Origin of the sequence: Nitrospira sp., from assembly GCA_029194675.1 — a bacterium.
In the GTDB taxonomy this organism is placed as follows: domain Bacteria; phylum Nitrospirota; class Nitrospiria; order Nitrospirales; family Nitrospiraceae; genus Nitrospira_D.
The window spans coordinates 922501-1037843 of the sequence record JARFXP010000001.1 but is presented as its reverse complement, the minus strand read 5'-3'; the positions used below and the strand labels follow the sequence as shown (position 1 = coordinate 1037843).

General features: G+C 59.0%; 96 protein-coding genes, 2 tRNA genes, 2 rRNA genes and 2 pseudogenes (2 of these 102 only partly in view). 74 read left to right on the top strand and 28 right to left on the bottom strand.

Going from position 1 to position 115343, the window contains the following annotated elements:
- The 6 genes from P0120_04860 to P0120_04835 form a co-directional block, all read left to right on the top strand.
- Positions 1–1151: the 3' portion of a DUF3141 domain-containing protein gene (locus P0120_04860; GenBank protein ID MDF0673659.1), read on the top strand. 1117 nt of this gene lie to the left of the window's left edge; 1151 of the gene's 2268 nt are visible here — the last part of the coding sequence; the start codon falls outside the window, past its left edge; it ends in the stop codon at positions 1149–1151.
- 9 nt (positions 1152–1160) lie between these two features.
- The gene (locus P0120_04855) at positions 1161–2129 is read left to right on the top strand and encodes a phosphate acetyltransferase (protein MDF0673658.1); all 969 of its coding nucleotides are present in this window, start codon (positions 1161–1163) and stop codon (positions 2127–2129) included.
- A 5-nt stretch (positions 2130–2134) separates the two neighbouring features.
- Positions 2135–3322: an acetate/propionate family kinase gene (locus tag P0120_04850; protein ID MDF0673657.1), complete on the top strand. Its 1188-nt coding sequence runs from the start codon at positions 2135–2137 to the stop codon at positions 3320–3322.
- A gap of 264 nt (positions 3323–3586) precedes the next feature.
- Complete coding sequence (locus tag P0120_04845; protein MDF0673656.1) at positions 3587–6328, top strand: glucosidase; 2742 nt, start codon at positions 3587–3589, stop codon at positions 6326–6328.
- Positions 6329–6509: 181 nt separating this feature from the next.
- Complete coding sequence (locus tag P0120_04840) at positions 6510–8486, top strand: hypothetical protein (GenBank protein MDF0673655.1); 1977 nt, start codon at positions 6510–6512, stop codon at positions 8484–8486.
- Between the two features lie 23 nt (positions 8487–8509).
- The gene (locus P0120_04835) at positions 8510–9229 is read left to right on the top strand and encodes a tetratricopeptide repeat protein (GenBank protein MDF0673654.1); all 720 of its coding nucleotides are present in this window, start codon (positions 8510–8512) and stop codon (positions 9227–9229) included.
- A 145-nt stretch (positions 9230–9374) separates the two neighbouring features.
- Here the strand turns inward: P0120_04835 and P0120_04830 are convergent, their stop codons facing one another.
- Together P0120_04830 and P0120_04825 are read right to left on the bottom strand one after the other, a co-directional pair.
- Positions 9375–10025, bottom strand: a complete 651-nt coding sequence (locus P0120_04830) for a hypothetical protein (protein ID MDF0673653.1) — start codon at positions 10023–10025, stop codon at positions 9375–9377.
- Between the two features lie 211 nt (positions 10026–10236).
- Entirely contained in the window at positions 10237–11178 is a 942-nt protein-coding gene (locus P0120_04825) for an SMP-30/gluconolactonase/LRE family protein (protein ID MDF0673652.1), read from the bottom strand.
- Positions 11179–11494: 316 nt separating this feature from the next.
- Here P0120_04825 and P0120_04820 point away from each other — a divergent pair, with 316 nt between their 5' ends.
- The 6 genes from P0120_04820 (at position 11495) to P0120_04795 (ending at position 16357) form a co-directional block, all read left to right on the top strand.
- Positions 11495–12283 carry a hypothetical protein gene (locus P0120_04820; protein ID MDF0673651.1) on the top strand — a complete coding sequence of 263 codons (789 nt, stop codon included), beginning with the start codon at positions 11495–11497 and terminating at the stop codon, positions 12281–12283.
- Positions 12284–12534: 251 nt separating this feature from the next.
- Complete coding sequence (locus tag P0120_04815) at positions 12535–13761, top strand: endonuclease/exonuclease/phosphatase family protein (protein MDF0673650.1); 1227 nt, start codon at positions 12535–12537, stop codon at positions 13759–13761.
- A 135-nt stretch (positions 13762–13896) separates the two neighbouring features.
- A complete protein-coding gene (locus tag P0120_04810) occupies positions 13897–14460 on the top strand; it encodes a DUF4136 domain-containing protein (protein ID MDF0673649.1) in 564 nt (187 codons plus the stop codon).
- A gap of 32 nt (positions 14461–14492) precedes the next feature.
- A complete protein-coding gene (locus P0120_04805) occupies positions 14493–14930 on the top strand; it encodes a hypothetical protein (GenBank protein ID MDF0673648.1) in 438 nt (145 codons plus the stop codon).
- 177 nt (positions 14931–15107) lie between these two features.
- Complete coding sequence (locus tag P0120_04800; GenBank protein MDF0673647.1) at positions 15108–16124, top strand: molybdopterin-dependent oxidoreductase; 1017 nt, start codon at positions 15108–15110, stop codon at positions 16122–16124.
- Positions 16125–16156: 32 nt separating this feature from the next.
- Positions 16157–16357 carry a hypothetical protein gene (locus P0120_04795; GenBank protein ID MDF0673646.1) on the top strand — a complete coding sequence of 67 codons (201 nt, stop codon included), beginning with the start codon at positions 16157–16159 and terminating at the stop codon, positions 16355–16357.
- Between the two features lie 232 nt (positions 16358–16589).
- Here P0120_04795 and P0120_04790 read toward each other — a convergent pair whose 3' ends face one another.
- From P0120_04790 to P0120_04765, 6 genes are all read right to left on the bottom strand, one after another.
- Positions 16590–18059: an alpha-amylase family glycosyl hydrolase gene (locus P0120_04790; GenBank protein MDF0673645.1), complete on the bottom strand. Its 1470-nt coding sequence runs from the start codon at positions 18057–18059 to the stop codon at positions 16590–16592.
- A 9-nt stretch (positions 18060–18068) separates the two neighbouring features.
- Positions 18069–20897, bottom strand: a complete 2829-nt coding sequence (locus P0120_04785) for a glucosidase (protein ID MDF0673644.1) — start codon at positions 20895–20897, stop codon at positions 18069–18071.
- A gap of 40 nt (positions 20898–20937) precedes the next feature.
- A complete protein-coding gene (locus P0120_04780) occupies positions 20938–21654 on the bottom strand; it encodes a lipid-binding SYLF domain-containing protein (protein ID MDF0673643.1) in 717 nt (238 codons plus the stop codon).
- A gap of 27 nt (positions 21655–21681) precedes the next feature.
- Positions 21682–23487 carry a mechanosensitive ion channel family protein gene (locus tag P0120_04775; protein ID MDF0673642.1) on the bottom strand — a complete coding sequence of 602 codons (1806 nt, stop codon included), beginning with the start codon at positions 23485–23487 and terminating at the stop codon, positions 21682–21684.
- Positions 23488–23757: 270 nt separating this feature from the next.
- Positions 23758–24231: a hypothetical protein gene (locus P0120_04770; protein ID MDF0673641.1), complete on the bottom strand. Its 474-nt coding sequence runs from the start codon at positions 24229–24231 to the stop codon at positions 23758–23760.
- A gap of 250 nt (positions 24232–24481) precedes the next feature.
- Positions 24482–25384 carry a universal stress protein gene (locus P0120_04765; GenBank protein MDF0673640.1) on the bottom strand — a complete coding sequence of 301 codons (903 nt, stop codon included), beginning with the start codon at positions 25382–25384 and terminating at the stop codon, positions 24482–24484.
- 194 nt (positions 25385–25578) lie between these two features.
- Between P0120_04765 and P0120_04760 the strand changes: the two genes are divergently transcribed.
- The 7 genes from P0120_04760 to P0120_04730 all read left to right on the top strand — a co-directional run bounded on the left by P0120_04760 (position 25579) and on the right by P0120_04730 (position 32112).
- The gene (locus tag P0120_04760) at positions 25579–27012 is read left to right on the top strand and encodes a DUF4403 family protein (protein MDF0673639.1); all 1434 of its coding nucleotides are present in this window, start codon (positions 25579–25581) and stop codon (positions 27010–27012) included.
- A gap of 91 nt (positions 27013–27103) precedes the next feature.
- A complete protein-coding gene (locus P0120_04755) occupies positions 27104–27355 on the top strand; it encodes a hypothetical protein (protein MDF0673638.1) in 252 nt (83 codons plus the stop codon).
- Positions 27356–27395: 40 nt separating this feature from the next.
- Complete coding sequence (locus tag P0120_04750; GenBank protein MDF0673637.1) at positions 27396–28811, top strand: patatin-like phospholipase family protein; 1416 nt, start codon at positions 27396–27398, stop codon at positions 28809–28811.
- Positions 28812–28858: 47 nt separating this feature from the next.
- The gene (locus P0120_04745) at positions 28859–29470 is read left to right on the top strand and encodes a hypothetical protein (GenBank protein MDF0673636.1); all 612 of its coding nucleotides are present in this window, start codon (positions 28859–28861) and stop codon (positions 29468–29470) included.
- Positions 29471–29773: 303 nt separating this feature from the next.
- Positions 29774–30355 carry a hypothetical protein gene (locus P0120_04740; protein ID MDF0673635.1) on the top strand — a complete coding sequence of 194 codons (582 nt, stop codon included), beginning with the start codon at positions 29774–29776 and terminating at the stop codon, positions 30353–30355.
- Between the two features lie 430 nt (positions 30356–30785).
- Positions 30786–31961, top strand: a complete 1176-nt coding sequence (locus P0120_04735; GenBank protein MDF0673634.1) for an ATP-binding protein — start codon at positions 30786–30788, stop codon at positions 31959–31961.
- Positions 31962–31983: 22 nt separating this feature from the next.
- Entirely contained in the window at positions 31984–32112 is a 129-nt protein-coding gene (locus P0120_04730) for a hypothetical protein (GenBank protein ID MDF0673633.1), read from the top strand.
- Positions 32113–32177: 65 nt separating this feature from the next.
- Here the strand turns inward: P0120_04730 and P0120_04725 are convergent, their stop codons facing one another.
- Positions 32178–33677, bottom strand: coding sequence for a M48 family metalloprotease (locus P0120_04725; protein ID MDF0673632.1), 1500 nt, complete (start codon positions 33675–33677; stop codon positions 32178–32180).
- A 193-nt stretch (positions 33678–33870) separates the two neighbouring features.
- On the opposite strand from P0120_04725, the gene P0120_04720 reads away from it, so the two are divergent.
- Both P0120_04720 and P0120_04715 read left to right on the top strand, forming a co-directional pair.
- A complete protein-coding gene (locus P0120_04720; GenBank protein ID MDF0673631.1) occupies positions 33871–34242 on the top strand; it encodes a DUF3015 family protein in 372 nt (123 codons plus the stop codon).
- 53 nt (positions 34243–34295) lie between these two features.
- Complete coding sequence (locus P0120_04715; GenBank protein ID MDF0673630.1) at positions 34296–34940, top strand: hypothetical protein; 645 nt, start codon at positions 34296–34298, stop codon at positions 34938–34940.
- A 142-nt stretch (positions 34941–35082) separates the two neighbouring features.
- On the opposite strand, the gene P0120_04710 is transcribed toward P0120_04715, so the two are convergent.
- Positions 35083–35622, bottom strand: a complete 540-nt coding sequence (locus P0120_04710) for a mechanosensitive ion channel (protein MDF0673629.1) — start codon at positions 35620–35622, stop codon at positions 35083–35085.
- Positions 35619–36395 (bottom strand): hypothetical protein, encoded by a 777-nt coding sequence (locus P0120_04705; protein MDF0673628.1) that lies wholly within the window; start codon positions 36393–36395, stop codon positions 35619–35621. The genes P0120_04710 and P0120_04705 overlap by 4 nt, the downstream gene beginning before the upstream one ends.
- 51 nt (positions 36396–36446) lie before the next feature.
- Here P0120_04705 and P0120_04700 point away from each other — a divergent pair, with 51 nt between their 5' ends.
- The 6 genes from P0120_04700 (at position 36447) to P0120_04675 (ending at position 40226) form a co-directional block, all read left to right on the top strand.
- Positions 36447–36740, top strand: coding sequence for a hypothetical protein (locus P0120_04700; protein MDF0673627.1), 294 nt, complete (start codon positions 36447–36449; stop codon positions 36738–36740).
- 802 nt (positions 36741–37542) lie between these two features.
- Positions 37543–37749, top strand: a complete 207-nt coding sequence (locus tag P0120_04695) for a DUF2281 domain-containing protein (protein MDF0673626.1) — start codon at positions 37543–37545, stop codon at positions 37747–37749.
- A 126-nt stretch (positions 37750–37875) separates the two neighbouring features.
- On the top strand, positions 37876–38082 hold the full coding sequence (locus tag P0120_04690; GenBank protein ID MDF0673625.1) for a hypothetical protein: 207 nt from the start codon (positions 37876–37878) through the stop codon (positions 38080–38082).
- Between the two features lie 278 nt (positions 38083–38360).
- A complete protein-coding gene (locus P0120_04685) occupies positions 38361–39071 on the top strand; it encodes a lipid-binding SYLF domain-containing protein (protein MDF0673624.1) in 711 nt (236 codons plus the stop codon).
- Between the two features lie 285 nt (positions 39072–39356).
- Positions 39357–39506 (top strand): hypothetical protein, encoded by a 150-nt coding sequence (locus P0120_04680; GenBank protein ID MDF0673623.1) that lies wholly within the window; start codon positions 39357–39359, stop codon positions 39504–39506.
- A gap of 87 nt (positions 39507–39593) precedes the next feature.
- Positions 39594–40226 (top strand): hypothetical protein, encoded by a 633-nt coding sequence (locus P0120_04675; GenBank protein ID MDF0673622.1) that lies wholly within the window; start codon positions 39594–39596, stop codon positions 40224–40226.
- A gap of 433 nt (positions 40227–40659) precedes the next feature.
- On the opposite strand, the gene P0120_04670 is transcribed toward P0120_04675, so the two are convergent.
- From P0120_04670 to P0120_04660, 3 genes and pseudogenes are all read right to left on the bottom strand, one after another.
- A complete protein-coding gene (locus P0120_04670; protein MDF0673621.1) occupies positions 40660–40944 on the bottom strand; it encodes a hypothetical protein in 285 nt (94 codons plus the stop codon).
- A 217-nt stretch (positions 40945–41161) separates the two neighbouring features.
- Positions 41162–41512 (bottom strand): hypothetical protein, encoded by a 351-nt coding sequence (locus P0120_04665; GenBank protein ID MDF0673620.1) that lies wholly within the window; start codon positions 41510–41512, stop codon positions 41162–41164.
- A gap of 177 nt (positions 41513–41689) precedes the next feature.
- Positions 41690–42063, bottom strand: a pseudogene (locus P0120_04660) (helix-turn-helix domain-containing protein).
- 723 nt (positions 42064–42786) lie between these two features.
- Here P0120_04660 and P0120_04655 point away from each other — a divergent pair.
- The gene (locus tag P0120_04655) at positions 42787–43146 is read left to right on the top strand and encodes a hypothetical protein (protein MDF0673619.1); all 360 of its coding nucleotides are present in this window, start codon (positions 42787–42789) and stop codon (positions 43144–43146) included.
- A 133-nt stretch (positions 43147–43279) separates the two neighbouring features.
- Here the strand turns inward: P0120_04655 and P0120_04650 are convergent, their stop codons facing one another.
- A complete protein-coding gene (locus tag P0120_04650; GenBank protein ID MDF0673618.1) occupies positions 43280–44278 on the bottom strand; it encodes a DUF4105 domain-containing protein in 999 nt (332 codons plus the stop codon).
- Between the two features lie 357 nt (positions 44279–44635).
- Here P0120_04650 and P0120_04645 point away from each other — a divergent pair, with 357 nt between their 5' ends.
- The 16 genes from P0120_04645 (at position 44636) to P0120_04570 (ending at position 64615) form a co-directional block, all read left to right on the top strand.
- Entirely contained in the window at positions 44636–46522 is a 1887-nt protein-coding gene (locus P0120_04645) for an alpha/beta fold hydrolase (protein ID MDF0673617.1), read from the top strand.
- 47 nt (positions 46523–46569) lie between these two features.
- Positions 46570–47586, top strand: coding sequence for a hypothetical protein (locus tag P0120_04640; GenBank protein ID MDF0673616.1), 1017 nt, complete (start codon positions 46570–46572; stop codon positions 47584–47586).
- 219 nt (positions 47587–47805) lie between these two features.
- Positions 47806–49209 (top strand): hypothetical protein, encoded by a 1404-nt coding sequence (locus P0120_04635; GenBank protein MDF0673615.1) that lies wholly within the window; start codon positions 47806–47808, stop codon positions 49207–49209.
- Between the two features lie 86 nt (positions 49210–49295).
- A complete protein-coding gene (locus P0120_04630; protein ID MDF0673614.1) occupies positions 49296–49943 on the top strand; it encodes a hypothetical protein in 648 nt (215 codons plus the stop codon).
- Positions 49944–50113: 170 nt separating this feature from the next.
- Entirely contained in the window at positions 50114–51301 is a 1188-nt protein-coding gene (locus tag P0120_04625; GenBank protein MDF0673613.1) for a hypothetical protein, read from the top strand.
- A 367-nt stretch (positions 51302–51668) separates the two neighbouring features.
- Entirely contained in the window at positions 51669–52379 is a 711-nt protein-coding gene (locus P0120_04620) for a lipid-binding SYLF domain-containing protein (protein MDF0673612.1), read from the top strand.
- Positions 52380–52514: 135 nt separating this feature from the next.
- A complete protein-coding gene (locus P0120_04615) occupies positions 52515–53864 on the top strand; it encodes an outer membrane protein transport protein (protein MDF0673611.1) in 1350 nt (449 codons plus the stop codon).
- 194 nt (positions 53865–54058) lie between these two features.
- The gene (locus tag P0120_04610; protein MDF0673610.1) at positions 54059–54769 is read left to right on the top strand and encodes a lipid-binding SYLF domain-containing protein; all 711 of its coding nucleotides are present in this window, start codon (positions 54059–54061) and stop codon (positions 54767–54769) included.
- Positions 54770–54870: 101 nt separating this feature from the next.
- On the top strand, positions 54871–55647 hold the full coding sequence (locus tag P0120_04605) for a hypothetical protein (GenBank protein ID MDF0673609.1): 777 nt from the start codon (positions 54871–54873) through the stop codon (positions 55645–55647).
- Between the two features lie 39 nt (positions 55648–55686).
- Complete coding sequence (locus P0120_04600) at positions 55687–56526, top strand: peptidylprolyl isomerase (GenBank protein ID MDF0673608.1); 840 nt, start codon at positions 55687–55689, stop codon at positions 56524–56526.
- On the top strand, positions 56523–57503 hold the full coding sequence (locus P0120_04595) for a HupE/UreJ family protein (GenBank protein MDF0673607.1): 981 nt from the start codon (positions 56523–56525) through the stop codon (positions 57501–57503). The genes P0120_04600 and P0120_04595 overlap by 4 nt, the downstream gene beginning before the upstream one ends.
- Before the next feature lie 94 nt (positions 57504–57597).
- Complete coding sequence (locus P0120_04590) at positions 57598–59538, top strand: DUF3604 domain-containing protein (GenBank protein ID MDF0673606.1); 1941 nt, start codon at positions 57598–57600, stop codon at positions 59536–59538.
- Positions 59539–59732: 194 nt separating this feature from the next.
- Complete coding sequence (locus tag P0120_04585; GenBank protein ID MDF0673605.1) at positions 59733–60905, top strand: formylglycine-generating enzyme family protein; 1173 nt, start codon at positions 59733–59735, stop codon at positions 60903–60905.
- Between the two features lie 92 nt (positions 60906–60997).
- Complete coding sequence (locus tag P0120_04580; protein MDF0673604.1) at positions 60998–61537, top strand: hypothetical protein; 540 nt, start codon at positions 60998–61000, stop codon at positions 61535–61537.
- A gap of 56 nt (positions 61538–61593) precedes the next feature.
- The gene (locus P0120_04575) at positions 61594–62067 is read left to right on the top strand and encodes a YMGG-like glycine zipper-containing protein (GenBank protein MDF0673603.1); all 474 of its coding nucleotides are present in this window, start codon (positions 61594–61596) and stop codon (positions 62065–62067) included.
- 157 nt (positions 62068–62224) lie between these two features.
- Entirely contained in the window at positions 62225–64615 is a 2391-nt protein-coding gene (locus tag P0120_04570; GenBank protein ID MDF0673602.1) for an arylsulfatase, read from the top strand.
- Positions 64616–64984: 369 nt separating this feature from the next.
- On the opposite strand, the gene P0120_04565 is transcribed toward P0120_04570, so the two are convergent.
- Entirely contained in the window at positions 64985–65266 is a 282-nt protein-coding gene (locus P0120_04565) for a hypothetical protein (GenBank protein MDF0673601.1), read from the bottom strand.
- Positions 65267–66066: 800 nt separating this feature from the next.
- Between P0120_04565 and P0120_04560 the strand changes: the two genes are divergently transcribed.
- Complete coding sequence (locus tag P0120_04560) at positions 66067–66957, top strand: hypothetical protein (protein ID MDF0673600.1); 891 nt, start codon at positions 66067–66069, stop codon at positions 66955–66957.
- On the opposite strand, the gene P0120_04555 is transcribed toward P0120_04560, so the two are convergent.
- Positions 66954–67847, bottom strand: coding sequence for a hypothetical protein (locus tag P0120_04555; GenBank protein ID MDF0673599.1), 894 nt, complete (start codon positions 67845–67847; stop codon positions 66954–66956). The two genes, P0120_04560 and P0120_04555, sit on opposite strands and share 4 nt — an antisense overlap.
- 324 nt (positions 67848–68171) lie before the next feature.
- Between P0120_04555 and P0120_04550 the strand changes: the two genes are divergently transcribed.
- Entirely contained in the window at positions 68172–69587 is a 1416-nt protein-coding gene (locus tag P0120_04550; protein MDF0673598.1) for a TolC family protein, read from the top strand.
- A gap of 19 nt (positions 69588–69606) precedes the next feature.
- On the top strand, positions 69607–70665 hold the full coding sequence (cax, locus tag P0120_04545) for a calcium/proton exchanger (protein MDF0673597.1): 1059 nt from the start codon (positions 69607–69609) through the stop codon (positions 70663–70665).
- Between the two features lie 43 nt (positions 70666–70708).
- On the opposite strand, the gene P0120_04540 is transcribed toward cax, so the two are convergent.
- Together P0120_04540 and P0120_04535 are read right to left on the bottom strand one after the other, a co-directional pair.
- A complete protein-coding gene (locus tag P0120_04540; protein ID MDF0673596.1) occupies positions 70709–71005 on the bottom strand; it encodes a hypothetical protein in 297 nt (98 codons plus the stop codon).
- A gap of 236 nt (positions 71006–71241) precedes the next feature.
- On the bottom strand, positions 71242–72012 hold the full coding sequence (locus P0120_04535) for a ParA family protein (protein MDF0673595.1): 771 nt from the start codon (positions 72010–72012) through the stop codon (positions 71242–71244).
- 282 nt (positions 72013–72294) lie between these two features.
- On the opposite strand from P0120_04535, the gene P0120_04530 reads away from it, so the two are divergent.
- The 6 genes from P0120_04530 to P0120_04505 all read left to right on the top strand — a co-directional run bounded on the left by P0120_04530 (position 72295) and on the right by P0120_04505 (position 77955).
- Positions 72295–72549: a hypothetical protein gene (locus tag P0120_04530; GenBank protein MDF0673594.1), complete on the top strand. Its 255-nt coding sequence runs from the start codon at positions 72295–72297 to the stop codon at positions 72547–72549.
- Between the two features lie 190 nt (positions 72550–72739).
- Positions 72740–72970, top strand: coding sequence for a DUF5132 domain-containing protein (locus P0120_04525; protein ID MDF0673593.1), 231 nt, complete (start codon positions 72740–72742; stop codon positions 72968–72970).
- Positions 72971–73061: 91 nt separating this feature from the next.
- Complete coding sequence (locus tag P0120_04520; protein MDF0673592.1) at positions 73062–75596, top strand: heavy metal translocating P-type ATPase; 2535 nt, start codon at positions 73062–73064, stop codon at positions 75594–75596.
- Between the two features lie 7 nt (positions 75597–75603).
- Positions 75604–76191, top strand: coding sequence for a hypothetical protein (locus P0120_04515; GenBank protein MDF0673591.1), 588 nt, complete (start codon positions 75604–75606; stop codon positions 76189–76191).
- Positions 76192–76589: 398 nt separating this feature from the next.
- A complete protein-coding gene (locus P0120_04510; GenBank protein MDF0673590.1) occupies positions 76590–77237 on the top strand; it encodes a TMEM175 family protein in 648 nt (215 codons plus the stop codon).
- 358 nt (positions 77238–77595) lie between these two features.
- Positions 77596–77955 carry a hypothetical protein gene (locus tag P0120_04505; GenBank protein MDF0673589.1) on the top strand — a complete coding sequence of 120 codons (360 nt, stop codon included), beginning with the start codon at positions 77596–77598 and terminating at the stop codon, positions 77953–77955.
- A gap of 136 nt (positions 77956–78091) precedes the next feature.
- Here the strand turns inward: P0120_04505 and P0120_04500 are convergent, their stop codons facing one another.
- On the bottom strand, positions 78092–79666 hold the full coding sequence (locus tag P0120_04500; protein MDF0673588.1) for an alginate export family protein: 1575 nt from the start codon (positions 79664–79666) through the stop codon (positions 78092–78094).
- A 124-nt stretch (positions 79667–79790) separates the two neighbouring features.
- Between P0120_04500 and P0120_04495 the strand changes: the two genes are divergently transcribed.
- On the top strand, positions 79791–80378 hold the full coding sequence (locus tag P0120_04495; GenBank protein MDF0673587.1) for a hypothetical protein: 588 nt from the start codon (positions 79791–79793) through the stop codon (positions 80376–80378).
- On the opposite strand, the gene P0120_04490 is transcribed toward P0120_04495, so the two are convergent.
- Complete coding sequence (locus P0120_04490; GenBank protein MDF0673586.1) at positions 80330–81052, bottom strand: hypothetical protein; 723 nt, start codon at positions 81050–81052, stop codon at positions 80330–80332. The two genes, P0120_04495 and P0120_04490, sit on opposite strands and share 49 nt — an antisense overlap.
- 130 nt (positions 81053–81182) lie before the next feature.
- Positions 81183–81449: a nucleotidyltransferase domain-containing protein gene (locus P0120_04485; GenBank protein ID MDF0673585.1), complete on the bottom strand. Its 267-nt coding sequence runs from the start codon at positions 81447–81449 to the stop codon at positions 81183–81185.
- Between the two features lie 838 nt (positions 81450–82287).
- Here P0120_04485 and P0120_04480 point away from each other — a divergent pair.
- The 4 genes from P0120_04480 (at position 82288) to P0120_04465 (ending at position 87119) form a co-directional block, all read left to right on the top strand.
- On the top strand, positions 82288–82704 hold the full coding sequence (locus P0120_04480) for a PIN domain-containing protein (protein ID MDF0673584.1): 417 nt from the start codon (positions 82288–82290) through the stop codon (positions 82702–82704).
- A 365-nt stretch (positions 82705–83069) separates the two neighbouring features.
- Entirely contained in the window at positions 83070–84257 is a 1188-nt protein-coding gene (locus tag P0120_04475; GenBank protein ID MDF0673583.1) for a hypothetical protein, read from the top strand.
- Positions 84258–84634: 377 nt separating this feature from the next.
- Complete coding sequence (locus P0120_04470) at positions 84635–85537, top strand: fructose bisphosphate aldolase (protein ID MDF0673582.1); 903 nt, start codon at positions 84635–84637, stop codon at positions 85535–85537.
- Positions 85521–87119, top strand: coding sequence for a patatin-like phospholipase family protein (locus P0120_04465; GenBank protein ID MDF0673581.1), 1599 nt, complete (start codon positions 85521–85523; stop codon positions 87117–87119). The genes P0120_04470 and P0120_04465 overlap by 17 nt, the downstream gene beginning before the upstream one ends.
- Before the next feature lie 103 nt (positions 87120–87222).
- Here the strand turns inward: P0120_04465 and P0120_04460 are convergent, their stop codons facing one another.
- The 5 genes from P0120_04460 to P0120_04440 form a co-directional block, all read right to left on the bottom strand.
- Complete coding sequence (locus P0120_04460) at positions 87223–87693, bottom strand: YMGG-like glycine zipper-containing protein (GenBank protein ID MDF0673580.1); 471 nt, start codon at positions 87691–87693, stop codon at positions 87223–87225.
- Positions 87694–88101: 408 nt separating this feature from the next.
- The gene (locus P0120_04455) at positions 88102–88461 is read right to left on the bottom strand and encodes a hypothetical protein (GenBank protein MDF0673579.1); all 360 of its coding nucleotides are present in this window, start codon (positions 88459–88461) and stop codon (positions 88102–88104) included.
- Between the two features lie 213 nt (positions 88462–88674).
- A complete protein-coding gene (locus tag P0120_04450) occupies positions 88675–90168 on the bottom strand; it encodes an efflux transporter outer membrane subunit (GenBank protein ID MDF0673578.1) in 1494 nt (497 codons plus the stop codon).
- Between the two features lies 1 nt (position 90169).
- Positions 90170–93418 (bottom strand): multidrug efflux RND transporter permease subunit, encoded by a 3249-nt coding sequence (locus P0120_04445; protein ID MDF0673577.1) that lies wholly within the window; start codon positions 93416–93418, stop codon positions 90170–90172.
- Between the two features lie 58 nt (positions 93419–93476).
- Positions 93477–94631, bottom strand: coding sequence for an efflux RND transporter periplasmic adaptor subunit (locus tag P0120_04440; GenBank protein ID MDF0673576.1), 1155 nt, complete (start codon positions 94629–94631; stop codon positions 93477–93479).
- A 190-nt stretch (positions 94632–94821) separates the two neighbouring features.
- Here P0120_04440 and P0120_04435 point away from each other — a divergent pair, with 190 nt between their 5' ends.
- Both P0120_04435 and P0120_04430 read left to right on the top strand, forming a co-directional pair.
- A complete protein-coding gene (locus P0120_04435) occupies positions 94822–95907 on the top strand; it encodes a hypothetical protein (GenBank protein ID MDF0673575.1) in 1086 nt (361 codons plus the stop codon).
- Between the two features lie 84 nt (positions 95908–95991).
- On the top strand, positions 95992–96870 hold the full coding sequence (locus tag P0120_04430; GenBank protein ID MDF0673574.1) for a hypothetical protein: 879 nt from the start codon (positions 95992–95994) through the stop codon (positions 96868–96870).
- Between the two features lie 111 nt (positions 96871–96981).
- Here P0120_04430 and atpG read toward each other — a convergent pair whose 3' ends face one another.
- The gene (gene atpG / locus P0120_04425) at positions 96982–97878 is read right to left on the bottom strand and encodes an ATP synthase F1 subunit gamma (GenBank protein ID MDF0673573.1); all 897 of its coding nucleotides are present in this window, start codon (positions 97876–97878) and stop codon (positions 96982–96984) included.
- A gap of 567 nt (positions 97879–98445) precedes the next feature.
- Here atpG and P0120_04420 point away from each other — a divergent pair.
- The 14 genes and pseudogenes from P0120_04420 to P0120_04355 all read left to right on the top strand — a co-directional run.
- Entirely contained in the window at positions 98446–99666 is a 1221-nt protein-coding gene (locus tag P0120_04420; protein MDF0673572.1) for an acetate kinase, read from the top strand.
- A 33-nt stretch (positions 99667–99699) separates the two neighbouring features.
- Positions 99700–102114, top strand: a pseudogene (locus tag P0120_04415) (phosphoketolase family protein).
- A gap of 67 nt (positions 102115–102181) precedes the next feature.
- A complete protein-coding gene (gene pgi / locus P0120_04410; protein ID MDF0673571.1) occupies positions 102182–103822 on the top strand; it encodes a glucose-6-phosphate isomerase in 1641 nt (546 codons plus the stop codon).
- Positions 103823–103909: 87 nt separating this feature from the next.
- Positions 103910–104509 (top strand): histidine phosphatase family protein, encoded by a 600-nt coding sequence (locus P0120_04405; GenBank protein ID MDF0673570.1) that lies wholly within the window; start codon positions 103910–103912, stop codon positions 104507–104509.
- 43 nt (positions 104510–104552) lie between these two features.
- The gene (gene glgP, locus P0120_04400) at positions 104553–107471 is read left to right on the top strand and encodes a glycogen/starch/alpha-glucan family phosphorylase (protein ID MDF0673569.1); all 2919 of its coding nucleotides are present in this window, start codon (positions 104553–104555) and stop codon (positions 107469–107471) included.
- A gap of 139 nt (positions 107472–107610) precedes the next feature.
- A complete protein-coding gene (gene ppk2 / locus P0120_04395; protein MDF0673568.1) occupies positions 107611–108426 on the top strand; it encodes a polyphosphate kinase 2 in 816 nt (271 codons plus the stop codon).
- A 149-nt stretch (positions 108427–108575) separates the two neighbouring features.
- Positions 108576–109859 carry a diphosphate--fructose-6-phosphate 1-phosphotransferase gene (gene pfp / locus P0120_04390; protein MDF0673567.1) on the top strand — a complete coding sequence of 428 codons (1284 nt, stop codon included), beginning with the start codon at positions 108576–108578 and terminating at the stop codon, positions 109857–109859.
- 239 nt (positions 109860–110098) lie between these two features.
- Entirely contained in the window at positions 110099–110596 is a 498-nt protein-coding gene (locus P0120_04385; protein ID MDF0673566.1) for a hypothetical protein, read from the top strand.
- Positions 110597–111076: 480 nt separating this feature from the next.
- Positions 111077–111745, top strand: a complete 669-nt coding sequence (locus P0120_04380; GenBank protein ID MDF0673565.1) for a hypothetical protein — start codon at positions 111077–111079, stop codon at positions 111743–111745.
- Positions 111746–112036: 291 nt separating this feature from the next.
- Entirely contained in the window at positions 112037–112465 is a 429-nt protein-coding gene (locus P0120_04375) for a hypothetical protein (GenBank protein ID MDF0673564.1), read from the top strand.
- A 593-nt stretch (positions 112466–113058) separates the two neighbouring features.
- Positions 113059–114597 (top strand): 16S ribosomal RNA (locus tag P0120_04370).
- Between the two features lie 183 nt (positions 114598–114780).
- Positions 114781–114857: transfer RNA gene (locus P0120_04365), tRNA-Ile, on the top strand.
- Positions 114858–114922: 65 nt separating this feature from the next.
- Positions 114923–114998: transfer RNA gene (locus P0120_04360), tRNA-Ala, on the top strand.
- 187 nt (positions 114999–115185) lie between these two features.
- Positions 115186–115343: ribosomal RNA gene (locus tag P0120_04355) — 23S ribosomal RNA — on the top strand (it continues 2849 nt past the right edge of the window).
- The 16S and 23S rRNA genes sit together here with 2 tRNA genes alongside, the layout of an rRNA operon.

The window sequence follows — 115343 nt, the reverse complement described above, 5'->3', positions numbered from 1 at the left end:
GTTGGATCTGCGACCTCTATCAGAATGACGAGGATATCCTCGCCCAGGGCCAGACCATCGTCTATGCCGTCCACGAGAGCGTCGGCCATCTCGGCATCTTCGTTTCCGGCGGCGTGGCCCGCAAGGAGCACGAAGAATTCGCTTCGAATATCGATTTGATCGACGTGCTGCCGCCCGGGCTGTACGAGGCGGTGATGACACGCAAGACCGCGGACTCGGCCCATCCGGAACTGGTCGGGAGCGACTGGATCGTCCGCTTCGAGCGGCGCAGCCTGAATGACATCCGGGCCATTGTCTCGCCCGACCCCGAGAACGAGCGCCGGTTCGCGACCGTGCGGCGCCTGTCGGAGATCAATCTCGGCCTGTACCGCACCATCCTGCAACCGTTTGTTCGGCCGTTCGCGAGCGAGCAGACAGCCCAATGGCTCCATACACTCAATCCCTCCGAACTGCCCTTCGAGCTGTTTTCAAATCGCAACCCTGTGATGCAGTACATCGCCGACCTTGCCGAACAGGTCCGGAAACAGCGTCGGCCTGCCTCGCCCGACAATCCCTTGCTCCAGGCGCAGGCCAGATTCTCGGAGGGGATTATCGCCGTGCTCGACGGCTGGCGCGATCTGCGGGATCGCAGTCTCGAACAGATGTTCCTGGCGATCTACAGCACTCCCTTGTTACAAGCCCTGGTGGGGCTGAGCGCCTCGGAAGAGAGTCCTCGTCGGCAGCCGGGGATCGAACCGGAACGACTGACCTTCATCCAGGGGCGGATCGCCGAGCTCAAGGCAAGGATTGCCGAAGGCGGGTGGCGCGAAGCGGCGTTCCGCGGCATGCTCTACATCGGCATGGCGGGACCAGGAGTGGAAGAGCGCGCGTTCAATCAGTTGCGTCAGATGCGTGCCAAACAGGGCGGCCTGACCTTGGAGGAGTTCAAGCGGGTGCTACGCGAGCAGTTCCTGGCCTTGATGCTCGACCAGGAGGGCGCGGTCGACGCGATCCCCAAAATGTTGCACGACGATCCCGACGCCAGGACAAAGACGCTGGCGGCGATCCGCGCTGTCGCGTCGGCAACCGGCGAGATGAGCGGTGAACGGGCAGCGCGACTGGCGCGGATCGAGGCCATGCTGCGAGAGCCGGCGCCTCGGCTGGATGCATAGGAGGAACCGATGGCGATAGGAACAACTGAGAACACCGAGCACCGCGGCACCGGCAAGTATGAAGCGCTCCTGGCCCGCTGCAAGGGCATGGCGGCGGTCCCGACGGCGGTCGCCCATCCGTGCGACGACGCCTCGCTCGGCGCCGTGGTTGAGGCGGCTGAGGCGGGGATCATCATTCCGATTCTCGTGGGCCCGGCCGAGAAGATCCGCCGGGTTGCGAAGGAGTCAGCGCTCGACATCACGCCCTACGAAATTGTCGATGCTCCCCATAGCCACGCCGCTGCGGCGGGGGCGGTCGAGTTGGTCCGGCTGGGTCGGGCGAAACTTCTAATGAAGGGGAGCCTTCACACCGACGAGCTGATGGGCGAGGTGGTCAAGCGTGAAACGGGTCTGCGGACCGCGCGGCGGATCAGCCATGTCTTTGTGATGGACGTGCCCACCTACCACAAGGTGTTCGCCGTCACTGATGCCGCCATCAACATCTTCCCCAGCCTCGAGGACAAGGCGGATATCCTGCAGAATGCCATCGATTTCTTTGTCGCGTTGGGCTGGAAGCAACCCAAGGTGGCCATCCTCTCGGCCGTGGAGACCATCAATCCGAAGATTCCCTCCACCATCGAGGCGGCGGCCCTCTGCAAGATGGCCGAACGAGGACAGATCCACGGTGGCATCCTGGATGGACCGCTGGCCTTCGACAACGCCATCAGCGTCGAGGCGGCCAGGATCAAGAAGATCGACTCGCCCGTAGCCGGCAACCCGGACATCGTGTTGGTGCCGGACCTAGAGGCCGGGAACATGCTGGTGAAGAACTTGACGTTCCTCTCGCGGGCCGATGGGGCCGCCGTCGTGTTGGGTGCGAAGGTCCCCATCATCCTCACCAGCCGAGCCGATAACCAGCGGACCAGGATGGCCTCATGCGCGGTTGCCGCGCTCTACGCGCACGCGCTGGCCGCCCGGGCCGGGGTGGGAGAAAGATAGGCGTCATGGCCGATACGATTCTCGTCGTCAACGCCGGCTCCTCCAGCATCAAGTTCTCCGTCTTCCACGTCGGAGCGCTGTCCGACCTTTCACTGACGTTCAAGGGTCAGGTGGACGGAATCGGCACCCATCCGCGCCTGCGAGCACGAGACCCCGGCGGCCACCCCTTGGTGGATCAGACGTTCCCAGCGGCAGACATCCCCGATGTGGCCGTCGCCATGGGACGCGTCGGCATGTGGCTCCGCGAGCACTTGGCCGGGGAGGTGCCGGTGGCCATCGGGCATCGGGTGGCCCACGGTGGCCCAACTTACCGGGCGCCGGTGGTGGTGGACAACGATACCCTGGCGGCGCTGGAACGGCTCGTCCCGCTCGCCCCGATGCACCAGCCTTACAACCTCCGCCCTATCCGCACGATCCAAGAGCGCTTCCCCCGCACCGTGCAAGTTGCCTGCTTCGACACCGGTTTCCACCAGGGGCACCCAGACGTGGCGGACCGGTTCGCCATCCCGGAGGCCCTCTATCAAGAAGGGGTCCGCCGCTACGGGTTCCACGGACTGTCCTACGAGTACATCGCGCGTGCCCTCCCCCGCGTGGCTCCCGAGATCGCCCAGGGATCGGTGGTCATCGCCCACCTGGGCAGTGGCGCCAGCATGTGTGCCATCAAGGGCGGGCGGAGTGTGGACAGCACCATGGCCTTCACGGGGCTGGACGGCTTGCCCATGGGCACACGTTGCGGCCAGATCGATCCCGGTGTCCTCCTATATCTCGTGTCTGAGAAGGGGTACGGCGCCAAGGAGCTGGAACGATTTCTCTACCATGAGACGGGACTGCGCGGGCTCTCTGGCATCAGCAACGACGTGCGCGACCTGCTGGCAAGCGATGACCCTCGGGCCAGGCTCGCCCTGGACTACTTCGTCTATCGCGTGGAGCGGGAACTGGGCTCCCTGGCGGCGGCAATGCAGGGCGTGGATGCACTCGTCCTCACGGCCGGCATCAGTGAGAATTCTCCTGAGATGCGAGCCCGTATCTGCAGAGGCGCCGCATGGCTTGGTCTCACGCTGGACGAGGCAGCCAACAGCGTGGGTGGGCCGCGCATCTCGACGTCGGACTCGCAGGTCTCGGCCTGGGTCATTCCGACGGACGAGGAGCGGATGATCGCCGAGCATACTCTGAAGGTCTGGCGGGAGCAGTGAACCTGCTGAGCTCCTTCTGATACTCCTTCCGTTTCAGCTTGGACCTTGACCCACCTCGCTACTTTTCACGAGTTTTCGTAGCCTCTCAAAATTGACAGTATCCGCGCAAGGGCGAACTGGGTTATCCTCTCCGCCGTAGAGAGAAGTGTCGACGACGGTATGTGGTATGCCGAGGAGCTGTGGGCGGGACCGCATAGGGTCGATGGCCTTTCTCGCCGTGGAAAAGAGATGGTGTGAACGACTCCGCTACATGGAGGTATGACCATGGCACAGACGTCAGAACATTGCCGGTTGGAGGAAGCCAAAGCAAAAACCGCTGCTTGGAAAGAATGGGGTCCATATCTAAGCGAACGGCAATGGGGCACGGTCCGGGAAGATTACAGTACGGACGGCAATGCCTGGGACTATTTCAGCCATGACCAGTCGCGATCGCGGGCCTATCGCTGGGGAGAAGATGGATTGGCGGGGATTTGTGACGACCACCAAGTCCTCTGTTTTGCGCCGGCGTTCTGGAACGGCAAGGACCCTATCCTCAAAGAACGGATCTTCGGCTTGACGAACAGCGAAGGTAATCATGGCGAGGACGTGAAGGACTACTATTTCTACCTCGACAGTACCCCGACGCACTCTTACATGAAGTACCTGTACAAGTATCCGCAGGCCGCTTTTCCGTACGAGGACTTGGTCTCGACGAATCGGCGCCGAACCCGCCATGATATGGAGTATGAACTCCTCGATACAGGGATTTTCAACGACGACCGGTATTTCGACGTGTTTGTCGAGTATGCAAAGGCGGCACCGAACAACATACTGATCAAAATAACGATTCATAATCGTGGTCCGGAGAAGGCCGGCCTCCATGTCTTGCCCACGCTCTGGTTTCGGAATACCTGGTCCTGGGCCTATGGAGGCAGCAAGCCGGAGCTGCGCAGGGTGAAAGGAGCGAAAGGTCCCGTTGTTCATGCCCATCACACGGATCCCCTGTTCCAGGAGTCCCTCACCGACTACCATCTGTATTGCGACGGCGAGATTCCATTGCTGTTCACGGACAACGAAACCAACCATGCCAAGCTCTTCGGCGGCTCCAACTCGGGCCCCTACGTCAAAGACGGAATCAACGACTATGTCGTGCAGGGGAAACGGGATGCGGTCAACCCGGACGGGACCGGAACAAAAGTCTCCGCTCACTACCAACTCACCGTCAACCCCCGCAGTGAACAGACGATTCGCCTTCGTCTTGCCGAGGCTGCTCCCGGCGAGTTGCGGGACCCGTTTGGAGAATTCGACGCTCAATTCAAGGCGCGGCAGAAGGAGGCGGATGAGTTCTATGATGCCGTGACCCCCGCCGCAGTCAAAGCCGATCCGGATCGCGCCAACGTCATGCGCCAAGGACTCGCAGGCATGCTCTGGAGCAAGCAATACTATTATTACGACGTCGACCGCTGGCTTGAGGAACGTCACGCTCATCCGCTCCACAAAGGAACCAATGTCGTCCGGAATCGGGAGTGGTTCCACATGGTGAACGACGACATTATCTCGATGCCGGACAAGTGGGAGTATCCCTGGTACGCCGCATGGGACTTGGCGTTCCATACGACGGCTTTATCCGTCGTCGATCCCGACTTCGCGCGGCATCAGTTGGATCTCATGCTGACCGGCCATTACCTGCATCCGAACGGACAGGTGCCGGCCTACGAATGGAACTTCAGCGATGTGAACCCTCCTGTCCATGCCTGGGCCACGCTCTTTCTTCATCGAATGGATGTCGGACGCCGCGGCGAGGCGGACATCGAGTTTCTCAAGGCGGCATTCTCCAAACTGACGCTCAATTTCACCTGGTGGGTGAACCGCAAGGACCGGAACGGCAAGAACGTATTTGAAGGCGGCTTTCTCGGCCTCGACAACATCGGCGTGTTCGATCGTAGTGCTCCATTGCCGACGGGCGGCCATTTGGAGCAAGCCGACGGGACGGCATGGATGGCTCTGTTCAGCCAGAATATGGCGGAGTTGGCCGTGGAGCTTGTGTCTCAGGACCCCATGTACGACGACTTGGCCGCGAAGTTTTTCGAACATTTCATATGGATCGCGGCAGGTATGAACGGCTCTGCGGCCGACGGGATCGGGATGTGGGATGAGAAAGATGGGTTCTACTATGACCTCCTCCGCCTCCCGGACGGAAGCGCGACTCATCTGAAAGTCCGGTCGATGGTCGGTCTGTTGCCTCTCTGTGCGACGACGGTCTTTGAGCAATGGCAACGCGAACGGGTGCCGCACGCGAGACGGATCATTGCGGAGCGATTCACAAGGATGCCCGAGCTGTTCAAGTGGATTCATCCTACCGGGCAGGGACATCTCGGGGTGGACGAGCGCGGAATCATGGCTCTCGTCACTCCGGAGCGCCTGCGCCGCATCCTGGCGATCATGCTCAGCGAAGACGAGTTTCTCGGTCCCCACGGGCTGCGGTCGATTTCGAAGTTCCACGACCAGAATCCCTATGTGTTTTACGTGAACGGCCAGGAGTATCGGGTCGGGTACCTGCCGGCTGAATCGGACACGGGCATGTTCGGCGGCAATTCCAACTGGCGGGGACCCGTCTGGGTGCCGGTCAATGTGCTCATCATTCGAGCCCTCGTCCAGTTCTATCTCTATTATGGGGATAACTTTAAGATCGAATGTCCGACCGGATCCGGACGGTTGATGAATCTGTTCGAGGTGGCCAGGGAAATTGTCGAACGGCTCACACGGATCTTTCTCCGCGACAACAGCGGACGCCGTCCGGTATTCGGCGGGGCGGAAAAGTTCCAAACCGATCGTCATTGGCGCGACAATCTGCTGTTCTATGAGTATTTTCATGGCGATAACGGGGCCGGTTTGGGGGCAAGCCATCAGACGGGATGGACCGGTTGCGTCGCGGCGCTCATCGAACTGTTCGGCAGGGTCGACCCAAAGAAGCTCTTAGAGGGAGGGAAGAAGGCGGCCCACAGTCGGGACGCCCAGACCCGCTGAAGGGATGCTGCCATCAAGAACCGGTCTCGACATCCATGCATCTACGAAATCAACACGTGGGGATGGCTCGACGAGCTGAGCTTGGGCCGGGCCGAGAAGCGACATGGGTGACGTCGCTTCTCTCGCGCTCGAACAGACGCTCCGCGATTGATCCTACTTGCAAGCAACCATCGACAGGCTGATGATCCGCATACCTCTTCCCATCGTATCGTTGACGATCGCGTCCCTGGGCTGGATTCTCGCCGAGCCAGCCTTGGCCTGGGTCTATCCGGAGCACCGCGATATCTCGATCCTGGCGGTGCAGAACCTTGACCCGGCGCGGAGAGCCATCTTCGACGATTTATGGCGGGAGGCTCGACTGACCCACGAACCGCGTCTCTGCGAGCAGGGTGCCGATGCAGAGCAAGGGCTCAAGCCAGCCTGCATCGACTGGGCCGCGCTGGCGGCGATTGCCGGAGATCACTCCTGTTCGAGTCAGGACATGACCGGCATTGTGCTCGAATCGAAATGGGTCCTCGCGGTTGCCGCCGTTGCGGCGAAGCTCAAGGTCGATCTCGGACGCATCGAAGTCCTCCCGCCCTCCGAACAGCTCCCTGGCGATCAGAGCCCGATCGTTGATTTTCATCGCCAGATAGAAAGCGAGACCGCCCGGGCCGCTCGCATCAATTCGCTTCGCGCTGCAGACCTTGGGCTGCAACGTGCCGATCGCGAGTATGCGACCAGGGCACAGTCCAACAATGCTCACTTTCTGCTTGCTCGCCCGCACAGTGATATTTCGCCGGAGGAATATGGGGGGCTGGCCTTGCGTGCCGGGTCGGATATCAACGCGATGGGAGTCTGGGAATGGTATCACTTGAGAGCGCTACAGAAGGCGACTCGCCTTGCGAAGGACAAACTGGCGCCGGAGGAGCGCCAGGCGCTCGCGCGCTCCATGCTGTTCGACGAGGGTTTTGCGCTGCATTTCTTGGAGGATATCTTTTCCGCCGGCCATATCGCCGGCACCTGGGGCAATGCCTCTCAGCGCAAGGGCACCCATGATCTCTATAACGAGAGTGGCCTCGAGGTCTTTCTCTGGCTGAAGAACAGGAAGTCGATCGTGGTGATGGGCGACGCGCACATGCGCCCGGAGGATGCCGAGCGGACTGCGGTGGCGATCCGCACCAGTCTCGAACAAGTGTTGGACACGGCCGCCGGTCGTCTGCGGGCCGTAGATATGCCCTACACACCGGCTGCGCCGATCGAGGCCGACGCCTTTGATGTGTGCAGAAACGACACGCTCAAGCAAGAACCGGAAGGATTGCGCGCGCCACCCCAGGCACGGCAATTGGCAGTTGAAGTGCTCAGGTGGACCCCCATGCCGGGCCTGGGGCCGGGGCTCGGCGCGATGCCGCGATTCCGTAGCGAACTTGGACGCTTCGTCGGGCTGGCTGGCATGATCGACGGCCGATCCGTCTCCAGCGGATTCGCCGGCTCGGAAGGTGGCGGCATCATAGGAGGACTCGATCTGTCCGCACGGGTCGGCATGGGCCTGGAAGGAGTGCTTGACGATTCAGGTGACGGGCTGATCTTCCTCGCGGTCGGACTGCGCGCCGATACCTCGTCATCGAATCGGTACTCGCAGCAAGGCGGCAGCATAACGGCTGCGATCCCATCGCACACGGGGATTTCGACCCGCCTGCGGATGCCGTTCTTCCTCATCCCGGGCGATCTCCTCTTGCTCTCGCCTCTCTACCTCTTCGCGCCGGATCGGTATATGCACATGGCCGTGGCCGCGAGCAACGGGGGGCTCATTCCTTGGCAGTCCGGATGGGCCACCCCGATCGGCCGTTTTCAGTTCGTATTCGGCCGGGAGCTCGGTGTGACTTTGTTCGGCATTGACGGATCGGATCGGCTGTTCGTGCCGAGCGCGACCCCGGACGGCAGCAGCCAACTAGTCGGGTACAAGTCCTTATATTTTGATATGCCGGTCCTGGAGTACAGGCCATTCCGGAGGTTTTCCACCAACCAGAGTGCCACGTTGTTGATGCAGCTGTTCACCGGTGTGACGGTTCCCTATTCCACGACGGTTGTCCTGCCTGTGGGCGCTCCCGAGGCGGATCTTAACCCAGTCTGGTCCGTGGGTCTGCGACTGATCCTTGATTGGAGATATTATCCGTGAGGATATTCACACACGAGATGAGGATGACGACATCGATCGTGGCAAGCCTCCTCGTGGTCGGCGCCCTCATCGCATCAGATCGTGCCTCAGCGCAGCGCAACGAGATGCCACTGGGGTATCCGCAGTCGCTTGAAAAAGATCTGCAGACGCTGCTCGACCGAGTGGACAAAGGCAACCCCTCGCCGGAGTTGCTCGTTCAACTGGCGGAAACGTATTTCGACCTTGCCGACGACTTGCTGACCGACAAGGCAAAACGGCTGGCTGCCTACGAAGCGGGAGCGAAAGCGGCCAAACAGGCCTTCGAGCTCGACGAGACCAATGCCGACGCGCATTATTTCCATGCCCTGAATATCGGCAGCGCGGCGCGTCTCCAGGGGGTCACGAACGCCGCGTTGACGGTGAGCACCATCAAGCATTGCGCACTGCGCGCGATCGAATTGGATCCCAATCATTCCCTCGCGTTACAGATGATGGGCGGTCTGATGATGGAGCTTCCCCGGATCCTCGGCGGAAGCAAGAAGAAAGCCCAAGTGTATCTGGAACGGGCGATCGCCGCCGATGGGAACTATGCGAACGCGCGCATGATGCTGGCTACACTCTACAAGAAACAAGGCAGGGTCGAAGAGGCGAGAAAACAGTTGACCGCCGTAGTCCAAGCCGAACACCCGCACTATCGCTACACCTGGGAACGGAGCTACAAGCCGGAGGCCGAAAGGCTATTACGAAAGCTGCCCAAACCGTGACGGCCGTGCAACCCTCGTGAGCGCCGTTACCTGTCCTTGCACGAATCGGTATTGGTGGTGAACCGTGCTGCGGTCAGTGAGCAGATGCCGGTGCATCATTTGCCGCAGGAGAACGGTCAATGTCGGGCCAGCTCGATGTCCCAGGCTAGCGTTCCTTCTCCGGCGGGGATATCTCGAGTAAATCGTCAATAAGTTTATAGATCGGAGTGTACTTCGTGCCCGTCCTGCCGTTGACAAAATCTGTAATGATGCTTCCCAGGATGACGCGAACCATATCTTTGAAATAGACCGGATCCTGGGATATGGCTTCGCCCTGCATGGTCCCTTCGGCGATCGAGGACCAGAGGAGCGCCCCGGTTTCGGAATCCCACAATTGCAGCGAGAGCCGCATGACGGTGGCACGAGTTTGAGAGAGCCTCACGCCGAAGACGGGTATCGACCAGCGATCGGTCATGTGTTGTGTGAACAACATCAAGCGGGGTTGGAAGATGTAGCGCGCCCCCACGGCAACTCCGAGTTTTCGCAGAGGCTCATGATCCAGAATATTCGCCTGCTCCGCAATACTTCTCATCCTCGCATAGTCTCCCGTCAGGCCCTGTCTATTGATGCGCGTAAACATTTCCCTCGGCTCGACGACCATGATGCTTGGAGCAACTCTGGCCAATACGTCGGCCAGAAAAGTCTCAATTCCTGCTTCGTTCCCCAAGAGTGGTATGAGCGCCGGAGCCCCGAATATCGCGACTGGTTCCTTCTCGAGCACGGCGTGATCAAATGACGGCAAACGTGGCGTCGACACCGTTTGTACCTGCCAGCCATGGAGTGAACTTGAACAGCCTGCTACCAGACTAGGCATGAGCGCCAGAGCAGCGCATAGCGCGGTTCTCTGTAATAACCTACGAATCGTCTCCCTGTCTTCCATTCTTCTCTCCCTCCGCTCGGGCATGCCCTACTTATCGTGAGGTCGTGACAACTCGCAATTGTCGGAATCGATGAGACGCCGGCTGACGTCAGAAGCCGAGGCCTCTCGCTTTCAGTCGGACGCGCATCAGATACATGTCGGCAGTGATGTACAGCGTGCAGCCATCGTCTCCGAAGGCGCAGTTCCCGGTGGCCTGCCCAGTGAGGATCGTTCCCAGATGCCTGCCGTCGGGTGTCAGGATCAAGACGCCGCCCGGACCTGTCGCGAACAGGTTGCCCTCCGTATCGAGCTTCAGGCCGTCGGGCAGCCCTCGGCGAGTCTTCGCCAACGAGCCGACATCGAACAGGATACGGCTTGCTCCCAGCGACCCGTCCGGACGCATGTCAAACGCGCGCCAGATGGGGGTCGCCGGATCGGACTGCGAGATGTACAGCGTCTTCCCGTCCGGTGAGAAGGCCAGCCCGTTTGGTCTCGTCATGTCCCTCGTGAGCAGGCTCACCGCGCCGTTGCGATCGACTCGAAAGACACCCTGATACGGAAGCTCGCGCGCTGGGTCCTCGAATTGCCTCACCATTCCGTAAGGAGGATCGGTGAAATAGAGGTTGCCGTTCCGGTGCAACACCACGTCGTTCGGACTGTTGAACCGCGCTCCTTCGTACCGATCCGCGATGGTTGAGAATATCGGCGCCGGCGCCGACAGCGGCGCCTCCATGCGCGCGATCCGTCGATCGCCATGCTGGCAGAGGACCAGCCGTCCCTCCTGGTCGATCACTATGCCGTTCGAGCCCAGCTCGGCGCCGCGCGGTTCGCGACCCGTATAGCCCGACGGCTTCAACCATTGTTTCGCGCCCTCGCCCTCCTTCCACCTCACGATCATGTTTTGCGGGACATCCGAGAACAGCAGAAAGCCGCCGTTTTTCACCCAGACCGGACCTTCGCTCCAGTCGTAACCCTGCGCGAGGATCTCGATCCTTGCATCAGGTGCAATCAACCGATCCAGTGCTGGATCGAGTCGTTCGATCTTCGGCATATCAGGGTCCTGCATGCGCTTGAGTCCGTAGCGACGTTGGCGCCGCCCGCCTCTTCATCCAGCCGTTCACATGATCGATCGGCGCAGTCCGCGGCCGATCCGGTGTATTCTGTCCAGGTGTCGAATAGCTTACAGCTGTCACAATTGACAGGTGTACAAGCCGTTGTCAATGTGTTGTCGAGCAGGAGTGTCGCGGCTGCGTCACTCCATTGAGTTCCAACGTCGATATGGGTATAAGGGAACGACATTACCCGCTTGGATCATGCCTATCTTGTATCGTCGCAGCAGCGAATGCGCGATGGTAGCGGAACTGTCCATGAATAATGAAGGTCGAGGGTGGGGGATTGAGATGAAGTCATGGGTTAGGAAATCCGCCGTCTGTGCAAGCCTGCTGTCGGCTTGTTTCATCCTGAGCGGCTGCGCGAGTTCGATCTATGGGTGGCAGGTGCGAACCACTTCGACTCCCTTCTCTGCATCGGGCGAGCCTGCCATCTTTCAGCAGGAACCGGTCGCGCTGCTCTCGGCGGTAACCGTCCCGGGCCTGCGGGGAAACGAGGTTGCGTTGGCCCATTACCTCCATGAGATTCTGCACAAGGTCACGCCCGAATGGAAGGTCGTGTCTCCGCAAGAGACGGTGGCACGCATCAACGGGGCAGGGTTGGCCGCGGAGTATATGCGCATGAGAGCGGGTCATGAGGAGAGCAACATCCTCGATCGTGATCAGCTGCGCAGGATCGGCGCCGCGATCGGCGCGCGATACGTGTTCCAGCTGCGCTTGGCCTCCTTTACGCAAACCATGACCGAACGTTGGAAGGCCCTTGACATACGGCTCACGCAGACTCGTTGGAGCGACATGCGGCTCGTGTTGCAGCTGTGGGATGCGAACACCGGGGGGTTGGTCTGGGCCTCTGCCGCTGAAACGAGCATGCAGGGCGAAGGAGTCTCCCAAGATCCGGTGTATCTGGAAGATATCGCCCGCGCCACGTTGATCGGCATGATGGCCGATTTCCTGAACAGAAGGACTGCGTCGAAGTATACGCCGGTCAATAAAGTCCTCGACGATTTGATTAAGGAGGCTATGCCGAAGGAACAGAATGGAAAATAGGCCGGCAGCCGAGGAAAAGGCGAACCGGACAGAGGGGCGAATCATCTGGGCTTCCAACTGATCCGCAGGGTTCGATAAAAATGAGGCGGAGGCCGGCTCAGGGAAGAACCGACCAGTGATCACAACAGAGTCTCTCAGAGGGAACGCATGGCTGGTGAATCAGCCCGCTGTGCCTGTGGGTTCACTCCGGTCCTGAGCTGTACTTGGAAGGTGATCGAAGACCATCTATATGAATCCTGATGGAGGATGACATGCATAGGCATCGTAAGACCTTCACGTTCCGGCAATCGCCCATCGTCATCTCCTTGCTCATTATTTGCTGTAGTCTGGCTTCCTGTGCCCACCCTGTAGGCCAGAAGACCGTTCCGAGCGGCAAGCCCCTGCAGCAGCTCAAGGTCTTGACCTACAACACACTGCATGGGCTTGAGCCAAGCGGACTAACAGTCAAACCCGCTGAGTCAAAAGACATGCGGCAAGCGCGACTCACTCTTCAATTTGAGGAACTCTCCAAGGTCCAACCGGACGTGATGCTTTTTCAGGAGGTCAATCCTCTCCCTGACATGGCCGAGGCCTACGTCGACGGATTGAAGCGTTTCGGCCTGCAATACGCCCAGGTTCATCAAGTGGATGCCTGTGGTGTCCGTTTGGCTCCTGGTCTGGCGGTAGTACCGGGGTTGAACAATGGTTTAGCCGTGCTTGTAAAGGCCCCTCTCAAGCTGAGAAAAATAAAAGGGCTCAAACTCAGCGGAGGACTTGGACGTTGCGGGGATTACGCGGGCTTGCAGACGGGGGAGCTTCGATATGCCTTGATCGCCGAGGTTGAGAACCTCGATACTGGCAGGAAACTCCTCGCGGTCAGTCTCCACTTGCACTCCGGAATTGAGCGGAGCGCCTATTTCATTCAAAAACTCAACGAAGCCGAGGAACAGGGAAGGGCACGGCGCGAGGACATCGAACGCATCGTGACCGCTCTGGAGCAGGACTTGGAAAGACGGATCGATGAGATTCGCATCCTTGTCAAGGAGCTCCGGAAACTGCTGGCCGAGGGGTACTATCTCGGAGTGCTCGTCGGAGGAGACTTCAATTTTGAACCCGGCGACCCTGAATACCGCGAACTTGAGCAAATGGGCCTGAGAGACACTCATACGATTGCAAGCCGTAACAGCGACGTCTACAGTCTCGATCCCCAGCGGAACGTGCTCGCCGGGCAAGGAGATCGCGACGTGCCTGCTGAGCTGCGTGACGCGATCAAGCGCCTTCCGGAGAGCGAGCAGCGTCGAATCCTTGAGGGCTATCGCACAGGCGTCAGTCAGGCGAGACGGGTGGATTTTCTGTTTCTCATGAAGAAACCATCGGACGGCCCGAAGGGGTGTCTACGACAGGAACTCTTTGGACAACCCACTACGATCTCCGGTCAGGCAGGATCTGATCATTTCGGTGTCCTCGACACCTATATCGCCGACGCGTCCGAATGTTGAAGGCTCGGCTCAACATCTGAAGCCTGATAAACCCCTTCGAATAGGCGTTCTCGATGCGCGCGATGAACCACCGAGCTTTGAGATAAGCGACGTCAACCAAGTGGCTCTTGAGGATTGTATTCCATGGAGGTACTGATGAAGCGACGAGGATTGGAGGCAGCCCTACTCCTGTTGATCCTGGGCCTAAGCGCATGCACGACGTTCGACGTAAAGACCGATCACGACCCGACTGCGGATTTTACGAAGTTCAAGAGGTTTACTTTCGTGGGACTGGCAGACGCCGAAAAAGGTGGGATCTACGACAATTCGTTGACGCACAAACGGATTGAATCAGCCGTCGCACGGGAGCTGATCGCGAAAGGGCTTCAGCAAGTCGATCTGAATCAACAACCAGACCTCCTGGTCTACTATTGGTTCAGTGCAAGAGAGAAGCAGCAAACCCAGAGCACCGGACCGACCGCCGGTGCCTATCGCGGCCGATACGGATATGGGTGGGGTGCGGGCTATGGAGGCACTGTCACCACTTATGAATATACGGAAGGAACCTTGACGCTTGATCTGGTCGAACCAACCAAGAAGGAACTAGTCTGGCGTGCGACGGTTGTCGGCACATTGCAGGATACACCGAAGGACAATATCGAGCTCGGGAATAAGGCCATCGCGAAGGCGTTTGAAAGCTATCCACCCAAAAGGAATTAGCCGCTACCACTCAGCGCTGATAGGGAGGTCACATGGGATCAACAGTCATCGCGGTCGGCATGGTTCAGGGCTGGGCCTGCGTGCTCGCACTGGGCTTGGTCACTGCTTGTTCCAGCGGTCCCGGTCATGGCGATCCGTCCTGGACCTCGGTTCCGATTACCCAGGTCAGCCAGTTGGTGGGTGAATGGGAAGGCCCCATCAAGAAGAATCGGGCCATGATGCCGTCCGGATCAGTCCGCTTAATGATCCGGGAAAATGGATCCTATCTCTTCGTCGGAGAGAGTTTTTCAAAAGTCGCGGTTGGAGCCGGCATGCTCCAGCCTGAGGACGGTCACCTGGTCAGCGCATCGGACCGGCGCGCCGTCAGGCTGTCGCTCTATGACCACAAGGGCGTGTCGGTTCTCCTGGTGGAGGCGACCAATCACGAGACAGGGGATCGGTATCACGGCGAATTTAAGAGGGTTCCGTGACGACCTCCATGCCGCCGCTCGGTGTGAGGTTAGGCCACATCTGATCGCACGATCCCGCTTCGAGTTGGTCCGTGGCTACCGGGCCTGAGTTGAGCAGTATAGCCTCTCGCAGGACGCCGTCGTTGAGTTAGGTCCCGTCCTTGTATAATAATAAATTAAACGATCGGAACGAGAGAAATGCGCTTCTCACGACGAACCATCTTAAAGGCAACCGGTCTCGGAGCCCTGACCGCCGCAACCGGCGGCTGCGATGCCGTCGGAGGCGTATTCGGACGCATGTTCGCCGTCCCTCCCCGTGACACCACCTACTTCACACCAAACTCGAAATTCTACGTGGTCAATTATGCCGATGGAGCCGTCTCCGTCTCCCGCGATCTCAATATCGAGCAGTGGAAGCTCCATGTCAAAGGTTCCGTGAAAACCCCGATGTCGCTTGGTTGGCGCGATATTCTGAACCGCGATTCCTACAACCAGATCTCCACCTTGATGTGCATCGACACGCTCCCAGGAGGCGACAGTATCGGCACGGCGACGTGGCGCGGTATCTCGCTCAAGCAACTGCTTATCGACTGCGGAGCGGACAGCGAGACGGCGCGCGACGTGGTCTTTCGCGGCATCGACGGCTACGACGACAGCATTCCATTCACCCGTGCGATGCAGGACGACGTGATGCTCGCCTTCCTGATGAATGGCGAAAAGCTGCCCAAAGAACATGGCTTCCCGCTCCGACTGCTGGTACCGGGCCTCTACGGCATCAAGAACGTCAAATGGATCGTCGAGATCGAAGTCTATCCCGGCGACTACAAGGGCTACTGGCAGCGCAAAGGCTGGACCGACGACGGCACGATCAAGATTTTTTCACGTATCGATTCGCCTGGGCATTACCAAACCTTACGTGGACCGGAACACACCTTTCGAGGCATCGCCTTCGGCGGACCAAACAGCATCAGCAAAGTGGAATTGAGCTTCGATGCAGGCCGTACTTGGAACGATTGCAGGATCGAACCGCCCATGTCGCCCTATTCTTGGGTGATTTGGAGCTATACGTGGCGACCGCCGAAGCCCGGAAAGTTTCAGACCGTCGTGCGTGCCATCGATACGAAGGGACAGCTGCAGATCGCCGAAATCGTCCGTCCGCAACCGGCAGGAGCGAGTGGGTATCACACGATCGTTTCGGAAGTGGAGCAGATATAGGACAATGCGGCAAAACCTTGGCGAGGGAACTTATGCCCAAAGGAACTAAGCAAGCGGTACTCAAAATGATCGAGCAGATGCCGGACAAGTCTTCGGTGGAAGACATTATGTACGAACTCTACTTCCGACAACGAGTTGATCGCGGCCTCAAGGAACTTGCTGCAGGAAAGACGATTTCTCATGAACAGGTCAAGCGGAGCATCGCGAAGTGGCAAAGATCCTCTGGACGGTAGGAGCACGCCGAGACCTCCACGAGATCATCACCTATATTGCCGAGGACTCTCCAACTTACGCTGCCAACTTTGCTGACCGCATCATCCTCGCCATCGATCGGTTGCAAACATTTCCCAAGCTCGGACGAAGGAACCTGGGTATCAGACCAGGATCAACGCTCTGCTCCGAGCCTACATGGAAGCGCACAAGGCCTGAGAGCGTTTCGGCTGCAACGAGTCGAAGCCTGTCCCTTTAGAATTTCAAGAGGTGATACCCCCAAGGACCGAGGTCCACATAGAGACCGGCATCCCGCATCTGCGTCCCGTCGCGCTCGTAGACCTGGCCGGTGAACGCGTCGGTGAGCGTCCAGGACCGCCCGCGGACATCGTCCCAGGGGAGCCGGACCTGTGCCTGCGACTGTTTATCGGAGAGGTTGACCACGACAAGATGGCGCGCGTCATTCTTCCGCCAGCACCAGGCCGCTACATTCAGGAAGCTCTGGTTATCCGACCATCCGGTCCGTTCGCACAGCCTCCACTCGCCTTCCTTAAAATCTCTCTCGCGCAGCGACTTGAGGAGAGTCTTGTAGAATTGTTGCAGCTCAAGGTCCGAACGTTCATCGGGTCGACGGCGCAAGAACACGGGCGGCCTCACACGACGCCCCTCGAACTGTCCCTCGTGAAACAGCCTGGCGCCCAGCAGGGTGAAGGTTGTCACCGCTGCGGTGCGGGCCTTCGCCGGATCAAATGTCGCAGCAGCCCTCGGCTCGTCATGATTTTCGATGAACCGCACCAGCTTCTCCTGATAGGCCGGCGCGGCGCAGAGATGGAGCCTCACGCTCTCAGCCGAATCGTGTTCCAGGCGATCGTACAGCCGCTTGTCGTAGCAGTAGTCGAACCCCTGCTGTTGTAGCTCCCACTCCAGATCCCAGTAAGCCTCGGCCATGAACAGCACGTTCGGATGTCGCTTCCTGACCCCGGGGATTATTTCAGGCCAGTAGTCCATTCGAGGTCTGGTTCCCGCCCTCGAGCCCCACGTCCGCTCGAAGATGTCATTGATGAGCAGCATCGCCATATCGCAGCGCATGCCGTCGCATTGGTCTGCGACGGAAGTCACGGTCTCAATCACCGCCCGTCGCAATCCGGCGTTGAACGCATTCAGTTGGAGAACGTCCTGCCAGGGAGGAAAGTAGGGATCGCGGCCGCAAGCCAACACCTTGTCGCCGGCACGGATAAAGTCCGCCGGCTTTTGCGCCAGATCCTCTGCGCTGCCCTGAATGAAGTATTCGGGATGCTCCGTCACCCAGGGATGATCAGGCGCGACGTGATTGGGAACGAAGTCCAACATCAGCTTCATGTCGCGGGCGGCCAACTGCTTTCGCGCACGTGCCAGTCCCTCGGGCCCTCCCAGCTGCTCGTCCACCACATAGCGACGCACGCAATAGGGGGAGCCGACGTTGTCCTCCGGACTAAAATCAGGGAGCGCTTGTCGGAAATCAGCCAGGAGGCCTTCATTCTTCATTGAAATCGCGAGGCCGGCAGGGCTGCGCTCCCACACACCCATGAGCCAGACGGCGTCGAACCCGTATGAGGCGATCGCGTCCCATTCCTTATCGGGCACCGTGCCGAGCGTCACCTGCTTCCGGTACCGCCCGCTCAGTTCATGTAACCAGACCGAGGTGTTGATCTCATAGATCGTCGGGTATTTCGGCCATGGTTTCATGTCGACACCTCATCTCTCTTTTGTTCCGGACTTGAATGCGGCCCCTTTTCCCTGCTCCAGGAACTTTTGCGGATCGAGCCTGCCGTACAGCTCAATCATTTTCGCAACCAGGCCGGTCCAGCCGGTCTGATGACTGGCCCCGAGGCCGGCCCCGTTGTCGCCGTGGAAGTATTCATAGAACAGGATATGGTCGTGCCAATGTTGGTCTTCCTGGAACTTCTTGGCGCCGCCATACAGCGGCCGTTTGCCCTGCGCGTCACGCAGAAAGATGCGCGTCAGCCGGTCGGCGATTTCCTTGCTGACTTCGAACAGGTTCATCATGCGACCGGACCCGGTGGGACACTCGATTTTGAAGTTGTCCCCGTAATAGAGGTAGTAGGCCAGCAGTGCCCGAATGATCAGGGCGTTGACCGGCATCCAGATCGGTCCACGCCAGTTCGAGTTCCCGCCGAACATGCCGTTGTTCGACTCAGCCGGCAGGTAATCCACCCGGTAGATCTGCCCACCGACGTGAAAGACATAGGGGTGATCCCTGTGATATTTCGACAGAGAGCGGATACCATAGGGGCTCAGGAATTCGTTCTCGTCCAGCATCTTGGAGAGAATCCGGCGCAGGCGCTCCTCATTGACTAACGCGAGAATGCCGCGATCGGCCACGCCAAAATGACCAGGCCCCGTTTTATGGATGTAGTCGAGCAACTCCGGCATCTGCCGCACGCGCTCTTGAAATGAGGTGGAAGTCTCAGGCACCCGCTCGCGCTGCCAAGCTTCGACGACCGTCGTCGCGCATAGCGGCAGGAGTCCTACCATGGAGCGGACCTTGAGCCTGCTGGCGCTTCCGTCCGGCAACCGAAGGACGTCGTAATAGAACCCGTCCTCCTCGTCCCACATCCCGCCCTCACCCTGTTTGTTCATGGCCGCGGCGATATACAGGAAATGTTCGACGAATTTCCCGACCATGTCTTCATAGGTGCGGTCATGGGAGGTGATTTCGACCGCGAGCTCGCACATGTTCTGCGTGAACAGCGCCATCCAGGCGGTGCCGTCCGCCTGTTCCAGATGCCCGCCGGTGGGCAGAGGGGCACTTCGATCGAACACGCCGATATTGTCGAGACCGAGGAAGCCGCCCTCGAACACGTTCTTCCCGAATCGGTCCTTCCGATTCACCCACCAGGTGAAATTGAGCAACAGTTTGTTGAACGCCGACTTGAGAAAATCGAGGTCGCCTTCGCCGCGCATGGCTTGTTCGGCACGATGGAGGAAGAGCGTCGCCCAGGCGTGGACCGGTGGGTTGACGTCGCTGAAGTTCCACTCATAGGCAGGGATCTGCCCGCTTGGGTGTAGATACACCCTCTGAAACATGAGTTGCATCTGCCGCTTGGCGAAGTCGGGATCGACGATCGAGAGCGGCAAGGTGTGGAATGCGAGATCCCACGCTGCGTACCAGGGATATTCCCACTTGTCCGGCATCGAGATGATGTCCCGATTGACCATGTGAAACCAGTCGCGATTGCGGAAATCCCGGCTCTCTCGATGAAGGGGATGGGCCCGGTGTTCATCGAGCCACTGATCCGCGTCGAGGAAGTAGAATTGCTTGCTCCAGAGCATGCCGGCAAGGGCCTGGCGCATGACATTCGCCTCATCCGAGGATACCGATGGCGGGGTCACGGCTCGGTAGAACTCATCGGCCTCGCGCGTGCGAGTGTTCAGGATCTCGTCGAAGGCTGTCCCAAACGGGACGGCCTCGCCCTTCTCTTTTGCACCAGTGGGGATCGACGTCTTGGCGCACAGGCGGAGCCGAACGGTTCCCGACTTGCCTGGACCGACCGTGAGCCGGTAATGAGGCGAGACTTTCGTTCCGGTCTGGTTCGGGTTCACGGCATTCTGGCGTCCATGCACGACGCACTCGTTAATGCCGTCTTTCACATAGGGGCTGGCGTTCGGATGGTCGGGGAATAGCCGATCGTTGTTCGTCTCGTTGTCGGTGAAGAGGAGCGGCACGTCGCCCTCGCAATACAGCAGGTACTCGCCCAGTTCCGCGTGCGAGGCCTCGACCGCTCCGATCCCCTTTCCCGCCTTAACCTGCTTGAGTACCGGCTTCTTCGCATGGGTGGCGAGCCAGGAAGCCCAGTTGTTCCTGAACCACAAGGTGGGCAGTACGTGCAACTCGGCCTCTTCCGGTCCCCGGTTGGCTACCGTGATCTGGATGAGAATGTCCTCGGGCGAGGCTTTGGCGTATTCGACGAACACATCGAAGTACCGGTCTTCGTTGAAGACCCCGGTATCGAGCAACTCGTACTCCATGACCTCCCGGCTTCGGCTCCTGTTCGTCTGGACCAGGTCGTCATAGGGAAACGCCGCTTGCGGGTACTTATAGAGGTACTTCATGTAGGAGTGCGTCGGCGTGCTGTCGAGGTAAAAATAGTATTCTTTGACGTCCTCGCCGTGGTTGCCCTCGCTGTTGGTCAGGCCGAACAAGCGCTCCTTCACAATGGGATCCTTCCCGTTCCAGAGGGCCAGCGCGAAGCAGAGCCGCTGCTGCTCGTCGGAGATCCCGCCCAGTCCGTCCTCGCCCCAGCGATAGGCCCGGGAGCGGGCATGGTCGTGGGTAAAATAATTCCACGCATCCCCTCCCTCGCTGTAATCCTCGCGGACCGTCCCCCACTGGCGTTCGCTTAAATAGGGTCCCCAGCGTTTCCACGCCGGCCCGTCCGTCAGCAGCCGGGCCTGTTCAACCGTCGGTCCTTTTCGCTCGCCACCGACAACCTGCTCATCCTGTTTGGTTTTACTCGTGCGTTTCACTCGTTCACCGCCTGTTCTCGATGGTCCTTTCGTCATACGTCTCCTCACGCCCTGTGATACCAATGATCCGCTATTTCTACTTCAGTAACTTCTCCGCCGCCTCTCGAAGCTCGATCGATTTGGGATTGCCGACTTCTTTCGTCACAATGACGTCCGTCGGCCGCACGTCTTTGCCGTAGTAGGCCTTATTGCTGTCGTTGGAGATGGTCACCATCGATCCATCCAGGGCAATCCCGGCAAAGGCCCCTTTCTTTTTCGCATAGGCCACGATATCAGCCGTAATACCTTTCGCCGATGTGCCGGCGCCGACCGGACCGACGGCCACGCCGACATTGGCCCCCAGCTTGAAGTCGTTGGTGTAGAACTGCTCCAGCCCTTTCTTCGTCCTTACCACCAAGACCATTTCGGAAACATCGGCTCCGACCTGCAGGCCAAAGCTCGCCGATCCGATGTTGTAGAAGAGCGGATCGGACCAGTGCCCGGTTTTCTCATCTCGCGCGATCAGGACGCCGCTGCCGCCCGCGCCGCCGAACATGAAGGCGCCGCGCATGAACTGCGGGATGATGAACAGCCCTTTGGCATCTTCGCCGAGTTGTTTGATCGATCCTTTCAGCCCTGCCTCGGCCGTGAACGCCTCCAACGTCATCTTTGCCCGGTCCACGAGCTGTTGTTGCTGGGTGAAATCCTCAGAGCGAGCGGTGACGGGGAGGAGCGAAACGAAGACGGTCAGGACTGCTGCTACCAACGTTCCTCCCGTTCGACTCCTCAGATGGTTGTGGATTGAAGCAGACATGGAAACCTCCTCTGTTAGGGTTGTGTGTTAGGGTTGCGATACACCGTTACGCTGTGTCACCGCTTCCGGCGATCCGGCCGGAGGATACTGTAATGTGCCCTTCAACTCCGTGATCTTGTCGGTTGGAAAATTCGGCAGATACAGCGACTGCTGAGCCCGCCATTCCTTGACCTTGGTCTCGGCATTTCGTATGCGACTCTCGTCCATCGGCCGGCCTGGAAGTTCGTACTGAATTTGCGACGGGAGCGCCAGTTCCGTCCCGGCCTCCGCGACGAGGTCCATGATCCGTAAATTGAGATCCTCGGCCACTTCCAGCGATTCACTGTAATCGGTGACTCCTATGTAGGCAAATACGTCGAGATTCAGAGAGGCATCACCGAATTCCGTGAATCTTACCCAAAGCGGCTCCGGAAGCACCTTGGGATGGGCATAGAGCATCTTCCTGGCCTCCACCAACAGGAACCGGATTTGGTCCGGCGTGGTTTCCGGCCGGAGCTTGAGACGGGGATGGTACCAGAAGCGGTCTCGCCGAGAAAGATTGGTCAGATGCATGTAGGCGAATTCGGCGTTGGGCACGCTGATGAGGCTGCGATCCAGCGTACGGATCAGCGTGGCCCGCAGACCGATCTCCTCGACCGTCCCGAGCTGGTCGCCGAACCGGCAGAAATCTCCCACGCGGACCGGCTGGGCTGTATAGAGCGTAACGGCGCCGAAGACGTTTTCCAGCGTTTTCTGGGAGGCCAGCGCGACGGCCACTCCGCTGATGCTGAGCCCTGCCAGCAGCGTGGTGACTTCATACCCGAGGTTCTCAAGCCAGAGCAGCAACGCTCCGACCAGCGTCGTGAGTTTCGCCAGTCTGCTGATCGGACGGAGAAACAGCTTCGCGCCGCCCAGCCCGGCAGTCTGAAGCCGGTCGGCGATTCGCTGCGCCGCGAGATCCAGCGCCCGCAGGACCATCCAGGCCAACGCCACGACGAGCACCGTCTTCGCTTCCGCGAGCGCCTTGAGGACGACCGACGTGTGGAGTGTCTGCATCAGGGAGCGGACCAACAGCACCCACAACAACAAACGAATCGGTCCCGTGAAAAACTGTTCCAGCTCGGGAGGCGCATCGGGACGAAACCGGCGCAGCAGCCGCAGCACCGCGGTCGCGAACAGCATCGCGACCGGAAAGGCGGCGGCGCTGATGATCACCCACGCCACCCACCACAGAATTTCGATTCCTAAGATCCGGTAATCGAAGAACCACGGAGGCAGGATCGTCTCCAGCCGCCCATATCCGAACTCTGCATGGAGCTTTGGAATTTGGGCCACGGTCGCAGAGGCCACTTTCCAGATGTAGACCCCGTCTTCACGAATGACCCGCTCCAGGAAGAGGTCATAAATTTTGGTTTCACCGGTAATCCGCCCGATACGGTCCCGCCCTTCCGCCAATCCGTCGCTCGGATCGCCCGTGGGATTCACACTGAGCGCTTCGAGATCCGGAAACAGCTCTCGTCCCAACACCATCCTAAGTTGCCGAGCCAATGCAGGTCCGTCCGATTGCATCTCGGATGGGAGATCGAGATACTGGGCTGCCCGTTCGAAATCGCGGTTTCTCGTCGCCTGGAGGAATCCTACAAAGCTCGTGCGCGGTGTGCCGCGGCTCAACTCATCTTCCGGCGCGCCGGCAATCTCCGCGGCCGGTCCAACAACCTGTGCCCGGCTTTGCAACGCTTTTTTGACCGTAGGCTCGGACTGGGCCGTTTCAGCGACAGTGTTGTCAGTCCATCCGACGAAGCAGACAAGCGCGAACAAGAGGATGGCACCGCTCGATTTTTCAGCTAGGAGCATGGGTGTGACCTCCTGGCGTGAGCCGTACCAGGAGCGGCCTGCCGAGCGTTTGCCGAGGTTCCAGCGCGCCGAACAGCAAACCGTGATACTGACCGCCGAGCATGGACCGAATGTGAGGCTGCATACATGTCCATCGCGGCGGTTCGAACGAAGGTCTGTTAAGGACTAGTAAGGACTAGAATTCAACCGGCACGGAGCCGGGCGCAATCTGCCTGCGCCCGGCTCTCTCCATCTCATGCGATTCGGACAGGCATGACGCCGTCCGTTAGGCTAGTAGGTCAACGGAATGGCTTTGGCCAACTCCATGTTCACGATCGACCGAACCTTGGTCTCAATCTGAATGTAGCGTGCCGCCTTGGACCAGGAGAGCACCTTGCTGACCTTGTTGGCATAGGTGCGCCTCAGTTTCACCTCGGATTCCTGGACCGTCAGGGCCTCGTTCAAGAGTTTCTTCGCCGTATTGTTCTCGACCGGACCCTTGTTGAAGGCATCCGCATACTCTTTGATCGTCTTCCCCAGGGTGTGATTGAGCTTGTCGAGGTCCTTCTGGTATTGGTCGTACAGAGGCCAGAAGGCTTTCTCTTCCGCTTCGGAGAGATCCATGTTCGAAGCGACGAGCAACTTTTTGTCCGCCTTCAGCTTCTCCATCAGGATTTCCATGTTGGTGTCGGCTGCGCTCTGCGCAAACGCCGGCGCGGCAATGAAAACGGCAAGGGTGAGCACGATCGAGGTGACTACTCGCATGCGAAACTCTCCTTTCAAGTATGGGTTATTGGGAATGACACGGAAGGACTCCTGACAGGAATCTCTAAACCGGTCGGCTACCTAACATCGGGATGATGGTACGCAACACCATCCCGCCGAAATCGGACATCACGGTCGGTCCCGGCCTGATGGAAGAGCCAACAGAACACTTATACTGAATGTGCGAGAGCCTGGTCAACGTAGAAAAACAGACTTACATGATTTCATGTTCGTACCAGCCGAGCGGATGTCAGACCGAACCTACAGGACCACGGCCATGAACTAGGACCTCGGCCATGAACCCGCCCGCCGGAATCGCGAGAACGGGACAGCGAGACTCCCGTAACACCCGCTCGCTGTGACTTCCGCGCAGCGCATCGAGAAACCCGTTGCGTCCGTCCGTGGTCATCACGATGAGGTCCGCATCCGTCTCCCCCGCAGCCTGATGGATGGCCTCAATCACCTCGCCGCTCTTGGTCATTCGGTTCCAGCGCCACCCGTCAACCTCCGGGCAAGTCAACTCCGGCATGGCCCCTTCCTCACCGACGTGCAGGAGGGTAAACAGGCCGGACTCGCAGTGGAGCCTGGAAACTATCCTAGCGACCGCCTGAACGGCCGGCTGCGCGGAGGGAACCGGCGCCACGGGAATCAGGATGTTCTTCAGGGAGATCGATCCGTCATTGAGGGACACAAAACCTTCCACACCCTTCGGAATAAAGAGCGTCATCACCCGCGACTTGCGGGCGACGCCGGTCGCGATGGATCTGTTGAACCACTGGACCCCGCTTTTGCTCTGGTCGGTCGCCAGCACGACGAGATCCGTGCCGTGCTGATCGAGATAGGCCGCGACGGATTCGACCGGGTCGCTGTGAATCATCTGCACCTTTTGGACCTTGATCCCCAGTTTCGACACATCCGCTCGCTCGCTGTTCTTCGGGAGCAGGCCCCAACGCTCCAGGGTCTCTCGGACTCCGGGAAAGTCTGTCCACGAATTGTCTCGACGGCCCGACACATGCAGGACGGTCAGCGTGGCCTTGGCGGTCAGCGCGGCGACCAGCGCGTGGGTAAACGCCGCCTGGCCGGCTTCAGAGAAGTCGGACGGATGAACAATGCGTTGGAGAACGGGACCCTCGAACAAATTGCTTGTAACCATAGGCCTCCTCGAACGATTCCTACACACGAATGAAGAGCGACTCTAACCGGGCATCCCGAGATTTTTCAAGGTAAAACTGGAGACCGTCACCCTCCGTCGCTTGCCATGCCGTAGCCGGCAACCACGCCGAAGCAGCCTTGAAAATCCAGCTGTTCTCAGATAGAGTCCTGCCGCCCCATCCGGTGTTCCAGCATATGGCCAATGGTTTACCCAATCGCCTCGGTCTGGCTCTGCGAGCGGCAGGACTGATCTTCTTGATCGGCACCTCGAACGCGTGGGGCGGCTCCAGCGTGAGCATTCCGAAACCGAACGAGAAACTGTTGCCGCCTCCTTCGCCTCCCTCCCTGGCGCGCTCAGTGGTCAATATGGAGGTCAGTCTTTCGGCAGAAGAACTGGCCCTCCTGGTGGATCAGACGTTTCCTCCCGTCGTCGCCCGTGAAGACGGGTGGAACGATGCTGCCCTGTTGCCGGGGAGAGATGATCTTCGCTTCCTCTATCGGCTGCATCGGGGTGGGTTTCGGTATCAAATGCGCCAGGACCGGCTCGAGTTGACGTTCAACGACATCCGATACAGAATTTGGGCCCGCCGCCCCGGAACTGAGCGGGTGGAAGAGGGGAGCTGCGGGCATGGGGATGACCCCCCGAAACGCATCCAGGTCGTTGCTCATACGGCAGTCAGCTGGTCGGATGCTTGGCGGCTCAACCCGCAGACGAGCTTTGATCCTCCGGCCTTTGTCGACGACTGCCGGCTCCAACCACTGAACGTCGACGCCACCCCGATGTTGCAGTCCCTGGTGCAGTCCAGGCTGTCGGTTCTGGCGGAAAAGATCGACCGGAAAATCGACGAGCACAACGCCGGAAAACAGCGAGCGGCGGTCATCTGGAAGAAGCTACAAGAGCCGGTCGAGCTGATGTCGAACCGATGGCTCACGCTCAACCCTGTCGACGCGCGGGTCGGCCCGATCGACTCCGACGGCGGCTTGCTGATCAAGACGTCGGTCAACCTGATCATGGAACCCAAGATCCTCGACCGCAAGCCGCCCTCCCAGGACCGACCGCTTCCCTCGCTGGAGATGGCGCCGGCCACGATGGGCGGCTCTCGGTTGCTGTACCCGGTGTTTGTGGATTACGCAAAAATCAACGGCCGGCTCGAGCGCATGCTTGTCGGCCAGAACATCGATACCCCGCTTGGGGAGCCGATCACGATCACCGGCGTGGAACTTTACGGTAGCGGCAGCAAATTGATCGTGGCGATCAAGGTGAAGGGCGGGGTCAACGGCACGCTCTATTCCACCGGCGTTCCGGTGTTCGACGAGCCAAGTCGATCCATCAAATTCAGGGATCTGGATTTCACGATGGATACCAAGAATATGCTGGTACGCGGAGCGGAGCGGTTCTGGCGCGACACGTTGCTTGAGAAAATGGAATCGGAAATTTTCGTGGATCTTGCCGAGCCCCTGATGCTCATGCAGACCCGCCTCAACGAGGCGCTGACGCGGGAGCTGGCTCCCGGCGCCAGGCTGGAGGGAAGATTCACGAAGCTGCTTCCCGCCGGCATCTATCCCGTCACCGGAGGCGTTGAGGTCCAGATGATCGCTCAGGGCACCGTGCGGCTGGTGTTGCAATGAGCGGAAGGGGCGTCTGGAAACGATCCATGGCGGGCCCGATGAAGATAGGCCCGACATGACCGTACCAACACTTCACAACAGGAGGATGACCATGCGGATGTTTCGTCTAGGGATTGTTACAATCTGTGGACTCATGATGATCGCGACCGGCTGCACGACCTACTATCGGGTCACTGATCCGGCAAGCGGGAAGGAGTACTACACAACCAAAGTCGGCGAAAAGGGAAGATCCGGAGCGGTCAAGATCAAGGATGACAAGAGCGGGAGCACGGTTACGCTCCAGTCTTCCGAAGTCAGAGAGATCACAGAGGACGAGTACAAAGCGGCGACCGGCAAGCAGTAGTCGGCAACAGCTCGCACACTCTCCTAGAATGTTGGACCCGATGCGTAGAGTCGTTCATTTCCTCCTTGTCGCAACTCTCTCCGTTGGTCTCGTCGGCTGTGAATACGTCCGTCCCACATTGAACGCGCCGCTGGCCAAGTGGGACCCCCACTATGGGTATCGTTTTCCCAACCTCGCGCCTGCGGAGGAGGGCAACTCCGACAGTCTGTTCGTGGTGGCGTCTTTTTCCGGGGGCGGCACGCGAGCCTCCACGCTCGCGTTCGGGGCCTTGCGTGTCCTGGCCCGGCAACCCATTACCTGGGAAGGGAAGACCAAGCGGTTGCTCGACGAACTGGACGTGATCTTTGCGCTGTCCGGCGGGACCTTCACCGGCGCTTACTACTCGCTCTTCGGAGAGCGCATCTTCCACGACTTCGAATACCGGTTCTTGCGGAAGGACTGGGAGAGCGAGCTGAGACACCGCATCATGCGCTCGCCGAGTAACTGGGTTCGCCTCTGGTCCCCCTACTTCGGTCGCATCCATATCATGTCCGAATTGCTGGACGAGGCACTGTATGACGGCAAGACCTACGGCGATCTCGTGAACCAGAAGACCAGGCCTGGCTTGCTGATCCATGCGTCGGATATGGCCACTCTGTCGCGGTTTGAATTCATCCAACCTCAGTTCGACATGCTGTGCTCCGATCTCAGCCGACTGCCGATCGCCTATGCCTCGGCCGCCTCGGCGGCGCTGCCCCTGGTGTTGAGCCCGATCACGCTCAAGAATTACGCGGGGGGCTGCGGTTACCAGCCACCGGACTGGTTGGAAACTGCCGCCCACTCAGCCAGACCAGGGCAGCGCCAGCGGGCGAAGGAGCTGCTTTCCTACCTGGATGTTGAGAAACGACCCCAGATCCATCTCCTCGACGGAGGGCTCTCGGACAATATGGCGCTCAGGGGCGTCCTGGAGGGCTCGGCGGTGGCGGGAGGGCTGGATCAAGCGCTCAAAAACGCCGGGGTCAAGAAGGTCAAGAAGCTGGTCTTCATCGCGGTGAACGCTGAAACGAGTCCCGACGTGAGGGAGTACCGCAGCGATCACATCCCCAGCATCTCACGGGTGTTCAACGCGCTGGTGGACATTCCGATCAATCGCTACTCAGCGGATACGCTGTTGATCATGCGACTAGGCGTGGAGAAGTGGCGGGAACAGCTGCGCGCCCGTAAGCTTGCCTCGGCGGGCAGGGTTCTCCTGGGAAGTCCCCAAGACAACGACAGCCTGTTTACGGAAGATGCGGATGTGTACTTCATCGATGTGAGTCTGGGAGCCGTGGCCGACGCGGAGGAACAGCAGTCTCTCATGAAAATTCCCACGACGCTGTACCTGACCGACGAACAGATCGAACGTCTGCTCTCCGCCGCGACGAAACTGATTTATCGCGACCCGGAATTTCAGCGGCTGATGCGCGATTTGCAGTAGATGGCACCATGGACCACCCGGTCACAGCGGTCGCCAAGGAGGATACCATGATGCGATGGAAGAATAGCGTGCTGTTGACGGTTGCGACGGCTTTTAGTCTGCTCACCTTGACAGGTTTTCTGGGGGCGAAGGGAGACAGCCAGAAAGAGAAGCGCGAGAACATTCGCAGCATGCAGCGCCAGACCCTCGCCGACCTGTACAAGGAAAAGCCAAGCGTGAAGGCCAGGCTGGAGCACGCCGCCGGCTATGCGGTGTTCAGCAACATGAACGTCAAGATCTTCATGCTCGGCAGCGGCAACGGGTACGGAGTGGCCGTGGACAATGCCACCAAGCAGGAAATCTTCATGAAGATGATCGAGGTAGGAGGAGGCCTGGGCTTCGGTGTCTCGGATTTGCGCGCCGTCATGATCTTTCATGAAAAAGAAGACTTTAAGAAGTTCGTCGAGAAGGGAATCGAGTTCTCGGGGAAGGCCGGAGCGGAGGCTCAATCAGGCGACCAGGGCATGGCGATGCGTCAGGAGCAGAAGCTCGCGGGGGCCGGAGAAAAAGATGTGCAACTCTTCCAGGGAGTGGAAGTGTATCAGTTCACCAAGAACGGCCTCATGGGACAAGCGATGCTGTATGGAACGAAGTACTGGAAGGACGACGAACTGAACTAGCAGGCTGTTTATATGGACTCCCCCTGAAAAAGTCCTCCAACGTCGTTCTCGCGTCGCTCAGAGGCTCAACGTACGGCCTGGGTAAACGCCTGTTCCGACAGGTGATGGGTGGGCCGGGTAAAAATAGGTTACGATTCCGCCTCTTCGCTCGTTGCGGCCTTGTTGGAAGGCCTTTTTGAACACCCTGCGGGGCATTCTGATTCGGTCCGTGACCTCGTGACGCCCAGGATTATCGATGGTAAGATGGATTTTCAACAACCTGCTAGGCGTATAGGTCATAATCATTAGGAGAAGGAGGCGCCCATGACGACATTTCGTGTGTTTCTACCAACCGTTTTGTTAATGGCAGCCATGGTCTGTGCGAGCTCTAGTGCTTTGGCGGCCGAGGATTATTCGTCCACGATCGACAAATTCAAATCTTCAGAGCAGGTGAAACCGTTTTTTGAGAATGCGTACGGATACGCGGTCTTTCCTCTCATCGGGAAAGGGGGTCTGGGGGTCGGCGGCGCATATGGGCAGGGACAAGTCTACCGCGAAGGGAAGGTGACCGGCAAAACAAGGCTGATCAAGCTCTCATTCGGTTTCCAGGCTGGAGGCCAGGGGTTCTGTGAAATCATCTTCTTCAAAGATAAGCGCGCCTATGATGAGTTTACGAGCGGGGATTTTGCCTTCGACGCCACAGCCTCAGCAGTAGCCATTACTGCCGGGGCGCAAGCCCAGGCCGGGTCAACGGGAGGATCAGCGGGAGTCAGTGCCGGACCGAAATCCGGTGCACAACTCGCGACAGACTACCACAAGGGAATGGCCGTCTTTACGCAAGCGATAGGCGGTCTGATGTATGAGGCGGCCATTGGAGGTCAAAAGTTCAGCTTTGAGCCCCTCTAAGCGACCGGGATTGTGTCGTGGAGGTGGGCGAGGTCGAGATGCAGTCGCGGATAACCTCGCCCGCCAGCCTCTCATACATCAGCACATGAAATTCATTCATAATCCGTTCGCCCTGAGCTTGTCGAAGGGCAGTCCTGAGCACAGATCGAAGGTTCACCACAAACGTATTTCTGGGACATCACACAAATCTTGATGTCACCCCCTGTGGTCCGAAGCTCTGGCTTCGGGGCATTCGTGCCTCTTACTTTTTCTTTCCCTCGTAGGGCTCCGAGACGGCAATCTTGATGATCTTAATGACATGGCCGTCGCGCAGCGCGCGCACCCTAAACCCGACGGATCACGTACTAAAAAAACCGGGCAGATGACGTGCTTGCCACACGCTGCAGCTCTGGATTGAGAAATCTAAAGTCACAGTTTATAATTCTCATCTATGCGCTACATTCGACGTCAGCTGGAAAGCCAGGTGTTGCAAGCGGTGAAACGCTTTCCGGCCGTGGTGCTGACCGGGCCGCGCCGTGCCGGCAAGACAGTGCTGCTGCGCCGGTTGTTTCCCAAGGCCAGCTATTTCCTGCTCGAAGATCCCGACGTGGTGGCGCGGCTTCGAGCTGATCCGCAAGGCTTCCTTGACGCCGTGCCGATACCCGCAATCCTTGACGAGGTGCAGAATGTACCGGAGGTATTCGCGTTTGTGCGCTCACGGATTGATCGACGGCCGCGGCGCGTGGGCCAGTGGCTGCTGACCGGTTCGCAAGAGTCGCCGCTGATGCAGGGCGTGACGGAATCCATGGCGGGGCGGGCGGCGGTGCTGCAACTACTCCCGCTGTCATGGCGTGAGACGCCGAAGGTCAGCCTGTGGCGTGGCGGGTATCCCGAAGTGGTGGCACGCCCGAGCGGGGCGCGCTTATGGTTTAGCTCGTATGTGCAGACCTACCTGGAGCGAGACGTCCGGGCTGTGACGGCGGTGAAGGATCTCGCGCTGTTCCGCCGGTTCCTCGCGCTGCTGGCCAGCCGGCATGGGCAGGTGTTGAATAAGACGGATCTGGCCGCCCCACTGGGTGTGAGTGTGCCGACCATTGCACAATGGCTCGGCATACTGAAAACGACGGCGCAAATCCTGATCGTACCGCCGTTTTACGAGAACCTCGGCAAACGCCTGATCAAGTCGCCCAAGATCTATGTTGCCGATGCTGGCCTCGCGTGCCATTTGCTGGGCATCGAGACGCCGGGAGAACTCGCCCGGTCGCCGTTTCGTGGTGCGTTGTTTGAAGGCTTCATCGCAGCAGAGATGGCCAAGGCCCAGGTGAACGCGGGCGACCGGCGCGAGCTATACTATTTCCGCGACGAGCAGGGTCTGGAAGTGGATTTCCTCGTGCCCGGACGCGGCGGCTCGGTGGTACTGGTGGAGTGCAAGGCCGGGCGCACGGTGACGCCTGCCATGGCCATGCCGATGCAGCGGCTGGCTGAGGCGCTGAAACGAACACGCACAAAGGCTCCCGGCACGAGGATGCTTCTCGTGCATCAATCACCGCAGCTGAGCATGCCGACGCATGCTCTCGCTCCCGGCGTGCGGGCGTTGCCGTGGCAGGAATTTCTCGAAGAACTGTGACGATGCCGGAAGCCTAGCCGGTGTGGCGGTCAGTATCGAGATCACCACATATAACGTGCTGGCTGCTGTGGTGCTGCTTTGGGCAGCGGTAGGGCTTGGCTTGGGCAGCCCGTTGTTGCGGGGCGGCGGGATCGAACCGAGCCTCGTGTGAAATAGACCGGCCACGCGGGTCGCGCGATACCCATATCTTACGAATGGCGGGAGGACAGACGCCCCTTATTTTTGCTTTCCCTCGTACGGCTCCGAGACGGCGACCTTAATGACGTGGCCCTTGGGCAGCGGTTCGTAGTCGGTCAGATTGTTGGCGACCGCGACCTGCTCAGGCTTCCAGACGGTATTGGACCGAGCCGCGATGGCCCGCACGTTCTCCCCTTGCCGTGCTTTCACCAGCCTGATGCGGTCTTCGGTGATGGCGGCCCGTTCTTCCACCGACAGAGGCCGGAAGCTCTGTGTCACTTGCCGAAAGACTTGCTCCACACCTTGAAACTCTCTCGTGGGCGCGAATGCGGCGATGAGGTAGACCGTTCCTCCATGCGCAATCCAGGTCATATCAACGGTGAGTTTCGATTCGGCAAACCTGGTCGTGGCGGCCGGCAACCCGTTCACGTTCGTTGGATGGGTCTTGAGCTGCGTCTTGCTCGCGTTCTCCAGGGCCCTCACGCCCTCCCGTGGATCGTCACCCTCAGCCACCGCCTGGAACACCACCGCTCTGTGCCCGTCCTTCGGCGCCGAGACGATCTTGGTGGGCGTATTCTCGACCCGCCAGCCCTCCGGGAACTGGATGAAGAAGTTCAGATCAGGATGACGGAAGGTAGACTCTTCGACGATGCCGTTGGCCGCCCGTTGTCCCACGACCATCCCGTCGAGTCGTTCCAGGAAGGCCTCCTGAGAGGACGAGATCGGCTCGCGGACCGCTCGTGTGATCTGTTTCGCATGTTCGCTGGTGTTCTTCACCCGGTCGGGCGTCGCAGGATGCGAATCGAAGAAACTGGTCCGGCGCGGCTTATTGCTCGAGAGATCCTCCTCCCGGCTCAAAGTATTCAGAAACACGGAGAGTCCCTCCGGGTCCCAGCCGGCCTTGGCCGCCATCTCCTGCCCGATCTTATCCGCCTCGAACTCCTGAGACCGGCTGTAGGGGGAGAACACGAGACTCTGCGCGACATTGCCGACGCCCCCGATGACATGTCCTACGAGCGGACTGACGATCCCGGTCAGCCCCGATGCAATCCCGAACAGGACCGCGAAGGGACCCTGTTTGGAAACCTGCTGGACTGAGTGCCTGGCCGCCACATGGCCGATCTCGTGGCCGACCACGCCGGCCAGTTCATTCTCCGAAGTGACCAGCGCCAGCAAACCGCGGGTGACATAGACGTAGCCGCCGGGAAGCGCAAACGCATTGGGCTCCGCCATGTCGGCTATGTAGAAGCGATGTGTCACGTCCTGCCGTGGGGACTCCTTTACCAGTCTCTGACCCAGCACGTTGAGATAGTCCGTCAACGCCGGATCATCCAATAACCCCATCTGCTGTTCGACCTTTTCAGCCTCCTCTGCGCCGATCCGCTTCTCCTGCTCCACCGTCATCAAGGTCAGTTCTGGTCTGTGACTCACGGGGTTCACCGAGCAAGCGGTCACGCCGAGGAACAGGGGTAACAGAAAGGAGAAACCGCGAAGAGTTCTTGGAACCGAAACCGGAATCATCGACAAGGTCTTCACCATGTTGCCTCACGAGATGGTGGTTCAGGAACGACACAGGCCTCTATCAGCTGCACACTCTAGCATGGGCGATGCTTTAAATGGAGGGATTATCACCGAATCCCACCCGCAGGCATTGCAGGAATGAGGGGGCTCTGATATCGTTCACATCGCTTTTCGAAGAGCCGTCTGCAACATGAGAAAGGAGGGTGGAACCATGTCGATCCGTGCTGCAACCGGTTTGCTCCTATTCCTTGCGCTGTGTGGCAGTCTGCTGCTCTCGACGGCCTGCACTGTAACAGACAGCATCAAGAACACCTTGTCCAGCACGACGCCGAGTGATTGGTATGATGACAATGGGTTGCTTAAGGAGGAATACAAGGCCCTCGCCTTCGCGGCAGTGAACACCGATAACCTGCTGCAGGACATGGCCAGGGGGCGCGGTGAGTATTTGGAATCGATGGGGAAGCTCCTTGGGGTGCCTCCGTCTCACGAGCAGGAGTTTTTCGAGCGAGCGCAGCGTCGCATGGCCGACGGAGAGCTATCTCTCCGACCAAAACCAGAAGAGCTCGTCGCAGCCCTTCGATAGGACTCATCGGCTGCCAAGCCGGTGGGCAAGCCGGTGGGATAGGGACGATCTGAGTGAACGGACAGAAGGTCGTCGCCGTAACCGATGCTGTCCGCAATCTTCGAAAGGCAAGGTCGATGACCATGAGCTTGATCGCCGGGAAGGGCTGCTATTCGCGCAGGTCGTTCCTGCGGACGACCTGCCTCCTGTTTCTCATCGTCACAACGACAGGCTGTCCCCGCATCGTCTCACTGAAGTACGAACCGACCAATCCTCTGAAAGGACAGGGATCTGTCGGCGCGGTGCCCTTTCGCTATCAACCGTCGGATGAGCATCGCGTGAGTCCGCGTCAGGTTGAAACCGATCCGGCATCGAAAACCAAGTTGTACCTCGCGCAGGAAATCGGTGTCTTCTTCTCAGACGCCCTCCGCAAAGAACTGGACCGGTCGGGGTACCGGACAACAGAGCCGAGCGACCACCTCGTGTCCGGCACCATCACACGATTCTATGTTGACTGGAAAAGCGGACAGGAACGATCGTTCGACCTGGTGGTCGACTATATCGTCCGCTCGGGCGAGCGCACACTTTTTACCTGGCACTGCACGTCGACGCAAAGAGGGCCGAACATGCTGGCGCAGGATGGAATCTTGATTCGCGAGGGGATCACCGATTGCACGCATAGGTTTCTAGCGGCCGCACAGGACGCGGGTGTTTTTTAACGGGCTGCGAAGAACCTCCGTTCGTCCTTCGAGAGCCTCAGGACGAACGGGATGTAAAGCGATTTCTGACGCACTACACTAGCAGTGTGTCGGCCTACAGGCGGGCGATTCTGGAAACCCCGCGATGCGGCCGAGTGCGTGGTCATGTCGTGGGCGGCGTGGCGGGCGGTGCGAACCACTGATCCTTCGGCACGATCTTGGGGTTTGCGGGGTCGTCCTGGTAGGCCGGAGTCATGATCTGCACGCCGTGCTCGTTGAAGAGATCCAGGATGTTGTGGTGCAGCGCGGCATAGAGTTGGGGACTTTCTTGGGGACGATCTGAATGGACGTTCAATTCGTATTGCACCGCGAAGTCGCCCAGCGACGGCAGCAGGACGACCGGCGGAGGGTTCTGCAACACCCCCTCCGTACGCCTTGCCGCCTGGAGCAACAGGGCTTCCACCTGTCGCCAGGAGGTTTCGTAGCCGACTCCCACGGTCGTATGAAGGATCAGCCCTCGCTCCAGCGCGAGCGAGCTGAAATTCGTGACGCTGCTGTTCAGGATCGTGGAATTCGGGATCGTGATTTCTTCGTTCTTGATGGAGCGCAGGTGCGTCACTTGCAGCCGCATGGCGGTCACATCTCCGACCAATTGGTCGATCATGACTCGGTCGCCGACTTTGAAGGCGCGGCGGTAAATCATTGTGTACCCCGCGATGGTGTTGGCGACGACTGAGGATGATCCGAGCGAAAAATGACGCCCAGCAGGATCGATACCCCTTTGAATGCTTCCGAGTCGGATCCCGGCACGTACGGGTACGCGACGACCAATGCGAAGGCGATGATCACCAATCGCAGAATGCGGAAGGTCGGAATCGCCCAGTCAGCATCGAATCCGCTGAGGAAGAACGTGCCCTGTTGAATGGCGGTGAAATACATCTTCAGCAGCTTGAGCGTGTACCGAATGACGACCGCGAGGATGACGAGGAAGATCAGCCTCGGCACCGCATCGATGACGGCCAGTCCCATAGTCCGGAGTGGATCGAGCACGAGCGACAGGAGTCTCGCTGAAAGCGCTTTCGTCCAGGGAAACAGGCCGAGGACGAACTGGCTATGGATGAACAACAGAAAGAGGATGAGAAACGTGCGCACGAGCTGCCCCGATGATCGGATGCCGCTCCAGATCAGTTCTGATTCTACAAACCGGAAGATCTTGCCGCGCAAGCCCTCCACTTTCGTCTGGTATCGTTTTTCCAACAACCGGTCCGCGCGTCTGAACGCCAGGACTAAGAGATACACGGACAGCAAGAACGTCGTGGTCGCACCCACCGCATAGATCGTATGAGTGAAGAGGATCTCCGGATTCCTGTCGTGCCGGTAGACGGCGAGCTCGGTCTTGATACGGCGTTGATACGCCTCGGCCAGAAGTTGGCGTGACACCCCTTCGATCTCCGCATCAGCGTCGTAGACCGTCATCACGAGCTCGTCCGAGAACTTGAGGAGAGAGCGGTCCCTTCGTTCCTCTACATGGAGGGAGTCCAGCGGGAGGCTTTCGTTCGAGGCGACGTCGCGCAGACGTTGTTCGATGAGGCCGGCCCGTTGCCCAGCCGGAAAGGCAGTGACCCCTCGCACTTTGAACAGAACTCGGCCATCCAGCGTTACGGGGGCCATCGGGAGCAACTCCGCCGCGGCGGTGGGCGTCGGGATCGCTCGCTGTTCGGCCGCGTACGACCTGTCCACTACCGCGCCGACGAGCAACAGCACGAGGACGCAGAGGCGGAAGAGGCGGCAACCGATGGTGGAACACGCACGGAGCCCTGAGCGTGGGAATGCTATGTGTGTAGGCGCACGAAAGGACATGCTGGACAGCGGACTCCGGCTGCTCTGTCGCGGAACGGCGTGGTGCAGAAGATATCAAAGGCCGGAAGGCCTTGCAATGTGCCACTCGCCGGCCCGCGTTTCCGGCTGGAGGGGATCGTGAATCGGCTCGAAGTGTACGGGATCTATCCGTCGCCCAGCCGTGTGGAGACTCAGATAATAATGGTGGTGGCTGACGGCTATCTGAATCCGTCCTTGCGATAATGTCTCGATCATTTCTCCCGCGCTGCAGTTGACTCTCAAGCGATCCCACCCTATACAAGTACAAAGGATCTCTACGCGGACTGAGCGGGGCCCAAGTCGGCCCGTCGGTGTTGGCTGCGCAGGGACCAGCAGACAGTTTCGATCCCAGCGAGCCAGGGGTGCAAAACAAAGTGCATAAGGACGACTCCTTCCTCTGCACCGACCAGTATTGCGCGCTATATTGCAGGCGGGCGAAGGCAGAAGTTAAAGGGGTCAGACCCCCATGGCACTACCTTAAGCCGCAAGGCCTCAGGCGTGCGAGAAAAAGGGGTTGGCTAAGCGCCTCGTGTTGTGACCATGGTGGGGTCTACCGTCATGGTCACTATAAGCAGAATTTAAAGGGGTCAGACCCCGTTTGGAATACGTGTCCCTTTTGTCGTCGACACCTTAGCTTATAATGCGGTCATTTCCTTTTATAGCCGGCATCGTAGGTCAACCGTAGAGAAACATTTGATCTTTGGTTCTGAGGTAGGTAGGCTTATCGCTGTAGAAGAGGCTCAATATGACGAAGGTGTACGAGGAGACGATTCTGGAGAAACTCCGGAAGTTGCCCCCGGAACGACTGGCCGAAGTCGAAGACTTTGTCGATTTTCTGGCGCACCGTCAGGCGAATGAGCGTGGTTTGACACAGGCCGCCGGACAACTTGCCACTGCCGCTTTCACTCGAATCTGGGACAACCCCGCCGACGCCGACTATGACCGGCTATGAGTTTGGGGATCTCGTTTTAGTTCCCTTCCCCTTCACGGATCAGTCAGCCATCAAACGTCGCCTTGCTGTGGTTGTCAGCAGCCCTGCCTACCATCGGGCACGCCCGGATCTCCTCATCACGGCCATATGGCCATCACGAGTCAACAGCTCTCGACACTCTCCGTAGGTGAGGTTCAGGTTCAGGACTGGCGAGGTGCGGGGTTGCTCAAGCCGTCCGTCATCAAACCGGTTCTCACCACCATTGATCCAGCTCTCGTGCTCAAAAAACTTGGACGACTCACGTCAACCGATCAGGCCACCCTTCGACATGCCCTCACTACTATTCTTGGATAGCCCATTCATGATCGTAAGAGGACATAATGTTGGTGCCGGCTCGGCAATTGCTGAAGGATCGCATGCCTTGAAACCCTTGAATCAATAATCTAACAACATCTCAACACTTTATATTTGACTCATCGTTCTTTACCCGAGTATAGGTTAGAAGCTCTTGTCTGTATTCGATCCATTTTCCGGGGAATGTCGAGTCGGCACTTCAAATCACCTCGTGCCGGCACGTCCCCAAAACGATCCGAAACAAGACAAAGGACAGTCAACCACAAGGAGGTACCAAGATGCGGTTTTGTGAGCAACAGCGATTCGGCACGTTCACCCGAGTTCTCCTCGCAGCGGTTCTTACCGGAACAGTGGCTGCGGGTGGCGCCGTGCCGGCCTTGGCCGGGGGTTCAGCGGAACAGCAGCAGCTCGTGGACAAATCCAAGATGACGCTGGAAGGTCTCCTTGCCGATCCCAGCACGGGCCCGGCGCTCCGCGCCTTGAGACAGGAAACCAAAGCCATCTACATCGTGCCGCAATTCGTCCGTGGCGCCTTTGTCTTCGGCGGGGCGGGGGGGAGCGGGGTGTTGCTCGTCCGCGATGAGGCAACGAAGAAATGGTCCGAGCCGGCGTTTTACAACATCGGCTCCGCCAGCTTCGGCTTGCAGGCCGGAGGCGACGTCTCGGAGATGATCTTTGTCGTGGTGACCCAGAAAGGGTTGGAACAGTTCTACCGCAACGAATTCAAACTCGGGCTTGACGCCGGCATGGCGATCGGCCCGGTGGGTGAAGGAGGGGGCGTCAAAGGGATCACGGCGGACCTCCTGGGCTATGCAAAGAAGAAAGGGGCCTTCGTCGGAATGTCGGTAGACGGCTCTGTCATTGCGGTCTCCGATGCTTCCAACGAAGCCTACTATGGGAAACCGGTGCGGCCGACGGACATCGTCGTCAAGCACGCGGTCAGTAATCCCAAATCCGCCGACCTCCGCAACGCCGCCGCCAAGTTCTGATCGAGCCGATCAATCCTCTCCGGCCCCTGCGACACCAGTCGACAGGGGCCGGAGCAGCGCAACAACGCAACAATAGGGTGAGTCAGGATCTCTCGAAAGCACCGCCTCGCGATAGTGGTCATGACCCTTGCGGTATTGCTGCGGAAGGCATGAGCGTCACCCAGGGCAGACGCTTGAGGCCCCGGCCCTTTGCTGAACAAAGGCATATTTTGAGTCGGCCGAGGCAAGCGGGTATTCCTCTATAACCTGCTCGACCTCAAACGCAACACGTGGGAAGGACCGGAGTTGGAAGCCGGCAAGCACACGATCGTGATCGTGCTCGACCTCGGGTTCGACGCAGACGGTTTCGGCAGGGGCGGCATCGGCAGGCTAAGCGTGGATGGCAAGGAAGGTGACAAGAAACCCATGAAAAACACAATTCCCAGCATCCTATAAACGGCAGTAGAAGGAGCGTACTGTCGCGTTATAGCCTTGGTGGCAGCGGATTGACAACGGATTTCTTGGTACGAAGGGAATCACCCAATGGGTCAAGCACCCCGCAAGGCGTTGGCAGGACAGAACGGGGCGATCGCACTCGATACCTTTGGAGGGCGAATCCACGTCGAGTGGGATCCGACCGCGGCCGTCGCGCCGCTTGGCCAGTTGCCCTTCTTCATCGAGGTTCTCAAGGTGAGCGGCGTCTTCGAAGCCTGGGTGACGGATTGCCCGCTGGCCTACCAGAGCAACCACGCGTCGGATAAGCGCGCAGTGCTCGCGACCTTGCTGCTGTCGATCCTGGCCGGCCACCACCGGTATGCGCCTATCACGGCGATTCGCTATGATGGGATTCACCCCGAGTTGTTGGGCGTTTCGAGACTCGTCTCGGAGGATGTCGCACGGCGGGCGCTCGCACGGATAGACGAATTGTCGGGCGTGGCCGGCATTGTCCGGGTGTTTGACGTCCAACAGGAGCACTGGCACCAGGCCGCCCGTGACACCGATGAGATCGTATTGCCAAGCCTGCACGATTACTGTCCGTGCTTCGATGGTCACGGCCACTGTGGGAGGAGAGGAGGTGAAGTCGGCCTCTCGGCTCCCAACACACCGGCTGCTCGTGCTGATTGCCCCACTCGTCCAGCTTCTGTTCAAAATATCCATTCCAGTAGAGGAGGCTGATTCCGACGGCCGGAATTTTGAGATCGGCAAAAGATCGGAGCGTATCTCCAGCTAGAACTCGCAATCCTCCCCTGTAGGTGGGTATGGTATTATGAAGCGCCACTTCCATCGTAAAGTACGTCACACGTCGACTGGAGGGGCCGATCGTCCCTGCCGGCTTGAGCGGTCGCAGGTATCTCTCCGGATCGGTGAGGAACGTGCGCCGACACAGGTCGGAACAGAAGTAGAACATCCGGTCTCCATAGGTTGCAGGCAAGGCCTGCTCTCGGAAGACGTGCATGCCACAGACTGGATCTTCCGCACGATTCATACGTCATTCCCCATCTTGTCTCACCACCACGCCGGCAGGGTAAAAATCGGCAGCACCAGCATCTGCACCACCGGAGCCAACCCGATTCCCAACCTCGGAACAATTCGAGAAACTGCTCGCCTATCAGGGAATGGCCGGCTCCTGTTCGCGATGCAGCTTGGCGAGAGCCTCCGCCTCGTCGGCGGCTTTCGTGTAATAGTCCATAAAAGAGCGGCAATGAAAGATCAAATCACTGTTGGACTCTTTCGGCGCAGGCCGATATGAAGCCTTTGCGTAGAGTTCAGCCATCTGGCGCATTTCCTCTGCCTTACTGCGCAGGCGCACGGCCTCCTGCTCGTACCACGTTGCCAGTCCACTGTGATCGTTGCGTTCAATGAGTTCGCGGGGTGGACTCGTCGAACAGGCCATGGCCCCCAATCCGAGCAACAGTACAAACCATGTGAACGGCCGCGAGATCTTCGTAGATGCCTCCCTCCTCCGAGGAAAAGGTCTTCTGCCAACTCAACAATCCGAGATTCAGAGCGCCGCCGAGATACCTCTTCGCATCAGTTGTGGATATAGGTGGCCTCGGCGTAGCTTATTTTGCTCTGCGCACAGGGACAGCCGCTCGTTCTCGACGTGCTGTCTATGGGCCTTGGCCACGACGCGTCAGGTTCTCGTGTGTGCTCGCCAGGGCTGCTGCCTCGTCGGCCATTTTCCGGTAGTTTTGAGCAACCTCCCGGCAATATGCCGCTTGTTCGGCTGCGTTGGTCGAATTATCGAGCTCCGGGTGATGCTCATAGGCGTCGGCCTTATTGTCCCAGAACTGCGCTTTCCCCTTGAACTCCAGAGCCTGATCGGCGTAGTACTTGGCAAGTTTCTCATGATCGCCCGCGGCACTCCCTTGAACAGGACCCATCGTTGTGCAGCCGTGCATCGCAAGGACCACTGAGAACATGATGAAAACAGCAGCCAACCTCAAAACCTGCGTCATCATAATAAATCCTCCTTTGAGTAGCAGTGACTCATTATCACTACCTATAGTTGAACATCGGCAACTGTTGTACCTAAGTACCAACGATGATGGCCTTCGGGCAATTTCGGTCGCATTCATTGAATCTTGACCGCACAGACAGCCAGTGTGTTCTCGCACGGAGCGTGGAGCATTGTGTCGCGCCTTGAGGCGCTTCCGCTTCGTCTCACGATCATGCGGGAGCCACACACACTTCGGACGTCTCCCAGAGAGATTGCTTACCCTTGCTTGCGAAGTTCATTGGCCATGCGGACCGGTCCCCACACAGGCTGATCAATGGCCATCTGCACAACGGCCTGTTCAGTAGGTGGCGGCACCCGATTCTTCAAGAGCGGCTTCTTGCGCGTGATCTCTTGAAGTGCCGCTTCACCGCCGGTCTCGTCGAGTCGCTTGAATCGATAGAAACTATCTCGGCTATAGCCCATCAGCAGACAGGCCTTTGACACATTGTCCGGTTGCTTCGCCGGTTCCAACAATCTCAACTTCATCCTGATGAGCTTCTGCTCCGCCGTCATGACTGTCACCCATCACCGCCACATGACATAGATAGGCGGAATCACAAACAGCGTCAGGATCATCGCCGAAAACACACCCCCTATTTTGAGGCGCGGCAATCTGTTTCATCACAACCGCCCCGGCTCCCGTCGCCCACATAACCGAGATCGACCCGATGACATCGACAAAGCCGATCATCCTATAAACGGCAGTTGAAGGAGCGTGCTGTCGCGTTATAGCCTTGTGGCAGCGGATTGGCAACAGATTTCTTGGTACGAAGGGAATCACCCAATGGGTCAAGCACCACGCAAGGCCTTGGCAGGACAGAACGGGGCGATTGCACTCGATACGTTCGGGGGGCGAATCCATGCCCTCGCCCCACTCTATCGCGATCGGGCCGATGCCGACCGCCTGCGGGCGATTCGCACCAGTGCGCTCGCCACATGCATGCTCTCGCCCGTAGGCCCTCCGACCTTGTGGTTCTCACAACCTGCGCCGACAGGAGACGGTGACTGCCGTTTTTGGGATCATGTTCCCCGAAAACGAGGATTTCGACATCGGAGCAGGATACCGGGACCCCACTCGCGCTCACTGACTATCGCTATGATGTACCGCTCAAGTTCACGAGCAAGCTCCACAATCCGACCCTCAACCTCGTGCCGGTACAGTACAGGGAAGCTGATAGCCTGTAGCGTCGGCTATTGCCGACCTGGTCGCTCGTTCGAAACACTAGGGGGGTCGCTATGAAAGGGGTGCTTGTTCTTGCTGCTGCAGGCGAAGCCGCCACCGGTGTGGCATTGCTGGTGGTCCCGTCGCTCGTTGGGCGGTTCTTGCTTGGTGAGGAGCTGAACGGCGTCGGCATACCGGTCGCCCGCGTGGCGGGCATCGCTCTGATCGCCTTAGGCGTCGCTTGTTGGCCGGGCAGCGATCCGGACCGTAGCGCCTTCCAGCCGGTCCTGGGCATGCTGTGTTACAGCCTGTTCGCCACGCTGTACCTTGCCTACCTGGGCATCGGTGGCGAATGGGTCGGGAGCCTGTTGTGGCCGGCGGTGGCGGTTCACGCCATATTCACGATTCTTCTGGTCCGCATGTTGGTGCAATAAGATTTCGCGGTCGGGAGCGATTGGCGCGGTTGGATAGTCGCAGGATGGCGCCGGCGGTAAGTTCATGCGCATTGAAGGTACGCGGGATGACCACATAGCGATTCCCGTTTGGCACTTTTCGCCTGGTTCAAGCTTAGGACGGGTCCGGCAGTCCCTCGCGAATCAGGCGGGAAAAGTCGGAGGACAAGCCGGCTGCCTTCGCCTTCTCAGTAATCTCGCTCTTTGCCCTTAGTTCTGGGAACGGCAAGCTGGTATCGAGCCGTCCCCGCTCATACCCCAGCTCATCGAGCCGACCGTTCAGCAACATCCGCCAGTCGAAGGCACCCGCTTCCCCGATATGCCGGCCGTGCATGCGGATCGTGGTCGTGCAGTTATGGGTCAGTGCGTTGTACCAGCGCGGCTCGTCCGCCAGGCGATTGATCTCCTTGAGATAATCGAGCAACCCAGCTCGCGCACTCTCAGTAGAGATCCGCATCCGGTAGAGATAGGTGCGCTCTCCACGGTGGTTCGTCCGCACACCGATCACGTCGCGCTCGTCCGCCACCACGTAGTACAGCTCGAACTGCCGGAAAAATCCACGGAGCGCGTCGTAGGACTCGCCCTGCTCCTTCCGGGTCTCGATGGAGATAGCGAGCGGCGGCCCGTCGTCGAACTCCCAACTCGCGATCGTGTGAGCGATGAGCGTGGGACCCCAGAACGAGAGAAACATGTCGAATCCCTTGAGTCGGTCGAGATCGTAGGTGCGTGTCTCCCATCGCTCCGTAAAGTCTGTCTCGCTGCGGTACTCGAAGTTACGCACATTCTCGATCGTCACGCGGCTTCCCACGATCGAGGCGCGGGGGAGCCGGGCCACATCGGGCGTCCAGTCTCGGTCGTTACGCGGCGCAATCTGGCTCCACCAGGCGACAACCAATACTAGTGCTGTCGCTGACAGGAGCGCCGCGCGGGCGAACGGGCGGAACAGGATCAGCAGGGCAATGTTGCCGGCGGCGAATGCGATGGAGAGGATCGCGGCCAGCGAGGGATTCGACGGGCCGTCGATCCACAGCGCGAGCGACGCCCAGGCGATGCCTATCAGAAGCAATGGCCACGCGACAACCTTGACGATTAGACTTTCGCGCCGGCTGTTCATCTTATGCTCGTGGCGTCCTCCATCGCCTGTCCTACCTCACTTCCTCCATGAATCGGTGACTGATCTCTGGCGGCTTGGATGTATGGGCACCGGACTGTTTCTCAGACTGAGACAGTTGCAGCCCTCTATCGCCTCCCCCGCAAGACCTCACACTCAACTTCATGGGCGACGGGATCTTACGCTTAGGGTCTTGACAGGTCAATTCATCTTGGGCAGTATCCCGCCCGGAGAAAGTAGCTGGCCCTCGTCGTTACCTTGTGTTCGTTGACTAGCAGGCTGCGAAAAAGCCCTCCGTTCCTCCTTCGAGAGCCTCAGGACGAACGGAACGCTCGTTGGATTTACTGAGGTTTTCCGTTCGTGCTGAGCCTGTCGAAGCACACAAATCGAGGTTTTCCGCAGCCTGCTAGGAAGCCCCATTGTTTTTCCCTCCTGATCGGCATCCTGTGCCTGGTTCTGGCGGCATGCGCCGGGCAGGTGTCAGCGGTTCGCGGAGACCCCAAGACGGTCCGGTTCGACTTGGCCCGGAGCGCTGTCACCACCGGCGACCCAAGCTGGCCGACGCGCAATGTGCTCTTCGAGCAAGGGCTATTCGACGAATTCGACGAGCATCCGGAAGATGCCATCACCGCCCTGCACCGGACCATGGTGCAGGAGCGGGGAGATCCCGACCTCCTGTTTGCCTTGGCCGAGCTTTCCTTCCTGCACGGGCAGAAGGCGAAAAGGTCCGAGTACCGTCTCGCGGCAGCAGTCTACGCCTACGCCTTCCTATTTCCGGAGGAGACGGGCCTGGCCCCAGGTCGTTTTGACCCGCGCCTCCGGATCGCCGCCGACCTGTACAAGTGGGCACTCACCAGCGCGTTCGCTTCGGAGGACAGATCAGAAGTCATCCTCAAGGGCGGCAAGTTCAACCTGCCCTTCGGAGAGATGGACGTGGCCTTCGATTCCGCCGCCCTACGCGCCGGAGATCGCGCCCTGTATCAGTTGATTCCGAGCTCTGAGCTGAAGGTTGAAGGTCTCGCGATGCGGTATCATATGCCGGGGTTGGGAGTCCCGCTTGCTGCTTCTACGCGACCCATCGATGAGTCACGGCCTGGCCGGGATATGGTGGCCCCGCGCCTGAAGGTGCCGCTGACCGTTCTGCTTCGGATTCCCCAGGCCAGGCAGAGTCTCGTGCAGGGACGTCCGCTGACGAGTACGCTTGAAGTTCATCTCCCCTGGGACGAGGAAGCGGTCTCGATCGCCGGCGAGGAGATCCCGCTCGAGAACGAACCGACGGCCGCTCTGGCGCTCACTTTTAATGACCTGCCGATCCTGAACCTCGAAGTGTCCAGGTTCTTAGGTCGGCTGGCCGGAAAGGATCAGCCGCCTCCGCTCGTGTCCAGCACGCCCTATCATCCCGGGCTCATCCCCGTGGTCTTTGTGCACGGCACGACCTCCAGCCCGTATCGTTGGATGGAGATGTACAACCGGCTCCTCGGCGACCACGAGGTACGAAGCCGCTACCAGTTCTGGTTCTTCTCGTACGATTCCGGCAATCCGATCGTCCTGTCCGCGCTCCATCTGCGCGAGGCGCTGACCGGGGCGATGGCGCGGCTCGACCCAGAACGCAAGGACCAGGCTCTGCGCCGGATGGTGCTGATCGGGCATAGCCAGGGAGGCCTGTTGGTGAAAATGCAGGCGATCAGCACTGGGGATCAGCTCTGGAACGCCGTGAGTCGCAAACCGCTCCAGGAGCTGGAGCTAAAGGACGAGACCCGCGACCTGCTTCAGAAGGGGTTCTTCCTCGAGCCGCAGCCCGCAGTCTCTCGCGTGGTGTTCATCGCCACCCCGCAGCGAGGCAGCTTCGTGGCGGGACGGCAATTCCTCGCCAATTTCGTCAGGCGGCTCTTGACCCCGTCCCCCCTCACCAGTGAGGTTTCTCAGGACGTCTTCAGGAACCGGGACGTCCTCGTGGGGCTTCCGGTCGTGCCGACGGCCGTCGACAACATGTCGCCGAACCATCCCTTTATTCAGGGCCTGCAGAAGATCCCCGTCGCCTCGTCGATCAAGGCCCATTCGATCATCGCGGTCGAGGGGGATGGGCCGGTCGAACAGGGCAACGATGGAGTGGTGGAGTACTCGAGCGCCCACATCGACGGGGTCGAGTCCGAGCTGGTGGTGCGGTCGAGCCATTCCACACAGGGGAAGCCCGAGACCATCGAGGAGGTGCGCCGTATCCTCCTGCTCCATGCGGGCGAGAAGTGACAAGCTAATTATTGAAGAGTGGGAGACGGGAAGGCGACTGTCCGGCGGTGAAGAGATGGCTCTCCATTGCGTTTGGCATCCTGTGGGCCATAGGCGTCATCGCAGGCTCTGTCGCCATCGCCGATAAGGAACTACCGGAGGGACCGGCGGGTGGGCCTGGTGCCAAACCATCCGGGGGAAAACAGCCGGAGGCTGTGGGGGGGCGAATCGGCGGGCTTGAGTCGCGCGTCATGGGTGCTACGCCAGAAGAGCGTACGCGGTTAGCCGAAGAACGAAAGCGCATCTCAGCCGCAGCGGCCGCAACCGGCAACGACCCCACCGCCATCGTCGGGTACTATCAAGCCGGTTATGGGCACACTGAGTTCACCAACGGTCTTCGTCTCGACACAGCCACCGCCGTGGTCCGAGTACCGCTCACACCCAACTGGCTCTTCCAGGTCACTCTCCCGTATGCGTGGGCTGATCTTGACAGGGCGCCCGGATTCCCAACGGACGGCATCAGCGACACGGTAGTGCGAACGGGCTGGCGACTCTATGCGAGCCAGAACGTGGCTCTGTTCATCGGCGGCGACGCCTCGTTCCCGACGGCCTCGGAACGGCCACTGGGCACGGGCAAGTACACCCTCGGACCGGGTGGCGGGGTGGCGGCCCCGCTCCCGAGGCTACGGTCGTTGTTTTTTACACAGGTGGAGGACTTCATCTCCGTCGGCGGCGATCCCAGCCGAGCCGACATCCACTTCCTGCGGGTCCAGCCGGGCCTCAACACGATCTGGTCAGAACGGTGGTGGAGCCTGGCGGTGATGACCTGGAACATCGATTGGACCCAGCGTCTGGAGAGTACCGTGAACCTGCAGGGCACGGTCGGCTACCGGTTCGATAACCACTGGAACATATTTGCTGGAGGAGGCTTGGGGATCGTGAACCGGGATTCGTCTCTCGGTCAAGACTGGACGGTGCAAGCCGGCGTGCGCTGGGTGTTTCGGACGCCGCTGATCCCGGAGACCATTTGGGGAGGTCCACTCGGCCCTTCCGCGCAGAGGAGGAGCGAGCGGGAGGTGAAGTGAGGACCGAGGCGCGAAATTTCGCCGACATACAGCCTGTGGTGATTCTCGCTATAAAGAATAATGTTCCCTTTTAGAGGTGTTCATCGTCTGCATGCCGGTAACCGCCTCAATTGAATCAAGACGAGGGGAAACAACGTGCACAACAGCACGATGTTGGCTGTGGTCCTTGTAGGCATGATGCTGCCGGTTTTTGCGCAGACGTCCGAGGGGGAGAGTCAAATGACTCGCACCAATGTTTCAGGTCGGGAGCGCCCTGGCACCAAGTCGCTGGAAAATATCATCCGCACGGACGAGCGGTACGGGCACGACGGTTTGTTCCAAGGGCCTCGGGGCTGGGTCTATTGGAATTACCTGGAAAACCCCAAGCCCATCCAGAACCCGAATCTCTGGCCCGACATGCACTCAACGTATTTCATCGGGCGATTCGCGATGCCTGCGGGAAGTTCCATGACCTTGCGGGGGACATTTCCGCATGCGCGGTTTTTCCAGTTCGCGCTTTACAAATGGGAGCGCAACACGTTTGTTGCCTTCGGCGAGTCGCTCAGGGGAGCGGACATCGAACCCGATTCCGGCTCGACCAATCCCTTTCACGTCGGTGCAGATCGCTTGGCTGAGCATCGCAACTTTACCATCCAGGTCCTTGCCAAGGAGCCGCCGAAAGACCTGGCGAATCGCGCCAAGAACACGCTGTACGTCGGCGGCGAAGGCACTGACATCCAAGGCCTCATCCGCATCTACTTGCCCGACCAGAATCGAGACGGCACCGGCTGGGGACCGCCTAACTCGTCCTTCGGCGGGAAAGGGTTCCCCACCTATGAAGGAAAGCTCGCCGACGGGACGAAGCTGCCGGCCGAGCAAATCGTAAAACAGTGGGCCAAGCCGATCGTCGGCGAGACGCAAAAGCCGATGACGCTCGAGCAATGGGAGCAGCTCGTCAACGCAAAGGACAACGACCCGAAGCTCACGCCCCAAACCGTGCCCGCTCGGAATCCATCCGAGTGGGTTATGTTCACGACGATTCGGTACTCGGTGATCGGCGTCTTCAAATCCCCGGTGGACCGCGCTGAGATCCCGTTTGGTGGCGCGATGGAGGGGGGCGGCGAAGGCCCGTACCTCGTCACTTACCTTTCCCGGTATTACGGCCCGGTGTACGTGATGCAGGGAAAGATGCCCACATTTCCCGACACGTATGCCGGCAAGGACGGCCGGGGAGCCGCCACGACTCAGGAGGCTCAGACGCAGTATTGGTCACTGGTCAGTTGCGAATCGGTCGTCACCGGGCAGGTCGTTGATGGCCTGACCGACTTTCAAGTTCCCTTGGACAAGGATCGCAACTACACGATTGTGGTGAGCCGACCCGAAGACCGGCCGAGAAACGTAACCAAGGAAAACGGCATGGCGTGGGTCAAATGGAGCCCGCGCGGAGAAGGAATCGACGGGCCGGAAAACCGAGCCGATTTCGGAATGCTGGTCCTGCGGATCATGGGCAACAGCCCGAACTGGAAGGAACGCCCCGACAATATCACTAAACCAGGCACGGAAGAAGCCGTAATGGGGCCGTACTTCCCCCGAGGCTACTACACGACCAAGGCGGAGTTCGAGTCGAAGGGGCCGAGTCGGTAGGACACACAACCGGCTGTGCATGCGCTCACGACCGACCCGACAATACTGATGAAGCAACGACAGACACCCACGAAAGGGAGGGAAGTATGGAAAATGTGCCGAGTGAGCCGAACAAGTCCGTCAAGCCATATACCTTCACCAACACGCGCAATATGCGCTTCGCTGAGATCCTGGTTGTCAAGCCGGGCGGCATCGATGCTTATAACACGACGGGACTGAATGACTGTCCGGCCAAGCTGTGGGATGGGCTGGATCTAGAGAAACTCAAGAAGGAGTTCGGCGCGGCGGCGATCCAGAAGAACGGACCGAAATATTGGATGATGGATTCACAGACTGTCTCGTTTGGAGCGACGGCGTCCTTTCAAGGTCTTGAAGCCAGATGGGCCGCCAGACTCGATCCGGCGATGTTGAGCAAAGCGGCAAAGGGCTCCGAGCCGTACAAGATCTTCAACCCCAAGAAGACGCAGCGAATGGTGTACGCGAAGGGCAAGCCGGTCTTTGAGCTCGTCGACCCCGACGGTCACTGCTATGTCCTGCAGGCTCGCGATGAAGCGTTCCCGATCGATTCGCTCGCGACGCTTGGCGCGCGGATGAAGCAACTGCCCAAGGGCTGGCAATACCGCACTCGCATCCTGACCGAGGACGTGGTGTTGGACCTCAAGCCAGACCAGACAATCTATGCAGTCGGGGATGAATTCCATCAATATTACATGCGGATTCCGAAGGCCGCATGATCGGGTTGGTTCAGCAACGGTCCGGCGAACAGTGTGGAGAAGGTCTGGCCGCAGGGTTCAGCGTGAAGGCGAATGCATTGCCGGATGGTGCCGGGCCGCTTTGCAATCAGAATGGAGGAGGGTTGGGCTGGTTCAGGAGTTGGAAGATGAACGAGACTGGCAGGTAGCGCGTGAACGATCAGGATAGCGAACGACCCTCTAATCCTTCGACGTTTCCAATCTTCAGCGGCGGTCCCTTCTACCGTCTGCAAGAAAGGCTTGGCCTTGTGCAGGCGGGGAAGCGGCGCCTTGGACGCTGCGTGCTCTTCATGGTACTGGTCGCCTGGGTGCCGATGGCTATCCTCTCCGCGCTGCAAGGCCTGGTACTCGGACCCACACGTATGGAGTCCTTCCTGATGGACTTCGAGGTGAATGTGCGGTTTCTGCTCACTGTCCCGGCCTTCCTGTTCGCTGAGGAGTTGTGCGAGAGGCTACTTCGCGAGGTCGTCCAGCAGTTTCCGCTCAGAGGATTGGTGAGGAACGCTGCGCGAGCGCGCTTCGACGCACTGGTTCGTGAGGTCATCCGACTCAGCCACTCCGGGAGAGTGGAAGCCGCGCTGCTTGGGTTGGCCTACCTGCAGTGTATGGTCCCGATCGTCTTTTTCTTCGAGCTTCCTGAGGCCACTTGGCGTCTGTCGGTTAGGGAAGGGCACCTCGCCGTCTCCCTGGCCGGGTGGTGGTATTTTCTGGTTGCTTTTCCGATGTACGCGTTCCTCCTCTGGCGGTGGCTGTGGCGATTGGGGCTCTGGTGGCGGCTATTGTGGCAGACCTCCGGGTTGGAATTGCGGCTGAGCCCGGCCCATCGGGACGGGGCAGGGGGGCTGGGTTTCCTGAGCGTGTCCCTCGGAGCGTTTTCCGGCTTCGCGTTTGCGGTGACAGCGATGGCCGTCGGTGGGTTTGCCGACCTCGTGGTCTATGAAGGCCGGTCGCCCCTGGAATACCAATGGGAATTCGGCGGGGTCGTGGCGTTCCTGCTGCTCCTGATTGTGGGGCCTGTCTTGCTGTTTGTCCGGCGGCTCTATGAGGCCAAGGAGAACGCGAAGTACCGTTACGGTCAGCTGGCCAGCCATCAGATCCAGCACGTGGAGGAGAAATGGCTTTCGCGTGAAGCTTGGCCGGACGACGCTGAGGCGGACTTCCGGGCCGTGTCGCACCTCGGCAGCTCCGTAGCTGCCGTGCATGCGATGTCGATCTTCCCGCTCTACAAGGATGACTTGTTGGTACTGCTCCTCGTGACCTTACTCCCCTTCCTGCCGCTGCTGGGCACGTTGGTTCCGATGGAGGAGGTCCTGGGTGTGTTGCTGAAGGTGCTGGCCTAGCATAGGTGATCGTGAGTCGTGAGGGGATCGCTGACTACCTGCACCGGTTTCTAGCGGCTGCACAGAACGCGAGCGCCTTCTTAGCGACTGTGGTTGGTGCAGCTCGCCCCCCCATTGACGGTTTGTCCTTGTTCTTGCAGAGGCCCTAGCGATATATACCTACTCCAATTTCTCAATAATTCAACACCGGATTAACACCTTATCATTGACTCATCCTTCTTTACTGGGGTATAGCTTACAAACTTTTGTCTGCGATCGATTCATTAACTGCGGTATGTCGAGTCGGCGCTTCAACTCATCTCGTGCCGGCGCGTCCGCTAAGCGATCGGATAAGACAAAACACAGTCAACTACAAGGAGGTACCAAGATGCGGTTTTGTCAGCAGCGGAGATTCGCCATGTTCACCCGAGCTCTCCTCGCAGCGGTTCTCACCGGAACAGTGGCTGCGGGTGGCGCAGTGACAGCCCTCGCCGAGGATTTCGCGGAACAACAGCAGCTCGTGGACAAGGCCAAGATGACGCTGGAAAGCTTTTTCGCAGATCCCAGCATGGGACCGGCGCTCCGTGATCTGAAACAGGACACCAAAGCCATCTACATCGTGCCGCAAATCCTCCGTGGCGCCTTCATCTTCGGCGGGGCGGGGGGGAGCGGGGTGTTGCTCGTCCGTGACGAGGAAACGAAGAAATGGTCCGAGCCGGCTTTTTACAACATCGGCTCTGCCAGCTTCGGCTTGCAGGCCGGAGGCGACGTCTCGGAGACCGTCTTTATCGTGCGGAACCAGAGGGGGCTGGAACAGTTCTATCGCCACGATTTCAAACTCGGGCTTGACGCCAGCATGGCGCTAGGCCCGGTCGGTGAAGGAGGGTCTGTGAAAGGGATCACCGCGGATCTCGTCGGCTATGCAAAGAAGAAAGGGGCCTTCGTCGGAATGTCGGTGAATGGCTCTATCATTGCGGTCTCCGATGATTCCAACGCGGCCTACTATGGGCAAGCCGTGCGACCGACGGACATCATCGTCAAGCGCAGCGTCAGTAATCCCAAATCCGCCGACCTCCGCAACGCTGCTGCCAAGTTCTGATCGAGTCAGAGTTGGTCCGGTCCGGCCCCTGCGACATCGATCGTCAGGGGCCGGAGCATCAGGCAGGCGGTGGCGGCTCCACGTTTTCGCTTTTCTTCCACCTGTCTCACGCGACCGCAACATAGGAGGTGAGTCGTGACGATTCGTAAACGCCGTCTCACGATCACAGTCATGGCCGTTGCAGTGTTGCTTCCGGCTTTTGCACAGGCCGGCGGTGGCCTTTCGCTCTACGAGATCGCCACCTCGGACGTCGGTCTGGCGAGCGCGGGATGGGCGGCTCGCGCGCAGGACCCGGCCACGCTCTTGAAGAACCCAGCCGGGATGAGTCGGCTGGAAGGGAACCAGTTCCAAGGCGGCGCCCAGCTCCTCTATGCCAGCATAGGATTCAGCCCCGGCCCTGGCACCACCGTGTCCGGCAACGATGGGGGCAATCCGGTCGGCCTCCTGCCAAACCTGAGCGCGTTCTATGTGCATGGACTGGGCAAGGATGTCAAAGTGGGCCTGGGCCTCTTTTCGAATTTCGGGTCCGCGCTGAACTATGACTCCGGGTGGGTCGGCCGCTACTACGCGCTTGAGAACACCCTGATCGGCGTCAGCGTCATGCCGGGGGCGAGCTATCGCCTCAACGAGCAATGGTCGATCGGGGCTGCGGCCAACATCATGATCGGGTACCTGAACTACAACGCCGCCATCAATAACAATGTGCTCGCCGTCACCAATCGTCCCGATGGGGAGATCCAAGCACGAGACACGACCGTCGGAGCAGGCGGGAATTTCGGCCTGCTCTATGAGCCGAGGAAGGGCACGAGGATCGGCGTGACCTACTATTCCCAGATCAGCCTCAACTTCGGCACCGTCCCTGCGTTCACCGGCTTGTCCAATCCGGTCTTCGTGGCCATTCAAAATCGGGGCCTGTTGGGCAACGAAATCGATCTCGGGATGACCGTCCCACAATCCGTGATGCTCAGCTCCTACCACGAGTTCACAGACCGGTGGGCCATGATGCTCGATTTCGGATGGCAGCAATGGAGCAAGTTCGGCAAGGTGGATATCGGGATCACCGGAGGCAATGTGAATCCGAGCCTCACGACCGACATCAACTACCAGGACACCTACCATGTTGCGTTGGGAAACCGGTATCAGCTGAATGACAAGTGGCTGGTCAACGCCGGTTTTGCGTGGGACAGTTCTATGGTGAAGGATCAGGACCGCACAGTCACGCTCCCAGTGGGACAGGTTTTTCGGTTCGGGCTGGGGGCGGAATGGCAGGCCCGTCCCACTCTCAACGTCGCGTTCAGTTACGAGCTGGCCTACACCGGTGATATGCCGGCGGCTCAGAACCGAGGGCCGTTGGCCGGAGCGGTTGTCGGATCGTTCCCCGGGACCTACCTCAATTTCTTTCAGGTGAGTTTCATCTGGGGCAAGGGGGCGGGCGGATGGGCCAAGGGGGCGGGTGGAACCGGATCGGCGAAGGAGGCGAGTTGATGTATCGAGGGCCAGGGCGGGAAATCGAGCGGGCCGCGTGAGATGAGTGACAACGCGAGCGCGGAACTACCAAGCGCTTCACCATGTCCTAACACTTTCTATATTGACTCGTCTTTTATTATTGGCTATGGTCCGTCCCGTTTTGCATGAACAAAAGCAAGACAAAGGACAGTCAACCACAAGGAGGTACCAAGATGCGGTTTTGTGAGCAACAGCGATTCGGCACGTTCACTCGGGCTCTCGTCGCAGCGGTTTTTACCGGAGGACTGGTTGCGGGTGGAGCCCTGTCCGCCCTGGCCGCTGATTCCACGGAACAGCAGCAGCTCGTGGACAAGGCACAGGTGACGCTGCAAAATTTATTCACCGATCCCAGCGTGGGACCGGCGCTCCGTGACTCGAAAGAGGACACCAAGGCCCTCTTCATCGTGCCGCAATTCATCCGTGGCGCCTTTATCTTCGGCGGGGCCGGAGGGAGCGGGGTGTTGCTCGTCCGTGATGAGGCGACGAAGAAATGGTCCGAGCCGGCCTTTTACAACATCGGCTCTGCCAGCTTCGGCCTGCAGGCCGGAGGCGACGTCTCGGAGATGATCTTTGTCGTGGTGACCCAGCGAGGGTTGGAACAGTTCTATCGCAACGAATTCAAAATCGGGCTTGACGCCGGCATGGCGCTAGGCCCGGTCGGTGAAGGAGGGGGCGTCAAAGGGATCACCGCGGACCTCCTCGGCTATGCCAAGAAGAAAGGGGCCTACGTCGGAATGTCGGTAGACGGCTCGATCATTACGGTCTCGAATGATTCCAACGCGGCCTACTATGGGAAACCCGTGCGGCCGACGGACATCATCGTCAAACACGCGGTCAGTAATCCCAAATCCGAGTTCCTCCGCAAGGCGGCCGACAAGTTCTGAACAGGGCATGATCGGTCTGCTCCGGCTCCTGCGACATCGATCGTCAGGGGTCGGAGCGCCATCATCGAGATTCTTGGAAGGCAAGAGGGCAGCTATCGAGCATGAGCTACAACGCGAGCGCGGAGCTACTGCTCATCGGGCTCTTCGTCGGCATGATCCTGTGCCTGCTCATCGGGCAACGGCTGGGTCGTCGAGACCGGGCCGACGCGATGGATTCAACCCACCCGCGGCTCGCTGCCGTCGAAGCCGCGATCTTCGGACTCATGGGCCTGATGATCGCCTTCACTTTTTCAGGGGCGTCGGATCGCTTTGAATTCCGACGGCAGCTAGTTGTGGAGGAAGCGAACAGCATCCGCACCTCCTACATGCGTCTGGATCTGCTGCCTGCTACCCGCCAGCCGGCCCTTCGTGATAAGTACCGCCTGTATCTGGAGACGCGACTCGGCGCCTACCGGGCCTTGCCTGACCTCGAGGCCTCGAATGACAAAATGACCATTGCGAGTGCTCTCCAACAGGAGATTTGGGCTGCAACGGTCACCGCCCTTGCTGAGGTGGATCCCGAGATGATGGACGTCGTGCTTTCCCCGCTGAATCATATGATCGACGTGACGACCAGTCGCGCTGCTGCGGCGATGACGCACACCCCGAAACTCATCATGGCCATGCTGGTGCTGCTGAGTCTGGTCTGTGCCCTGTTAGCGGGATATGTCATTGCCGGCAGCCACACTCGCCAAGTCGGACTGCACCTGCTGGCCTTTGCGCTGGTGATGACCGCGACCATCTACCTCGTCATCGATTTGGACTATCCCCGCTATGGGATCATTCGTGTGGATTTCGTAGACAAGGCGCTCGAGGATGTTTTGGTCGGAATGAAATGAGCGGTGGGACGTTGACAGGAGTGCATTAACGGGATCGTCATGAGACGCTGGTTCAGCGAACCATTGGTGCATTTTCTGATCCTGGGCGTACTGCTGTTCGGCGCCCATGGCTGGATAAATCGGGGGAACGGCGATCCGCCTCGCGTGTTGCGCGTGACCGCTGCGGAAGTGAACTGGCTCGCGGAAACCTGGACCAGGCAGTGGCAGCGACAGCCGAGCGAACAGGAACTTCGCGGTCTTGTCGCGGACTATGTGAAAGAAGAACTCCTCGCCCGCGAAGCCAAAGAAATCGGGCTGGACGAGAACGATACCATCGTCCGCCGCCGGCTCGCGCAGAAGATGGAATTTCTCGTGCAAGACACCGCTCGGTTGGCTGAGCCGGGAGAAGATGAGTTGCGCCGACTCTATGACGCAGAAACGGCCCGTTACCGAACTCCCGCGCGCATTTCTTTTACGCAAATCTTCTTCAAGACGGAGGCCGGAGCGAGAACCGGACTAGCCCAAGTCGCCCTGCATGGTCCCGCGCAATCGGGCGATGACACGTTGCTGGACCGCGATTACGCAACGTTGGATGAGCAAACGGTGTCAACCCTCTTCGGGGGGCAGTTTGCTCAACAAGTCTTTGCCTTGGAACCGGACCGATGGCTGGGGCCGGTCTCCTCGGCCTATGGATTTCACCTGGTGAGGGTTACTGGGCGGGAGAGCTCACTGGTGCGCCCCTTCGGAGAGGTGCGGACTCAGGTACTGGAGGACTGGCACCGCGCGCAACAAGCCAGGGCGAACGAACAGTTTTTTGCCAGCCTGTTGAAAAAGTATGAGGTAGTCGTCGATGAAACAGTCCGGCCGCTGATGGGACCCTTCGCGAAGGTGGCTCAATGAGGGGCGGCATCGTCGTGATGCTGCTGATATTCCTCACCGTTCCGGCCGCTGCCCATGAAGTGCGGCCGGCCTACCTTGAACTGCACGAAACTGCCTCCGGCGAGTTTGCCGTGCTCTGGAAGACGCCGATGCGCGGGGAAATGCGGCTGGCGTTGTCGGTAGACTTCTCAGGACGAACAGAAAAGTCCACAGCGGTCGTCAGGCGCGAGACCGGCGGCGCAGCGATACAGACCTGGCGGATGAAGGCGATCGACCCCTTGCGCGGCCAATCGGTGCGCCTTGTCGGGTTGGAAGGAACGATGACCGATGCGCTGGTGCGGGCCGAATTTGCCGACGGCACGAGCTGGACGCAACGGCTGACACCCCAACAACCGGTGGCGGTGATTCCCGCAGGCCAATCCGACATCATGGTCGTAGGCCTGTACCTCAAGCTCGGCGTCGAGCACATTCTGCGGGGCATTGATCATCTCTTGTTCGTGTTGGCGCTCCTGATCATCACCCAAGGAACATGGCGCATGGTGAAGACCATCACGGCCTTTACGATCGCGCACAGCATTACGCTCGCCCTGGCCACGCTCGGATTTGTGCAGGTGCCGCAGGCGCCCGTGGAGGCGGTCATCGCGCTCTCGATTGTATTTGTGGCGGCCGAGATCATCCGCGGATGCAACGGGCGGGAGGGGCTCACGGCCCGCGCGCCCTGGATCGTGGCGTTTGCCTTCGGGTTGCTGCACGGCTTCGGATTCGCGGGGGCGTTGAGCGAGGTGGGCCTGCCGCAAGGACAGATTCCGGTCGCCTTGCTGTTTTTTAATCTCGGCGTCGAGGCCGGACAACTGCTCTTCGTTGCCGCCGTGCTCAGCGCGATGGCAGCCGTCCGTCTTCTCCGCAGGCCGCTCCCGAGCTGGTCGGAGCTTGTGCCGGCCTACGCCATCGGGACTGTAGCGATGTTCTGGGTCATCCAACGTGTAGCGCAGTTCTAACTAGCAGGATGTTTCTGTTCTGGTCCGCGGCATCCCGAGTTCCATCTTTTCAGGGTGTCGAAATAGTTTTCAACAGCCTGTTACGGAGGTAGCCATGTCATCGTTCCGTATTTCAGCCATCGTGGTCTTAGTGGTCGGTCTCAGTACCGCTCCATGGGCCTTGGCGCATGAACAGAGCGATATCGGATCGGCCGACAAGGCCGCGCTTGAAAAGGTTCATCCATCCAAGCCGGCCTATTCGCCCTATGCGGGTCGCAATTTTCCAACCAGACCGTTATTCGGCGACCAGCATCTGCACACCTCTTTTTCAATGGACGCGGGCGCCTTCGGCGCGCGGCTCACGCCGCGTGATGCCTACCGGTTCGCCAGAGGGGAGGAGCTCGTGTCGAATACCGGCCAGCCGGTGAAGCTCTCCCGGCCGCTCGACTGGTTGGTGGTGTCGGACCACTCTGACGGGTTTGGATTCTTTCCGCAGTTGATGAGCGGCGATCCGGAGTTGTTAGCCACTCCACAAGGCAGGAAATGGTACGACCAGATCAGATCCGGCCATGGCGCCGAGGCTGCGATCGATATCATCGTCAGCTTCGGAAAAGGACAACTTCCCAAGGGGTTTCCTCTTCCGGGCACCCGCGCCTATCGCTCTGCCTGGCAGGAGGTCATCAAGGCGGCGGAAGCCTATAACGATCCCGGTCGGTTTACAGCCTTTATCGGCTACGAATGGACCTCGAACACGGGGGGTAACAACCTGCATCGGAACGTCATCTTCCGCGAGAACGGCGCGAAGGCGGGCCTGGTCGAGCCCTTCACCACGCTGAAGCCGCTCGGCAGCGACAACCCGGTGGATCTGTGGAAGTGGATGGCGGCCACGGAAGACAAGACCGGGAGCGAAGTGCTCGCCATCGCCCATAACGGCAATGTGAGCAATGGCCGGATGTTTCCCATGGTCGAGGCCTTCGAGAAAAAGATCGATCGCGAGTATGCCGAGACACGCATGAAATGGGAACGGCTGTATGAAGTCACGCAGACCAAGGGCACCGGCGAGGCGCATCCGGTCCTCTCGCCGACCGATGAATTCGCCAATTTCGAGATTTGGGACAAAGGCAACCTCGACGGCACCGAAGCCAAGAAGCCGGAGATGCTTGAATTTGAATATGCGCGCTCGGCTTATAAGAACGGTCTGAAGCTCGAAGCGCAGCTCGGCGTCAACCCCTACAAGTTCGGCCTTGTCAGCGGGAGCGACGCCCACAACGGCCTTACCGCCATGGAAGAGGATAACTTCTTCGGCAAGACGGCGCCGCAGGAGCCAAGCCCGGAGCGTATGACGAGGGCGTTCTTCAGCAATCCCAAGACCGGCGTGAAAGTCATGGATTGGGAGGTTTCCGCCTCCGGCTACGCCGCAGTCTGGGCGACGGAGAACACACGTGAAGCGATCTTCGACGCAATGAAACGCCGCGAGACCTATGCGACGACCGGTTCCCGCATGATCGTGCGGTTCTTCGGCGGCTGGGACTTTGAGTCCCCCGATATGCACAATCGGCTGCCCGCAGCCGTCGGGTATACCAAGGGTGTGCCGATGGGCGGCGATTTGACTGACGCGCCAAAAGGGAAGGTCCCGACCTTCCTCGTTGCGGCGTTGAAAGATCCCATCGGGGCCAACCTGGATCGGATCCAGATCATCAAGGGGTGGCTGGATGGAAAAGGCGACGTGCACGAGAGGATCTATGACGTTGTCTGGGGCGATGCCGACAAGCGCAAGCCGGGAAAAGAGGGCAAATTGCCGTCCGTTGGGAACACGGTGGATGTGGCCAATGCCACCTGGACCAACACGATCGGCGATCCGGAACTGATCACGGTCTGGAAGGACCCGGACTTCGACGCAGGCCAGCGCGCGTTTTATTATGCCCGTGTCATTGAAATTCCCACGCCTCGCTGGACCGCCTATGATGCGAAGCGTCTCGGCTCGAAGCCGCTGCCGGGCACCGCAATGGTACTTCAGGAAAGGGCCTACACGTCGCCGATTTGGTACACGCCATAAAGTCGCCTGCCGTTCCTGCTTCCTCCGCCTCCCAGGGAAGGAGCACGGAAGAGGTAAGGCAGGGTGAGTTGGCTAAGTATCGTGGATGCGGCTGGTGAGAAGGGCAACTCATTTCTTGACGCCACGAGTGGGTGGCTTGTCTCAAGAAACCTGCCGCAGAATGATCTTGCTTCAGCAGATCAACAGAAGAGACAATGCCGACCATGTCGCGGCTCTCATGGGTGGTTTCGACGGTTGTATTCGGCGGGCTCGTCGTCGCAGGTTTTTGGCACTGGTTTTACGACAGTTCGCGGTCGTCAGCGGCCCCGACCGCCATGACCTGCGACATGGGCATCTCGTCCGCCAAAGCGAATCGCGATTCTCAATCTGCCGGCAAAGAGGCCTCTGCCGTCGAAATCTCAAGGGCCCAACCGGTCCCAGCATCAACGCAAAAGAAACCAGCCCCGCCCGGCCCGGCGCCGGACGGAATGGTCTGGATAGCCGGCGGCGAGTTTTGGATGGGCGCCGATGAGTTCCCGGATGCGCAGCCCTGGCATCGGGTGTACATCGAGGGGTTTTGGATGGACAAGACCGAAGTCACGAACGAGCAGTTCGCGCGATTCGTGCAGGCGACCAAGTACGTGACGATCGCCGAGCGGGCGCCGCGGGCGGAGGATTTTCCCGGCGCGCCGCCGGAGAATCTCGTAGCGGGCTCGGTCGTCTTCTCGCCGCCTGACAGTCCTGTACGACTGAACGATCATTTCCAATGGTGGAGTTATGTGAAGGGAGCGAACTGGCGCCATCCGGAGGGACCGCAGAGCCACATCAAAGACCGTGGACAGTATCCCGTTGTCCATATCGCCTACGAAGACGCGCTGGCCTATGCAACCTGGGCCGGGAAGCGCCTGCCCACCGAGGCCGAGTTTGAATCAGCCGCACGCGGTGGTCTCGACCGCAAACCCTATCCCTGGGGCGATGAGCTGAAACCGAAGGGGAAGTTCATGGCCAATACATTTCAAGGGCATTTCCCCGACAAGAACACGAAAGAGGATGGGTACCAGCATGCCGCCCCTGTCGCATCCTTTTCACCCAACGGCTATGGGCTCTCCGATATGGCGGGCAATGTCTGGGAGTGGACCAGCGATTGGTATCGGTACGACTATTATCGGATGTTGGCTGCGCAGGGATCGGTTGCCCGCAATCCGCGAGGGCCGACAGACAGTTTCGATCCCAGCGAACCAGGGGTGAAGAAGAAAGTGCATAAGGGCGGCTCCTTCCTCTGTACCGACCAATACTGTGCGCGCTATATTGCAGGCGGTCGAGGAAAAGGCGAGCTGGACACCGGCACGAACCATCTGGGATTCCGGTTGGTAAAGGGCGCGGACTGAAAAATTTTGATGTCGCCGGGACCGTGATCGATCCTCGGTGAGATCATGGATTTCAACAAGAACGTTCGATGGAACAACAGAGGAGGAGCAGTATGAAAACAATGATGATGGGAGCGGTGCTTGCGATGCTTGCGGCAGCCGCGACGGTCGACGCGGTTGCCGGTGCGGAAGAAGGGACGGTGAAGGCAGCGGCAACATGGAATGGGCGGTCGTTCGCCTTTCCGGTGGGCCAGGACCAAGTCTACTTGGTGGGCGTGTATAGCGGGACCTTCTATATCGATGACGGCAAAGGCGCCTTGCACGCCGCGTCCATCGTCTGTCCCGCAACCGCCGAAGGCGATCTGAAATCGATGACCAAGGCAGGGCAGGGCCGCTGCATCCTGACCGATGAGGAGGGCAATCGCGTCTATGCGAGATTTACCTGCAAAGGCGATCTCGAAGGCTGCCGCGGACCCTTTACGATTGTCGGGGGCACCGGAAAGTTCGAGGGCATCACCGGAGAAGGCGAGATGATTTCACGCATCTTGGTCCGCCAGATCACGACGGTCACTGGGTTCCAAAGCGCAGAACAGGAGGGTGAAGGCATCGCGACATGGCCGTCATTAACATATCGAATCCCGGACAAGAAGTAAGGCGGCCATCACCACAGCATCATGATCAAATCACCATGTACGATTCGGAGGAGCTTATGAAACCTGTCGTGTGTCTTATCGGAACGGCGCTGCTGAGCGGTCTGATCGGAGTCTCAGTCGACGTCCATGCCCAAGTGTTCATCTTCCCTGAAAAGGGGCAGAGCAAGGATCAACAGGAGCTCGACCAGTTTACCTGTTACAAGTGGGCAAAAGAGCAAACGGGCATTGATCCGAACCAGACGTCAATGGCCGCGGCACCACCGCCCCCCGAACAAGGGCAAGCCGTGCGCGGCGCGGCGCGCGGCGCGGCCGTCGGCGCGATCGGGGGCGCGATCGGCGGCAATGCCGCTAAAGGCGCGGCGATCGGGGCGGGGGTCGGGGGAGGGGCCGGCGCGATACGGCGTCGCCGTGCGGAGATGGAATATCAACGCGAGGTGCAGGAGGCCTCTGTCCAGCAGCAGCAGCAACAGCAGGAGTTCAACCGCGCCTATGGCGTCTGCCTAGAGGGCAAAGGCTACAAGGTGGGGTAAGAGAGCCGCTGACTCTCCATCGCAATCGAAACGATTGCTTGTTGCGACTGATCGGGATGACCGGTCACAGCAGAGGCCGCTGCCTGGGCGACAACACGATCCGGATCATGTCCGGCCTGCTGACCTGTCGGACAACGGATGAAAGGAGATCCTCCAAATGACGCGTCCGATCGTGGGTCTTGCCCTGCTCGCTCTACTCATCTTGCCGACTTGGGCGATCGCTCAGGAGGTGCTGCCCCGGCCGGAACAGCCCTTCAAGGGCCACATCGGGCGCACGGCGAAGGACTCCAAACCGGACTTTCCGAAGCCGGTCCAGGCGCCCAAAGGCGCGCCCAACGTGCTGCTGATCATGACCGATGACGTCGGCTTTGGCGCGTCCACGACGTTTGGCGGACCGGTTCCAACCCCGACGATGGACCGGCTGGCGCAGGCTGGGCTGCGCTACACGCAGTTTCATACCACGGCGCTTTGCTCGCCCACGCGCGCGGCGTTGCTCTCAGGGCGCAATCACCACTCGGCCGCGACCGGGGTCGTCATGGAGATCGGCACCGGTTACCCCGGCTACAACTCGCTCATGCCGAGGAGCACCGGCACGTTTGCCGAAGTGCTCAAGCAGAACGGCTACAACACCGCCTGGTACGGCAAGAACCACAATGTCCCTGACTGGCACACCAGCCAGGCCGGACCCTACGACCTCTGGCCCACCGGCTTGGGATTTGAGTATTTCTACGGCTTCATCGGCGCCGACTCCAACGGGTGGAACCCGCCGCTCGTCGAGGGCACCAAGCCCATCGAGCCGCCGCATGACGCCAAGGACTACCACCTCGACAGGGACCTGGCCGATCACGCCATCGCGCGCATCCGCCTGTTGAACGCGGTCGCGCCGGACAAGCCGTGGCTGCAATACTACGCCCCAGGTAGCTCCCACGCCCCGCACCACGCGCCCAAGGACTGGATCGCCAAGTTCAAGGGCCGGTTCGACCAGGGCTGGGACAAGGTGCGGGAGGAAACCTTCGCGCGACAGAAAAAGCTGGGCATCATCCCGCCCAATACGCAGCTCACGCCGCGTCCCAAGGAAATCCCGGCGTGGGACTCGCTCAATGCCGATCAGAAGAAAGTCTACGCGCGCATGATGGAGGTCTATGCGGCGGCGCTGTCGCACGCCGACCACCACATCGGCCGCGTCGTTGATGCCATCGAGGAGATGGGGAAGCTGGACAACACACTGGTCATCTATATCCAGGGTGACAACGGTGCCAGCGCCGAGGGTACGCCGCAGGGCCTGCTCAACGAGTTTGCCATCCTCAACAACATTCCGGAGGATTTCAACCAAGTCCTGGCGCGAATGGACGAGCTCGGCTCCCCTATGACCTATAACCATTATCCGGTCGGCTGGGCGCACGCCATGGACACGCCCTTCCAGTGGACGAAGCAGATCGCGTCGCACTTCGGCGGCACGCGCAACGGGCTGGTCATCTCCTGGCCTGCTCGGATCAAGGACAAGGGCGGCATCCGTACCCATTTCCACCATGTCATCGACATCGCTCCGACCATTCTAGAGGCGGCGGGCCTGTCGATGCCCGCTGAGCTCAACGGCGTGCCGCAGAAGCTGATCGAGGGCGTGAGCATGGTGTATACGTTCGATGAGGCGAAGGCGCCGTCCACGCACCGCACCCAGTATTTCGAGATGTTCGTGAACCGCGCCATCTATAACGACGGCTGGGTCGCCGCCACCACCCCGGCTGTCGCGCCATGGGTCATGGGCCAGTCGCCCGGTATCGATGCCTACAAGTGGGAACTCTACAATGTTGCCGAGGACTTCAGCGAGGCTGTGAACCTCGCCGACAAGCAACCGGACAAGCTCCGCGAGCTGCAAGAGCTGTTCTGGATCGAGGCCGCCAAGTACAACGTCCTCCCGCTCGACAACAGCAAGGTCGAGCGCTTCGACGTCAGCATCCGCCCAAGCCTCACGCGCGGGCGCAGCGTCTTTACCTACTTCGACGGCATGACGCGCCTCCCAGAAGGCACCGCGCCGGATCTCAAGAACAAGTCGTTCAAGATCGGCGCCGACGTGGACATTCCCGTCAAGGGTGCCAACGGCGTAATCGCGACGCAGGGTGGACGTTTCAACGGCTGGGGCTTCTATCTGCTCGACGGCAAGCCGGTGTTCCACTACAACCTCGTGGGAGTCCAGCGGTTCAACATCGCAGGCAAGGAGAAGCTCGCCCACGGCAAGCACGTCATCCTGGTGGACTTCAAGTATGACGGCGGCGGCATTGCCAAAGGTGGCACCGTCACGCTTACCGTGGACAACAAGCCGGTCGCCTCTGGCCGCATCGAGCGTACCTACGCCTTCCGCGTGTCACTCGACGAGACGCTGGATATCGGCGAGGACACCGGCACCCCGGTGAGCGAAGACTACAAGGTGCCGTTTGCGTTCACCGGCAAACTGAATCGCGTCCTCATCCAGCTCGGCGACTCCCCACTCACTCCCGAAGATGAGGAGCAGATCCGGCGCGCCAAAGCCGCCATCACCATTTCACAATAGGCCGGTTCGTCGTGGGATTCCGGTTGGTGCGGGATGGTCGGCAATGACGAAGACACAAAGGCCGATCAATCTCGATACCTTCGGGGTTAGCGATACCTTCCGCTTCTGAGCAACGATTTGATGTCATCGTGGTCTCCTAGGAAGGCGATGAATAGATCGGTCTGCCGATCTTGGAAGATGAAACGTACGGCAAGACTGCCCCGACACTCGAACAGCTTATGTCCCAGCTTTCGAATGCCCAGACCGCAGTGGGCGTACGGTTGGCCGAAACTTTCTCTCAGCTCACAGAGCGCCGACAAGCACTGGACCGTTTCGGCACGTGGCAGTCTTCGCAACCGGCGTAGGTCGTCCGGATCGATCGTCAGGGCTCTAGCCAAGCATTTTCTTCAGTTGCTCGGCCGTAACGGAAACTAGTCTGCCCGACCACCGCTTGAGTCGCTGGTACCGTCTGTCCGTGGCTTGCCCCAGAGCGGCGACTTGTTCGGGTGTCGCCCCGTATTCGCGCTGCGCGTAGTCGGTCGATTCTACCTCGACCTTTCGCAGTGCGATGATGTCCGCCCCGCAGATAATCCCGACGTCCTCACCGCGAGAAGCAGCCGCCAACCAACGACTGAGATTCTTTCTGGCAGCCGTAATCGTCAGAGTCTTCATATGGTTAATGTAAAGTCTGTATAGAGTTCTGTCAAAGGATGGCGGTCTCTTGAGCTAACTCGAGCATACACAATACTGCGTCTATTCGGTGGAAGAAGGCGCCGATGTGGGTTAGGATTCGGCGAAGGTGTGGACAACAAGATCCGCGTTCTGCAGCGGCGGAGTTATGGCTTACGCGGCGAGGAGTACCTGCGCCTAACAGGTTTCACCTGCATGCTCGACCTGATGTGAAATCTGGTCGAAATCACCCCCGTGGAGAGGAGAAAATCCTGTCATTTTTGATAGTTCCAATTTTATTCGCTCCTATTGTATAAATACGATCAGCATGCCGGCAACGTGAGCCGCATGTATGCAGCGGTTCCAGATAACGCTCTTGCCGCCAGCGATTCTTTCCACAAAAAGGAATTCAGCCACGTGGCGATTGGGAATCGTCGGACCGAATGGGTCGACCGCTGAGCAGATGGAGGTCCGGTGATACGTCGCGCATGCCGCGCGCCGATGTTTCCCAATGGTGAGGCTATGTGAAAGGCGGGTCGTTGCTCTGTACCGATGAATATTGCAGACACTATTTGCGGGAGGTCGAGGCAAAGGAGAACCAAAAATACCGACACAAACCTAGCTGTCCTCGTGGCGGCGGTGTCGGCGGACATCCCATCGGTGTTGATTATTATTCGCCGATCAAATTGAATTTCTCTACCACGCCACCTTTTCGAATTTGGGGACGATCGGGGCCGCTCTCCAAAACCACGGGGTCTTCACGCGTGGACTCGATCTGGAGATCTCGGTGTTGTGAGGCAGCGTTGGCGGTCGGTGTTGCTGTCTGGATCCTGGTGGGCGTCGATGGGTCGGAGGCCTCAGACCAGCCGGAACTCGTAGGCCCGCAAGTCCAGGAGGTGGGGCAGGGGGCTGATTCGCTCCAGGAAAAGAGCGGTCTCGAAGCGATAGAGAGGAGCCGTAGGCAGATCAAGCGGATGCTGGCTGTTCTCGCGGCAGAGAACGGCACCGATCCGACCGCAATCATCGGACAACTATCCCCCAGAACCAGATACCAAAACCGGGAGACAAACGAAAGGCTACAAGAGATTTTCCGGGTGAACCTGCCCTTAGCTCCTAATGTGATCTTGAGGGTTGATGCGCCCTTCACCTATCAGATTCCGAAGGATCCAAATGAGAACTCGGTGGTGGGGTGGGGCGATCTTCGGGCGAGACTCGGCTGGCGCGTCCTGAATTCGATCGACGGATCCCTCTTCATCGGATCCGAATTCTACTTCCCCACGGCGTCGAATAGTCAACTGGGGTCGAACCAATACCAAATCGGACCGGCGGTCGTCGGGTCGGTCCATCTGCCCGATTTGAAATCCACCGTGTTTCTCTGGATTGAATACTTGACCGCTGTGACCGGCCGCGGGTTGAGCACCGACGAGACCAGCAGCAGCGAGTCGAGGGTGAGGCTGCGGGTGAATACAATCTGGTCCAAGGAATGGTGGACGTTCGTTGAGTCGCGGCTCTTCATAGATTACACGGAAAACGCCAAGACCGGGATGGTGCTTTTTTTTGAGGGTGGGCGACGGCTGGATTCGCACTGGCGGCTTTACGTCAGACCGGGGGTAGGGCTGTGGGGACGAGACGTCCCCGGTGCCTTCAACTATGGAGTGGAGCTGGGAGTTCGGTACATGTTTTACGTGTTTTAGTCATGGCGGAGGAGATTTCTGGGATATCCGAGGCATGCTTCGGCAGTAATGGTGTGATCGGTTTGCGAAGTTCCAGGTGCCGAGAAGTGCAGGACACTGAAGGACACGGTCGCCTCTTGTGTCAGGGTGGAGGCGGATCGTCGGTCAGCTGGACCAAAGTGGCCGGCAAAAGCATCAAGCGCGCTCAGTTTGAGTTTTGCCTCGATTTGGGCGGCAAGTTCCTGAAGGCCGCCTTTAATGGATGCCTCGATGTTGTCTCGCGATACCACAAGACCGACCAACCAGGATGGGCCGGGTAAATCCAGGCGAAAATTTTCTATGGAATGGGCAAGGACCTTGGATAGATCACCAGACATGTCAGGTTTAAGAACCAGCTTGCCCGACGCGCGCGCTCCTTTGCCGCCGCATTCGAGTGCGACGCTCGCCGCAGCGATCGTGCCGCGAATCCACTCAAGATCCGCTTCTTCTGCTTTTGTACGAGCGAGCAGCGCCGACAAGTCAGCGCCGTTGAAACCGGATGCGGTCGGGATGATGGTGCGAGTGACATCGATCTCCCGTGGCCGATCATCCATTGCGGCAGCCACAAAACTTGCGGAACGGTACCAACAGCCGACCTCTTGCTGTTCCACGCCGGATGCCGAGGTATCCCGGTCGGCGCCGATCATGAGAAAAAGCTGGTCGTCCGAAGAAGGGACGACATGAAGGTGAAAGTTGCCGGTCCTGTCCGTGGCTGTCTCGATGAGCACGCGCCCGTCCGTCCGGCAAATCCTCGCGCGCGCATTGCACAACGGCCGCCTCAATCCGTGCAGACGAGCACTATCACCGTCCGAACAATACTCGACAAACGCCGTGACATTGGTGACTTCATTGACGCGCCCGAGCAGTTTCATGACTTTTCCAATCCCGTGTGTCCCGCGCGATCGTTCCGGTTTCTTCGCGACCGCCGGACGTCATTCTTATCCGATGTGTGCGTCCCTTGTCGAGTTCGCAATGCTGTCCTTCCGTCTCTAGGAGCCAGTCCGGCATTGCCGTTCGTGACGAGGCGAAGGAGGTGCGGCAAGATGCGAGGCCGCAGGCCCGGAAAAACCGGAGGTGTATTCGATGGAATACATTGAGGATTTGTTCGGGCCGAGAACGACGCAGATGGCTGCAGATCGTTCGTCGCAGTAGAAAGGTCAATGTCGGACAGGCTCCTAGCATCAGGGAGGTGAACAATGGTGGAGCTGCATCGCGTAGCAGGCAGACTGTTAGTCCGACGCGCGGCCTCTTGGGCGGCGCTCGTCGTGGTGACTGCACTGGCATGCCTCATACCGGCAAACAGCGGGCAGGCGCAGATATCCGAAATCCCGTCAGCTGTCGAAGACTGGCTGTCACAAATCCAGAAAGGGTTGTTTGGGGACGGGTTGTTCAAGGCTGAACCGATACCCAAAGTCGAACCCCTTCGTCCGGGACCCACCGTCTTGCAGCTCACAGTGGACGAAACCATGAGCTTGTTCCTGAAACAGAACTTGGACCTCCTACTGGCACATTACGGAATTGATGCGGCCAAAGGCCGTCAAATCACCGCCCGGCTCTTTCCCAATCCCACGCTCAACGTCAACACCCTGAGTGCCTATACTCAGGGGTGCAACATAAGCAACTGTGGAATGGTCGGTCCGTCTGTGAGTCAACTGTTCGAAGTGGCTGGAAAACGAGGCTACAGAATCAAGGTTGCCGACTTGGAAGCCTCATCCATAGAGGCAGGATTCGAAGACATAGTCCGGCAACTGGTGTTTGTGCTCAAGGACAGCTATTTTAATCTGCAGCGACAGCGTGGCCACCTGGCTATCGACCAAAAGGCGCTGGACATTCTTTCGAAATCGCTTCAATCGAGGCCTGGCAGGAAGTCAGATTCCGACGTCGATCGGGTGAGGTTGGGTCTGCTGACCGTCAACACGGAAGCGGAAGTGCTCAAGGATCTGCAAGCCGTCGAAGACGCTTCAGGCGACCTCCGGGTCCTCTTAAGGCTGTCCCCGGATGTCGAAATCGAATTGGAAACACCCCTCATATTCTACCCAAAGGAGCTAAAGCTCGCTGAACTCGTGAGCTATGCGGTGGAAAACCGTCCGGACATCCGGGCCCGCCGGATCGTCCGCGACAAACGAAAAACCGAGCTGAAACTGGCACGAGTGATTCCCTATCCCAACGTGACGGCCCAGCTGGGATACATGGTCCAGGGTCCTCACGGTCCGGACAACCAGCAACAGTGGGGCATCGGTTTCAGCGTGCCGCTTCCGGTCTTCGATAGGAATCAAGGAGGGATTGTCGAGGCTGAGGTGGCCATCAGGATGGCCCAAACCGAAGTGGACAAGGCGACGGTGCTGATCCAGAACGAGGTCAGCGTCTCATACCGCAGGTTCCTGCACGCCAGGAAACTGGTCGATGCGACCAATGGAGCAATCGAGCACTCTTCCATGGTCTTTCAGGCCGCTCAAGAGGGTTATTCGAAAAAGGAAGTCGGAATCCTCGACTTGGAAAGCGCACGCCGCTCCTATGGGGAAACAGAAATCAATCATCTGGATGCTCTGTTCGGCTACTACGAATCACTGTTCCGCCTCGAACGGGACACCGGACGCACGATCAACTTTTGACGCGAGGAGGAGATTGGTAATGAGCCTGAACCTTCTGCTGATCTGTATCCCCATCGCCATCGCGCTGGATTGGTATGAGGCGAGTCCGATTGCCGTTTTTTTGGTTTCCGCCCTTGCCATTATCCCGCTCGCCGGCCTCATGGGACGTGCGACGGAGCAACTCTCGAACTATGTGGGAGCCACCATCGGCGGACTGTTGAGCGCCTCCCTTGGTAACGCGCCGGAGTTGATCATCGCCAGCTTCGCCCTCAAGGAAGGCTTGATCGATGTGGTCAAGGCCTCGATCACCGGGTCCATCCTGGGCAATACGCTGTTTTCGTTGGGTCTGTCGATGATTGTCGGTGGCTGGGGCCGGCAAGGTCAGCACTTCAACAGGACGGTGGCCGGCATGAGTGGAGGGCTCATGTTCGTGGCGTCGATAGGACTCCTGATTCCGGCGATGTTTCATTTCGCAAGCGGTCAGGAGCGTGCGGTGAGCCTGGAGATTTCGATCGTCCTCTTTGTCACCTACATTCTGAGTCTCGTGTTTACCCTCAAGACGCATCGGCAACTCATCCAGAAGGATCCTGAGACGTCCGGTGCGGAGGCGTCCCACGGAGCCTCACACGAAGCCCACTGGAGCAAAGGGAAAGCCATCGGCGTGCTGGCCGGTGTCACCGTCGTGATCGCCGTGGTGAGCGAAATCCTCGTCGGAGCCATCGAGCCGGCCTCCGAGTCGCTCGGATTCACCCCGATCTTCGCCGGGATCATTTTTCTCGCACTGGTCGGTAATGCCGCAGAGGCGATGAATGCCGTGGGGTTCGCACGAAAGAACCAGATGGATTTATCATTCGGTATCGCCGTCGGGGCCAGCACGCAGGTGGCGCTCTTTGTGGCTCCGATGCTCGTATTTGTGGGCTATTTCCTAGGCCAACCCATGGATCTTCACTTCACCTTCTTTGAGATCATCGCGATCGTGCTGGCTGTCGCCATCGTCAGTCGGCTGACCTCCGACGGAGAGTGTCACTGGATGGAGGGCGTGATGCTGATGGCCGTCTACGTGATGTTCGCGATCGGGTTTTTCTTTCTTCCGGCGTGAGGCAGACGCATCGAGAGTCCGGATCCTTTAACAGCCCGGTCCGCTACAGCAGCAGCGCAAGGAGAATGGCTCCGCCCGCCAGCCATCCGATATAAACACTCCGCTGCTCCAGGGACTCGATACGGTGCATCAGGTTGGTGCTCTGCGGGGGCGTCGGAGTTTCGATGGACCGTGGCATGTCGGCATGCTCCAGTTTAGGCTGGATCGGCTGCGCGAGCGGCTTTGTCTTCCGCTCCGCCGGTTGAGCACTACTCGTGCTGAACGATTCCTTCAAGGGACGTGCGGCTTCGGGGACCAGACTGTCCAGTGGATTGGTGCGGATCGTCTTTCGCTTTGCCATCAGATCTCTCCTTGTTCCAGTGATTGGTTCTTTTGCACGGACTTAACCCGCATTATTCATGACGGTTCGTCGCGAAATCGTGGAGTCGCCAAGCGAGACGGGCAAGCACAGCCGCGAGGGACCGAAGCGTACTTGAAACAGTACGGTGAGGAACTAAGCGGCGAGCACGCTCGCCGACTGGCTTGTCGTAGCGGCGAATGCGCGATTGCAGCAGAAGCGTTCATGAATAATGTGGGTTAGGGTTTGGCTGCATGCTCCTGTCGAATCACTTCCGTCGCAAGCCGCCGATAGTCTTCGGCTCCATTGCAAGCTGAATCGTATCCTGTGATCGGTTGGCCGAACGAAGGACATTCGGCCAGGCGTACATTCTCCCGGATCAGCGTGTTGTATACGAGCGGTCCAAAACGACCTCTGAGCTGCTCGACCACTTCCTGAGCATGGCGGGTTCTCAAATCGACGCGGCAGGCGACAATGCCCGCCAGAGTAATCTCGGAATTGAGACGCTCCTTGACGATCTCGAGGGTGTCCAGCATATGGGCCAATCCGCCCAGAGCCATGACATGGCTCTCCACCGGCACCAACACTTCCCGGGCCGCCGCCAGCGCATTGACCGTCAGCAGTCCCAGCGCCGGAGGGCAATCAATCAGAATATACTGCCAGGGGCCTTTGAGTGCGCCGAGCCGTTGCCGGAGAATCGCTTCGGCACCCACTTCGCCGGCAAGTGCTTTCTCTGCTCCGATCAGCCAGGAAGAAGACGGGATGATATCGACGCCGTCCGCCGATGTGGGCTGAACCAGTTCGGCCAGCGGTGAGCGGTTCGTCAGAACGTCTAAGAGCCCCCGTCCGCCCTCCTTCACTCCGAGCCAGCTCGACGCGGAGGCCTGAGGATCGAGATCCAGGACGAGCACGCGCCGCTCTTGCTCTGCCAGCGTGGCCGCCAGATTGACTGTCGTGGTCGTCTTTCCGCTCCCGCCCTTCTGGTTGATGATGGCAATGAGGCGGATCATGTTTCGAGAGAGTCACGAAAGTTTCGGGGCCTCGACGAGGTGGGCGAACAGATTGTATCTGACCTGCCCCACAGAGGCAACCAAGAATCGGTCATTATTTGAAGAAAACTGTTTTTGTACGCCGCGCCTTCTTGACTGCCTCAGGGTGGATGCGCTATAGATCGGTACTGTCATTCATACCTAAGATCGGTAATGCCATTCGTACCTACGAATACCTACGAAACTTGAGAGACATCGAGAGTTCAACAAAGACTGATCACGTCATAACATAGGGAGGGAACCGTGGAAACTATTATCAGCGGCATCGTCGGAGTGGTCGTCGGTGTGGCAGCCAGCAGTCTGGTGCCCGAAATTGCGACCGGCACAGGCAAGGTGTTGCGCGGGGCGGCCAAGGAAGTGATCAAGGGAGGGATCGTGATCCAGGAGGCCGCCTCCGACTTGTTCTCAGGGACTGGTGGGTATTTTAGTGATCTTGTGACCGAAGCCAAGAACGAATTGGCAGCGCCTGCATCCGGGGAACCAGTCTTGAGTAAATAAGGTGTCGTAGGGCCGATGTAGCCCAGGTTGTAAAGACACCGTCAGGTTTGACTGTGGGTCGTTGATTCTTTTGGAACCAGGCAGTCGGTGTTGTCGCAGCGGCGTATCGGCAGTTGCAGTAGAAGCGGTCATGAATAATGTGTGTTAGGGCGCGGTAGTTCCTGCCGAGAGTCCTAGATGGAGGTCAGCCGTGGAACGCATTATTTCAGGGATCGGAGCTATTTTCCGTCCCATCGCGAAGGAATTGATCAAGGGCGGGATCGTTCTGGCTGATGCAGCCTCAGAACTTGTTTCTGAGACAGGCGAACAGTTCAAAGATCTGCTCGCCGAGGCTAAGGCTGATTTGGAGAAGTCCAAGAGCCAACAGCAAGGGAACGGTACCCCAGAAAACCAGACTACTGAGAGCAACCCCAAGACCTGACCGGACCATCGGAGAAGTTCCCGCACAGACCCGTTGATCCAGAACGCGGAACGCGCCAGCCGGCCGCTTTCCAGGGAGGATTTTATTGCCAATGGGAGACACGACGACCGGAAAGTCTGTCATCAAAGTTCGCAAGCAGCGCGCATCGAACGTTGAGACGGAGAAAAACACAATCGCTCGCGCAAAGATCAATGCCACCGCACATGGCAAGGGTGCCTCGAACGGCATGCTCGACGGTGGTAAAGATACATTAACGTACAGCTCTGACGATATTCCCGCTCCTGAAGCGAGTCTTCTCTGGTTCCCCATCAACGGGACCGATCGAGACGCGCTCGCCACGCTGATCCCCCAACACAGTCCGAAGACTCAGGACGCTTCCACTACCGACAGCGTTGCACCATCTCAAGTCGGGGGCGAACCTCTCAAATCAGGTCCGACATTGGGCGCGACGAGCGTTGTCCATGCGATTCCCGGACGCGCACGGTTACGGGTTCCCGCGTTAAAACACTTACCCGGCCTCGCTGAGGGACTACACCGGCTTCTCCTCGATCAACCAGGCGTGACTGACGTCCAGGTCAACGATTGGTGCTTCAGTGTCACGGTCACGTGCGATCCTTGTATCTGGACAGCCGACAAGCTGAGCTCGTGGGTGCAGCCGCTGACAGTGCACGAGGTGATTGCCTATCGATCCGTCAAGGAACAACCGGATTCGTCGGCGGCCACGTCCTCCGATGAAGCCGGAGATGAACTGTGGTATTCAAGCGCCGGCATCGGCGTTGCGCTGCTTGTTGAGCCGCTCGCAGCGCCGCTGGTCCCCCTGTTGCTGCTCATCAGTGCCCTGCCGATGTTGAAAAGGGCCCATCGCTCGCTGTCGGACGACGGCAAGCTGAACGTCGATGTGCTGGACGCCTCGGCCACCTCGCTGCTCGTCGTACAAGGGAATTTCCCGATGGCGATCTTCATGGTCTGGCTGATCAACGTCGCGGATTGGATCCGCGACCTCACCATGATGCGATCGAAGAAGGCGATCGAGGAAATCCTCGGGTACCAGCATATCGAGGCGTGGGTGGTGCGGGATGGGCAAAAAGTGCGCGTCAACGTGGTGGAGGTTCAAGTTGGCGAGACCGTGGTCGTCTATCCTGGTGAACGCATCGCCGTGGATGGCACCGTCCTCAGCGGCAAAGCGTTGGTGGACCAGGCCTCGCTTACCGGCGAATCGGTCCCGGTTGAGAAGGAGGAAGGCGGTCAGGTGTATGCCGCGACCGTCGTGCGCGAAGGCAAACTCTATGTTCGGGCCGAGCGGATCGGAAGCGAAACCGAAGCGGCCCAGATCCTGCGCCTGGTGGAGGCCGCGCCGGCTCGCGAAACCAAGATCCAGAACTACGCCGTCAAGTGGGCCAATGATCTTGTGCCCTATAGTTTCGCTGGAGGAGCCCTCGGCGCCGTGATGGGAGGTGGCCTCCAAGGCGCGGCCGCTGTCTTGATCATCGACTATGGAACCGGGATCCGGATCGCGGCTCCGACGACCGTCCTGTCTGCCATGACCAAGGCGATTCGGAACGGCATACTGATCAAGGGGGGGCGGCATCTGGAAAGTCTCGCGGAGGTGGATGCCGTTGTCTTCGACAAGACCGGTACCCTGACCACGGGCAACCCCGACGTCCTGGAGGTGGTGCCGGTTCGTCCCAGGACGGCCGACGAAGTGCTCACGCTGGCCGCCGCGGCGGAACAGCGGCTGACTCATCCAGTGGCGACCGCCATCGTCCGGGCCGCCGAGGCCAGAGACCTCTCGATTCCCGAGCGGACCGCGTCGGATTACAGTCTCGGACTCGGTGTTGAAGCGGTTGTGGACGACTCGGTGGTTCTCGTCGGCAGTCCCAGGTTCATGACGCTCCGTGGCGTGGTCCTGTCGCCGGAAGTCCAGGGTCATATCTTGCGGATGCAGCAACAGGCGATTTCGCCGCTCTGCGTGGCGCGAGATGGACTGGTGATCGGCTTGCTGTCCGTCTCCGACCCGCTACGTCCTGAGGCGCGCGACGTCATTGAGGCATTGAGAAGCCGAGGGATGAAACGGATCGTGATGCTCACCGGCGATCACCAGGATGTCGCCAGGAGAATCGCTGCGGAACTCGGGATCACAGAGTTCGTCGCCGAAGTCTTTCCTGGAGACAAATCAGAGGCGGTTCAAAAACTGCAGCAGGAGGGATTCAAGGTCGCGGTCGTCGGCGACGGAGTCAACGACTCGCCCATGCTGGCCTATGCCGATGTCGGCATCGCGGTCGAGGGAGGCACGGAAGCGGCCAGAGAGACGGCGCCGGTGGTCCTCTTGCATGGAGGGCTCTGGAAGGTTCCCCTCGCCATCGACATCGGCCGTGAGACGGTCGACCTAATCAAGCAAAACTGGAAGATCATTTCAATTCCCAACACGATTGCGCTGGGGTTGGCCTGCGTCGGTCTGCTTGGACCCATCGGAGCCACCTTGCTCAGCAATGGGTCAGCCATCGTCGCCACGATGAACGGTCTGCGTCCCATCATGGAAGAGAAGCCGGTCAAGATTATTTCTCCATCACCCGTACACACAGCGCTGCTTCCCGCGCCAGGAGAACCGGTCACAGCCGGCTCATGAGGTCTCGATGTCGAATCAGGGCATACATCTCATGTCGGAAGGACTGCAGGAGCCATTCGGGAACATCCACATCGTCCATTCGATTCCGGGGCGCGTCCGGTTCCGGGTTCCCCTGCTCAAGACCAGTCCCAACATGGCACGCGGGTTGGAAGCGGTCCTGTCTGCCAGGCCGGGAATCATCAAGACGAGCGTCACCGAGCGATGTCAGAGCTTGACGGTGGCGTTCGAACCAGAGACGTGGACCGCTGAATTGCTTCGTCATGTATTGAATGATGAGACATCTAAAGAGATGGCAGTGTGGGCAGCTTCAGCGCCCGCGATCGATTCCTCCGACTCCTCTTCAACGACGTGGCTTCAGCCTTGGCGATTTCTGCAAAGCATCGAGGGCACTGACCAGGCGAGAGAGCCGGTCAAGTCCGTTTACTGGACACTGGGATATTACAGCATGATCATAGGTGCCATTCTGGTGCCTGTGCCCTTGCTTCCAGGTATCCCGTTCCTCATTTTTTCAAGCTACTGTTTTGGCAAGGCCACAATCTGGAAGGAGAAACAAGAGGCTGAAGCCGGAAAACCAGTTTCCAAGACAGGTGAGTAGACCTTCTCCGAGACTCTGGCACGATGCCTCGGGTCGGAGTTTCTCCCGACTCTCCTTCGTACTGTACCCGAGACATCGTCTCTCACCGTTGTAGGGTCTAGTCCAGAAACTGGCCACCCACTCTTGGATTGGGCCGGAAAATGATTGTCAGTCCCATGCAGGTGGGGCAGATCATCAGTAACAAGGGGAGTGAGGAATGTGCGTCATCTCCGATGGGTAAAGCCCAGATGACAGGGTTGTCGGCCCTGCACAGTCTGCTACGGAGGATTGGTCAAGCTGTAGTAGGGGGTTCGCGCACATTGTGCCGTCCGGCTCAGGGACATCCGAGCGTTGAGGGACCGATTGATTCTGACGGTGTCACACCGGGCGATCGCGTCGCTCAACCCTGAGGGCCGGCCATGAAATCACTGCATCTGTACTTGAAACGGACCTACGAGCCTGACCGGCTCTGTACGATCGCGGACGGCGTGTACGCGATTGCCATCACGCTCCTCGTGCTGGACCTCAAGGCTCCGGAGGTTCCCGGGACCACCAACCCCGAATTAATCGCGGATCTCCTGACGCAAGTACCCAACTTTTCCGCCTATGTCATAGGCTTTATCGTGATCGCCTACTTCTGGATTAATCATCACCGGTTTTTCAAGGCGGTGACCACATGTGATGACCGGGCTCTGCAGTTAAACCTGGCTCATCTGCTCTTCATCTCACTCACCCCCTACGCGGCGTCCTTGATCGGCCATTACGAGGGAGACCGTATCGCTACGATCGTATTTTCCGCGAATCTCGGCCTAGCCTTCTTGTCGCTGGCCCTGCTGGGAAAGTACCTCATGCAGAATGAACAATGGCAGAAGAGAGATGGGGACGGCGTCTGGATTAAGACCTCCTGGTGGGCAACCTATGCCGGTCCTGGACTTGCGCTGATCAGCATCGCCGTTTCGTTTATCAACATCCACGTCGCGCTCCTAGTCTGGCTCCTTGTGCCACTGAGAGACTGGTTCCTTCTGCGCAGGGTATCCCCTCACCCGCCTCAAGCGAGCGACCTCTGATTCTCTGGCAGATCCGTTCCTGCTCCCTATCCACCCCAAGGTGATTTGAAGCCGTCTTCATGAAACAGACATATATTATAATGTGATCGGTCTGTTCACTTCACGCCTGGTCCCTACAGACGTTAGCATTATGATCATCGTGGTTCTTTTATACAACGACCGTGTTCCGGAAAGCCCCTGCCGATAGACGACTACACTGATTCCAATTTCCCGGCAGCTTTCGCACCCTCGCCGTTCTCTCTTCGCTAACAGCGGCTGCTGTACCTGCGATGGCTGATTTCGATGCCTTTACAGGCTGCTTTCATTTCAGATATCATGGTCTCCTCAACACATGAGTATGAGTATAGGGAGGTGTACCATGGAGGAGAGTGCAACCGAGACGATGGAATCCGAGACCGCGTCTTGGACTGACTCTATTGCTGCGAGCAGTAAGAGTGTGTTCACGACCGTCGAAGATGGTGTGAACGCGGCAGGCCGGGCCACGTGGCAGTTCTTTCACGATGTCCCGGGTCACGGCACGTTGCTCGGCTTCGGCGTAGGTCTTGGCGCAGCAATGGTCATCGGGGTCGCCGAACTGGCAACAGCTTGCTTCGCGGCCTATGTCAGCTATCGAATGTTCGGGTATGGAGAATCGTTGAGCGAGGCAATTGAAAAGGCTATCAAGTTCGAGGCGGGCAAGCTGGAGAAAGAAGAGATCGATAAGCCCCTCCCTGAATAACCTCTTAAGTTTCGTGAGATCGACAAGGGCTGGTTCACCCGGAGCTTGCGCAACAGATGTTGTTTGAGAAGACGGTGCCCCCGGTGATCAGAATCGAGCGCCAGTTGGAGGGTTCGGTTCGCGCCGACAACGGGAATCAGAAGAAGAGCCGCATGGACACAAACACATAATCGGTATTCTTATCATTTGGTGCGCCCGCCACGCCCTGGTTCACCAGATTGGAATAGTAGCTTCCTTTCATCAGATACAGCCATCCTCCTTCGAGCAGCAGATTCTGGCCGACGGTCCAGGCCAGGCGCAGGTTAAGTTCCGACCCCACATACTTGCCGGCCTGTCCGGTTGGATCTTGCAGATCAGATCCGACGAATTCGTCTTTGGATTGGGCGAGCCACCAAAAGCGTTGCTTGAAGATGACCTGGACATCCTTCAGCGGTTCTACGGACACGATATAGCCGGGAGAATTGATATTTGCCCGCTTGAACAGAGACCAAATGCCCGTGTACGTGAACGGGAAATTTTGCGTGCCGAAGAGCGGATTAAAGCGACCGTTTGAATGGTCGTTGGGATCGCTATCGCCGCTGGCGTAGTCGTATTTGAAACGGATCGACGGTGTCCAGGGAAGCGCGAACGTATAGCCCACCTCCGCATGCTGAAAATATGCGAATGTGGTCAATGGGGGGCTTCCAGGGTTGAGAGCCGATCGGCCGAACTGATAGGCGGATTCGATTTCGTAATCGAAGGTCGCCTTGGCCGCAGGTTTGAAGAGTCGAAAGCCCGGGGTGTAGAGGTCCTCCAGTTGGCCTTGGGTGCTTTGATCTTGATTGACGCCGGTGGTGCCCGGTGCCTGCTCGTTCTGCGATATGTAAAAGAGGTACAGTTCAGTATGGAGCCAGGGTATGCGTTGGTCCAGATACGACAGGCCGCTGAATAGCGTGTGGGAAGCGACAGTGTCCGGCGACGTCTGATGATTCTGTACCGGGAGCATGGCGAACGCGCGGACTTCCCAATCTTTGCGCGCTCCCAACGTCCAGTGAGCGCCCACGAATGAAAAGGGGACATTGCTGTAGTTGCTCCTGGCAATGAGACGACCCTTTCCAAAGACTTGAGTAAACTTACCGATCTGCAGTTCGGTCGGCAGACTCGATCCAAGAAAATTGTCCGTCCCCACGCTGCCATAGAGCTGTAGCAGATCGTTCTCGTTTTCCATCCGGTTGCTGACCGTGAGACCGTAGTTGTAAAGCGGGCGGGCATCCAGAAACTCCAGATGAAATTTGAACGGCTTATAGCGTACGGCGACTTGAACCAACGTACGCTCAGAAAACTGCTCAGCTCCTGTGGTTTCGTTCTTTTTGACCGGCTGGGAGTACGCTTCGTAGCGCGCACGAAAGTCGACGCCGAGATGAAGCCATTCAGGCACTTGGAGTAGCTGGTCAAGGTGGAGCGGGGACTGCGGGGTGATGAGTCGGAGATCGTCCGAGAAAATAATCTCCTGGAGGCGGTGCCTGAGCGGCCCGATACGCGGTTCACGATGGCGATCGGAGGGTTGTTCTCCCGTCGACGGCTCATCCGTCTGCATGGATTTGGATAGAGATGGCGGCGCGCCCTCCGTTTCACCGGCCCGGGCTGGTTGAATTCCGAGATGAATAGCAACGACCAGCAGGGCGCCGAGCGCGGCGACGTGTAATTCCTCACGGGTGGTCAAGACGCTCATCGAGTCAATCCCATTCTTACTCATCGGTCGGTAATATGTAATCCCAAAATGATCATGTCCGCTTTCACCAGGATCGAAAGGTCCTCTTCGTGGGAAGACTGCTGCCCTTCACAAGGAGAGCGCGATGGTCAGAGAGGACAAGATGACGATGAGCGGCAAGGAATTGCGCCGGGTGCATGTGATTCGCCAGGTGGTGGAGAAACGGAGCACACAACGGGAGGCGGGCACGCTGATGGGGCTGATGGATCGTCAGATCCGACGCCTCATGCGGCGGGTGAAGCAGGAGGGCGACCAGGGGTTGCTGCTGGTCTTTGATGCGCCGCAAGCGCGGTTCGATCGCCGGTACGGCACTGGCCAGCCGGCGGTGTGGCTGATCCGACGTGCGTCAGCGGTCGACCTTGTCCGCCGGTTGTCCGAGTTGCGCGGTGAGCGACTCCAGGCACTTGGTCGTCTTGAAGCTGAGGCCAAAGCCCCGAAGACGCCTGGCCAATGCAGCGTCAAGGTTTCCTCCAGCCCCTCCTCCAAGCCGGCTGTAGCCGACCGGTTGATCAGCCATGGTTGCGCTCAGGTTGTTGCCCTGTGCGTCGAACCATTAACAAGTTGTCGAGCCGAGGTTCTCCACGTCGCACGGTTCCTTCACGTCGTGCCTCAGAAAAAGCGTGATCACTTCATCTTTGGCAGGGTCAACTGTCTTCCTTCTACGACGACATAGTCTCTCCCCGGCCACACGAAGTGCCTGCCCTCAGGGACGTGAATCTGAATCCCGGTAAACAGGCCATAATCGCTTCGCATGGGATCCACGGTCAGCCGTATCATCCGCTCCAGTTCCTCGAGGATAACCGCGTACGCGATTCGGGTCAAAGAGACCAAGTCTGGGACGTCACCGTATCGGAGCTTGCCCAACAGATGTCGTTTGAGCACGCTTTGCTCAAGGTCGTCCGGATCGACCGCCAACTGGAGAGACCTGCTCGCCAGTTCCTCCTGGAAGGCTACTAAGGCCCCACAGGCATGGGACGCATTCCGACGGCCTGGACGATGATAGACGCCGAATTCTCCCTGAGCATCGATCGCAATATGCGGCAAAGCGTAATAGACATATCGTTCCCGGTCACCTTCGATCGGGGCATGTCGATGGGCGGCCAGGAATCCGGTCTTGCCCAGGGTGAGCATGCCCCCCAGACTTGAAAACATAAACACCTCTCCCCAGGTGTTCTCGATATCATCCACAAAGGGCATCGTGAGCTCATCACGGCACACACTCGCGAACGCGATGGTGTTGTCCGCCCGAAATCCGTGTTGGTGGAGGGCTTCATAGGATCTGGAGACGAACTGATCCTGTGGCACAGCCTCAGGAAACTCACGGAACAGCGCCGTTTGCCAACTCATCGTGCCTCCCGTTACAGACTGGAATCCAACCGGAGCTGCCCTTTCCCTCTCTATGCTCTCGCGCGATCAGGAGGAGCCCGGCTGACTCGCCTGGTCTACATTCAGCATATCGCGCAGCCGGCCGAGTTGGTCAGTTTCCATAGACTCGGACGGCGGTGGCCAGGATGTGCTCGCGGGCAAACCGGTTCGGCGACTTCTCCAAAGCGTTTCGCAGGACAAAATCCACGGGTCTTCCGATCAATTCCTCCACCTCGCCCGCCGTTTCAAGCAGCTCGTCCGTGGAAACGGAAACTGACTCATCCAACATTACCAGCAGATCAACGTCACTGTCCGGACGCACATCGCCGCGCGCTGCCGAACCAAACACCTCCAGTCGATAGATACGGTGTTTTCGCAAAACGGTTGCAGCCGCCTACGTAGCTCGTCAGGAGAAAGGGCGTGAGCATTCTCTGTCATCATGGCAAAATACCTGGATAGGCCGATCGTTTCAAGCCTGGGAGCGACCTGTCGCCCTTTTGATTGGAGGAGTATGCCGATCTCGCTGAAATTCGTGGTGACTTGTCCGGTAAGGCCAGTCTGCACCGCACTCGAAACAAGTGTAGAGGCGTTCTGCCGCAGGCTCACACCAAGATGGTCGGCTGCATCGGTGACGGACAGGCCCAGGAGGGGCCGGCACCAACTCTTTGAGAATTTCGCCCGGATGGGCGGGGTGGTACATACTGATGGTCTGATCTCTTCAATGATCATCCCCGTCGCGAGCAACAAAGGGGTCGGACCCCTTTGTTGTAACACGTGGTCAGGCCACTCTCGCTTGCGACCCGCTCCAGGAGCCGCTTCGTCTTGACGGGAAGGCTGATGGTGAGTGTGTCCCTCATGCCTGTAAGCTGAGATCGTACAGTTGGGGATGTCAAGCGACGTTGCCCCCTGGAGAACCCTTAGCTTGCATTCATGACCAGACATGACTATCATAGGGCCATGATCAAGGTGCGCATAGCTGATCTGAAGAGCCATCTCAGCGAGTACCTTCGGAAGGCGAGGAGCGGTCGCAGTCTCACCGTACTCGATCGGGATACTCCGATCGCCCGCATTGTCCCGTATGAAGAGAACGGTGCATCACTCAGGGTGAGGTCCCCTATGCCTGGCTCCCCCAAGCCGGCTCGGGTACCGCTACCCCCTCCTCTGCGTCTGCGTGTGGATATTGTGAAACTTCTGCTCCAGGAGCGCCAAGGAGAACGGTGATCGCCTATCTGGACTCCTCTGTCCTTCTCCGAGTCGTCCTCGGGCAGCCAAATACTCTTCCGGAATGGTCAGCCGTCGAAGCGGGGATTGTCTCCGCCTTGGTCGAGGTCGAATGCCTCCGTACACTGGATCGTCTTCGATTGTTACAGGGCCTCAGCGATGACGAGCTCGCCGCGCGACGAGAAGGCATATACCGACTGCTTGATGCTGTAGAGATGATCGACCCCACACGTCCGGTGTTAAGCCGTGCAGCGCAGCCACTTCCCACGGCACTGGGTACGTTGGATGCAATCCATCTGGCGACAGCGATCCTCTGGCGAGAACAGAGACACGCCGGGCTCGTAATGGCTACCCATGATGAAGCGCTGGCCACAGCCGCCAAAGCCAGCGGTTTCCGTGTCGTCGGAATCTGACTCGCACCACTCACATCTGTATTCGCCGCAGATCATCCCCCGTGGGGGTTGGATTCTCCCCTGTCACTTTTGTCGTTTCCAGGGGGAAGGAGGACATGGTATACCGAGCCCGCAAGTGTCGCGGCGATGAAACTTCCCGATTGTCGAGGAGTCTCCTTTGGTTAGACACACAAGGATGGCGCGAGCAAGAAGCCGTCGGCCAGGACACACATCGACCCGGGCGACCATGTATGTGACGGTGGCCGAGCGGGTGCCGCGGACGGAGGATTTGCTCGGCGCGCCGCCGGAGAGTCTCGTGGCGGGATCGGTCGTCTTCTCGCTGTCCGATCATCTATCTTTCGGTACAAGGATTGAGAGGAAAACTGATGGAACAAAGTGATCACGCCCGAGCTTCCGCTGCCTCTGACTTCCCGATCTTCGGAGGCGGGCCCTTGTATCGCCTGCAGCAAAGAACGCGTCTTGTGCGGGAGGACCGGCGCCGGATTGGACTTGCCGCGCTCTATGTGGCACTTATCACATGGGCACCCATGGCGCTCCTTGCCGCGGCACAGGGGTTGGTGATTGGGCCGACACGTCTCGAATCGTTCCTGATCGATTTTTCGGAGCACGCGCGGTTTCTTGTCACTGTGCCGGTCTTGCTGTACGCCGAGCTCATCTGTGGAGCACAACTCCGGACTATTGTACGGCAGTTTGAGGATGCGGGCCTGGTGGTCGAGGAAGCAGGCGAACGGTTCAAGCGACTGGTTCAGGAGACCGTCAGGCTGAGCCACTCAAGTCGTGCGGAAATGGTTCTTCTGGGGCTGGCCTTCATCCACGGGCTGTTTGTTTTCCTCTACCTGCTCAACTATCCGGAACCGACTTGGCGGTTGGTCACAAGAGACGGAGGACACGTCCCCTCCTACGCCGGAGTCTGGTATTTCCTGGTTGCGTTTCCGATCTACTCGTTCCTACTCTTGCGGTGGTTCTGGCGAATCGGCCTGTGGTGGCGATTACTAGGGCAGATCTCGAAGCTGGAGCTGAACCTGTCCCCCGCCCATCGTGACGGCGCCGGCGGGTTGGGGTTTCTCAGCGAGTCGCTCTCGGCATTCGCCGGCTTTGCGTTCGGCGTGACGGCGACTGCCGCAGGTGTGACGGCCGACTTTGTCGTCTACGGAGGCGACTCGCTGCTGAAGTATGAGTGGGAGGTGGGTGGTCTCTTGGTACTACTCGTGTCGGCGATCGCCGGACCGTTGATGTTGTTCGCCCATCGACTGTATGAGGCCAAGGAATCGGCGGTGTTCCAATACGGCGCGCTGGCGAGCCGCCACATTCAGCAAGTCGATCGGAAATGGCTCTCGGGAAAACCGTTCACCGAAGACGTCGGGATCGACTTCCGGGCCGTTGCGCACATGGGAAGCTCCGTCAATGCCGTGCGTCAGATGTCGATTGTTCCGCTGTACAAAGACGATTTGCTGAAACTGCTGATCGTCGCGTTGCTTCCGTTCCTGCCCCTGCTGGCCACGCTGGTGCCGATGGATGAGGTGCTCAAACTGATGCTGAAAATGGTGGTCTAGCAGGCTGCGGAAAAACTCGATTTGTGTACTTCGACAGGTTCAGCACGAACGAAAGACCTCAACAAATTCAATGACCGCTCCGTTCGTCCTGAGGCTCTCGAAGGATGAACGGAGGGTTTTTCCGCAGCCTGCTAAGCATGGAGTCACGCTTTGGGGAGACCTGTCAAGTTTGACGGTGTTCTCGTCTAAGTCTGTACTGTACAATGCGTCTCTGGCTGCTTGGGCCTCGCGCGATGGAAGAAACCGAGCATGAGAATACGTACCACCCTAAGGTCCCCACGGTCATCATCTGAACACTCGGGAGCGATGATGAACCTGGGCTGAGCCATGACCGCTTATCACCCATTTGATCCGCACTTTCACTTGGAGGGAGCGCTATGAACAATCTCAATTCTCACGAGCAACAGCAACAGCAGATGAAGACACATCCCGGTTTCATTGCGGCACTCGATCAAAGCGGGGGCAGCACGCCCAACGCACTGCGTCTCTACGGAATCGAAGAAGGCGCGTGGTCCAACGAAGATGAGATGTTTGACATCGTGCACCGGATGCGCGCGCGCATCATTACCAGTCCCGGCTTTACCGGAGAGCGGATCATTGCCGCCATTTTGTTCGAGAACACCATGGACAGGGAGATTGAGGGACGGCCTACTGCGGACTATCTCTGGAACGTGAAGCGAGTGGTCCCTTTTCTGAAAGTGGACAAAGGGCTTGCTCCTGAGCAGGACGGAGTCCAGTTGATGAAGCCCATGCCTGCACTTGCTGCGCTGCTCGACAACGCCAACACGAACGGGATTTTCGGAACCAAGATGCGGTCGGTCATTAAAGCCGCGAATGGAGCCGGCATCAAGAATATCGTGAGCCAGCAGTTTGAGATCGCCCGGAACATCCTCTCCGCAGGGTTGGTGCCGATCATTGAGCCTGAAGTCGACATTCACTGTCGCGACAAGGCCGAGGCCGAAGCGTTGCTCAAAGAAGCGCTGTTGAAGGAGCTCAACGAATTGTCGAGGAGTCAGGTGGTCATGCTCAAGCTCACGCTCCCGGAGCAGGACGACTTCTATGTTGATTGTATCCGACATCCCAATGTCTTGAGGGTGGTGGCGCTATCGGGCGGTTATACGAGGGAACAAGCCAACGACCGACTGCGCAGGAATCACGGCCTGGTCGCGAGCTTTTCGCGGGCGCTGGTAGAAGGGCTGTCGGCCCAGCAATCCGATGCTGAATTCAACGCCATGCTGGATAAGTTCATTCAGAGCATCTTTGATGCGTCCAATACTTAAGGCAACCAGCGACGGACTGTATCGAGGGCGAGGGGAGCATGTGGTTCTTGCAACAGGCGACGTAGGTGTGAGTGATATCACCCCGAAGTTCCCCTCATTGAGGATAGTTCTGCAAGTCAAAGCCACCACGATAATCACCCAGGGCCGACCGGCGCCATTCGGGAGGCTGATGCTGTTCCTCTTCGGCGTCGCGGTGCTGGCGACCGGTTGCGCCCATTATCCGGTCAACGCGAAATTGGAGAAATACCAGCCGGCCAGAATCACCATGGGGCAGGCGCTGAACGCGCCGACCCGCGCCGACGACCTCTTGATGGTGGTGTCGTTTTCTGGGGGCGGCACGCGCGCCGCCGCGTTGGCCTATGGGGTCTTGGAGGCATTGAACGAGGTGGAACTTCCGCCCCGTCCCGCCTCGCCCGTTGCGGAGGAGAAGGGACGCCGCCTTGTCCAGGAAGTGGATCTCGTCACCGGCGTATCCGGAGGCAGCGTCACCGCAGCCTACTTTTCGCTGCATGGCGACGGAATCTTCAAGGACTTCAGGCAAAACTTTCTCAATCGGAACGTGACGTGGGGTCTGATCTGGCGCCTGCTCAATCCGATCAACCTGTACCGGGTGGCGTCCGCCTTTTACAGCAAGAGTGATCTGGAAGCGGAGTACTTCGACGACCTCTTGTTCCACGGGGCCACGTACAAGGATTTGGACCCGCAGAGAGGACCGGCGCTCATCATTCAGGCGACCGACATTACCGACGGATACTATTTCACCTTCTCGCCCCTCCAGTTCGGAATGATCTGTTCCGACCTCGGCTCGTATCCCCTCTCGCGCGCCACCGCGGCGTCATCTTCCGTGCCGGGCCCGCTTGGCGCCATCACGATTCGGAACTATGCCGGCCAGTGCGGTTTTCAGGATGAATCCTGGATGGCTCCTGCGCTGGCAAATCCAGATTTTACGAGCCGAGCCTACCGGTATGCCCTGCAGTTCAACTCCTACAAGGATTGGAACAACAAGCCGTTCATCCATCTGGTGGACGGGGTGATCAGCGACAATCTCGGACTGCGGGCCTATCTTGATCTGTTCATGACCTATCCGGACGTACCGACCGCGCTGAAGGACCGGGGGCTGGAGCATGTCAAGCGGATCGCCTTCGTCATCGTCAATGCGGAGACGAAGCACTCCACCCGGCGATGGAGCCTGCTGGAAGAAGATCCTGGTCTGACCGATGTGGGCGACGTCGCGCTCACGGCCATGATCAACAACTACACATTCGAATCAACGGCGCTCTTGCGGCGGATGGTCAAGGATTGGTCCGTCTTCCGCCAAACGGAAGTTCCGCACGAAGCTCCCCTCGACTACTACGTGACGGAGGTGAGCTTCCACGCACTGCCGAATGTGGAGGAACGGGCGGGGTTCCTGGATTTGCCGACCAGTTTCAATCTGTCGGATGAACAAGTTGACCGGTTGCGCGATGCCGCCAAGAGAATCCTCTACAACAGTCCTGACTTTCAGCGACTCGTGCGGGACCTCGGAGGAAGCCTACCGGGATCGAAATCCGAACCGGTCCGCTCTCCGTCGCCCTCATCCTAGCCGGTTGGGCCAGGGTTCCAAAAATTGCGATCGGCTCCTGTGTGAGCACCGTCTGGTTGAAGGAGGGGCGGAGCGGCCCCGGCAAGAGCCGGGGCCAGCCGCCTTACTTGACCGCGTAGCCTTTGGCGTCCATGCAGACTTCGAACGCTCGTTGGTATCCGTCCACGCTCGCCTCGTACCGTTTCTCGGCCTGCTGCTGAGCTGCTTCCTGTTGTTTCTCTGCTTGGCGTCGTCTGTGAGCGCCGCCTGCTGCGCCGACTCCGGCGCCGATCGCCGCGCCTTTGCCGGGGTCCCCGGCAATCGCTCCGCCGATGGCGCCTACTGCGGCACCCTTTGCCGCGCCGGAGGCAGCTCCGCCCTGGGGAGGCGGCGTACTCGCCTGCGCAACCGGTTTGGTCGGATCGAACCCCGTTTGTTCCTTGGCCCATTTGTAACAGGAAAAGGTATCCTGCTCCTGTTGGTCCTTGCTTTGATTCTGCTTGGGATAGACAAAGACATCGGCTGCCATTGCAGGGACAGCTCCGGCCATCAAGAAAGTCGCGGCCATGAGCACAACGATCTGTTCAGTCTTCATTGGAGCACCTCCTTGTTCATGTACTCGGTTGCTTGCCGCGTTCCAGCGTTTATTGCAACCGAGGCTTATAGCCAACTCAGCAAGATCTGTCAATGAGGAACCGGAGATAGGGCGTTCACGTCGCTCACGGTCGCTTCGAGCCAGAGACCCGACTCGACTTCTCACGTCAACAACGAAGCAAGGCGCTCCCGCAACCCATCGATCTGCGCGGACAGATCGCTGCGGGTTTCAGACTCGATGCGCGCGAGCAAGGTCTTGTGGAACAGGGAATCGGCCAAGCTCCGACGGGGATCATCATATTATTTATTGATGTTGGGGGTATATGGGAATGGGCACGTCTCCAGACAGAACGGGTCGAGTCGGACGATACAGTCCCAATGGGCACACCCCTGAGCCGAGGCCGGCAGACTATTTCACCGCGTAGCCCTTACCTTCCATGCAGACTCCGAACGCGCGCTGATACCCTTCCACACTCGCCTCATACTGCTTCGAGGCCTGCTGCTGAGCTGCTGCCTGTTGTTTCTCTGCTTGGTGCCTTCTATGGGGCCCGCCCTGGGGAGGCGGCGCACTCGCCTGCGCAGCCGGTTTGGTCGGATCGAACCCCGTTCGTTCCTTGGCCCATTTGTAACAGGAAAAGGTATCCTGCTCCTGTTGGTCCTTGGTTTGATTCTGCTTGGGGTAGACAAGGACATCGGCCGCCATTGCAGGGACAGCTCCGGCCATCAAGAAAGCCACGGCCATCAGCACGACGATCTGTTCAGTCTTCATTAGAGTACCTCCTTGTTTATGTACTCGGTTGCTTGCCGCGTTCCAGCGTTAGTTGCAACCGAGGCTTATAGTCAACTCGACAAGATCTGTCAATGAGGAACTGGAGATAGGGCGTTCACACGTTGGCCGCGCCTCGGCCGTTTTCCGAACGCTGGAAGTACAGGTAGGTTTCCAGCCTCAGAAAATTGACGATGACTGCGATCATAAGGAAGATTACGGCTCGCCCGTGGACGGGCTAGCCGGCTTCTTCGCCGGCTCGACCGAAGCCTGAAGATACATCTGCATGTCGTCAGGGGACCAACCACCGCCCAACGCTTTGTAGAGCTGGACCACCGAGACCAACTGAGTGCGGTGAGTGCGTGCCAACGCGAGTTCCGCGTCGAAGAGACTCCGTTGGGCCGTCAGCACATCGAGATAACTCGCCCGGCCGCCTCGATAGCGGAGATCGGCCAGGTCGAGCGCGGATCGTAACGAGGCGACCTGAGCTTCCTGCGATTTCCCCTGTTCGCGCGACTTTTGCGCGGCAATCAGGGCATCCTCGACCTCTCGGAACGCCGTCACGATGGCCTTTTCATACTGAAGCGACGCCTGTTTGGTCCGCGCTTCGGCGACCTTCACTTGATAGCCGAGCGCGGTGGCGTTGAGAAGCGGTCCTGTGACGGCAGCGGCGGCGTATTGTGTAAACGCAATGCCCGGTGAAATGGAACTCAGTTGCGGGTTCGCGACCCCGAGCGCGCCGGTCAGCGAAACTTGTGGAAACCGCGAAGCCTGCGCGACGCCGATGCCGGCCGTGGCTGCAGCGAGGTCCTGTTCCGCCTGCAGAATGTCGGGTCGGCGCCGGAGCAGGTCGGACGGAAGCCCTGCCGGAATGTCGGGCGGCATCGTCTGTTCATCGAGTGTGTTCCCGCGTGAAATCTGAGCGGGTTTACGTCCTAGTAGGAGGCTGATCTGGTTTTCCTTCTGAACCGACTGCCGCTCCAGGTCTGCGAGTAGCGCAGCGGCATGGGCGTCCTCCGCTTCGAACCGATCCAGATCAAGCTTGGAAATGGCGCCCTGATCCAATTTGAGGCGCGAGATTCTCACGGTCTCATCCCAGGCTTTGAGTGTCCGCTTGGTAATGTCCATCTGCAGATCCAGTTGCCGCAAATCGAGATAGGCCTCGGCCACCGTGCCGACCAGACCAAGAATCACTGCCCGCTGGGCTTCCTGGCGAGCCAGCAGTTGCGCTCTCGTAACCTCAATCGATCGTCGGATCTTCCCCCAGAGGTCCATCTCCCACTTGAGCCCGCCGTGGGCGCTCTCATTGGAGAGCGTCGCCCCAGTTTGATTGGGGACAAAGACCCCCCCGCCTCCGGGCATCGGAATACCGAAGGCATTTCTAGTGGCATTGAACACGAAGGCCTGGCCTCCGTAGCCCACGGAAGGCGCGAGGTCGAATCGGGAGATGACAAGCTGAGCCTGAAATTCCTCGACCGAAGCGGCGGCCGTTCGCACGTCTTGATTTTCCTCCAGCGCCGTGCGGATCAACCGCTGGAGTTCCTGGTCTTTCAACAGTTCCCACCAGGGCAGATTCGCGATGGACTCAGAAGTCGTGGCGGTCATGCGCCAAGCATCGGCGCTGGGCGTTTCCGGGCGGGTGTAATCCGGTCCCATGCGGCAGCCAACGGTGAGTATCGCAAGGGCTGATGCGGCGAGCAGTCGTCTCATCTCAATGCCCTCCTTCCAGGCGCGCAGGTGGTGAAAGCTGCTCTGGTTCGAGCACCGGCGTCTGGTGCCGGCCGTCACCGGAAGAGTTCGGTGCCCCGGATCCCATAGTCCCTGGCCGACGATGGTCACCCCCACCGGAAAGTTTTTCAACGACATAGAAGGTGACCGGAATTAAGAAAATCGCGATCACGCTGGCAGCCAGCATGCCGCCGAAAACCGCAAGACCAAGAAGAACCCGTCCGTGCGCACCGGCTCCGGTAGCGAGCACGAGCGGGACCACGCCGAGAATGAAGGCAAACGCGGTCATCAAAATGGGGCGGAGCCTGACCTTGGCTGCGGCCAGCGCTGCATCGGCCAACGGCTTTCCTCCCTCATGCTCGACCTTCGCAAATTCCACGATGAGGATCGCATTCTTGGCGGCCAGGCCGATCAGCATCACCAACCCGATTTGAGTGAATACGTCGTTCTCGCTCGCCTGAGGGGCAGCCAGTTTGAGGAGCCATAACGCGCTGAAGGCACCGAAGACGGCAACCGGGGTGCCGAGGAGCACACTGAAGGGCAGGGCCCAGCTCTCATATTGCGCGGCAAGAATCAGGAACACGAACAGCAGAGAGAACCCGAAAATGACGCCGGCCGGCACACCTTCCGCCGCGGCCTTTTCCTGGAACGACATTCCCATGTAATCAAACCCCATGCCGGACGGCATCGATCCGGCAAAGACTTCTTCCAATGCCTTCATCACTTGGCCGGAGCTATAGCCTGGCGCAGCCCCCACCAGCAGCTGCGCGGAGCGGTATTCGTTGAACCGAATCGTAAACTCCGGACCGTGGAACCGCTCCATCGTCACGAGCGTGGACAGAGGCACCATGTCGCCGTCGGCATTGCGCACATAGAATTGTCCGACTTGATCCGCTTGTGTGCGGTACTCTCCCTCCGCCTGAACATAGACCTGCCAGACGCGACCGAACCGGTTGAAGAAATTCACCATCACTCCGCCCATGAATGTTTGTAGCGTCTGGTACACGTCGGAGAGGTTGACTCCCTGTTTGAGCACCTTATCGCGGTCCACTCTGGCGAACACCTGAGGAACGTCAGGGATAAAGGTGGTGACGATGCGCCCGATCTCAGGCCGGCTTTTGGCGGCCTCCATGAACTTCTGGGTATTGTCCGCCAGGAAGGCAATATCCTTTCCAGCTCGGTCTTCCAAGACGAACGTGACACCGCCGCTGGTGCCGACACCAGGGATCGCAGGAGGTGGAAAGAGGAATGCTTTGGCTTCTGGGAGTTCGGCGAGGCGTTTGTTGACATTCTGAAAAATCGACGGCAACTGCTCCTCGGGTTTTTTGCGCTCTTCCCAAGGATCGAACGTGACGAAGAAGAAGGCGTTGTAGGTGGTGCTGACCATGCTCAATAGACTGAAGCCGGCGAGGGTCGTCGCATATCTGACACCGGGGGTGTCTTTCAGGATGGCCTCGATTTGTTTACAGACCTGATCGGTTCGTTGGAGCGACGAGGCCTCGGGAAGCTGGACGTTCAAGTACACATAACCCTGGTCTTCCATCGGGAGGAAGCCGGTCGGCAGTTGCGCACCCAGCCAACCGGAGACAACGGTGATTGCCACAAGGAGCAGCATCGAGAAGCCTGCCTTCCGAATGAGCCCACCGCAGACCGTCACGTAACCGTCTGTCGCGCGCCCGAACCATCTGTTGAACCAGCCGAAGAAAAGTCCCAGCGGCCCTCTTGCCGGTTTTCTCGGTCGAAGCAGAAGGGCGGAGAGGGCGGGACTGAGAGTCAGCGCATTGAACGCAGAGATGATGACGGAAAGGGCGATGGTGACGGCAAACTGTTGATATAACCGGCCCGTAATGCCGGGAATAAACGCGGTGGGGACAAAGACTGCCGCCAGGATCAGCGCGATGGCCACCACCGGCCCCGAGACCTGCTCCATCGCCTTGAGACTGGCCTCTTTCGGCGAGAGGCCATGTTCGATGTGGTGCTCGACCGCTTCGACGACCACGATGGCGTCGTCGACGACCAACCCGATGGCGAGCACGAGGCCGAAGAGCGAGAGCGTGTTGATCGAAAAGCCGAGTAATGGGAAGAGCATGAACGTGCCGACCAGCGAGACGGGGACGGCTAGAAGGGGAATGAGAGTGGCCCGCCAGCCCTGGAGGAAGATGTAGACGACGATGATCACCAGAACCAGCGCCTCGAAGAGCGTGTGGACGATCTCGCTGATGCCTTCCCGCACGGCCTGTGTCGTATCGAGCGAGGTCACATAGTCGAGGTCGCCCGGAAAGCGGGACTTCATCTCCTCCATCAATTTTGTCGCGGCGTCCATTGTCTGGATCGCGTTCGATCCAGGAAGTTGGTAGATGGCAATAATCGCCGAGGGCTTCCCGTTCATCCGGCCGATGATGTTGTACATCTGTGCGCCTAATTGAGCCCTGGCCACGTCTTTCAATCGAACCATCGAGCCGTCCTGGTTGGCCCGGATCACAATGTTCCCAAATTCCTCTTCGGTCTCCAGGCGACCCTGGGAGCGAACGCTATAGGTAAACTCCTGTCCCTGCGGCACCGGCTCGGCGCCGATCTGGCCGGCCGGGTTGACGGTGTTCTGAGCCTTAATCGCGTTCGTGATTTCAGTGACCGTGATCCCAAGTTTGGCCAGCTGATCGGGTCGCACCCAGAACCGCATCGCGTATTGGCCTGCTCCGAAGATCGTCACCTGACCGATGCCTGGCACGCGGGTCATAGGATCATTGATGTTCACGTAGGCATAGTTGGCCAGGAAGATTTCGTCGTAGGTGCCGTTCGGGGAGTACAACGAAAATAGCGCGAGGGGACTGGTTGCGGACTTCTTGATCGTGACCCCGAAGTTCCGCACCTCCTGAGGGAGCTGAGATTCAGCCTGCGTATAGCGCATTTGCGTCAGGATCTGATCGTCGTTCGGTCTGGTATTGATGTCGAAATCCACCCGAAGCGTCATTTGTCCGTTGTTCGCATTCACCGAGTACATGTAGATCATGTTGTCCACCCCGCTCACCATCTGCTCGATTGGGGTGGCCACCGACTTTTCGAGGGTGACGGCGTCCGCGCCGACGTAGGTGGCTGCCAGTTGGATTTCCGGAGGGGCGATGTCGGGAAACAGAGCAATCGGGAGCTGGACCATCGCGACGATGCCCAGGATGACCATGATGATCGAGATCACCATCGCGACGATCGGGCGGTTGATGAAGAATTTGGCCATAGAGATGAGGGAATAGAATCAGGGAGTGCCGCGGAGCTGCATCAGGGCGGTCCGGGAATCATGCTGCCTTCTCCATCGGCTCCTGGAACGGTTTGGGGTTGACTGTGATACCGGCTTTCACCTTCTGTAACCCTTCAACGATGACGCGTTCACCCGCCTGCAACCCCTCTTCGATAACCCAGAGGTTTCCCGTTCGTTCCGCCACTCTGACGGGACGGATCTCGACTTTGTTCTCCGGGCCCACGACTGCCAACTGGTAGCGGCCCTGCAACTCGGCGATGGCGCGCTGTGGCACCATGAGCGCACCCTGCTTCATGTGCGTCACGGCACGAATGCGGGCAAAGAATCCTGGGCGAAGAACATTGCCTGGGTTGGGAAACAGGGCCGCGACACGAATCGTCCCGGTCTTCACGTCCACCTGGCGATCGGCCAGCAGAAAATTGCCCCGATGGGGGTAAACCGAGCCGTCGCTGAGGATCATTTCAAGCTTGTCGTTCCGCTGCCTGTTCGGGTCTTTGTAGGCTGCTTGTACTTTCTCGGCGGCCTTGAGGTATTCCTGTTCACTGACCGGGAAGTACACGCGGATCGGATCGACGGTCGAGATCGATGTGAGAGGACCAGTGTTCGGGCCGACCAGGTCCCCGATCTGGGCCTTGGCAATCCCCGTGATACCGTCGATCGGCGCTTCAATTCTCGTGAAGGTCAAGTTCAACTGCTCCTGTTCGACCGCCGCCTTGGCTGAAGCCAGCGCGCCCTTGGCCGCGGCGTTCATCTGGATCGAATCCTCCAGGTCCTTCTGACTGATCGCTTTGGCCAAGGCGAGAGGGGTGTCACGTTTTACGTCCAGTTCGGTCTTCACGAGGCGGGCTTCTGCTTTGCTGAGTTCGCCCTTGGCTTGCGCGAGGGCCGCTTGAAACGGACGAGGATCGATTTCGAATAACAGATCGCCCTTCCTGACGAAGGAACCTTCGTCGAAGGTACGTTTGATGAGATAGCCGCTGACTCTCGCCTGTATTGTGGCGTTGACGAAGCCATCGGTGGTACCTACCCACTCCGCATGAATAGGCAGATCTCGCTGAAGTACCTCCGTCACCTGGACTTCCGGTACTGTTTCCGATGCGGTCGAACCAGCCTCATTCTTGCAGCCGGCTGACACCGGTATCAGGGCCAGTCCGAACAGCACGAACAGAAACCTCCGGGAGGTCTCATTCACAGTTCCCAACTATGACTCCTTGGTGAGAATGGGACAACGTTAGGCGGCCCAGTATAGACGTGTGGAACTCAAAGAATAAAGAGAGAACCTCAGCTCTTAGGAAAGCGGACACAGACTGTGCCTTGAAAGTTTGTTTGCCGCAGAGTACAGTCCGGGCTGCTGCCCCTTGGAACCTCGGATCGTGGGTCTGATGTCGATCGCGTTTCCGTCAATCCTGCCGCAACCGAACGACTCCGATCCATGGATGAATCAGACGCCGGACCGGATCAACTATGAGGACAACCGTTCGATGAGCGTCCCTGCAGGCGGGCGACTCAGATCCATGACGGTGCTGGGCCTCTTCCTGTTGTCGATGGGGATGGGGCCGGTGGTAGCCCTTGGCGAAGGCACTGCCGACGATCCTCACAAGGAACCCCCCGCGAATCCGGTGGACGAGCCTCCTGCCGTTGAAAGCGAGCCGGAGGCCCCTGCGTCAGGTTCGGGGAAAGAACCGAGACGGCGGCTGTTGAAACGAATCGGGCCACAGCCCGTGACGCAGGAGGAACGGGAAGAGGCCGAGCGGCTCCGCCAAGTCGCGGCGAAATACGGAACGGATCCCACGGCGATCGTCGGGCGGGTGCAACTGACCAGCCAATACCTCGATCTGCCACAGGGTGCGCAGGGGACCGTGACGACGGCGCGCGTCGATGTGCCGTTTCGCGGCAACTGGCTGATGCGGGTTGATACGCCGTTTCTGAAATGGAGCGACCCTGATCGCCCTGGTATACCCAGCGAGCAAGGGCTCAGCGATCTCGCCGTGACCGCCGGGTGGCGCGCCTATAACACGCCGGAATATGCCTTGCTCGTCGGCATGGTGACGACCCTGCCGACCGCCGCCGAACCCGGCTTGGGGCTCGGCAAGTATACGATCGGCCCTACCGTTGCCACGGCCCGGTTTGTTCCACGATGGGATTCGTTCCTGATTGGCTTGTTGCAATATCAAACATCCGTTGGCGGAGATCCGTCCCGAAGGGATCTCTCGCGGTTCAATGCGGCCATCCAAGTGAATTCCTTCTGGGGCCGGCGGTGGTGGACCATTGTTAACGCGGTATGGAACGTCGACTTCGAGCGAAGCGGGAAGAGCGCCATGACGATGGAGTTTGAGGGCGGTCGGAATTTAGTCGGCCGGTTCGGCGCGTACGTCCGTCCCGGAGTGGGCATCTGGGGACGTGATGTCGCCGGGGCCTACGACTGGAACATCGAAGTAGGTATTCGCTACATGTTCGCGAGTTTCTGACAGGAGCTCGTGTAAGGCTCTTTGCGTGGATTGCTCCAGGCCGACAACTGGTCTTTTGCAGCGGACCGGATGAGTGGGACCTTCATGACTCCACTGCAATTGCTCGTAAAAATCACCGTCGTCGTCTTTGTTGTGTCGAGCATGGTCTCGATCGGTCTTGCGGCGCGGGGCACCGAGATCATTGCGCCGTTCCGGCGCCCCCTGTGGGTTCTCCGTGCCCTGACCGCCAACTTCGTGCTGGCGTCTGCGGTGGCCCTGGCGATCGCCGGGGCGCTGCCGTTGGATCCGGGGTATGAGCTGGGGTTGCTCTTGCTTGGTTTCTCCGCGGGCTCGCCGCTGTTGCCCAAGCTTGCCGAAGCGGGCCGGAGCGACGTGGCAAGCGCGGCCGCTCTGATGGTCTTACTGATGGGTGCCAGCGTCGTGGTCATGCCGGTGGCGCTGCCGTTGTTCGCCACGGGCCTGCAGGTGCAGCCGGGACGGATCGCAATGCCGCTGGTCGTGCTGATGCTCGCGCCGCTTTTGCTCGGCATGGCCTGGCAGCGTGTGGCACAGCAGACCGGCGCCAAGCTGCTGCCCTGGATCACCAAGACGTCCAATATCGCCTTTGTTGCGGTGGTGCTGCTCGTCTGCAGCACGAACTTCACTGCGCTGGCCGGGGTTTTTGGAAGCGGTGCGATCGGTGCGGCGATCCTGTTTGTGGTGCTGCTGTTCGCCGGTGCGTGGGTGCTTGCTGAGCCTGATCCGGCTGGGCGCCGCCTGTTGGGCTATGCGACTGGCGGCCGCAATATCGGTGCGGCGCTTGTCACTGCGGGGGCGAGTGCCGTCGATCCCAAGGCGGTCGTCATGCTGATCGTGACGGGAATGGTCGGACTGGTCCTGCTGCTTACCGCAGGAGTCCGGGCTCGTCGCACAGAGAGCCCAATCTCCCTCCAGCCTCCGCGGAGGGCTTCCCGTGAGCTGTGACCATTCCGTCGTCCGGAGGGGCTGATTTCGACGACGTTGTCATGAAGGCTGTGGTGTGGTGTCGGCTCTCGCCGATCGATCGGAAGTCCAGGGGCTGGGGGATGAGAGAGGTTATTTGAGAGCTTCGGCGCCGCCGACGATGTCCATGAGCTCCTTCGTGATCGCCGCCTGCCTGGTCTTGTTGTAGTAGATCGTGAGCTTCTTGATCAGTTCGCCGGCGTTCCGCGTGGCGCCGTCCATCGCTGTCATGCGGGCGCCCTGTTCCGCTGCAGACGATTCCAGCAGCATCCGGTAAAGCTGGACGTGCAGGTGGCGGTGCAGGAGTTGTTCGAGTAATTCGTCCTCGCTCGGTTCGTACAGGTAGCCCCCCGCCAGTGACTCAGTCGTCTGAGCAGCGTCCTTCATATCGGCAATCTCCACGACCCAGTCGATCGGAAGGAGACGCTCCACGACCACCCGTTGCTGGATGGCGGACTTGAACTCGTTATAGATCGCGTACGCCGCATCGATTCGACCTGCCACATAATCGTCGATGGCCTGGAGCTCTGATCCCATCAGCATGCCGTGCTCGAACGTCAGTTTGTCGAAGACGTCCACCAGCTCCCGACGCACCTTCCAGCTACGCCTTCGAAAAAAGTCACGACCTTTGCGGCCCACCACCGCCACCTCGACCTGCGCGCCTCCGGACTCGAATTCTTTCAAGGCGGCGGCTGCCGTACGGAGGATGTTCGCATTGAACGCGCCGCACAGTCCCCGGTCGCTTGTGATGACTGCAACCACGATGCGGTTTCCCTCGCGTCTCCGGAGCAAGGGATGCGCTTCACGATTGACGCGCCGGCTGAGGTTGCGGATCGCATCCCGCATCTTGAAGGCGTAGGGCCGAGCGGCCAGAATGCGGTCCTGCGTGCGTTTCAGCTTCGCCGCCGCGACCATTTTCATCGCTTTCGTGATTTTCTGAGTTTTCTTGACGGAGTCGATTTTCCGCCTGACGGATTGAAGGCTGGGCATGTCGGCTATACCTGACGGTTGTTGATTAAAGCGAAGTCGTTATCGCACTCACTGTCAATGGGAAGCAGAAGCTACCATCAGCAGTCGAGGCACGTCAAGTTTGGCGGATTCTGTGATTCGCATACGATGCTTTGAGAAGAGGGAGCCGTCGTTCGATCTGTATTTCTGTATTGATGACACTTCTATTGCCCCCTGTGCTCTGGACTAAGGAATTCATCGTGAATTTATCGTTGCGAAAAAATTTGCCATTGTAAAGCTATGGAGCGCTGGATATTCTGAACGCATCGCCATTTTCTTGCCAGACCAATCGGCCAGAAAATAATTACCTTCTCCTACGGCCGTGCCCTTCAGGACGAGGGCTGCGTGCGTGGCATGGCAAGACGAATCAGATGAAGGCCGGTTAGCAGGCGTTCTGCCACCCGGCCCAATGTAATGGCGCTGCGGCTCTTGGGAAATACAGTGATGCACCGGGAGGCAAGGGGACAGCAGTGGCGGCAAGTGCAGGCGTGACGGAGGGGCATGATGATTAACGAATCAGGACTCCTGCTGTGAGCGCGCAGTGGTGACATGCAGGTTTTGGTGATCAACAGCGGTAGTTCGTCGATCAAATTTCGGCTTGTCGATGTGGTTGAGGAGCCGAAGGGACTGTTGACCGCTCGACCGGCGTTGCTCCAGGGCGCTGTGAAGGGGATTGGGAGCGTCGCAAGCATTGAGCTCATGGGCCGGACCGTCGGCCGTTCGACGAGGACTTTGGAAATCCTGGACCATGCGCATGCGTTGCATATTCTGCTCGATCAACTGGTCGGCTCTCTGGATAAGATCGAAGCGGTCGGGCATCGGGTCGTGCACGGAGGGGATCAGTATGTGAAGTCCACATTGATTACCACGCAGGTGGAGGCCGGAATCGATGCGCTGTCGGAGTTGGCGCCGCTGCACAATCCCTCGTGCCTCGCGGGGATTCGTGGAGCCAGAGCGGCGTTCGGCCCGGCGCTGCCGATGGTGGCCGTGTTCGATACGGCTTTTCACCAGACCCTGCCCGCAGTCGCCAAACAGTATGCGCTTCCTGTTGAGTTGGCCGAGCGGCACCGGATTCGCCGGTACGGTTTCCACGGGATTGCGCACGCCTCGCTCGCGGCCGGGTATGCGGCCTACACGGGTCATCCATCGGAGGAAATGCGTCTGATCACTCTGCAGTTGGGAAATGGTTGCTCCGTCACCGCGATCGCACAAGGCCGGTCGGTCGAAACCTCGATGGGGTTCACCCCGCTGGAGGGGTTGGTGATGGGGACACGCTCGGGCGATGTGGATGCCTCTATTGTCGGCTACCTGTCCGATCGGGAGAAAGTTGAAGTGGCTGAAATTGAGCGGTGGCTCAATGAGCGGTCAGGCCTTCTAGGCCTTTCAGGTCGGTCCAACGACATGCGGGAGCTGCTCCGCTCGGCCGAGCAGGAGCAGGACAAACGGGCGGAGTTCGCCATTGATCTATTCTGCTATCGGGCACGGAAGTATCTCGGCGCCTACCTTGCCGTGTTAGGCGGCGCGGATGCCGTCGTTTTCGGGGGCGGGATCGGGGAAAACGCGCCGGAGATTCGTGAGAGGATTTGCCGGAACATGGAATGGTGCGGTCTGGAACTCAGCCGTGACCTCAATCGAGCGGTGGTCGGACTCGCCCCGGGTCGCGCAGCACGGATTAGTGCGCATGGATCGCGGGTGGCGGCTTACGTTGTCGCGGCGGATGAAGAAACATGGATTGCCAGGGAGACGGTTCGGTGCGTGCTAGATTCATGAGTCAAGAAAGCCTCCTCTAACAGAAGGAAAGGAGAGGTCATGGATAGTCCGTTATCTCAGAAGGAACTGAAACTGATCGATGCCTACTGGAGGGCGGCGAACTATCTCTCGGTGGGGCAGATTTATTTGTACGAGAACCCGCTCCTGAAACAGCCCCTGAGTAAGGAACATGTGAAGCCTCGGCTCCTGGGTCATTGGGGCACCACCCCCGGCCTCAATTTCATCTATGCCCATCTGAATCGAGCGATCAAGGCACGGGATCTCAACATGATCTACATTATCGGCCCCGGCCACGGGGGCCCCGGCATCGTCGCCAATGCCTATATGGAAGGCACTTATTCGGAGGTCTATCCGAACATCGCACAGGACGAAGAGGGCATGCAGCGTCTGTTCAAGCAGTTCTCGTTTCCCGGAGGCATTCCCAGCCACGTGGCGCCTGAAACCCCGGGCTCAATACACGAAGGTGGCGAATTGGGATATGCGGTCTCTCACGCCTATGGGGCTGCGTATGACAACCCCGACCTGATCGTGGCCTGTGTCGTCGGCGACGGCGAGGCGGAAACCGGACCATTGGCGACCTCCTGGCATTCCAATAAGTTCCTGAACCCGGCGTCCGATGGAGCAGTGCTGCCGATCCTGCATCTGAACGGGTACAAGATCGCCAATCCTTGCGTGCTGGCTCGTATCACCCACGAAGAACTGGATCAGCTCTTCCGTGGTTACGGGTATACGCCTCATTTTGTCGAGGGCAGCGATCCGGACAAGATGCACCAGCTCATGGCTGCCGTCATCGACATCTGCATGGAGGAAATCCGCAGCATCCAGACTCGGGCGAGGAAAAACGGCGTGAAAGAGCGGCCGCGCTGGCCGATGATCATTCTCCGTTCTCCGAAAGGCTGGACCTGCCCGAAGGAAATCGACGGCAAACGAACCGAGGACTACTGGCGCAGCCACCAGGTGCCGATGGGCGAAATGCACGAAAAACCGGGACACGTGAAGATTCTTGAGAAATGGATGAAGTCGTACAAACCGGAGGAACTCTTCGACGAGACCGGCCGGTTGAAACCGGAGCTCGCCGAATTGCCGCCGAAAGGCGCGCGTCGCATGAGCGCCAATCCGCATGCCAACGGCGGTCTGCTGCTCCGGGACCTGCGTTTGCCGGACTTCCGCGACTATGCGGTCAAGGTGACGAAGCCCGGTTCGGTCAATGCCGAATCCACGCGCCTCATGGGGCAATTTCTGCGCGACACGTTGAAGCTGAATATGGAGAGCCGGAATTTCCGGCTCTTCAGTCCGGACGAGAACAACTCAAACCGCTGGCAGGATGCATTGGAGGTGACCAACCGGGCCTGGATGGCGGACCGCTATCCCTACGACGACCATCTGGCGCCGGATGGCCGGGTGATGGAGATGCTCAGCGAGCATCAATGCCAGGGTTGGTTGGAGGGCTATCTCTTAACCGGCCGGCACGGATTTTTTTCCTGCTACGAGGCGTTCATTCATATTATCGACTCGATGTTCAACCAGCATGCCAAGTGGCTGAAGGTTTGTAATGAGATACCCTGGCGGCGGCCGATCGCCTCGCTCAACTATCTCTTGAGCTCTCACGTCTGGCGTCAGGATCACAACGGTTTCAGCCATCAGGATCCCGGCTTCATCGATCATGTCGTCAACAAGAAAGCAGAGGTCGTGCGTGTCTACCTGCCGCCGGACGCCAACACGCTCCTGTCGGTGACCGACCATTGCCTGCGCAGCCGTAATTACGTCAACGTCATTGTGGCCGGCAAACAACCGGCTCCGCAATGGCTGACGATGGATCAGGCGGTCAAGCATTGCGCGGCGGGCATCGGCATCTGGGAATGGGCCAGCAACGACAAGGGGGGAGATCCTGATGTCGTCATGGTTTGTTGCGGAGACGTGCCAACGCTGGAGACGCTGGCCGCCGTGGATCTCTTCCGCCAGCATGTTCCTGAGCTGAAGATTCGCGTGATCAATGTCGTGAACCTCATGAAGCTTCAGCCCTCGAGCGAGCATCCAAATGGCCTGCCGGACAGGGACTTCGACGCGCTCTTCACCAAGGACAAGCCGATCATTTTCGCGTTCCACGGCTACCCCTGGCTGATCCACCGCCTCACGTATCGGCGGACGAACCATCACAACCTGCACGTGCGTGGCTACAAGGAGGAAGGGACGACGAGCACTCCGTTCGACATGGTCGTCATGAACGACCTCGACCGGTTCCACCTCTTCGGCGACGTGATCGACCGGTTGCCGCAACTCGGATCCCGCGCCGCCTATGCCAAGCAGGCGATTGGTGACAAATTGCTTGAGCACAAGGAGTACATCGCCAAGTACGGCGAAGACATGCCCGAGATCAACGACTGGCAGTGGGGACAGCGTGCCTCGGCGGGACGACGCGCGTCATCCACGGAATCGGACAATGTGTAAATGAGTTACTCCATGGAGCGACAATCCGATCTCATGAGTCCGGCGGGAATGCCAAGGAGGTGATGCGATGACGAGCGGTGCAGTTCCACTGACGCAAGGTGTTGCTTGGAAGGCGCTTCAGGAACATTACGAGGCGGTCAAGGGCCTGCACATGCGGGATCTGTTTGCAAAAGATCCCGGGCGCGGCGCACGTCTGGTGTGTGAGGCGCAGGGAATCTATCTTGATTATTCGAAAAACCGCCTCAGGGACGACACGATGCGTCTGTTGCTGGAACTCGCCGACACCGGCGGCTTGCGCGCCGGTATCGACGCGATGTTCCGTGGCGAGAAGCTCAATGTGACCGAGCATCGCGCGGTTCTCCACGTCGCGCTGCGCGCTCCCGCCGGTGCCGCCATTCGAGTGGATGGCGAGAACGTCGTGCCGAAGGTCCACGCGGTGATCGAGAAGATGGCCGGCTTCGCAAACCTTGTGCGCAGCGGCCAGTGGAAAGGTCATACCGGCAAGCGCATTCGCACTGTCGTGAACATCGGAATCGGGGGCTCGGACCTGGGGCCCGTCATGGCCTACGAGGCGCTGCGGGCCTACAGCGATCGCGCCCTGGCGGTTCGGTTCGTCTCGAACGTTGATGCGACCGATATCGCTGAGTCGACGCGGGACCTCGATCCGGCGGAGACCCTGTTCATCATCTGCTCGAAGACATTTACCACGCAGGAGACCCTCACGAACGCACAGACCGCGCGGGCCTGGTGCCTGCAAGCGCTTAAAGACGACGGGGCGGTGGCCCGCCACTTCGTGGCTGTGTCCACGAATGCGGGGGAAGTCGCGAAATTCGGAATCGATCCTGCCAACATGTTCGAATTCTGGGACTGGGTCGGAGGCCGCTACTCGCTGCCTTCGGCCATCGGCCTCTCACTGATGGTCGCCATCGGACCAGAGCGATTCCGTGAGATGCTGGCCGGATACCATGCCATGGACGAGCATTTCCGGACCGCTCCGTTCGACAAGAACCTGCCCGTCTTGCTCGGGCTCATCGGACTCTGGTACGTGAATTTCTTCAACGCCGAGTCTCAGGCGATTTTGCCCTATGATCACTACCTCGGACGGCTGAGTGCCTATCTGCAGCAGCTCGATATGGAGAGCAACGGGAAGCGTGTGGATCGAGGGGGGAGCGTGGTGAATTACCAGACGGGCCCGGTCATTTGGGGACAGCCCGGCACCAATGGCCAGCACGCGTTCTATCAATTGATTCATCAGGGCACGCGGTTGATCCCGTGCGACTTCATCGGGTTCTGCCGATCGCTCAATCCCAGGGGACAGCATCACGATCTGTTGGCGTCCAATCTGTTTGCGCAGACAGAGGCCCTAGCCTTCGGCAAAACGGCCGCGGAAGTGGAGGCTGAAGGGGTAACTCCGGCTCTCGTGCCGCACCGGACGTTTCCAGGCAACCGCCCGACGAATACCATCCTGGTCGAGCAACTGACGCCGGAAATGTTCGGAAAATTGATCGCGCTCTACGAGCACAAGGTCTTCGTCCAGGGCACGGTCTGGCGCATCAACTCGTTCGACCAGTGGGGTGTGGAGCTGGGTAAAGTGCTGGCCAAACGAATCACGCCGGAATTGACGAGCGGGACAGATCCGGATCTCCGACACGACAGCTCGACCAACGCGTTGATCCGGCGTTACCGCCGGTTTCGCCTGACGGGCTGACAGGTCATCTAAGGAGTCGGAAGTGAGAACTGAGAATCGAAGGGAAGGGAACCTGAAGGCCGAGGGCCGGTTCAAAGCAACCATGTTATGAGCGAAGATCTTCCGATCGTCTACCTGGCCAGGCACGGTGAGACCGCTTGGACCATCTCGCGCCAGCATACAGGACTGACCGATTTGCCGCTGACTGAGCGGGGCGAGCGCACCGCTCGCCGGCTTGGAGAACGGCTGAAAGGATTGACATTCGCCAAGGTGTTGACGAGTCCGTTGCAACGGGCAGCCCGAACATGCGAACTGGCTGGCTTCGGGGCAGTGGCTGAAGTCGATCGGGATCTGGTCGAGTGGGACTACGGCCGGTATGAAGGACGCCGCACGGATGAGATTCGGGCGGAACGTCCGGACTGGGAACTGTTCCGCGATGGATGCCCGGGAGGGGAATCCCCTAAACAAGTCGGCGAGCGTGCCGACCGTGTCGTGCGGCGGGTGCGCGCGGTGACAGGGGACGTCTTGCTGTTTACCAGTGGGCACTTCATGCGCGTGTTAGCCACCAGCTGGCTTGGGCTTGAACCGACGGTCAATTGTAAGTTCTTCATGCTGAGCACGGCGAGCTTGAGTGCCTTGGGGTACGAACATGACCTATCCCGTCCGGTGATCCGACTGTGGAATGAGACTCGCCATGTAGACGTTTGACTCAATACGCGAGCGCAAACCATTCGATGAGAGAAATCGATGGATGGCAGGGAGTCCGGCTGAAACCGTTGTGAAGCATGTCGATGACTCGATCCGAGGCACCTGGTTCGAAAGCCAGGGAACTTGTCAGACTCAGCGACCTGATCGAATGGGCGAAGACCTCCATGTTGTCGACGGATCCGCCGCCGGCCAACCCCGGGGAAGTCGCTGCTGGACGTGCGTGGTCAGGGCGAAGAGTGCGACAGGATCGCCCGACGCAGCGGATGGTCCACGGAAGCGGATTAGATCTGAGTCGAAGCGAGATCAGATGAGAGGCAAGGGGATAGGCCCAGGGCGAAGCGCTCCGCTTAGGGCGACCGTCGATGCCGACGGCGTGAACTTCAGCCTGTACTGCCGAAGCGGCACGCTTGTGGAGCTGCTGAGGCAGGGTACTGACCCGCCGACCGGCTTGGCGGCAAGGTACATTCATGAATCGTTTCATGGAGGTGGTATGAACGTTCGTCTGAACGAACTGCTCGAACAATACGGATGCGGCCCCATCCAGTTTACCGGCACGAGGGATGCGCTCTATGAACGACATTTGATTTTCGACCACGTTCTCGATCCCGAGCGGGCGACCCAATATGAGCAATTCGAGGCGGCGGCTCGGTCGGTTCGGGACGTGATTTCGCAGCGTTGGCTCAAGACAGAAGAGACCTATGAACAGAAGAATCCCAAGCGGGTGTACTACCTCTCAATGGAGTTCTTACTCGGGCGTTCATTTATCAACAACCTCACCAACGCGCTGTTGGGACCGTTGGCGTTGAAGGCCATGAACAAGAGAGGGCTCGACCCGCTCGCACTGACTGAGTCCGAACCGGACGCCGGCCTGGGCAACGGCGGACTCGGGAGGCTGGCGGCCTGTTTCATCGACTCGATGGCGACGCTGCAGATTCCTGGGATGGGGTATGGGCTCCGCTACGAGTACGGTATCTTCAGGCAGACGATCAGGGACGGTTGGCAGTGCGAACAGCCGGATAACTGGCTTCGGAGGCCTGATCCCTGGGAGGTGGCGCGCCGTGATGATGCCGTCGAGGTCAAATTGAACTGCTCATTCGAGTTGCAGGCCGGTGCGCTCAAGCCGGTCCATGGACGGCCGTCCACGTTGCTCGGAATTCCCTTCGATCGCCCTGTCATCGGGTACGGCGGCAAGACCATCAATACGCTGCGGCTGTGGGCAGCGGGCACGCCCGATTATTTCGATTTTCAGCAATTCAGCAGCGGTGATTTCGTCGGCGCGCTGGCGGAAACCCTCGGCGCCGAATCCCTCACGCGCGTCCTCTATCCGGACGACTCCACGTCCATGGGGCAGGGGTTGCGGTTCCTGCAGGAATATTTCCTCGTCGCCTGCTCACTCGCCGATCTCATCCGTCGCTTCAGACGCGCACAGGACGACTGGAGTCTGTTGCCTGAGCAGGTGGCCATCCAATTGAACGACACCCATCCGGCGATGGCCGTGCCGGAACTCATGCGGATCCTACTCGATGACGCACACCTGGGCTGGGAACAGGCCTGGGACCTGACGCAACGGTCGCTTGCCTATACGAACCATACGCTGCTTCCCGAGGCGTTGGAGAAATGGCCACTCAGATGGTTCGACAGCGTACTGCCGAGGCTGGCGGAAATCATCTGCGAGATCAACCGTCGGTTCCTGGATACGGTCCGTGGCCGGTTTCCGGGCGACGAGGGGCGCGTGGAACGTGTCGGTCTGATCGAGGAAGGCGCGAACCGAAAGGTCCGGATGGCCAATCTGGCCATCGTCGGATCTCACAGTACGAACGGCGTCGCGGCCATTCATTCCGAATTGCTCCGCACGATGACGGTCAGGGATCTGGCCGAGATGTTCCCCGCGCGGTTCAACAACAAGACCAACGGTGTCACGCCACGGCGATGGCTCTTGACATGCAACCCCGCCTTGGCGCGGATCATCAGCGACGCCATCGGCGACGGCTGGATCACCGATCTCGGCCTCCTGGCCAAGCTCAAACCATTTGCCGAAGATAAGAGTTTTCGCGAGGCCTTTCGCACGGCCAAGCGGGAGGCGAAGGAGAGATTCGCGAAGTGGCTCAAATCGCAGGTCGGGGAGGCGGTGGACCCGGAGAGCATTTTCGATTGCCAGGTGAAACGCATTCATGAATATAAGCGCCAGCTCCTCAACGCCTTGCACATCGTGATCCTGTACAACCGGCTTCGCGAGAATCCGAGCCTCGCCTTCACGCCTCGCACCTTCTTCTTCGCCGGCAAGGCGGCCCCCGCCTATCGGCTGGCCAAGCTCGTGATCAAATTCATCAACAACCTGGCCGGCACGATCAACGGCGATCCCGCGGTGAAAGGGCGCCTCAAAGTCCTGTTTCTGCCAGACTACTGTGTCTCACTGGCCGAGCACCTCATTCCCGCCAGCGACGTATCCGAGCAGATTTCGACCGCCGGCTATGAGGCCAGTGGTACGAGCAACATGAAGTTCATGATGAATGGAGCTCTCACCATCGGGACGCGGGACGGCGCGACGATCGAAATGGCTGCAGAGGCAGGGGAGGAGAACTTTTTCCTGTTCGGGCTCAGCGCGGAGGAGGTCGTCGACAGCCGGGGCTGGTATAACCCTCGCTGGCATTATGAGCATGATCCGGAGACCAAGTACGCGCTTGACCTCATTGCCTCGGACTACTTCAGCCGCAACGAGCCTGGCGCCTTTACCCCTATTTGCGATACGCTGCTGGCCCACGGGGATTTCTACATGCATCTGGCGGACCTCACAGCATACAGCCGGACACACGAGGCACTGGGCCGTCTGTACTTGGACCAGGAGGCGTGGGGGAACAAGACGATCCTCAACATCGCGGGCTCGGGAAAGTTCTCGAGCGATCGCACCATCGCCGAATACGCGTCCGACATCTGGCGAGTCAAGGCCTGCCCGGTGGACTAACAAGAGGTTTCAGGAGGGATCAGAGACCGGTCATATTGAAATGGGTGTTGTTGCAAAGATTTTACCGGCCTAAGCAAGCAGTCACGGCTGTTGAGCCGTGGGGCTTCAGGCACGAATCGCGATCGGAGGTTGAGGCATCATGGCCAAGGACAAGGATCGGGAAGCAGAGAAGGACGGGAAGCTGAAACGTAAGGAATACGAGAAGGAACTGCGCAAGCTTCAGGCTGAGCTCTGTTACCTCCAGGATTGGGTGAAACAAAAGGGTGTCAGGATCATGGTGGTGTTCGAGGGCCGCGACGGCGCGGGGAAGGGCGGTACCATTCGCGCCATCACCGAGCGCGTGAGTCCACGCGTGTTCCGTGTCGTGGCCCTGCCCGCCCCTTCGGATCGCGAGAAGAGCCAGATGTACATCCAGCGCTACATGGCTCACTTCCCGGCGGCCGGCGAAATTGTCATTTGGGACCGAAGTTGGTACAACCGTGCCGGCGTCGAGCATGTTATGGGATTCTGCAGCAAGGAGCAATATGAGCGGTTCCTGGATCTCTGTCCGGTCGTCGAGAAATACGCCGTCGAGGGCGGGATCATACTAGTCAAGTACTGGCTGGAGGTGAGCAACGAAGAGCAGGAGCGCCGTTTCCGGGCACGGGTCGATGACCCCTTGCGCCAGTGGAAGCTGAGCCCGATGGATCTGCCATCGCGCGAAAAATGGTACGAGTATTCGCGCGCGCGGGACCGGATGCTGGAGGCGACCGACTCGAAGCATGCACCGTGGTACATCATTCGATCGGACAACAAGAAGGCCGCGCGGCTCAACTGCATCAGTCATCTGCTGAGCCTGATTCCCTACAAAAAGGTGAAGCGCGAGAAGGTGAAATTGCCCGAACGATCGAAGAAGTACAAATACGATGACCAGGCGACGATGAAGGACAGAACATTCATCCCGGAAAAATTCTGAAGACGTTTGGAACAGCTTCATGATGCCGACAACCTTTCTCACCAGCTCAGTGGCGACACCGCTTGTGCCCTGTCCATGAACAGGGTCCATTGGGACGTTCCGGCCATCACGGGACAGCTGCAGGAAGTCCCGACAGTAGAGCGACCATCATGCATATGAGGCAGTCTCAGGACAGGGCCATCGGAATTCTCGTCGGCGGAGGCCCGGCGCCGGGAATCAATGGTGTCATCGCGGCTGCGGCGTTGCGATGCCTGGCAGCTGGCCGCCAGGTGATCGGCATTCGGGACGGATTCAAGGGGTTGATCGCCGGTGATATGAGCAAGGCCGCGCTCCTGACGATGGCGGAGGTGAGCGGGCTCCACCTCCAGGGCGGCTCCTATCTACGAACCGCTCGGGCGAATCCGACCAAGAACCCGCAGCATATGGAGAACGTGATCGCCACGCTCCGCAAGCTCGACGTGTCGGGCCTGATCACGATCGGCGGCGACGATACCTGTTTTTCCGCGCTGAAGCTGGAACAGGCAGCCCAAGGAAGTCTGCGCGTCGTCCACGTTCCGAAGACGATCGACAATGATCTGGATCTGCCGGAAGGTGTACCGACCTTCGGCTTCGAAACAGCCCGGCACATCGGCGCGCAGATCGTCAAGACTCTCATGGTGGAGGCGCGTAGCACCTCACACTGGTTTATTGTTGTGGCGATGGGACGGCAGGCTGGCCACCTGGCGTTGGGCATTGGGAAGGCAGCCGGCGCCACGCTCACGCTCATCCCCGAAGAGTTCTCCGCGCGCCCGCTCCCCCTCTCCCGTGTCGTCGATGTGGTGGTCGGCGCAATTCTCAAGCGATTGAGCCAGGGGCATGAGGACGGCGTGGCCGTGATGGCAGAGGGGCTGGCCGAGGCATTGGATCCCGAGGAGTTATCCCAAGATGCGGCGTTGCCTCGCGACGATCACGGCCACATCGAGCTGTCAAAAGTCAATCTTGCTGAGCTGCTCTCACGCGCCGTCCTGGCTCGGCTCGTGCCGCTGGGCATCGAGCCGGTGTTCCGCGAAAAGGATATCGGATTTGAGTTGCGATGTGCGGATCCGATCGGGTTCGATCTCGAATATACGCGGGATTTGGGATGCAGTGCGGCCGGTCTTCTGCTGGAAGGGGGCGGAGCAGCCGTGGCGGCGATGGTCCATGGGCGGTTCATGCCCATCCCGTTCGACGAGATTCTTGACTCCCGCACCGGCCGGACGAGGGTCCGGCCGGTCGATGTCCGCTCTGCCGGCTATGAGATCGCCCGGCGGTACATGGTCCGCCTCGGACCGGAAGACTTCGAACAGCCCGATTTGCTCGGTAAGTACGCGACCCTCACGCGCATGACACCGGCAGAGTTTCGATCGAGTTTCGAGTATGTGGTCGAGGATGAGCGTCGGCGGGGTGGATCGTGATCAGTTATGCCGGTGGGAGATCAACCCGACCACAGTAGCTGGAATCCCCAGAAGAACAAGCGAAAGGCTCGTGCGAAGGGCGCTGATCGTTCGTTGCGCTGACCATTGCGGGCTGGCTGGCTTCTATGTTAATGGGAAGCCCTACCCTGATCGTCCTGATTGTGCGGTGGCGTTTGTAATAGGGACGATGTATCTCGGTCGGAAGCCAAGTTTCAGTTTGATGGGAGGGATCAACGATTATGATCAGAACAGCCCTTGTCGCTGCCTTGGCAGCGAGCATGGTTTCAGCGTTTTTTGTCGTGGCGCCGCCGCCAGCCGCTTTTGCCGAAGAGCGCGATGCTGGCTCGGACATTGAGCTGTTGCGCGCGGACCTTCGGACGAAGAAGATGAAACTGATCGCGGACCGGATGCAACTCACACGCGAGGAAGCCGACATCTTCTGGCCCCTCTATCGGAAATACGAAGTGGAATCGGCGGCCATCAACGACAAGAAGATTGCGGTGATGGAGGACTATAGGAAGTCGTACGAGTCGTTTAGCGACGCCGGTGCCAAGGATCTGGCGCGGCGAGTGTTTGAAGTGGATCAGATGACGCTTGACCTCCGGAAGAAAGCATTTGAGGAGCTCGCGGGGGCCTTGTCTCCCAAAACCGCAGCACGGTTTCTCCAACTGGAACGCCGCCTCCAACAACTGGTGGATGTCCAACTGGCGTCGTCTGTTCAGCCGATCAAGAAGTAAGGCGGGCTCTGTCGAGAGTAGCCTGGACGACGTACTCCCGGTGCCGTCATGAGCTGCCTTTCTTGAATGCCGCCTTGCCCGTTTCCAATGCTCGCTTGGCATCCAGGAGGCCAAGGAGCCGGATCAGTCTCGCCACGCACCCGGTCCAGCCGGTCTGGTGGCTCGCGCCGAGGCCCGCCCCGTTGTCCCCGTGAAAGTATTCATAAAACAGGATATGGTCGCGCCACTGAAGATCGGATTGGAATTTTTCCGTGCCGCCGGCGACAGGACATCGGCCCTGTTCGAATCTTCATGCTGAGATCCGAGGCATACCCGCCTGTGCAAATTGCCGGACGAACAGGGAATGCACTATAGCAATTGGCCATCAGTGAATCATCCCTGATTTCCCGGCGGGAGTAGATTCGAACAGGTCTTTCTGATCTCACTTAAGCACGAGGCTCCATGCGAGGGTTAGATTAATTCGTTGAAGAAAGACGACTCATGCCACCCTTCAGACATCCCGACTGGGTACGCACCATTCCCGCCTTTGCAGTCGTGGTATGGGCGACGGCCTGCGGCATTCTGCTTGCGGTCCATGCGGGTATTGATAGTGAGGCGGGCACGCACACGTGGGTCTTCGTGTGTCCGGACGAGTCCAGCTATGTCGTGCGAGCCACGAAAAACGAAGCGTGGGTGTTTGGTGAACGCGCAACTTTGCGCCTCACGGCTGTTCCTGGTGCGAGGCCGTCTCGCTACGCGCAAGGCGAAGTGGAACTCGTCATCGAGGGCGAGCACGGCATGCTGTCCGAGCCAGGAAAGGAAACCCTCATCTGCCGCAACAACCACCGGCGCGCCGTATGGGAGCACGCGAAGCTTGAGGGCGTGGACTTTCGAGGTATCGGGAACGAACCGCCGTGGGTGCTGGAAATGCGCGAGATGTCGCGCATCGTGCTGATTACTGAGTACGGCGAAAAGCGCATCGAACGCCGGTTGTCGAACGCGGTCACCGATCAGGCCCGGAAGATCACCCGGTGGGATGCGGGCGATCTGCAAATCGAAATCACCGCTGAAGTCTGTCATGACAGCATGAGCGGCGAGTCGTTTGGCTCGCGTGTCGTCATCCATTGGCAGGGACAAGTACTCACAGGGTGCGGACGTCCGTTGCATTAGTCGGCATGACAACCGATTGTGTGGGGCGATCAATGATGTTGACGCCGTGTTGCAATGATACTACCCTACGCGCCGCGTGGCCGAGAGGTCGGTTCGAATACGGCCATACCGGTGTCCAAGAGATCAGGAGCGGTACCGGGCGTTGATCTGAACTATGAACTCGAAAGATCGATTGGATGGCAAGTATGAAACGATTGGAACATGCTGCACTTGTTCGGCTCGCTGTATTGTTAAGTGGACGCCAAGCGCATGTGGGTGTCAGGTATACGGCGGATGGAAAATCGAGGGAGTATGAGGCAGAATATTCGAGCAGCGGTATTACTGGTCTGCATGAGTCTATGGTCTCTGGTAGCCCAAGGTTGTCAATCAACTGAGGTCGCGTCGAAGCAACAGTGGAGCTCTCAACCCATTGAATCCTTCGGTTCGGTTGCCGGCAAATGGGCCGGGCTCGTGGTGCGGTCTCCCAAAGTGCGCGGGGACGATTGGCTTCGCGTGACCATTGCCGACGACGGCCGGTACGAGTTTGCAAGCTATCGAACCATCGGTGCATTCAGCGGACGCGGGCAATTCACGTTGGCCGAGGGCAAGCTGACCGTGACGACCGAGCGCGGCACAGTCACCGGTTCACTATATGTATCGGAGAATTCGCGCATGCTGCGAATGAGCGGAGTCATGGAAGACGGTACAAGGTATGCGGTCCAGCTCCAACCGTCTCACTGAACTTTCGCGCAGATTTCTGATCAGGTCTCGATTCCTTCCTCAGAGTCCCGCGCCGTTTCCACTGCTCGATATTTACATCACGTCATGAGGAGACGGCTCCGTCGATGTAGTTAGCCACGTAGGATTTTGAGTGGGATGTGAAGTGCGTGGTCTCGCAGGGAGGAACGCCGAACATGCGGCCGAACAGGCCGCCGACGGCATCGCAGCCGTCGACCAGTGTCCCAAGGCCTCACGTTTTCAGGAGTGCGCGGCGATGGATCGAAAATATAGCATCATATTGTGAAGGTTACTCAGTGCTTTTGCTTATGCATGACCACCTCTTGACTCTTGAAAAATACCTTGTTATCTTGTTGCTCGTTCTTGGTGCAGTGTCCCTGCCTGATGACCGCGCCTGACAGCGAGTCACGGTGCGGTGCCGAAGGGAAACTACCCGAATTTATTTCGAGCGGGTCCCTTGACACGCCACCGTGCACATTGTATAGTGCGCGGCTCGCGTGATGAACGCGATCGTTCTTTGAAAACTGAATAGAGGACGTTGAGCAAGGTGTAAGGTGTATTGAAGTGGTGGCCCTTGGTCCAAATTCTAAGAACACCTATTTGAGAGTTTGATCCTGGCTCAGAACGAACGCTGGCGGCGCGCCTAATACATGCAAGTCGAGCGAGAAGACGTAGCAATACGTTTGTAAAGCGGCGAACGGGTGAGGAATACATGGGTAACCTACCCTCGAGTGGGGAATAACTAGCCGAAAGGTTAGCTAATACCGCATACGACTCTCGGTCTGCGGATCGAGAGAGAAAGCGATACCGTGGGTATCGCGCTCTTGGATGGGCTCATGTCCTATCAGCTTGTTGGTGAGGTAACGGCTCACCAAGGCTTCGACGGGTAGCTGGTCTGAGAGGACGATCAGCCACACTGGCACTGCGACACGGGCCAGACTCCTACGGGAGGCAGCAGTAAGGAATATTGCGCAATGGGCGACAGCCTGACGCAGCGACGCCGCGTGGGGGATGAAGGTCTTCGGATTGTAAACCCCTTTCGGCAGGGAAGATGGGACGGGCAACCGTTCGGACGGTACCTGCAGAAGCAGCCACGGCTAACTTCGTGCCAGCAGCCGCGGTAATACGAAGGTGGCAAGCGTTGTTCGGATTTACTGGGCGTACAGGGAGCGTAGGCGGTTGGGTAAGCCCTCCGTGAAATCTCCGGGCCTAACCCGGAAAGTGCGGAGGGGACTGCTCGGCTAGAGGATGGGAGAGGAGCGCGGAATTCCCGGTGTAGCGGTGAAATGCGTAGAGATCGGGAGGAAGGCCGGTGGCGAAGGCGGCGCTCTGGAACATTTCTGACGCTGAGGCTCGAAAGCGTGGGGAGCAAACAGGATTAGATACCCTGGTAGTCCACGCCTTAAACGATGGATACTAAGTGTCGGCGGGTTACCGCCGGTGCCGCAGCTAACGCAGTAAGTATCCCGCCTGGGAAGTACGGCCGCAAGGTTGAAACTCAAAGGAATTGACGGGGGCCCGCACAAGCGGTGGAGCATGTGGTTTAATTCGACGCAACGCGAAGAACCTTACCCAGGCTGGACATGCAGGTAGTAGAAGGGTGAAAGCCTAACGAGGTAGCAATACCAGCCTGCTCAGGTGCTGCATGGCTGTCGTCAGCTCGTGCCGTGAGGTGTTGGGTTAAGTCCCGCAACGAGCGCAACCCCTGTCTTCAGTTACCAACGGGTCATGCCGGGAACTCTGGAGAGACTGCCCAGGAGAACGGGGAGGAAGGTGGGGATGACGTCAAGTCAGCATGGCCTTTATGCCTGGGGCCACACACGTGCTACAATGGCCGGTACAAAGCGCTGCAAACCCGTAAGGGGGAGCCAATCGCAAAAAACCGGCCTCAGTTCAGATTGAGGTCTGCAACTCGACCTCATGAAGGCGGAATCGCTAGTAATCCCGGATCAGCACGCCGGGGTGAATACGTTCCCGGGCCTTGTACACACCGCCCGTCACACCACGAAAGTTTGTTGTACCTGAAGTCGTTGGCGCCAACCGCAAGGAGGCAGACGCCCACGGTATGACCGATGATTGGGGTGAAGTCGTAACAAGGTAGCCGTAGGGGAACCTGCGGCTGGATCACCTCCTTTCTAAGGAGTCTTATGACTCTGCAGAAAACTCGGGCTGAGGGCCACCTCTTCAATACATACTTACACGATACGCACGATACGATTGTTGTGAGGGTTCAGACGGCGCTTCTCCACAAATGGTAAATTATTGCATTTATGGAGAGATCGAGTCGAATACGGGCCCTGGTCGCTTCAGACTCAGCTGGGCCTGTAGCTCAGTTGGTTAGAGCACGCGCTTGATAAGCGCGGGGTCGATAGTTCAACTCTATCCAGGCCCACCATCTGAGTCCTGATTTTCTGGGCGCGACGCGCACGGTATCAGGAGCAGACTCTTTCCGTTGAGAATGGGGCTGTAGCTCAGTTGGGAGAGCACCTGCTTTGCAAGCAGGGGGTCGTCGGTTCAATTCCGTCCAGCTCCACCAAACCGCGCTTGCGCGTACCGTTTACCACCGTAATTTATTTTCTACGAGGGTTGGGTAAACGGAGAGTTAGTGCGAATTGACTTGTCCAACGTCCTCTAAGCAGTTCTCGGCGCAACGGCGCCGAGGTTGTTCTTTGACAACTGAATAGGTCTTGACGAAAGACCATGTGTATCAGGAGCAAAGTGATTGTTAAGCTACTAAGGGTGTACGGTGAATGCCCTGGCATCAGCAGGCGATGAAGGACGTAGCTAGCTGCGATAAGCCGCGGGAAGCCGCAAGCAGGCCGTGATCCGCGGATGTCCGAATGGGGAAACCCAGGCGATGAATGCCGCCTATCCGCGTCTG

Coding starts and splice junctions, on each gene's coding strand:
- P0120_04770 (MDF0673641.1), bottom strand. CDS start 24,231: ATGCGAGTAGTCACCTCGATCGTGCTCACCCTTGCCGTTTTCATTGCC.
- P0120_04665 (MDF0673620.1), bottom strand. CDS start 41,512: ATGATGACGCAGGTTTTGAGGTTGGCTGCTGTTTTCATCATGTTCTCA.
- P0120_04565 (MDF0673601.1), bottom strand. CDS start 65,266: ATGAAGACTCTGACGATTACGGCTGCCAGAAAGAATCTCAGTCGTTGG.
- glgP (MDF0673569.1), top strand. CDS start 104,553: ATGGCAGGGAGTCCGGCTGAAACCGTTGTGAAGCATGTCGATGACTCG.
- pfp (MDF0673567.1), top strand. CDS start 108,576: ATGCATATGAGGCAGTCTCAGGACAGGGCCATCGGAATTCTCGTCGGC.
- P0120_04465 (MDF0673581.1), top strand. CDS start 85,521: ATGCGTCCAATACTTAAGGCAACCAGCGACGGACTGTATCGAGGGCGA.
- P0120_04725 (MDF0673632.1), bottom strand. CDS start 33,677: ATGGTGAAGACCTTGTCGATGATTCCGGTTTCGGTTCCAAGAACTCTT.
- P0120_04735 (MDF0673634.1), top strand. CDS start 30,786: ATGCGCTACATTCGACGTCAGCTGGAAAGCCAGGTGTTGCAAGCGGTG.
- P0120_04435 (MDF0673575.1), top strand. CDS start 94,822: ATGTCGATCGCGTTTCCGTCAATCCTGCCGCAACCGAACGACTCCGAT.
- P0120_04505 (MDF0673589.1), top strand. CDS start 77,596: ATGGAGGAGAGTGCAACCGAGACGATGGAATCCGAGACCGCGTCTTGG.
- pgi (MDF0673571.1), top strand. CDS start 102,182: ATGACGAGCGGTGCAGTTCCACTGACGCAAGGTGTTGCTTGGAAGGCG.
- P0120_04850 (MDF0673657.1), top strand. CDS start 2,135: ATGGCCGATACGATTCTCGTCGTCAACGCCGGCTCCTCCAGCATCAAG.
- P0120_04630 (MDF0673614.1), top strand. CDS start 49,296: ATGGAAAATGTGCCGAGTGAGCCGAACAAGTCCGTCAAGCCATATACC.
- ppk2 (MDF0673568.1), top strand. CDS start 107,611: ATGGCCAAGGACAAGGATCGGGAAGCAGAGAAGGACGGGAAGCTGAAA.
- P0120_04700 (MDF0673627.1), top strand. CDS start 36,447: ATGGAGGGAGTCCAGCGGGAGGCTTTCGTTCGAGGCGACGTCGCGCAG.
- cax (MDF0673597.1), top strand. CDS start 69,607: ATGAGCCTGAACCTTCTGCTGATCTGTATCCCCATCGCCATCGCGCTG.
- P0120_04405 (MDF0673570.1), top strand. CDS start 103,910: ATGAGCGAAGATCTTCCGATCGTCTACCTGGCCAGGCACGGTGAGACC.
- P0120_04515 (MDF0673591.1), top strand. CDS start 75,604: ATGTCGAATCAGGGCATACATCTCATGTCGGAAGGACTGCAGGAGCCA.
- P0120_04520 (MDF0673592.1), top strand. CDS start 73,062: ATGGGAGACACGACGACCGGAAAGTCTGTCATCAAAGTTCGCAAGCAG.
- P0120_04825 (MDF0673652.1), bottom strand. CDS start 11,178: ATGCCGAAGATCGAACGACTCGATCCAGCACTGGATCGGTTGATTGCA.
- P0120_04780 (MDF0673643.1), bottom strand. CDS start 21,654: ATGTCTGCTTCAATCCACAACCATCTGAGGAGTCGAACGGGAGGAACG.
- P0120_04600 (MDF0673608.1), top strand. CDS start 55,687: ATGAGACGCTGGTTCAGCGAACCATTGGTGCATTTTCTGATCCTGGGC.
- P0120_04510 (MDF0673590.1), top strand. CDS start 76,590: ATGAAATCACTGCATCTGTACTTGAAACGGACCTACGAGCCTGACCGG.
- P0120_04790 (MDF0673645.1), bottom strand. CDS start 18,059: ATGAAACCATGGCCGAAATACCCGACGATCTATGAGATCAACACCTCG.
- P0120_04695 (MDF0673626.1), top strand. CDS start 37,543: ATGACGAAGGTGTACGAGGAGACGATTCTGGAGAAACTCCGGAAGTTG.
- P0120_04795 (MDF0673646.1), top strand. CDS start 16,157: ATGCCCAAAGGAACTAAGCAAGCGGTACTCAAAATGATCGAGCAGATG.
- P0120_04460 (MDF0673580.1), bottom strand. CDS start 87,693: ATGAAGACTGAACAGATCGTTGTGCTCATGGCCGCGACTTTCTTGATG.
- P0120_04430 (MDF0673574.1), top strand. CDS start 95,992: ATGACTCCACTGCAATTGCTCGTAAAAATCACCGTCGTCGTCTTTGTT.
- P0120_04620 (MDF0673612.1), top strand. CDS start 51,669: ATGCGGTTTTGTCAGCAGCGGAGATTCGCCATGTTCACCCGAGCTCTC.
- P0120_04605 (MDF0673609.1), top strand. CDS start 54,871: ATGAGCTACAACGCGAGCGCGGAGCTACTGCTCATCGGGCTCTTCGTC.
- P0120_04445 (MDF0673577.1), bottom strand. CDS start 93,418: ATGGCCAAATTCTTCATCAACCGCCCGATCGTCGCGATGGTGATCTCG.
- P0120_04470 (MDF0673582.1), top strand. CDS start 84,635: ATGAACAATCTCAATTCTCACGAGCAACAGCAACAGCAGATGAAGACA.
- P0120_04455 (MDF0673579.1), bottom strand. CDS start 88,461: ATGAAGACTGAACAGATCGTCGTGCTGATGGCCGTGGCTTTCTTGATG.
- P0120_04570 (MDF0673602.1), top strand. CDS start 62,225: ATGACGCGTCCGATCGTGGGTCTTGCCCTGCTCGCTCTACTCATCTTG.
- P0120_04420 (MDF0673572.1), top strand. CDS start 98,446: ATGCAGGTTTTGGTGATCAACAGCGGTAGTTCGTCGATCAAATTTCGG.
- P0120_04490 (MDF0673586.1), bottom strand. CDS start 81,052: ATGAGTTGGCAAACGGCGCTGTTCCGTGAGTTTCCTGAGGCTGTGCCA.
- P0120_04800 (MDF0673647.1), top strand. CDS start 15,108: ATGCGCTTCTCACGACGAACCATCTTAAAGGCAACCGGTCTCGGAGCC.
- P0120_04755 (MDF0673638.1), top strand. CDS start 27,104: ATGCGGATGTTTCGTCTAGGGATTGTTACAATCTGTGGACTCATGATG.
- P0120_04685 (MDF0673624.1), top strand. CDS start 38,361: ATGCGGTTTTGTGAGCAACAGCGATTCGGCACGTTCACCCGAGTTCTC.
- P0120_04475 (MDF0673583.1), top strand. CDS start 83,070: ATGGAACAAAGTGATCACGCCCGAGCTTCCGCTGCCTCTGACTTCCCG.
- P0120_04580 (MDF0673604.1), top strand. CDS start 60,998: ATGAAAACAATGATGATGGGAGCGGTGCTTGCGATGCTTGCGGCAGCC.
- P0120_04750 (MDF0673637.1), top strand. CDS start 27,396: ATGCGTAGAGTCGTTCATTTCCTCCTTGTCGCAACTCTCTCCGTTGGT.
- P0120_04550 (MDF0673598.1), top strand. CDS start 68,172: ATGGTGGAGCTGCATCGCGTAGCAGGCAGACTGTTAGTCCGACGCGCG.
- P0120_04585 (MDF0673605.1), top strand. CDS start 59,733: ATGCCGACCATGTCGCGGCTCTCATGGGTGGTTTCGACGGTTGTATTC.
- P0120_04670 (MDF0673621.1), bottom strand. CDS start 40,944: ATGGCCTGTTCGACGAGTCCACCCCGCGAACTCATTGAACGCAACGAT.
- P0120_04590 (MDF0673606.1), top strand. CDS start 57,598: ATGTCATCGTTCCGTATTTCAGCCATCGTGGTCTTAGTGGTCGGTCTC.
- P0120_04380 (MDF0673565.1), top strand. CDS start 111,077: ATGCCACCCTTCAGACATCCCGACTGGGTACGCACCATTCCCGCCTTT.
- P0120_04740 (MDF0673635.1), top strand. CDS start 29,774: ATGACGACATTTCGTGTGTTTCTACCAACCGTTTTGTTAATGGCAGCC.
- P0120_04575 (MDF0673603.1), top strand. CDS start 61,594: ATGAAACCTGTCGTGTGTCTTATCGGAACGGCGCTGCTGAGCGGTCTG.
- P0120_04555 (MDF0673599.1), bottom strand. CDS start 67,847: ATGAAACTGCTCGGGCGCGTCAATGAAGTCACCAATGTCACGGCGTTT.
- P0120_04375 (MDF0673564.1), top strand. CDS start 112,037: ATGAGGCAGAATATTCGAGCAGCGGTATTACTGGTCTGCATGAGTCTA.
- P0120_04385 (MDF0673566.1), top strand. CDS start 110,099: ATGATCAGAACAGCCCTTGTCGCTGCCTTGGCAGCGAGCATGGTTTCA.
- P0120_04655 (MDF0673619.1), top strand. CDS start 42,787: ATGAAAGGGGTGCTTGTTCTTGCTGCTGCAGGCGAAGCCGCCACCGGT.
- P0120_04840 (MDF0673655.1), top strand. CDS start 6,510: ATGATCCGCATACCTCTTCCCATCGTATCGTTGACGATCGCGTCCCTG.
- atpG (MDF0673573.1), bottom strand. CDS start 97,878: ATGCCCAGCCTTCAATCCGTCAGGCGGAAAATCGACTCCGTCAAGAAA.
- P0120_04535 (MDF0673595.1), bottom strand. CDS start 72,012: ATGATCCGCCTCATTGCCATCATCAACCAGAAGGGCGGGAGCGGAAAG.
- P0120_04710 (MDF0673629.1), bottom strand. CDS start 35,622: ATGATTTACCGCCGCGCCTTCAAAGTCGGCGACCGAGTCATGATCGAC.
- P0120_04765 (MDF0673640.1), bottom strand. CDS start 25,384: ATGGTTACAAGCAATTTGTTCGAGGGTCCCGTTCTCCAACGCATTGTT.
- P0120_04610 (MDF0673610.1), top strand. CDS start 54,059: ATGCGGTTTTGTGAGCAACAGCGATTCGGCACGTTCACTCGGGCTCTC.
- P0120_04805 (MDF0673648.1), top strand. CDS start 14,493: ATGGGATCAACAGTCATCGCGGTCGGCATGGTTCAGGGCTGGGCCTGC.
- P0120_04760 (MDF0673639.1), top strand. CDS start 25,579: ATGGCCAATGGTTTACCCAATCGCCTCGGTCTGGCTCTGCGAGCGGCA.
- P0120_04815 (MDF0673650.1), top strand. CDS start 12,535: ATGCATAGGCATCGTAAGACCTTCACGTTCCGGCAATCGCCCATCGTC.
- P0120_04705 (MDF0673628.1), bottom strand. CDS start 36,395: ATGACGGTCTACGACGCTGATGCGGAGATCGAAGGGGTGTCACGCCAA.
- P0120_04595 (MDF0673607.1), top strand. CDS start 56,523: ATGAGGGGCGGCATCGTCGTGATGCTGCTGATATTCCTCACCGTTCCG.
- P0120_04495 (MDF0673587.1), top strand. CDS start 79,791: ATGGTCAGAGAGGACAAGATGACGATGAGCGGCAAGGAATTGCGCCGG.
- P0120_04540 (MDF0673596.1), bottom strand. CDS start 71,005: ATGGCAAAGCGAAAGACGATCCGCACCAATCCACTGGACAGTCTGGTC.
- P0120_04690 (MDF0673625.1), top strand. CDS start 37,876: ATGGCCATCACGAGTCAACAGCTCTCGACACTCTCCGTAGGTGAGGTT.
- P0120_04745 (MDF0673636.1), top strand. CDS start 28,859: ATGATGCGATGGAAGAATAGCGTGCTGTTGACGGTTGCGACGGCTTTT.
- P0120_04785 (MDF0673644.1), bottom strand. CDS start 20,897: ATGACGAAAGGACCATCGAGAACAGGCGGTGAACGAGTGAAACGCACG.
- P0120_04450 (MDF0673578.1), bottom strand. CDS start 90,168: ATGAGACGACTGCTCGCCGCATCAGCCCTTGCGATACTCACCGTTGGC.
- P0120_04650 (MDF0673618.1), bottom strand. CDS start 44,278: ATGAACAGCCGGCGCGAAAGTCTAATCGTCAAGGTTGTCGCGTGGCCA.
- P0120_04500 (MDF0673588.1), bottom strand. CDS start 79,666: ATGAGCGTCTTGACCACCCGTGAGGAATTACACGTCGCCGCGCTCGGC.
- P0120_04635 (MDF0673615.1), top strand. CDS start 47,806: ATGACTCGCACCAATGTTTCAGGTCGGGAGCGCCCTGGCACCAAGTCG.
- P0120_04775 (MDF0673642.1), bottom strand. CDS start 23,487: ATGCTCCTAGCTGAAAAATCGAGCGGTGCCATCCTCTTGTTCGCGCTT.
- P0120_04820 (MDF0673651.1), top strand. CDS start 11,495: ATGAATAATGAAGGTCGAGGGTGGGGGATTGAGATGAAGTCATGGGTT.
- P0120_04720 (MDF0673631.1), top strand. CDS start 33,871: ATGTCGATCCGTGCTGCAACCGGTTTGCTCCTATTCCTTGCGCTGTGT.
- P0120_04845 (MDF0673656.1), top strand. CDS start 3,587: ATGGCACAGACGTCAGAACATTGCCGGTTGGAGGAAGCCAAAGCAAAA.
- P0120_04810 (MDF0673649.1), top strand. CDS start 13,897: ATGAAGCGACGAGGATTGGAGGCAGCCCTACTCCTGTTGATCCTGGGC.
- P0120_04855 (MDF0673658.1), top strand. CDS start 1,161: ATGGCGATAGGAACAACTGAGAACACCGAGCACCGCGGCACCGGCAAG.
- P0120_04675 (MDF0673622.1), top strand. CDS start 39,594: ATGGGTCAAGCACCCCGCAAGGCGTTGGCAGGACAGAACGGGGCGATC.
- P0120_04835 (MDF0673654.1), top strand. CDS start 8,510: ATGACGACATCGATCGTGGCAAGCCTCCTCGTGGTCGGCGCCCTCATC.